This is a genomic window from Dyadobacter sp. HNCC25DJ186, assembly GCF_056895235.1.
The window spans coordinates 115,343-230,685 of sequence record NZ_JBXHAS010000005.1 but is presented as its reverse complement, the minus strand read 5'-3'; the positions used below and the strand labels follow the sequence as shown (position 1 = coordinate 230,685).

Sequence of the window (115,343 nt, the reverse complement as noted above, 5' to 3'; positions counted from 1 at the left end):
GCTTTTGATCTGACGGGGTCGAGTAATTATAAAATTTAGCAGGTTTTTTACCTGCCAGTTGAAAATTTACAGGCAGGTTATATTGAACTGACACAGCTTCTCCACCTTGTATACCTGGTTCCCAACGCGGCATTTTTGATACAACTCTCACGGCTTCTTCATCCAGACCTGCTCCAATGCCCTTCAAAATTCTCGGATCATGGACTTCTCCATTTTCATTTACCGTGAAAGAAATAAGAACTTTTCCTTCAATTCTGCCTTTGGCGGCTTCCGCAGGATACACAATCGTGGAAGATAAGTATTGGCTTAGCGCTTCAATACCCCCCGGAAACTGAGGTTGCCGTTCAACAACAGTAAACTTTTCGGTCTGATTTGATTTCGATAACGGTCTGGCTTGATCACTTATGTTTTCTGATTTGACTGCAACTTCCGAAAGCACGTTATCCTTTTTCCGCAAAACAATTTCATTCAAGGCATTGCTTCCATTTACTTCAAAAGAAAAGGATTCATAATTAATATGTGAAACCACAAGCGTACTTCCAACGGAAACATCTTCAAGTTTAAACCTTCCATTCAAATCCGTTAATGCCCCTTTGTTCCCGCCTTTAACCACAGCGGTAGCGGATTTAATTGCCTTTCCTTTTTCATCTTTTACGGTGCCTTCGACTGCTATGTTTTTGGAAGAAATTATGCTGTAATTCTTCCGATCCACTGCATTAAGCAGCCTTTCCCTAGCCGCAGTCAGCATTAGAATTAAACCGATGAGAGGAAAAACCAGGAAATATTTTCCGAGCACCCATTGTGAGTTGCGGTTTTTGTAAATCATTACAATCCGACTTTTAAGCATGGAAGCATTGAAAAAATGGTTTGTCAGTGAAACAATCGGGGCTGAAAGTGCATAGGAAACGAGGAAATTGGCATAGTGTTCCCGGTTAGGTGCCTCTTCGTCGGCCAGAAATTCATGGACTTCCTGCAAAGACCTTTTGTAAAACCATAATACAGGATTAAACCAGCATGCAACTTTCAAAAGTTCTATAAAAAGAACATCCAGCGTATGCATCTGCCGAATATGCACAGATTCATGCCTGAGAATCGGATCGAAATGTTTGTCATAATCGTCATGATTTACAACCAGCCATTTGAAAAAAGAAAATGAACCGATTTCATTATGCGGCAACAAAACCAACGTGTGTTCTTCCATTGGAATTGATTCGCCCTCCCGGATAAGCCGTAACAGATCGCGAAAACTTTCAAGCAGTTTAATAAACATCAGGGAAGCTCCGATGAGCTGAATTGCCCAGACAAACTGTGACCAGTGCAGTGCAAATTTCTCAGTTTCTTGTGTTGATAGGTAGACTGGAATGGCCGCCACTGCATAAACCGCGGTTGGCATTACACGTGCATTATCTGGGAAATGAATATACGGTAATAGAAAGGATACGAGTAAGGCACCGATAAGGTAGAACCGGTTCCAGACAAAAAAAGTATGTTTACGGAACAGCAACCAGTAACAGGCGTAAAACAAGATCCAGTAAATATTTACTTTTCCCAGATAAATCAGAGCCTCCATTTTCCTACATCTTTTTTGTGATAATAGAGATTACCCCATGACGGCCATCTTCGCCGTAAGCATCCAATGCCTTCTGATCTTTCAAAATATTTACCGACTCGATTTGCGCCGGATCAATTTTCTTTAAAATATCAGCATCTTTTTCAATTTTTCCATCAATGATATAAACAACTTTAGCTTCCGTGATGCGTACTTTTTCGGTACTGTTTTTTGCGGGTTCCTGTACAACACTTCCAGATTTAGTCAGCGTTGTTTTAGAGCCGTCTTTATTATCAAACTGCTTGTCGATCAGAGCAGTTCGTTTTTTAATTGTCGATTCTGACTCTTCCATTTGAAAATTGATCGGCAAATTGTAGCGCACATTCACGGGTACGCCATCCTGCTTCGCTGGTTCCCATTTTGGAAATAAGGAAAGTACTCTGACTGCTTCCTCGTCACAACCATGTCCAATTCCTTTAAGTACTTTGATCTCCCCGATTTCACCTGTTTCGGTGACAACAAAGGAAAGGAAAACACGGCCTGTGGCACCTGCATCAACAGCTGCTTTCGGATATCTAATATTTCGACCCAGAAATTTATACATCTCTTCGATACCACCCGGAAACATCGGCTGCTGCTCCACTACGGTATAGATTTTCTTCCCGTCCAGACTGACCGGCTTTTTATTTTCGGTCAGTTTTTCCATCGTCTCAGAAAGTTCATTATTTTCTTTTTGCTCACAACCAGCTACAAATAGTGCAATCATACCAATGGTGACGAATGCGAATACATAGGAACTAAGCATCCATTTTGAAGTGCGATTTTTATAGATCATTTTAATTCGGGTTTTAATTTGAGATGGTTTGAAAAAATGATTAGTGAGTGTTGCAATAGGTGCATTTAGGGCGTAGGAAACCAGAAATGTTGCATAACTTTCCCGATTAGGAGCCTCAGCATCAGCTAAAAATTCATGTATTTCCTGTAATGAATGTTTGTAGATGATTAAGATCGGATTGAACCAAAAAATAATCTTCATGCATTCGACCAGTAAAATATCCAGGCTGTGGCGTTGTTTCATATGCACCATTTCATGACGGAGGATGGCGTCAAAATGATTTTCATAATCATTACGGTTTACAACAATCCAATTAAGAAAAGAGAATGAGCCGACCTGGTCAGAATTAATTAATATTACGATGCAGTCGTCCAGCTCCACTTTTTCTCCTTGTTTTAGAAAACCGGAAAGCTGCCGAATATTTTGATATAATTTAAAAATCATAAAAGAAGCTCCCGCCAGATAAATAACAACGAGAATATTCTTCCAGTCGAACCGATCAGGTGTTACTTCCTGATTTGCAGCAACCGTGAATGGGGCCGCGCTTACTTCATAAAGCTCAGAAATCTTAGGAGCTGCATCAGGGTAAATTAAGAAGGGTAGTAAAAGTGAGGCAATTAATGAACCGAGAAGATAATACCGGCTCCAGGTAAAAAAAGTATGCTGACGAAGAAATAACCAATAACAAATATAGAAAAGTGTCCAGTAAAGACTGACTTTTCCGATGTAAATCAGGAGTTCCATGGCTAACGGATGTTTGAAGGTTAGGTTGTATTTTGCTTGTTAATTCATTTGCAGTGTTTTACTATTTTATCATCATTTACATTCATCAGGCAAAAAATACAGGAGGGCTTTCGTTAAATTTTAAGAATTTTCATGGCTAAGAAAAGTGGCTATTCATTTTTATGATCGTTGATCAGTTTCATGATTTCATCAAGATCTTTCGTTTTCAGGTCGTTATCTTTTACAAAAAACGAAACAAGATTTGGGAGTGAGTTATCGAAATAATTTGTCATCAATTGCTTCATTTCAAAACGCTTGTATTCTTCTTCTGTGATGAGTGGATAATATTCATGCGTTTTTCCGTAGGCAGTATAACCAACTACCTCTTTCTTTTCGAGAATTCTGATGATCGTTGATACGGTATTGTAGGCAGGTTTTGGCTCAGGCATTTCGGCCAGAATGTCTTTTACAAAAGCTTTTTTTAATTGCCAGAGAATTCGCATAATTTCCTCCTCAGCGCGTGTTAATGTTCGAATTTCCATGGTACTACGAAAGTTGTATTTATAGGAGATTAAATAATGATGTCCAAAGGTAATACTAATAAAATAGTTTAACAACTATTTTATTAGTTATTGTTTAAAAAAATAAAACGACCGAAAAATGTTCATGCCGTTGATGGTTTTCGAAATACTTTTCAGGCAAACTCAGAACCTTTTTCTTTTAAATACGCACCGACATTGCAAGAAATTCCATCCAAAATTTTAACATCGCTGTTCCAGTGGTAAGTTTGCCATTCAGCATCAGCGGTTGCAATAATTACTTTTTTCGATTCTGTCAAAAACCAGATTACTTTCTCTGCACCGAATTCTAAAAGTTTTTTTGTTTTAATGAAAATATAGGCTTTTTCAGATAGTTCGCCTTCGAGGGCTATATCCATGTCAACCTCAATCGAAATTTTTGGGGGCACATCGGCGTATTTTTTATTGATTTTTTGAATTCCGAGGGTTTGGTTGTCGAAAATCATCAGATCTCCGGAAAGATTATTTCTATTGTCAATATGTAAACCCGCTTCATTTGTAAGGATAGTAAACTCGCGATCGTCAATTTGCTTACCTATCCAGATTGTCAGATAAGTAATCAGAAAAGCCTGTAAAGAACTCGAACCCATAATGTCTTCAAGATTTTTCGTTTTGGCCAAAACCTCACGGTAACCTTTTCTGAACAAAGGTTTACCATCAATTATTTCATGGATCAAAACGCTGGGTATATTGGTATCAAAGTTTTCTGTCAAAACCTGACCCGGTCTGGTTGAAGCGATCATAATTCTTGTTTTTTATGCAAACTCAGAGCCTTCATTCGTTAGATATTCTCCTACATTACAAACAATCCCGTCAATAATTTCAACATCCATTTTCCAGTCAAATGTCTGCCATTCGCCAGTAGTCGTTGCAATCATCACTTTTTTCGATTCCGTCAAAAACCAGATTACTTTCTCTGCGCCGAGTTCTAAAAGTTTTTTTGTTTTTATGGTAATGTAACCCGTTTCCGTAAATTCTTCCAACTCAATGTCAAGATCAATTTCAATAGAAATTTTTGGATGAACATTGGAATAATGTTTGTTGATCTTATCAATCGTCAAGACTTCTCTATCGAAAATGACAATATCTCCTGAAAGATTGTTTCTTTTGTCTATATGAAGACCAGCTTCATTTGTAGCAATTATGTATAGGCTGGAATCTACCGTTTTGAAAAGAATTCTTAAGAGGTAGTCAATAATAAAAAACTGCAAAGAACTCGAACCCTTAATGTCTTCAACATTTTTCGTTTTGGCCAAAACCTCACGGTAACCTTTTCTGTACAAAGGTTTACCATCAATTATTTCATGGATCAAAACGCTGGGTATATTGGTATCAAAGTTTTCTGTCAAAACCTGACCCGGTCTGGTTGAAGCGATCATAGTCTTTTGATTTGCTATACTCAAATATAAAAACATGCTTTGACAATTCCTTGGTTTGCCTGGTTATAAGCGAATTACGATTATAGTTTAAGCTTTTAAAACAAAAAAGCAGCGGAATCCAATTCCGCTGCTATCTATAAATGTCTACTTTTAGCTTATTCCACTACGCTCAACTTAACTGCGTTGGTTTTACGTGATTTGGAAACCGGCATACTCAGTGTATTAATGAATACATCTCCTTTTTTCAATTCACCTTTTTCGATAAGGAAAAGTTTGATGTCTTCGATCAGATCATCCGTTGATACATCCTGATCTTTATCGTAGAAATAAACTTTTGTTCCCCAATAAAGCGCAAGTGTGTTCATCAAAACTTTATCCGAAGTGAATATCAGTAAGCTCGCTTTTGGGCGGTGATGTGAAAGACGGAATGATGTATATCCTGAACGGGTAACTCCGATGATCGCAGCAGCATTGGTGTCACGTGCCAAACGACATGCACTCATTACTACGTTGTCATTCAGTTTGTTAGCGCTTGGTTTCTCATTCACAAATGCGTGGTGTTTGAAATAAACGTCATTTGAGTTTTCTTCAACTTTCTCGATCGTCCGGCTCATTGTTTCAACAGCAAGCAACGGATATTTTCCCGAAGCTGTTTCTGCACTAAGCATAACTGCATCAGCACCATCCAATACCGAGTTGGCAACATCACTGATCTCTGCACGTGTTCCACGAGGGCTTTCGATCATGCTTTCAAGCATTTGCGTAGCAACGATAACCGGTTTGCCAGCTTTGTTACATTTATCAACGATCATTTTCTGAATCATCGGAACTTCTTCCGCTGGTAACTCAACACCCAAATCTCCACGTGCAACCATGATGGCATCTGCAGCTTCGATGATTTCGTCAATATTTGCTACTGCCTCAGGTTTTTCAATTTTAGCGATCAAACGCGCAAATTTACCTTTGTTGGCAATGTATTCTTTTACTTTAATGATCTCAGAAGCAGTACGTACAAAAGAAAGTGCAACCCATTCCACATCATGTTCCAATCCGAAATCAAGATCTTCGTAATCTTTTGAAGTTACTGAAGGCATTGAAACGCGCGTGTTCGGAAGGTTTACACCTTTTTTAGATTTCAGCAATCCGCCATAAACTACCTGAGTTATAACATCACTTCCTTCGATTCCTGTTACCAGCACTTCAAGTTTTCCATCGTCCATCAAAATACGGTCACCGATTTTAACGTCGTTATACATTCCGTCGTAAGGTGTGCTCACTTTTTCAGCAGTACCTAAAACTTCTGTATTCGAAAGAATAAGCTTGTTTCCAGCTTCGATCAATACGCCATCTTTTTCAGCTACAAGACCAATACGGATTTTTGGACCCTGCAAATCCTGTAGAACAGCAAGGTTCATTCCGAATTCTTCATTGATTTCACGAATGGTATTGAGCCTGGCCAGGTGGTCTGCATGTGTACCGTGAGAAAAGTTTAAACGAAATACATTCACACCGGCAACAGCCAGCGCGTGAAGCATTTCTTTTGTTTCTGATGTTGGGCCTACGGTAGCAACAATTTTGGTTTTCTTGGAAGACATAGAGTTAATTGCAGTATTATATGAATTTACTAAACACAATCCACATCAATGACGATGTGGACGCCTTTTATGGTTTTATCGGTTAGAATATCAATGACTTTTTCTTGTATAAACGACTTTGCCGCCTTAAAATTAATCTTTTCTCGTTCAAGTTTAATGAGAATGTCGAACAAAAACTGATTTCTTACTCTTTCAACCAAAGGAGGCTCTGGTCCGAGCACTCTGCTTTTGCCTAAATTTACCGTTAATTTCTCAGCCAAAGCTGTTGCAGCACGTTTTGAAGTGGCTTCGTCGATATGTTTTACCGTAAGTTTTATCAGCCTGGTAAATGGAGGGTAGTGGAATTGTTCCCGCTCAACGATCTCAGCTTCATACATTCCGACATAATCGTTCTGAATAATTCGTTCCAGAATTTTCTGAGCCGGATTTGCCGTTTGAATTAAAACTTTTCCCGGTTTGTCTGATCGTCTACCGGCGCGTCCGCTTACCTGTGTGAGCATTTGGAAGGCACGTTCTGATGCACGAAATTCAGGAAAGTGAATAATCCGGTCTGCATCAAAAATACCTACCATGCTGACATTGTCAAAATCCAGCCCTTTGCTTACCATTTGAGTTCCAACCAAAATGTCGGTACCGCCCTGTTCAAATTCCTGAATAATCTGCTGATATGCATTCTTCGCACGGGTTGTATCCAGATCCATTCTTTGCACCCGCGCCTCAGGTAACAGCAAATGAAGTTCGTCCTCGATTTTTTCTGTTCCGTAACCTACTGTTTTTACTCTGGTAGATCCACAGGCCGGGCAGGTTCTCGGAACTTCTTCTTTATGTCCGCAATAATGGCAGCGCAGTTCACGGACTTTCATGTGATAGGTGAGGCTTACATCACAATTATTACATTCCGAAATCCAGCTGCATTCCTCACACTGCATGTATGGCGAATATCCCCGCCGGTTCTGGAATAAAATAGTTTGTTCTTTATTGTTTAAATTCGATTCAAGATGTTCAAGCAAAACCGATGAAAATTCGTTTTTCATGGTGCGCTGCTTTTTTTCTTTTTTTGTATCAACCAAAAGAAAAGTAGGCAAAACTGCATTGCCGAATCGTTCTGTCATTTCAACCAGACCATACCTGCCGCTCCGTGCGTGAAAATAACTTTCCAGCGAGGGTGTTGCAGAACCAAGCAAAGTTTTTGCTTTATGCATATAGGCCATAATGACTGCAACGTCACGTGCATGATAACGCGGTGCCGGATCATGTTGTTTGTATGAAGTTTCATGTTCTTCATCAACAATAATTAATCCGAGATTGTCGAAGGGTAAAAATATTGCCGATCTGACACCCACGACAAACTGAAATTTCCCATCCAGAATACCTTTCCACACTTCAACACGTTCGTTATCAGAAAATTTGGAATGGTATATCCCCATTTGATCACCGAAAACTTTGCGAAGCCGGACGACGATCTGAGTTGTTAATGCGATTTCAGGAAGCAGAAATAAAACCTGGGTTCCACCTTCCAGCGCTTGTTTGATCAGTTCAATGTATACTTCTGTTTTTCCGCTGCCGGTTATTCCATGCAATAACACTACTTCCCTTTCAGCAAAAGACTGGTGAATTTGTTCAAAGGCAGTTTGCTGGCTTTTGCTCAGATTGACTTCGGCAGGCGATCCAAGGGGAATATCCGAAAAGCGGGAAACAATGATCTCGAATTGTTCAAAAATGCCCTTTTTAATCAGTGTTTGTAAAGCTGAATCTGAAACGCCGTCGTCCTTGGAAAAGATTGTTTTATCAAGCCCTTTCTGGTTTAACTCTGCGTGGTTATAAACCGGAACATGACTTAAATAACGCATCAGAATATCCTGCTGTTTTGGCGTTTTGTCCAGCGAGGACGTAAGTTGCATCAGGGAAGTTTCGGAAGTAAAAGCGGCCGTTAGCCGTATTTTTTTTACAACCTTAGGCTGATATCGTTCTTTTACTTCTTCAAAAAGAATAACCGCATGTTTTCCAACCAAGGATTTTATGATGGCCGTAATATTGGTCTGATTGACTAATCTCGCAACTTCTTCATAGGAAAGCGTTGCGTGTTTTTTGATTTCGTCCAGGATATATCGTTCCTGATCGGTCAATAATTCTTCGTAATCAAATTCCGGATTATGTTGTATGCGCGACTGGCTGGTGATTTTCAGACCGGCCGGCATTGCAACATTCAAAACTTCACCAATATTGCACAAATAATATTCTGATACCCATTTGAAAAGTTCGAGCTGATGGGTGGTGATAATCGGCTCGTCGTCCAATAGTTCAAGAATATATTTTGCCTGATATTGGGCTGGCGGATTGGAATGAATATTGGCTACAACGGCTGTAATAACACGATTTTTGCCAAATTGAACAATGACCCGTGCGCCTACCTTAATCATTTTAGATATATTTCTTGGAACTCTGTATGTGAAGAGTCTTGGGACAGGAACCGGAAGGATCAAATCGGCAAAAAGGGTGATTTCGTCCTCAAAAAGGGAGGTCATTGGCTGTGCAGGCAAAAAATTACTAATGATTAAGAGGGTGCAAGTTACGATTTTATTGGCTTAAAGTCTCTCAAAGAAATTGGTTTGAAAGTGACAATTATCGGTTTTGCTTTTTTCGGGGATGTTGACGAGTATCAAAAATTGCAAGTAGTACAATCTGACTTTTGTAAATTTTATACAAAAGTAGATTGTGTTTGGTAATCACTGCCTCTCGCACTGAATTTCTAGTTGAGATTTGTCTAAACGAGAACGGGTGAATGCTTATTTGCTGTATAGTATTTTCAGTTTCATAAATAAAATCTCTGATCACCCGCTCATTCCAGTTTTCTTTAAGATAAGTTATCACATCATGAAAGTTGTCTAACGCTTTCGGCGACCAGATGATGTTTAAAGCCATTTTTTAAATGTTTCTCTGGCTTGAAAATGGCTTATGCCTTCTCCATTTTCGAATTGTTTTATGGATACTTTAACATCTGAAATTACGTCATCTGGTAAATCCGCCCAATCTTCTTCGAATTCAGTTTGATACTCAATATTCAGATTATCCAAAAAAGCAAGTACAGCTTTCTCTTCCTGTTCGCTGCGTGTTTGTACTAAAATGCTTATCGACATAAAATTAGATGTTTAAATTGCAAGCGTTAAATCTGTAAAGGATGGAATTGTCGTTATCCAAATTTACACTTTAGACACGACTTATTGAAACATGTAACAAGTTTAGAAAATATTTTCTACCAATATTTCGGGCGCATTTTCCCAGCTAATCATCGCATTAAACAATCGTATATGACTAAATGCATGGATATCATTTTCCAAAATCTCCGCTTCTTCAATGATCCCGGAATCCAGTAGAAATGCTCTTTGAGTACCTTGTAGCAACGGTGTTTCCGGGGTATACCATTTATTGTTTTTCAGGAAAGCGACATTACAAAAGTTGGTGTCTGAAACCTTACCGTTTTTTATGATCAGAATTTCATCGGCATCTTCGCGTTGTTCGTAAAGTAAATTCAAAGCTGTCCGGTCGTTGTATTTATAGGAATAATCGATCGTATCGTCGTAAACTTTCCTGATTTTCCGAATCGTCCGAGGTATATAGCGCTCCCATTTTATATTGTCAATTTGATCAGCATAGGCCAATCTGCATTTATGTGGTTCATTATTAACAAAGTCAGGTATGATAATTAGTTCTGAAAGCTCCCATTTATCTTTTAATCCAAAAAACTCAGCCCTGGTTTTATTCAAACGGGCTTGGTGGTAAGCAAGATTTTGAATCAGGCGATTTTTGACACAAATCGTTTCAAAGCACAGGGGTAGGGACATGGGCAAAGGGTAAATAAACTTTATCAATTATCTCCTGATATTCACTTTGGGCATCGCTTTTTGCGGTGATTCCTCCTCCGCTTTTAAAGACAAGTTTGCCATTCAAATTTTCTATATAACGGATCATGACTGCACTTTCAAAGTCCTCTCCATCAAAATAACCCATCACGCCGGTGTAATATCCACGTTCGTAACCTTCGGCATCTTTTATTATCTGCAAAGTGCTCGGCTTCGGTGCGCCGCTGATTGACCCTGCCGGAAGTAATTTCATTAATAAATCACCAAATTCTCCATCGAAAACATCGGGCAATATCCCGGCAATTTCAGAGCTTACCTGCAAAAGTGTTTTCTGATGCGTCTGTATCGGTTCAATATAGCGATAACGTTCAACCCACACTTTTTCAGCGACTATACTGATATCATTTCTGATCAGGTCAACAATAGTCGCATGTTCTGCTGCTTCCTTTGGGTCTGAAAGAATTACTTGCTCAGCATCTGGAAAAGACGCGTCAATCGTTCCTTTCATCGGGAATGACGAAATTTGCTTACCTTTTATTTTGATGAAAATTTCAGGGGAAAAACATACAAATTGGTCTTTTAGCCAAAATCGGTATGGTGCATTACTAAACTTGAAAATATCTTTTAACGACAGTTCTGTTTCAATAGGAGTAGGAACAGAAAGATTGACCAAAAAGGAATTTCCAGCTTTTATGTTTTTGAGAACGTAATTAAATTTCCGATGATATTGGTCAAATGAAATCTGATTTTTCCGGAAGTTAAAATCTGTATTAAGTTCTGAATCGGAATCTGTTTTATAATTGCTGAATCCGTTGAAATTATACAGAACCTCTGACGGATCAACTTCATCCAGGCGCCAGACAATCGGCTTTTGCGCTAAAAAGTCAATAAGAAAGACAAACGGAATTTTCCGTTTCCCCCATTCATTGAGGTATTTCGTGAACTTGTGACTGGTGTTTTTCAACGATTTGGAAAATGATTGCAACAAGTGTTTTTAACAGTCGTGCAATTTACAAAGTTCAGAAACCAATGTTTTAAATTAACAGTTATTACATGTAGCTGATGATCAAAAATGAATACGGTTATCAAAGAAATGTATTTTAATTTTGATTGTTGAAAAGTTCCGGACAACAAATGTCCATCAAATCAGATTTCGTAAGATCTATGCATATTCATGACGTTATCATTATCGGTGGAGGTCCTTGCGGCCTTGCCATGGCGATTGAAGCAACTAAAAACGGCCTTGACCATTTGATACTGGAAAAAGGAAATATTACAGAATCAATTCGTCGTTACCCGAGAAGAATGCGCTTTTTTTCGACTGCGGAAAATATTGAAATAGGAGGTATCCCATTCGCAATTTCAGAAGTGAAGGCTAACAGGAACGAAGCTTTACAATATTATAGAAAAGTCGCCGGATATTTTGATCTGAATTTCAAGCTTTTTATAGACGTAACACGTACTGAGAAACAGGATGACGGAACATTTTTTGTTTATGCAAGTGATGGTCAGGTATTTCAATCACGGAGTGTTGTGCTTGCGACAGGATATTTTGATGTTCCCAGAATGTTAAATGTGCCGGGTGAAAATCTGCCGCATGTTTCCCATTATTATGATGAACCTTTCAATTATTCTTTTACGGATGTGGTGCTGGTTGGCGGCTCAAATTCTTCTGTGGAAGCTGCACTGGAACTCTACCGTCACGATGCACGTGTAACCATTGTACATAAAGAAGCTGATTTTCGTACAAAAGTTAAATACTGGCTTGTGCCGGATGTGAAAAACCGGGTAAAAGAAGGTAAAATTCATACGCGTTTCAATAGCATTACGAAAGCAATCGAGCCTGGAAGAATGCAAATTGAAAATATTGAAACTGGCGAAACGGAATGGCTACCGGCTGATTTTGTTTTCCTGCTTGTAGGATATCTACCAGACGAACATCTTCTTTCGCGTTGCGGAATTACACTGGACCCGGCAACCAAAGTTCCAACGTTTGATCCTGAAACTTTCGAAACAAATGTTCCGGGTTTATACTTGTGCGGAACAGTAATGGCTGGTGTTTTTACTGAAAAAATATTTATTGAGAATGGTCGTGAGCATGCAGCTGCAATTGCTGATCATCTGATGGGAAGAGACGTCAGGAAGGTGAAGGAGTTGATTGACAGGATTTGATCTGTTGTTATGCTTCCACAAGTTTTATTTGTGTTGTATATAACTTAAATTTTTCATCGGCTGAAATTAAAATAAGATTTTCATTTAATGCAATAGCAACGATAAGACGGTCAAATGGATCTTTATGAGTATCGTGAAGTGGTATGCGATTGTAGCCGCTGATGTGGTTCTCCAAAATGGGTAGTATTTTAAAATCATCCTGAGCATCGACGGACAAAATGTCCTCGACAGAAACCGGTAAATCCGGAAGTTTGCCGGTTTTTTGTTTTATCGCAATTTCATAAAGGCTGATGAGGCTAACATATATTATATTGTTTGGATCGGTCAGCATTAGCATGATCTCAGTATTCAACCTTTTGTCATTCAGCTGAAACCAAATTAGGATTTGAGTGTCAATAAGATATCTCATCACAGGTATTCTGATAACTCATCCAAAGAGTCATTAAAATTCTCTGGTAATGCCATTTCTTTTTGTTGAAGATTTTTTAATCTTAACAGTCCACCTGGCTCTCGTCTCGCATTTGCAAGTTCATCCAGCTCTTCCAAAAATAAAACCACCACCTTCGATTTCTTTTTTGTAGGCGGAGTCTCAGCAAGCGTTAAAATTCCATTTTCGTAAATTCCGCTGATCGATGTATACATAACTCTTCTATTTATCAATATTAAAGTTACTGAATTTTTGATTTGATAGCATATCGGAAAGTTTAATTTCACTCCTCCCGAACAAACACAAGCTTCTTCCTTTTCTTCTTCATCGAAACTTTTTCGATTTTGGCAATCAAACCTTTTCCTCCCACGGCATAACCTACATTTCCGGCAAAACTTACAGCATGGAAAGGTTCATTTCCGATCGTCTGCCAGGATTTTCCTTGTTTGGTAGAGGAGCTGCTCCCCGATGGCCCGACGGCGACTAAGGCAAAATCATCCGACCGAATCTGGCTGTCGCCATTCCAGGTAGCATATCGCTTGTGATACAAGGCGACGGCTTCTTTCAATCCAAGTGGTTTTGTGCTTGCCCCAAACTTCCAGGTTACTCCGCCATCTTCTGTAAGCAGGACATTCTTTGTTGTATCGCTGGTATTTTTATAATCACCTCCAACCGCTATTCCATTTTTTTTAGACCAAAAATGAAGACCGAAAATTCCACTTGTCGGCCCGGCTGGCATTGGTGTTTCTGATACCTGCCAGTGGCGGCCCATATCTTCCGATCGAAATACTCTTGCCATTTTTCCACCACCAGTTCCTATAAAAGCTTTATCCTTTCCAACAGCCAGAATTGATGTGCCGCTTGCCGCAAAACAGGCTTCTCCGGATTGCGCTTGCGGACGATCTTCCATGGGTAATTCCTGCCAGCTTTTTCCACCATCCTCTGTGGTTAGTATAAACAATCTGCCATTTATCGGGTCGCCAAGGCAGATTCCCTGGTTTTTATTCCAAAAGTCGATACCATCCAGAAATACCCCGGATTGTGTAGTTTGGTACACAAGATTCCATGTATCTCCTCCATTATCAGTACGATAGATCTTCCCTTTGTCCAATTCAGCTGGTCCGGCACTCATGGCAATTGCAGTTTCCTTTCCGAAGGCATGAATATCACGAAAATCAAGAGAATCTGCACCGGGGATTTTGAATGTCGACCAGTCTTTTCCTCCGTTAGTTGTACGTAGCACTGTACCAGATGAGCCTCCAATCCAGCAAATGGTTGGTGTAATTGCATGAACACCACGCATATTCACCTTCGTTTTGACATCTATGATTTCCCATTGACTGTAAACAGATGTAATAGAAAGGTATAAAAACGCAAAAAAACTCGCGACAAATATACGGGAAGGAATAAAAAAGGCGTTAGCTGAATGATTTGGCACGGTATTTGTTAAATTTGGTTAACTATCTATTTTTTACATCACACAAAATAAGAATTCGTATGAACAAAAATCAAAGATTTCTGATCGGTACAGTAGGCGCTTTGCTTACAGGCGTTGCCATAGGTTTGTTAGTTGCTCCTAAAAACGGGAAAGATACACGTAAGTTGATTAAAAATAAAGCAAATGATTTTAGCGGTACTGTTAAAAGCAAAGCTGGTGATTTAGGTGGAACTGCAAAAGACAAGTACGAAAAAAGCCTTGAAGAGCTTGCTACCTTGGCAGACAAATTGAAGGAAGGATTTTTCAAGAATATCAATTCTGCGAAATCAAAAGCAGAGACAGTTGCAGATAATGTGAATGAAAACGTGAGAGGTGCTATAAACAACGCATAATTCTCAAAAAATATAATGAGCCGGTTCTCGACGAGAATCGGCTTTTTTTGCCCTACATCTGAATGGATGCCAGAATATCAGTTACAACTTCATTAATTTCCTCGACAAATTTCTTCTCTTTACCAGGCAAAATCCCCTGAGCTCCACCTTTCCACACCATTTTATTGGATGATGCATCAACAAGATCGATTAACAAAGTTCCTTCCTTGTATCTCCCGGTTTCAACTTCCTTACTCTTCCACGAATATCTTCGCTGCCCCATATAAAGCGGACGGCCGTCATTCAAAAAATTTGTTTGCCTGGTTTGAATTTCCTGTCTCACAGATATAGCAATATTTACTTTAAGATTGGGATCCTGGGCCTGATTTAAACCTTTTGTCTCTAAGTTTTTTGAGATAGCATCTTTGATTAAGGCAATATTTTCGTCAAATATTGCGGGAGTAGTATCACCCTTAGCTTCCACATCGAAGAAACCGTAAGTAGCATAATCAGAGAGACGGAAATTATTTTCTTTTTCAGGTTTGAGAATTTTATGGGCCGGTGCGCAGCTAAAAAATAATGACATGAAAATGATGAACAGAAATGAAGTTTTCATAAGACGAAGTGTTGGTAAAGCGCAATAAGTTAGCACTTTAACCTTCTATTTCAAACAGCCGGGGATATTTATTTCAGTACCATGATCACAAAAAGAGAAATGGCGGAAACAAAAGCCCAGAGAATTATTCCCTGTAAAAAAGGTTTTATTCCCACAACTTTGATATTAGCAAGATTCAAACCTGCCCCTATCAGAAACATTGTCAATACAAGTAGCTTTTTGGAAATGATAAGTAGGTTTGAATAAATGAACTGATATTCTTTAAAATAATTACTGATCATTACGGCCAGGATAAACAGACCTATGAAATAAGGGAAATTAATCTTCGCTCCGTTTTTACGGTTAAAAAGCATTGTAATAATAGACAGTGGTATGATCCAAAGTGCTCGTTCCAACTTTATGGTGGTTGCAGTCTGCAAAGCTTCCGCCCCAAATCTGGCCGAGGCTCCGACGACTGAACTTGTGTCATGAATTGCGATTGCGCTCCATATACCGAAATTATGCTGAGATAAATGAGCCCAGTGCCCAATCATCGGGAAGATGAACAATGCCACTGCGTTTAATACAAATACAACACCTAACGCTATACTGATCTGTTTTTCGTTCGCTTTTATTAGCGGTGACAATGCAGCGATGGCGCTTCCACCGCAAATGGCAGTGCCGGCAGTGATCAAAAATGAACTTTTAGGTTCAATACTAAGCTTTTTTCCTAACCAAAGGCCTCCAATTAATGTCAGACCAATGGAGAAAACCGTGAATACAAATCCTTCTCTTCCTGCTTCAATGGCATGATTCAGGTTCATCCCGAAACCCAGGCCGACAACTGCAATTTTCAGAAGTATCTGTGCTGCTTTATGACTTAAATGAGCAAACGGATTTCCAAAGAACTGTGTAAAAACAAAGCCTAATAGAAGTGCAACGGGAGCATCTACGGCAGGGAGCAGACATGCAACGAACAGCGTTATGAAGAGAATATTTCGATAGGTAACCGGCTGGGAGCGGTGAATAGTTTCCATTGTACTTTCGCTTGTGTTTAGACAAAAGTATCGATAGAAATGGAGTTAAATAAATCAAAAAATGTGTGGTTTAATAACTGTGGGTTATCGTTTAATCGATGAAAAGCGCATGAAAAGTTTTGATAGCGGAGAAGGCTGACCTTGCCGGAAAACAAATGAAAAAGTACGCGTCATCTCAAATCCATCAATATCGATGATACTAAGACGATCATCTGTCAAATCTTGCTGAACGCTGTAAATCGATAAAAAAGCAAACGTATCTGAACAAAAAAGATAATTTTTGATACTTTCTGTACTGCCGAGCTGCATGTGGATATTCAGGTCCTGAATCCTGATTCCTGCTTTTTGCAGATAGCCATTAATAATATCAGATGTTCCGGAACCTGCTTCTCGGGTGAGCAATGGCAGTTTTGATAATTCTTTCAGGGTAATCGTTCTCTTTTTTAACAGATTGTTAGCAGGCCTGGTTGCCAACACAATTTCATCTTTTACAAAAGGAGAATATTTAAGATCAGAATTATGTGTCGTTCCTTCTACCAAGCCTAACTCGATTTTTTTATCAACAAGCATTTGTTCAATGACCAATGAATTGGCCATTGTTAACTCGATTTTTATTTGGGGAAATCTTTTGTGAAAATGGGCGAGATAGGCTGGGATTACATACTGCGCAATGGTGGTACTTGCGCCAATATGTAACACTCCTTCAGTCTTATTTTGCAGCAGGTTCAGATCAAAATCCAGTTTTTGATATTGCTCGAAAATCAAATGTGCATGTTGAAAAAGTACTTCACCTGAGCGTGTGAGCACAATTCGTTTCTTCGCCCTGTCGAAAAGCGTGGTATTGTATAGTTGTTCTAATTCTTTGATATGTTTGGTAACCGCCGGCTGACTTATGTTTAACTGTTCCGCAGCCCTGTTAAAATTCAGGGTTTGAGCAACGGTATAAAACACTTTCAATCGAAAATCCAGCATAATTTTAAAGCAAAATAATTATCCGATCACGCTACCTAATTCTTTTGCAGCGGCCATGCTGATACCTTTATAAAATATGTATTCGTTCATGATTGTATTTTCCTGCTCTTCGGTTGTAGCCTTTTTCAGGTTTTCCATGCAGATTTTCATCTTTTCTTCAATAAATGCCTTTTTTAGACGCAGGATATTGATGAAACTGCTTTTATCAAGAACATCGAGTTCGGAAGGGACATAAATCTCGAATTTTTCGGTCCACAACGAGCTCAATTCGTACTTACTGGTAAGCCAGCTAATCGTCAGATCGCGTATTTCAGATTCGTGATGGTTTTGAAAATAATCAGTCTTTAAAACAATTTCCCGACTGTAATTCTCGCGAAACAATGTGAGCAGATGCTGGAAAATGGGATCTTGAAAATCAATTCCCTGAATTTCGCCCAAAACATAAGCACAAACGGAAATGGTCGGTTCCAGCTCATTTGCACCATATAAAACCAAAAGCCTGATAAATGCCTCTTCCTGATAATATAATTTTGAACGCTGCGCCAGTTCTTCCTCTGTCTCTGACGGTACTGATGGTGAATCTCCGGCAAATAAATCAGCAGGTGGGCCGTCATCAATAAATGAAATATCCTGTGGGCCCTGCGGAGAAAAATTTGATGGTTTGCTACTTCCGCGTTCCTGAGTTTTGGGCTGCGTATGAAGTTTTCTAAGCAATTTATTTCCTTCCGAAATAAGCATTTGCTCATCCACCTTCATCATTTCAGAGGTCCGGTGAAAAAATACCTGACGCTTAATCGCATCCGGAATTTTGATAATGCTGTTCACAACTTCGCCGATCACAGCGGCAAGTCTGAACGGATCATTGCCGGCATCCTGTAATAAGGTTTCTGTTTTGAACGTGATAAAGTCGCGCGAGGCTTTTTTTAGATATTCCTTAAAAGCTTCCGCACCTACCCGACGAACGTAACTATCTGGGTCTTCTCCATCCGGGAAAAGGACGATACTAACATTCAGGCCTTCTTCAAGCACTAGATCAAGCCCACGTAAAGCGGCTTTGATCCCAGCCATATCCCCATCATACAAAATGGTGATATTTGGTGTAAACCTGCCGATCAGCCTGATCTGTTCTGTCGTAAGCGATGTCCCGGAAGACGCAACGACATTTTCAATTCCTGCCTGATGTAAGGAAACTACGTCGGTATAACCTTCAACCAGATAACAGGCTTCCAGTTGTCTGATGGCATTTTTGGCCTGGAAAATTCCGTAAAGAATATCACTTTTGTGATAAACTTCGGTTTCCGGAGAATTCAGATATTTCGGCTGAGACTTATCCGTTTTAAGAATCCGGGCCCCAAAAGCAATTACCTTTCCTGCAACGTTATGAATAGGGAAAATTACCCGACCTCGAAAACGGTCATAACCAACTGTCTGGCTCCCTTCCTTATGAATCAGCAACCCGGCTTTTAGGAGAATATCGGCAGTGTAACCTTTACTTAATGCCTCTTTTGTCAGTGCGTCCCAGGTATCGGTACTGTAACCCAATTCAAATTTTTTCTGGATATCACTCGTGAAACCTCTTTCACGAAAGTAACTGACACCGATGGATTGCCCTTCATCGGTTTGCGTAAGCTGCTGCTGATAAAAGTTTTTTGCAAAATTAAGGATCAGGTATAAACTTTCACGCGCATTCTGACGCATTGCCTCCTCATCCGTAACTTCCTCTTCCTGTACTTCGATCTGGTATTTATTGGCCAGATACCGAAGTGCTTCTCCATAGCCGATTCCATCAATATCCATCACGAATTTGATAGCATCACCGGCAGCTCCGCAACCAAAACATTTAAAAATCTGTCGTACCGGATTTACATTAAAAGAGGGAGATTTTTCATTATGAAAAGGACAACAAGCGGAGTAATTGGCCCCTTTCTTCTTTAAAGACACAAAATCCCCAACCACTTCCACAATGTCAGCAGCTTGTTTGATCCTCTCGACCGTTTCGGGATTAATGCGCATTATTTCTTTTCTACTTAACTTATCAACCGATAATAAAATTTAATCAAGCTTACGTAATCTGGCCAAGTTTCACATTTATTTGACTAAAAATATTGTAAACTTTACTGCAAAGTAAGCGTTTCATTTTGGAATTGCGTAATCAAAGAAGGCCTACACATCAACTAACAAAAAAGTATGTGATATAATTGTATTTTTCGGGTGGTAAGAGACAGTTCGCTCATTTTAACCGGTAAAGAATATTCTGACATTAAAAAAAACAATTGATGAAGTTGCAGATTTTTTTAATGTAACTGGTAAATTGCATGCAACTATATCACAGAAAATAGCGTTATCAATCTCGAATCCTTATTGGAGTGACATGAATGTTTACAGATTGCAAGCAGGGTGAGTTTTTAGGACATCTGGAGCGGTAGTTCGGTTACAATTTGACAAAATATTGAAGTGAAATTTTGTTTAGCAATCAAGTATTTTTGTTTTGCTTTAAGCTTTTATTTAATAATTTCATTGTTTTAAGCGCAATAGCAATAAAATCACAATCGAAAGTTTTTTTCTGATAACTTTAATGTGTTATTTTGCAATCTCGAAATAGATATTCAATCAGATTTATTTGATATAGAAGATATTTAAAATATAGTGTGTGTATAGTGTGAAACAGGGCATGAAAATTTTTTCATGTCTTTGTTTTTTATACGGGGTTCTGAAAATTATCGGGATAGGTTTTTTAACCCACGCGGGAGAATCCATATTACCATGGTGTAAAGAAAAAAGATCTGACCGGGAATCAGATTGTATTCAACCCAGTTGATTACAAGTGTTGGGATAAAAAGAATGATGTAAATTTTAATCCAGTTCGCGTTGACCGATTTAAACAAAAAATAACAACTTCTTCCCAAAACGATAGACATAAGAAGTACACCTGATAATCCTGTTTCAGCCAACAGTCCTATAAAAGTGTTATGCGCTGAAATTCCTTCCGGTTTGTCTTTGAGGTTAATATTAATACGCTGACCAGCAGCCAAACCTTCTCCAAAAACGGGTTTTTGGTTAAAACGATCCAGATAAATTTTCCAAATCTTTTGTCGCTCCGAATAGGAGGTTTCCTTTCGTCCTTTAACCAAACCAGACATTCGCTCGATTCTGTATTTCATGTAAGAATCAGGTAAGGATTTTATGATTTTCTCACCGGTTGATGAACCTAGCAAAATATAGAAAAATAAAAGCAGGGTGGTAAATATCAGAATTTGAGGAATTTTTGGGGGAATGAAAATAAAAATTGTCGCTAAAATGAGTGCAAATAGCGGACTGCGACGTGCTGAGAAATAAACCGTCGCCACGCATACTAAAAATATGCAGAGAAAATAAATTTTCCTCACAAGACTTTCTGTGGTAAATCTCATTTTTATGATTGCCAGAATTCCCATAACCATCGTTGGATATGCCCAGAAAGTATTTGAAGAGAAAACAATCTGGTACATACCACCGTGAGGTTTCATGAATACCATCGTTGCAATGTCCAGAATAAGGATTACGAAATTTCCTGCCCATAAAACATGAAGCGTTGTCAATAACAATTCAGATTTAGTACCGGATATAAAGGACGAGTACGAGATGTAAAGCAAAATTGAAACCAAAGACAAAAAAGTCCAGGTGCCGTAAAAGAGATAACTGGTTATATCAAGACTGAGCGAACAGGAAATCATCCAGCTTATACCAAGCAGAACGATATCGAAATTGTCAGTTAAAATTCTGGAAGTGAATTTTGGATTTATCCAAAGACAATAACCAATAATCCACGCAGGTATAAAAAGCCGGATGTAAGGCGCAAGTTTGAGATAGACCGGCACATTATCAATCCCATAAATTGAATATCTGAAAAATGAATAGTTTCCAATCGTCAGGAAAAAGAAAAGGACAATAGGGAATATTACATTATTCCTGATCCTTCGGGCGATAATTTGTTTTGCTGTAAGCACATGACCAGGTTTTTATATTCTGTTGTTATCAGGTAGTGATGTTCAGGGATTTTTAGGAGGGATTGTCTGGCCGTTAACAAAAATTCGAATGTCAACACTGAATATAATTGCGCAGCAACCTGCTTGATATCGGCCAAGTCTACTTCAATCGCAATGTTTCCCAGGATCTTAGCCCGTTTTGCGTCTGCACTGTTTTTTTGCAGGATTAAAGGCTTATGGAAAAACAAACTTTCATAAAAGCGGTTGGTTCGCGCCCAAAGATGATTTCCAACTTTATTATTTGAAAATGGATAAGCCGCCCAAACAATATCAACATTATTGTAGATTTTTGATAAATCGTCAGGAACATGATATGGTCCAAGGTATTGGATGTTTTCTAAGTGCTGGATCCTTGTTTCAAAATCGCTGGTAGAGGGCATGAAAATTCCCTGTAATACAATATCAAACTGATTCTTACCGGCTAGAAGAATAAGGCAATCCAGAGATGCCCGGCAACGTAAAACACCGAAATATCCAATTTTTATCTTGGGTGAAATTACTTTCGTTTGTCTTTCAAAATCCTCTGACAATTGGTCGAAATGCACTTTATTCTCAATGATTCGAAAATCTTGAAGCTTGATTTTTCGAATTTTGATGAAGTATTCAGTTATAAATTCTGGTGATGTAGCAACCAGCAGGTTTATTCTTGGTATCGTCAATTTCTCGAAAAACCGAATTGATTTTCCCAAAATGCCTGACGAAAAAAGAACTTCGCGGATGTCGGGTATTTCGTAAATGATGAAGATATTTCTTTTAGAAAAAACTTTAAACAACACCACGACAAAAGCCAAATCAAATCCGTATACATAAATTATTTGGGTGGATTTAAGTGTTTTGATCAGTCGGAAAATGAGAAAAAAATACGTTTTCAGCCGTTTTGCATACAACGCATGATCAACTTTGCCGATCCATTTTGGGATTATGTCAGTTTTTACCGGATAATAATTTCTGAATACTGCAAGACAATCAATCTGAAATCCTGACTGTCTTAGGGCTTTCAACCTGGTTTGCTGATGCGCATCTGCCCAGTTATTGGATATAAATATCATTCTCATAATTTGTATTGATTGAGAATGTTCAGAAAGTTGTTTATAACCTGTGTCTGGGAAAAATTGGACTTAACAAATGCAATGCCATTTTTTTGTTTCTGCAACCGCTCTTCGGGGTTTTGAATTACGTATTGCATCACACAAGCAAGATTTTCCGGGTTTCCCGGATTCGCCATCCAGCCATTATTTCCTCCATCTAAAACTTCCGGTATTCCTCCGACATTTGTAGAAATAACGACTAAACCATTTGCAAGTGCTTCTAAATTCGCAACGCCAAAGGCTTCCATGCGCGACGGAACAACAAAAAGATGGCTGACCTTCATATATTTTTGTACTTCGAGCTGGTTTCTTGGTCCAAGAAAGATAATGTTGATATTAGACGAAATATTTACTTTGAGAATTTCTTCTTTTTGGGAATGCGGAGGGCCAATGATTTGTAAATCAAATTTGTAGATTTTCATTATGCCTAGTGCTGTGATCAGGTCAAAAAGCCCGCCACGGATATAGTCTGATTTAACGAATAATATTTTAATGGGTAAGTCAGGATTAATCGTCCCAAATTCAGGTACGCCATTTATCTGGACACCTTTGTGTAAAATGTGGAGTTTGGTATTTCCGGTATCATATTTTTTTATGATTAAATCAAACAAATACGTCGAATTTACAATGATACCACTTTCACACTTGCAGGCTAATTTCTCTAAATAGTGAAAGATTACATGACGAAGCCAGGTTCTGGATTCAGAAAAATTTCTCCTGGAAACGCATAAACTATTGTCGTCGTTGATCATCCCTAAAACAGGAATATCCAGTCTCAAAGCTGACCAGATTCCCGTTATTGCGTTGTTGAAAACTACGATATCAAATGCAAAACTGTGTCGAATCCTGACGCAGGCATTATAATATGGGAACATCCTGTAAACAAATCCCCAGAATTTTGTAAAAATATTAAGTTGAAGGTCAAGCTTTACAACATGATCAGATTCATGGCTTTTTGCTCCGATTGATACGTTTTCTGTCAAAATCTTAATCTCAACATGATCAAACATTTTGTTCATTTCGAGTAAATAGTTGGCAAATTTTGACGGACCGTTGGATACTTCCTCAAATGTATTCGTGACGAAGAGTATCTTCATTTTCTGGGATTTTTACCTTTTGGAACAATGTCAGTAAATCGAAGTAATACACTGAATCTGTTATTTTAAAGTTCTGTTTTCCAATTGAGTCCAGATCAAGCTGCTTAGCGCTGCACATAAGACCTGCGAGCTGTGCTGAATCCTGAAATAGAAGAAAATGCTGGTGAGCAAGCAACGAGCAGATCGCTTCCGTAGCTAACGTGATGACCGGTTTTGCAAAAGATAAAGAAAGAGCGATCGATCCGGAATGATCTATTCTGGTGAAAGGCAGCACGACAATATCAGCGGCGTTGAAAAAATACTGAACGCTGTCTTTCTCGATAAACTCATTATGCCAGATAATATTAGCGTGACCGGCCGACAGATTTTTTAGTTTTAATAGATAATCTTTATCAAGATTTTCACCGGCAATGATCAAATAATCGTTGTGTTGAACAATTTCTAAAAATACCCGGATCAGGTTTTCGATGCCTTTGTAAGGCTCAATCCTGCCGAAAAACAGATATAGAAAATCGTCTTCCTTAAAACCCAGATTAAGCCGGCTGTCTTTTTTTGTTGATGTGTTCGGGTAATAATGATGAAAAGGAACATCCTGAATAACGAAAATTCGCTCTGGTGAAATACCGAATATTCTGATAACTTCTTTCTTAACTGGCTCGGAATAAACACGTATTTTGTCACATCGTAAAAGGAAAAATTGATAAATGACCTTTTCCAGTTTTAATCTTAATCCTTTGTGATTCTGGATATTGTGAACCGTATGTATGATTGGTATCGATTTTATGTAATACAGATAAATAATTTCCAAAAGGAAAACCATCGATTTTATCAGAGTTACCAACATGCTTTTTCCCAAAATTAAACTGTGAATCCAATCGAAGTAAACTACGTCTGGATTCGTTTTATTAACCGCGGAGTATATGTTAAACAGTTTTAATTTTTGGGCAACAAAAACGTTCAATCCATTCTTTCGAAGGAAGTCGATCAGCAGGTATTGAAAAGGGTTTTTCGTACCTGCGTCTGGCAAAATCAAGATTTTCCTGAAATAAGTATGTGTCAATGTGTATGCTTATTATGATTCATGATATAGTCAAGTCCTTCCAGCTCATAGCCATAGCGAATCCTTCCAACGTAATGTTTGCATATACTGGCCTCCGGATATTTTTCAAAACTGACATCGTAGCCGGTTGAGAAATGATCTGTTTCAGTGTTTGAAATTCCTGCAAGCATCGCAAAAATGGTTTGTTCCAGACGGTAATCCGATAGATAGGGAAACAGAAAGTTTTGTTTTAACCACGATTCAATCCTCTCGAAATCGAAATCCTTCTTACTCATTACCCACAAACCTGAATTAATTTTTGACGGAATTTCAATACCTGACTTTGCATAAATGATATCCGGATTTGTTACATAGGCGTTTGCGATATCTTTATTGAAAATATTTGACTCCGTTTTCACATCCATCGCTCGAAAGAATTCTGTCGGATATTGAAAAAATAAAATGTCAGAGTCCATATAACCAATGCGTTCATGTTTTGAAAAAAACGGAACATCTATCAGCTTCATGGCCAAAACCTGCCGCCTGCGAAATTCCAGCATAGTGGGAAAGGTCGATAGGGCCTGTTCAATGATTTTATCCGCTATTTTCCTTCGAATCAGTTTTATACCCGGTAAATAGGTATTAATTTTTGTTTCGATCTGATCATCTATTGACCCGTCATCATGTATAATAAAATTGTGTCCTTTATTGCCTAATTTATTGATAATCATGGCAGAAATTATTGCCATTTCATGATCCTTTTTGCAGATCAAAATATGTATTCCTGGTTGATTTGGATCTTCATTTTTAAAAATTGGCAGATCTCTTAACATTTTCTGACGAAGTTGTTTCCGACCTATCAAACGGACCTCATTCAGCAACCGCAATGATAACCTGTTCACAAGATTAGACTGTGAAACCAACGGAACCAAAGGTTTTGAGATCAGTTTCATCTTCAATTTTAGTGCAGTTGCATAAGTTCTGTCAGGTTTTCAGTCAGGGCTTCAAAGGATTGAAGCTTCATCGTTTTTTGAATTTTTTCGTTGTTGTATAAATCCTTTTTTTCTGAAATATTTTGTAGGACGGCCGACAATTTCTTTTTGTTTTTTATCACGTTGGGTCCAGTTCCGCCGTTGAGATATTTGTCGTTTTGGTATTGATGAACAAATCCGTTTAACAATTTATCCTTTTTAGGATCTGCAAAATCAATCAAAAAGGAAGGTGTGTCAAAATATCCGGCTTCATATCCCATAGTTGTCCCAAAGTGGAAAAATGCCTGCGCATCCCGAATTTTGACGAACTTTTGATGTTGGGAATCGTTGTTTTGGTCTGGGGGGACATCATCCAGTATTACGTTGGGAAATTGACTTAGCGCATTATAAACACCAGCGTTTTTCAAAAATGGATACGGCCGGATCACAAGCTTCCATTGAGGCAAACTCTCCAAAAGTTGTGCTGCAATCTGCTCGCAATATTTTATTTCTTGTTTTGCCAAACGTTCATAACCTGTCGCACAGCCCAGATATATATAAGGAGCATTGATTGCAGGCGGATGTTGAAAAATTTTGTCAGAGGCGAAAAAATTGTCGATGTAGGCAAATTGAGTTGCACCCCATACATGAATTTTCTTATGGTTGATGCCTTGTAGAGCAATTAAATCGTCTTTTATTCCAGGATTCCAGACCAAATAATTTACACGCTTGCTGAACGTTTTCATTTTACAGGGATGATCCCAGCTATACACATACACCCAGATTGGTTTGTTTTGTTTAACGATTTGTGCAAACATCCAGTCCTGATAAATTTCGGTGAAACATAAAAACACATCAATTTCAGCCGATATTTTTAAATGAGATTTTATCAATAATAAACCACTCAGAAATTGATCATATTTGAGAAAATCAGGTGTTACTTTGCTCATTTTCAGCAAAATACTTGTTGTGAGTTTTTGTGCGGTATTCAGATCAGGATTCAATAATTTAATCCGTTCAGTCATATAGTAGTTATACCGGCTCTCAGGAATTTGTCCAAAAAGAAGATACAAGTATTGCCAGATTATGATAAATAATTTATTGAAACTGACAAAGTTGGGCACGTGAATAACTGGAATCCCGGGACCTAGTATCGTTTTGAACTTGCCTTCATCCATTTGACGGGCATAGACAATGATTTCATGTTCAACAGCCAGACGCCGAAGTACCTCGACGATGTCCTGCCTTGAATCCAGATATTGCGCAAGGACACCAATTTTCATAAGTCAGTAGTTAGCGTTAAAAAAACATGTTTACTGAAAATTCCATGATAAAATTTTATACAAACATTGATATCCTGATCTTTTGAATGGGTGCGATTTTATGGCGTTCATCGCGTACGCTATGGCTTCAAGCCAATGTCCATTTCGCCTCGAACGATAGGCAAGATGCCTTTCCCAAAAAACGGGATCGGTTGCTTTTTTTCTTTTAATTAATACGTTGAGAAAATCAAGAAGCTGGCTTTCATACGCCGGCTGTAAAAGATCGGTATTTCTTTTTCGCCTGAATTGCGTTATAAAACAGATATAGTCCCAAAAAAAATAATTGTACAGATGTTCCAGTTTATTGTCGTTTGACATCGATTGATCATGTTGACGATAGCAATAAAGATATGCATCGCCATTCATCAGCAGGTGTTTTTCTGAAACCCTGAACAACCAATCGATATCCTGAGCTCTGGTTATGAACTTTAGATTCCGAAAAGGTATTTCGGTCACATTTCGCCGCATCATTAAAGTTGCAAAAGTGATATCCGGCCTGGAATAATTGATGAAGGATTGATTTAATTTATATGCTGATAGCTCCGAATGTACGTTTTTTCGTTTTATATCTGAATAGAATTTAATCAGATGTGACCCGATTAAATCATACGCGGGGTTCGCTTCGAGAAGTTCAACAAGCTTTTTGATCCTATCCGGCTGGGCCAAATCGTCGGCATCCTGAATCATCACAAATTCTCCTGAAACAACACCGAACAGTGAATTCATGACAACAGGATATCCTTTATTCTCAAAATTTTGGTAGAGGATAATTCTTGAATCTGTAATCGTCTTAATTTGATTGACTGTTGCATCAGTTGAGCCATCGTCCCAAATTATTAATTCAAAATGGGTATAGCTTTGAGCAAGTATTGAGTGAATGGACTCCCATATATATTTGTCGCAGTTATAGGCCGGCATCACAACGGAAACGAGCCTGTTCATACGTGTTGATTTGGTGTAAGATGGATGATAAAACTCGAAATAATTCTGTCGATAATCTTGAATAAAAATAGCTGGATGGTGGATCTTTTTTCAATAAAACTATTCCTTATCAATAGGTTATTTCGCATTCGCTGCTCCATGACTATTTTTTTATCAACAGGAATGGTTGCATTTTTTACTACTAAAAAACATAACGAATTGTAATAAAAGCAGCTTTTGAATGTTCGGAAACCTTTGAAATAATCAGATTCGTCAGCGTTTAGCTTTTTATTTAAAACATATTCAAACCAGTCTTTTTGCGTTTTGAGAGCAGATTGTTGCTGGCTTGCCTGATGTATACGACTGTCATTCGACAAATGATTTCGATAGTAAACGAGCGTTTCTGGCAAGCAATAAATTTCCGATTGTTTAGAGATGTCCAGCCAAAGTTGGTAATCCTCAGCATGTGGGTAATCCGGGTTATATTGGAGAGCAAATTTTTCTATAACAGAGTTTCTAATGAATGCTGTCGATTGCCCGAAAGGTGGCGCTGACATCAGTTTCGTGAAGGTCGAAATGGTGTTACAGGTATTTCCAAAATGACCTCGTTTGTCGCCAACAAATTCCATGACTGCCCCGCAAACGCCAACAAATGGATTTTTTGACATAAATCTATACTGTTTCTCTAACCGATCCGGAAAACTGACGTCGTCAGAATCCATCATGGCGATGTATTCGCAACGTGCGTGCTGCAATCCAAAATTCCGGGTGCAGATGATACCGAGGTTCTCGTAATTCCTGAAATATCTTATCCTGGCGTCTGTAATCGATAGAATGATTTTCTCACTGTCGTCGGTAGAGCCATCATTAATTATTATCAATTCAAAATCTCTAAAAGTTTGACTAATTATGCTGTCTATCGCTTCAAAAACAAATTGTTCGGAATTGTAAACCGGCATAATTACGCTGATTTTTGGAATTAAAGCCGTATCCATGTTTCCGGTAGGATGGTGGAAGACTCACTTTCTGCTTTTTCGTCCGCAAACCAGCGTTTGGGCGATATAACTATTTTTTGGTCATGGGTATTCAGCCACGCACCCCACCAGCTAAAACTGCTGTTGGCGATAATATTATGTTTGCATAGGCCCATCAACTGTAAATCTTCTGCTTCCGAGCCTTCAATAAAATAAGCTGGAAATGACAGTTTGAGATACTTCCTTGCCCAAGAAATATCATCCGAAAAAATAAAAAAATGTGGATCAGACTGCCGGTCTGCTATATAATGGATTGCGTTTTGATAGTATTGCAGTGAACAAAGGCCGTGAAAAAAACCGACGTCCGGATTTATAACATAGTCTCCGCGGCGAACATGTAAACTGACGGAATTACATTCCATAATCTTGTCCGCCATGTGATTTTTGACCTTCGTCTTGAATTGTAAAGTGTTTCTTAATTTGGATTCAATTGTTTTGAAATAAAACTCTGATTGAAAATATCCTGTCAGATATGAATTTTTAGAAGTGCTTTGCTGTATTTCAGTGTCGTATAAAAGCGATGATTCGCTATAAATTGTCCATTTTCCCGACGGTGGGAAAATTTTCTTTATTGTCTGTTGAAATGGAACCGACCTGGTATTTAAAATTATTTGATCCAAAAAGGTTAATTGGCCGACAGAAATATCGAAAATATCAAGAGCATATTGCCGCAAAGTGTGTTTCTGGTTCATATCCTGTTTTTTAAGAAAACTTAGGTCAAAAGCCATTTTTGTATGATGGAAATCTGCCAGCGAAAGTGCTGCGGCATATTGAAATAATTGATTCCCCAAACCACCTTGCAACTGAACACAGATCATATTTTATCTGAAAATCTGATTAATCTGCACGTCCATTTGATTAAGTATCATACCGACATTTTTCGTTTTAAGAAAGGCATTATCGAGTGGATTTTCTTCAAAAGAAATATACATTTCTGCATCGATGTACTGAAATGTATGTTTACTCCTCGACAGTGAAACGACGACTTGATAAGTACCGGCGGCATAAATTATTTCGTTTTCAAAGAAAACAGCTTCAAAAAAGCCAGGATTAAGTTTAAACGGCTTAGACCAGATTGTCCGGACGGGAATGTTGTCTGCCGTAATCAGTCCCACTGAAACAATAAGGTCAGAAACCTGATAGTGAACGGTAATACCTACTTTAATCTGCCATGGGTCTGTCAACAGAAATGAACTTGCCAGGGTGTTTTCAGCATCAGCAAAATTTATATAGTTGATTGCTGCAATTTGAGATCGGTTATTATCAAAATGAAATTCGCTTTTTCCAATCGGAAGATTATTTAAATACCCATTGATAACATCCACAGTGTTTCCTTCAAATTGAACCTGACCCTTTTTTAGAGAAATCGCCCGTGAACAGAGCGACTTGACGGAGGCCATATTATGGCTTACAAAAATCACTGTGCGTCCATCGTTCTGGCTTACCTCTTTCATTTTGCCAAGGCATTTTTTCTGAAAATCGATATCTCCAACGGCCAGGACTTCATCGATGATCAGGATTTCCGGTTCGAGATGGGCGGCAACTGCAAAGGCAAGACGGACATACATTCCTGAGGAATATCGTTTGACGGGTGTGTCAATGAATCTTTCCACCCCGGCGAAAGCAATAATTTCGTCAAGTTTTACCCGAATCTCTTTTTTTCGCATACCCAAAATGGCACCGTTTAAAAAAATATTTTCACGCCCCGTCAGATCCGGGTGAAAACCTGTGCCAACTTCCAGCAACGATGCAATTCTTCCTCTGATCCTGATTCTTCCTTTGGTTGGTTTTGTGATCCGTGATAATATTTTGAGCAATGTCGATTTCCCGGCACCATTCCCACCAATAATTCCTAATACTTCTCCTTGTTTTACTTCCAACGAAATGTTTTCGAGGGCCCTGACTTCTTTTTCCGGCTCTTTTACTTCACTTTTCAAACGCCACCAATTTGATAAATCACGGGAAAGCGAACCGGTCGATATTTCTCCCAGTTGATAAACTTTGCTAAGATCCTGTACATCAATGACAGTTGGCGACATTTCGAATCACGTGATTTTAGATCTTAGACTAGGATTTAGGGTAGCAGGTCACCAAATTATTGTTCGGATAAAAGTCAGACAGTATCCATGAAATTTTTTTCGACCCGATTGAAAATCATGATACTGAACAATAAACTGAATATTGTTATTAAGGTGCTGTATGTCAAATAATTAATGGGGAAAACACCATGTCCAGTAAAAGCATATCTGAACGCTTCGATAATACTTGTAACCGGATTCAACAGCATGATCCATTGGTATTTTTCAGGAACAATGGTTAGCGGATATACAACCGGTGTCGCGTACATGAGCAGCTGTATTCCAAATTGGATTAAAAAACGGAGGTCGCGGTATTTTGTGGTTAGAGAGGAAATTAAAATTCCACAACTAAATCCAAATCCCGACATCAGCAGGATGAAAAAGGGGAGAAAAGCGATTGTCCAGTTTGGATGAATAGCGGATTCGGACCGAAGCAGGAAATAAAGCCAGACCAGTAAAAATAAACCAAACTGGATCATGAATTTTAAAAGTCCTGAAATGACAATGGAGATAGGCAAGGCCAGCCTTGGGAAATATACTTTTCCAAACAAACCCTGATTGGAAATAAACGTTTCGGATGTTTTGATAAGGCACTCCTGAAAGTAATTCCAGATGGTGATTCCGCTCAGGTAAAAGAGTATTTTGGGCATACCATCCGTAGAAATATTGGCAATATTTCCGAAAATGATTACATACATCGCCGTTGTCAGTATCGGCTGGATGAAAAACCAGATCGGCCCCAGAATCGTTTGTTTGTAAGTTGCAGTCAGATCGCGCTTGACAAACAGTAATATCAAGTCGCGATACTGCCAGAGTTCCCGCCAGTCAATTTCAAATAATCCTGTCGCCGGAACAATTTCAATGTCCCATACCTCTTCATTGTCGACCATGGTAGATGTTATTTTGTATTAACCACTTTTCTAAAATCCGTGCATTTACTTGAACCTGATGTGTTTCATCATGCCATTTTTTAGCATTATTGCCCAGACGGATGCGCTCCGACGGATTGTCGTGTAATCGGATAATTGATTTTACCATACCTTCAAAGGAATTTTCTATGAGGCAATTTTGGTTGTGTACCAGCCCCTCACTTCCAGCAACTGACGCTTTATGTGCAATTAAAACCTGGCCGTAATTCATCGCGACGGCATAACGCGTTCTGCTTCCTGTCGCCTTGTCATAAGGTAAAACATGTAGGTCATAAGGGCGTAAAACAGATTTTAAATCATCGGCAAATCCTTCACAAGTGACATCGGGCTGATTTAATAATTTGTATAATTCCATGTCGCAGCTGTTTGTCGCACCAATTAAGTGAAGCTGAAATTCAATGTTGTTACGTAGTTTAGGAATAATTTTATTGAGTAAATTTTTAATGCCAACACGGTTTGCAGTGGCTTTTGGAGACCCAAGATGGATTATTCTTAAAGGCATTTTCAATACACTATTTTCAGGAAAAGGAAGAATCGGGTATAATGTTGGTAAGTATAAAGTTGAACTTTTTGCACTGAGCTTTTGAATTTCTTGTAGCTCGTTTGAAGCACCGCCAACGACGTATTTTCCAAATTGCTGAATAACTTTTTTCTGAACGGTATGGAATAAAAAAGACTGGATGAAATCTTTAAATTTTCGCCTGCGGATTAAAATAAGTTTCCATAAAAAATCATGGTGGCTGTAAACTATTTTGCCTTTGAAATTTTTTAAATGTGTTACGAGTAAGAATGATTCGAGATGTTCAGCCCAAATAATATCTGGCTGTAATTCATCAATAAGATTTTGTAATTCTGATGCATTCTCCAAATTGACGGACGGGAATATGTGCGCGCCGCGAATTTTAGATTTTCTGCTAAAAATGTACGCATAAACTTTTGTATAAAGAGACGATCTAATCGGGTTACAAGGAAAATTGACACTTAACAATGATATATTTTTAGGCTCAAATTCCGGAATTTCTATCGTATTTTGAGAAACAGAATCCGGACTTCCCGGGAAACACAATAGATAAATTTCAAGATTTTCAAGCTCATTCAACAGCGTCAGATGGCTCGTTTTGAATGATGCTGCGCCGGAATGATTGAAACTGAAAGGTGATTCATCAGAAATGAACAAAAGTTTTTGCATAGCCACATTCAATTTTACCAGGCAGTCCAGCCGCCATCAACAGTTAATAACGAACCTGTCATATAACTCGAAGCGTCAGACGCAAGAAAAGTGAAAGGGCCAATCAATTCCTCGCGCTCACACATTCGACCCAACGGAGACAACTTTGCGAAATTTTCAAGAAATATTTCGTCATGGTCGTTGGCTATTCCATGCGGAACTATGGCATTGCAGCGGATATTGTCATGAGCATAAAAGGTTGCTAAATATCTCGTAAAGTTTGGAATAAAAGATTTGGAGACGACATAGTCAACGGGCTTAAATTGCGGTTTTTGATCACCATAATCATACAAACTTTGGTTCGGAGCTACGACGGAATATGTTGAAGCGACGTTGATAATATTTCCAAAACCTTGTTTCATCATAACCCGGCAGACATGCTGCGTGATCAGAATTGTCCCCGTAAGATTTGTTTCTATAGATTTTTGAAGGAGATTAAGGGGATAGTTTTCAAACCGACTTTGATTTACTGACCCTGGATGTATTTTGTCAAATTTGGAATCTATCGCAGCATTGTTAATTAATACATCAAGTCTTCCGAATTTTTTCAGAATGGCATTTATTGCAGTTTGGCAGCTTTCTTCATTGGTAATATCCAATTGTTGCAACAAAAAACGATCTCGGTTAAAACGACCGGCAAGCAGATTTTCAAGATCACCTTGTTTTTTAATATTAATGTCAGCAAGTATTACACGCGCACCTTGTTCCAGAAACGACATGGCAATCGTTTTTCCAATCATACCCAAGGCTCCTGTAATCAGAATTATTTTACCATCAACTGATAGTGAACAGTGTGTGTTATAATTTATCATGATTGACAGATTGATATGATTTGTTCAGATGCTTCAATGGATTTCAAGGCTGTTTCGATGTATTTTTCCTTTTGGATTTGGTGGAAAAAATCGAGTATCTGTGTCTCAAAAAGTTGATTTCTATCAAAGGCGGGAAGCGACTGCGTAGTCGTTTTTCCACCCGAAAAAGTGATCAGTTCAGATTTATGATAATCCAGTTCCATAAACCCTTTCTCAAAATCGAACCGATACCAACGCCTGGGAATTCGGTTATGAAAATCGAGGTGACATTGAGCCGTAATTTTATTTTCGTAGTTTATTAATATATCCGCAGCACATTCCACATCAAGCTCAGGCATCTGCTGATCACTTTTAGTTGTCTGCCAGGTTCCGACTGGCGAATTTGCGAGCCAGTTTAAGAGATCAATATCATGGCTTAATGTCAATGCTGCTCCTCCGCCGAAATGTTTGCGTGCAGCATACGATATCCGATAATCTTCCCATGGATGCCAGTCGGGCAAATACTCGCTCCAACAGGATTCCATGCTCAATAATTTGCCCAACTCACCAGCATCGATTGTTGCTTTCACTTTTTGCAAATAGGGATGGTAACGCAGCATGTAGGCAACCTGAATGTAGGTTTTGTGATGTTTAACAGCTTGTTTAAGTTCATCAAAGCCTGCCAGATTATTTGACAAAGGCTTTTCAATTAGTACAGGAATTTCCAGTTTCGAGCAAAATAACGCTTGCTCCAGGTGCTGGGAGGTGGGTGTGCAAATAATTGCTGCGGCGGGTTTTATCAGTTGTATTTTATCAATTTCTGTAAAAATGGAAACTGTATCTGGCTCAATAACTCGAAAAGGCAGTTGACGCTGCCGATAAACCCAGATGTTACTGAAACCTAGTTTTTGGAGTATTGATATATGTTTTTCCCCAATGGAGCCAGCACCCATAACCAGAATCGGATCTGTTTGTTTGATCATGGCTGAAACTTTATACAGTTGTAATTTCGTATTGCATGTTCCGCCCGCTCAAAACTGGATAAATCGTCGATATCGACAGCAAATTTTTGCTCAATGATATAGGGAAGAATTTTTCGTCCTGACATGGAGTGGTTTTCAGTAATCGTTTTTGTTTTGATGACATCCAGGGTACCCGTTTGCCAGTAAACGACAGGCAGGTTTTGTCTGGGCTGATTGTAAGGCTCAGGGTTTTGTTCGGTCCTCAAAAGAGGTTTGATATACTGATCCTCATTGATCTGCCACATTTTGTATGGCGTGTGAAATGCTTCCGTTACAAATCTCAGACTGTCAGCTGACGAGTTTTGTAATTTTTGAATACTGTCATGAATATCGGACGGGAAGCGGATAGGAGAGGTTGGCCTCAACTGCACAACCAGATCAGGAGAATAATTTTCATTTTTTTTCAACCATTCGAGCGCATGAACAAAAACTTCCAGATCTGTACTAAGATCTAGCGCATACCGGGCAGGTCTTATGAACGGAACTTCGGCGCCAAATCCTAAGGCTATTTCTGCGATTTTTGGAGAATCTGTGGACACGATAATCCTTGATATTAAAGAAGAATCCAGTGCAGCTTTGATGCTGTATGCGATCAAAGGATAACCGGCCAGCAGTTTTGTATTTTTTCCGGGAAGTCCTTTGCTTCCTCCTCTTGCCGGAATAATTGCCAGAATTTCCGTCATGATACACGAAATTTAAGCTTTTCCAGCAGTGGTTTTTCGACTTCCAGTATATCGCTTTCCTTATAATTTAATGCCTGATAAGTGTGATGCAGGTCACGAACCAATTTCTGCAAACCAGGCACTTCCAGCGATGCCGCATGGTCGGTACCTTTCCAGGTGCGGTCTTTTGTAAAATGGCGTTCGATCCATTTCGCTCCGAGCGTATATGCCGCAACATCGACCGCAATGCCCAGGTGATGGCCGGAGAAACCTATTTCTTTTACTCTGTTTTTGAAGTAAAAAATTAGTTTTCGAATTTCCAGCAGGCAGACATCAGAAAATCCCACAGGGTAGCCGGACGTACAGCTGTATAATACCAGGCGATCATTTGCCTGATCTTTTTCTTCAAAAATCTGTACGATAGACTCAATCTCTTTCCAGGTTGTCATCCCAACGGAAATGTGAACTTCACCCTTATATTGATCGCGGAGCAGGGACAACATTTCAATATGATTATTGCAGGCCGCGGGTACTTTGATATATTCAGGATAGAGATTTATAATTTCTCTGGCAGAGGTAACATCCCAAACGGAACATGCGTAGCCGATACCAAGCGATTCTGCGTAAAGTTTTAGTTCAGCATGTCGGTCAATTGAGAATTCCAGTGCGTTTCGGTGTTCGCCATATGTCGGGCCGTAGGCATGATAAGCTACCGGATGCGGAGCATGAAATTGTTTCTCAGACAGTAATTCGGTCACATTCCGTTTCTGGAATTTAACATAATTGGCGTTACAATCCCTGGCCAGACGGATCAATTCCTTTGCAATGGAAAATTCCCCCTTATGGTTGCAGCCAATCTCGGCGACGATTTTTGGTTTTTGATACTCTAAATAATGCATAGCCCGTGTGTGTCATAAAATCGAATTTTACCTGGTTACGTTAAGTATTTCCCTTATTCTTTTCAGTTTACCCATCTTCTGTTCATTTGCCGGATCATTGGCGTAAGCATAGTCGTAACGATCCTGACTATATCCCTGATAATTCGTTGAAGATGAAGTGATAGGGCTATAAAGTTCATCCGGGTAAAAGTCGTTCACGAGCACCTTAATATTATCGGCATCGTAATCTGCGGCGAGTTGTGAAGGGAATTTATATGCTTCCTGTTCGGAATACAACCACCTTAAAATAAATAATACCAGATGACTTTCAGTAAGAAATGGAATATTGTCTGACACCAGTCCAACCGGAGCAGTATCGAGAATGACGTAATCATATTGGCTCCGGCAATAGCTGAGCAAATTCTGAAACCGTTTTCCCTGCAATAGCTCAGCCGGATTAAACGGCGGAGGGCCGGCTTGAATATAATCCAGATTTGAAATCACAGAAGTTTTAATCGGTTTCCCGGTATCTGTTTTTTGTAAATACAAACTAAGTCCATCCTGATTGGTGTCATTAAAAAACTGATGCAGTTTAGACTTTCTGAGATCGCAACCAATAATAATTACCTTTTTACCAATCTTGGTAAGCGACAAAGCGAGATTGATGGAAATAAAAGTTTTGCCTTCGCCAGCCTTTTCGGAGGTAATAAGTATTTGTTTTCCAGGTTCTGGATGAATGTCCTGATTGAGTTTTAAAAAGCTGATTCTGGTTCGTAAGGCACTCACAGATTCAGAAAAAACCGATCGATCCGATATCAAAGTGTTTAGGTTATGTTGTGGTTGCTTGTCTTGCCCGGAAGAAAAATGATGAATCAATCCTAAAAAATTTACAGAATCTGATTTTAAAATCAGATCGATCCGGGTGAATTTTCGGTTAAAAACACGGGTAAAGAAAATGGAAGACAGGCCAATGAGTAATCCGACGAAGATTGATATTGTGATGATTTGTGTAGGTTTGGGCGAAACTTTTGCTACTTCCAACAATGTGATCACCCGGAAAGACGGTAGCATGCCTGCCCGCACAATCGAAGATTCAATTTCTTTATTGAGCAGTAATGAATAAATGTTTTTGTTTACTTCAAAACTGCTTTGCAGATATATAAAATTCTTTTCCAGCGCAGGAATCTGATTAAATCGCTTTTTAAGTGAGACAATATTGGCATCCAGAATTTTGAGTATACCGGCATTTTTTTGTTTTTGAAGTGCAATATTTTGCAGAATCTGTATCCGAAATTTCGCCAGTTCTTCATCCAGATTTTTTACGGCCGGTGCCTTGGAACTATACTTGACAAGCAAGTCTTTTCTTTTGGAAATTAAAGTATTAAACTGTTCTAAAAGGGCAATCAGGACACCGTCTGTGGTTCCGTCCAGGCCGACAGAAAGATAGTCAACAGGTTCGAAGGTATTTCCGAGATTATTTTCCAGCATTGAAATATAAGCTTTCTGGATCTCGGACTCATTCCGCCGTTGATCCAAATCTCTTGTTTTTGCAGCAATGTCACTGGCTGAATTGCTGATGTCAAGCACTGCATTTTTCTGCTTGAATATTTCCAGAGCTCTTGCCGCGTCTTTTAATGCCGAAGCGTACACTTTGACCTGGTCATTTATGAAACGTAATGTCAGGTCTGAGGAGCGCTGTTTTTGCCGGAGGTCATATTCCTGATAGGATTCCAGAAGTTTCTCTAGAAAATCTTTGGCAAATGGTTTGTTATGATTTTCAAATGCAAGTGTCAAAACCGGCATTTCTTCTTCTACTTCAATAAGGTCGATATGTTTAATGAATTCCCTGGCCAGGGCGGTCGGATTGTTAAAGACAAATTTGACTTCGTATTCATGCTTTGGATTAACTTTTTCAATTAAAAATGTTAACCCCGGAACGTTGTATACCGTGCCTGCTTTAATTTTCTTTTGGTAAGAGGCCTCGTAAGAAAGTTCACTTTCCCGATCAAGAAGAAATATTCCATTGGTGAATTTTGATGGATCAAAATAGATGACTTTCAGCTGAAACGGCTTTGCAGGATAAATGTCAATTTCCCTGAAATCTTTTAGCCGATAAAATGTAAAGGGGTTATCAAGTTTATTTAACGCAGTTTCGACAACTTCCTGCGACTTGACATTGTATTTTTCCGTGAGGTAATCGGCACTTCCACTATTAATCAAAAACGTAGGTTCTGAGCTTGTGATTTCGTCTAGCTCAGATTGTTTGTTCAGATATTTAAGATTGATACTCGCGACATATTTCGGAGTGATCAGCTTTAAATATAAAAAACAAAGAATTCCAAAAAACAAAAGTGATCCTGCCACCCAATACCAGCGGCTAAGAATCACTTTGAAAACCTTTTGAATATCGAGGGAGTCAGAGTGATTTAGAAATTCTTCAAAAAAAGCACTGTCATTCCCTTTATTCATACGATTAGTCGGATTGTAAAGTATGATTCAGCAGCTTCATATCCTTCAAGCTTTCGAAGTAAGGATTCTCAACTGCTTGTTTTATATACTTATACTGACCAATCCGGTGAAGGTCACTTCCCAAAGCTCCGATCCAGCCTTGTTGAATCAATTTTTCAGCCATAAACTGTTCTGTGGGGCCATAGGCACCACCAATGGAAAGAATATTTATTTGAAAAATTACATCCAGTTCATGTATTTCGTCATATCGTTCAGGGTTATCATGCCACGCCCGATATCTTTCAGGGTGAGCAACGACAGGTTTATATCCTTTCAAGATCATTTCTTTCAAGATGTCCGGAAAATAAGACAGATCGTGTCGTAAAGATGTTTCAACAAGGACGTGATTTCCGGCAAGAGGAAGTATTTCTCCCTTGTCAAGCAACGTCAGGAAGTAATCGTCAGCAAAATATTCTGCGGCGTATTGAATCGTTAAATCGGGATATTTCTCGTTTGTTACCTCCGTAAGCTGCATCCAGGCTTTATGAATTGATTCCTGTGTATTTACAAAAAAATCCATGCGTATGTGCGGCGTAGCGATAATTTTCCGGATACCGGCACGATAATGTGCGTCAATTAATGCCAGACTATCATTAAGATTTTGAGCTCCGTCATCAATCCCGGGCAAGACGTGCATGTGCAAATCCAGTCCAAGTGTTTGTAAGATTTCAGAATCAGAATCTATAATTGCGGGAATCATTATTTTGTAAGATTTATAACTAAAATAGCCAGATTGAGTGCTATCAGTATGGGTTGAATGAGTATGAGCTTTCGGGATAATTTCACCGATCGCATGCCTTCCCGGGAAGGTGGAATGTAAATGATATCGTTATTATAAACGATAAGATTCATGATTCTCGGGTCGCCGAGCTGTTGAAAATCGTATTCGATAATTTTTTGTTCCTGCCCATCGCCACGGATTATTTGAATTTTTTCATCAGCTTCATTGAATTTAATCCCGCCAGCTTTTGCCAGGACTTCACCCAGAGATTGTGTTTCTTTATCCAAAAGGACAATACCCTGTATATTACAAGCTCCTAAAACTTTGACTCTCAGATTCGTTATCTCAATTTCAAAAATGGGATCTTTTACTATGTCCCGATAAAGGCTCGCCAAAGAATCGGCCAGTTTGCTGCGAGTTAATCCTGCAACTCGAATTGTACCAATTTCAGGTAGTTTTATCGTGCCGTCCTGATGGACGCTCGCAGCATAACCATTTTCTGAACTTTGTGTATTTTGCGTTTTAACAGGATCGGGAAATAGCGACGCAGACCAGTTCAGGTTGTTAATTAATAATTTATCACCAGATTTTATTAAGTACGCTCCCTTATCTTGTTGAACAGGATTGTCAGTAAAAGTCTCTGAGATAATGCTCGGAAAATTCCGGTTGGAACTACATCCGAACGCAATTACCAGCAACAGCATAGCTGCGCTGGTAGCGAAAAAAATCTTCATAAGTAATCGCCCGGGGGCTTTATAGTGTGTGTGTTATTTTTTATGCTTTATTCGCCAAAATGAACGCTTACTTTTTTCAATGCAGAACCAATAACCTGGTGCATATCATAGTAGCGGTATTCAGCCAGGCGGCCTCCGAAAATTACATTTTTTTCGTTTGCTGCCAATGCTTTGTACTGACTAAAAACGGCAGTATTTTTATCATCATTTACCGGATAATATGGTTCACCACCCTTCGTCCATTCTGATGGATACTCATGAGTAATAACCGTTTTTGGCTGTGTGCCAAACTCGAAATGTTTGTGCTCAATAATTCTGGTAAAAGGCGTTTCTGCGTCAGTATAGTTGATTACAGCGTTTCCCTGATAATTTTCCTGATCCAGTAACTGGTTATCAAATCTTAAACTGCGGTATTCAAGTAAACCCTGACTGAAATTGAAGTATTCGTCGATTTGTCCTGTGTAAACAATTGTTTCAGCAAGCGCACTAAGTTCTTCGCGATTGGCAAAAAAATCTGTGTCGAGTCTGACTTCAATACCTTCTAATAATCCCTCTGTCAGTTTGTTGTAACCTCCAATTGGAATGCCCTGATACTTGTCGTTAAAATAATTATTATCGTATGTAAAACGGACCGGAAGCCTTTTGATAATAAAATCAGGAAGTTCGGTTGCTTTTCTTCCCCATTGTTTTTCCGTGTAACCCTTTATCAGTTTTTCGTAGATATCGACACCTACCAATGAAATGGCCTGTTCTTCCAGGTTTTTGGGATCTTTAATTCCTGCCTCTTTCACCTGCTCCTGAATTTTCGCCTTAGCTTCTGCCGGAGTACGCACCTTCCATAACTGGTAAAAGGTGTTCATATTAAAAGGCAGATTGTAAAGTTCGCCATTGTAATTTGCGACCGGAGAATTCGTGTATCGGTTGAATTCCACAAAAGAATTTACATAATCCCAGATATCCTTATCGTTCGTATGGAAAATATGTGCCCCGTATTTGTGTACGTTAATCCCCTCAACATTTTCGCAGTAAGTATTTCCACCTGTATGTGTGCGTCGGTCAATAACCAGACATTTTTTACCTCTTTTAGTAGCTTCATGCGCAAAAACAGAGCCCCAGAGCCCTGCACCCACTATAAGATAATCGTATTGTGCCATGCGTAAATTAATATGAGTAATTTTTATTGAAGTGATTGTGTGATTTCCTGTTTGATATAAAAAACTAATACCAACGCAAATCTAGTGATTAGAAATAAGAAAGGCTCCCATCGGGAGCCTTTCTTATTTCTTGAATTATTTTATTCCTTATGGAAGAAGTTTCAATTCTACACGACGGTTTTTCAATAGACCATCACGTGTTGCACCATCAGCGATTGGTTTGAATGAACCGAAGTAATCAACGATTACTTTACTTGGATCTTTCAGGCCACCTTCATTGATAAGGTAGTTTTTCACTGCATCTACACGACGGCGAGAAAGTGCCATGTTGTAACGATCTGTCGCACGACGGTCAGCATGACCAGCCAATTGCAGACGGCATCCGTTTTTATTCATCAACATTGCAACATTTTTCAACATTTCCTGGAATTCAGGTTTAAGAACGTTTTTATCTGTATCAAACTGAACGTTTGCGAAGATTTCGCTGCAAGCTGCTCCTGTTGCCAATGCATTTTTCACGTAAGTGTCAAAGTCAAGAACACGACCGCTACCATCTACGATACTTCCTGCTGGTGAATTTGGCTCTTTATCGAAGAAGTCAGAAACACCGTCACCATCTGTATCAAGTAACAATCTAGGATCGATATCTTTCGGACGGTTTGCTTTTGCAACTGAGTCCATTTCTTCAAGTGTAAGGATTTTAACAGGCTTCAACAACACTTTTGGGTCTGTGTAGCGAAGGTGGTAGAATCCATCTTCTGGCTTGTAAGCCCATTTTCCGTCTTCTTTCTTAACTTTAAGTGGTTTTTTACCAAGTTTGTAAGTAAGAACAACAGAACCGTATCCATAACTATCCAATTCAGAATTTCCTCTACGAGAAGTTGGTGCATCTTTGATAGCATTCAAATCAGCATTTCTGTCGTAGTCACCACCCCAGGTAGCATCAAGATAATCAGAATTTGTATAGTTCAGACGGAAGTCAAGACCAAGATCCAAACGAGGGGTAAGTTCATAACTTACATTAAGACCTGTTGGAATGATCCAGTCATTTTTCTTACCAGTTTCGCGAACCAATGGGCGGGTTCCTGAAAGATCAAATGCTTCCGAATCATAAAAGATTTGGCCAAAACCAGCATAAGCATCCACTTTCCAACGTTTCATCTTGTTAGGTCCCATCAAAAGACCTTTAAGGTTAACCGTTCCTGAAAGAGATACATCCTGATAAGTTCCTTTAAAATAACGGTTGTAGTTACGGCGTTTCATACCTTTCAACGTACCGATAGATCCGTCAAGACGAGCTCCGAACCAATATGAAAGTTGTTTGTTAATCGTAATGCCTCCTTGAAAAGATCCTGATTCTTTGCGGCTGTCGTCGCTGTCTTTATTAACAGGCCAGAAATCATATTCTCTCAAATCACCGAAAAACATTGATGGCCCACCATGAATCGCGATAGACCACGTGTTCATTTTGTAAGGTCCGTCATACGTAGCTTTTGGATTGTAATCCGGAGAATTCGGTTGCTCTAAGGGCTGCGCAATTGACGGCAAAGCCATCAATGACCCCAAGGCAAGCGAACAAATCAACTGGGATACTTTTTTCATACTATTCAAGTTAGCGTTATTAAGATTAACTAGGATTGATCGTTAATAATCAATTTATAATAAAAACAATATTTTTTCGTGGCCAGATATTCCCTTATCAAAATGCCTAGTGGGCACAAAATTAGGTTAACAATATCATTTTACCAACCTCAATTTTCGAAATACAGCAATAAAACTGTAATTAAACCAAAATCTTTTCGAAAGAAATGTTCTTTTTCTAACTTTCAAAGACGTTGCATCAATTTTTTTTCAATTTCTTTCTTCCAGGTTGTGAAACTTCCTTCTATTATTTTTTCTCTGGCTGTATTAACCAGCCACAAATAAAAAGTCAGGTTATGAACACTTGCAATTTGAGCTCCCAGCATTTCCTCTGATTTCACCAGGTGACGAAGGTACGCTTTAGAATAGAATGTACTCACATAACCACCCAGATTTTTGTCTATCGCAGACATGTCATCTTTCCACTTTTCATTCTTAATATTTATTATGCCTTCGGTAGTAAAAATCATGCCATTACGCGCATTCCGGGTCGGCATTACACAATCGAACATGTCTACACCCAGTGCTATGCATTCAAGGATATTGGCAGGCGTGCCGACGCCCATCAAATATCTTGGTTTATCTTTCGGCAGAATATCGCAAACGACTTCGGTTAGTTCGTACATTATCTCTGCAGGCTCGCCCACCGACAATCCTCCAATTGCATTACCTTCTCTTTCATAAGAAGCAATAACTTCCGCAGATTGTTTTCTAAGATCTTTATACACACTTCCTTGGACAATCGGGAACAATGTTTGACTATGTCCATACAAAGGTATGGTTTCATCAAAACGAGTACAGCACCTGCCAAGCCAGCGGTGGGTCATTTCCATTGAATTTCTGGCATAAGTAAAATCGCAGGGGTAGGGTGTACACTCGTCGAAAGCCATGATAATATCCGCACCGATTGTACGTTGTATGTCCATAACGCCTTCGGGTGTAAAAGTGTGTATCCCACCGTCAATGTGTGACTTAAATACCACACCTTGCTCGTTGATTTTTCTCCCCGTGCCTGCCAGAGAATAAACCTGATATCCACCGCTGTCGGTAAGAATTGGCCTATCCCATCCGTTAAACTTGTGTAATCCGCCGGCCTTTTCCAGAATATCAAGTCCCGGACGGAGATAGAGATGATAAGTATTTCCTAATATTATCTGTGCTTTAATATCTTCTTTCAACTCACGTTGATGTACAGCTTTTACCGTTCCAGCGGTACCAACCGGCATGAAAATCGGCGTCTGGATAGTCCCATGGTCTGTTTCCACAACACCGGCTCGTGCTTTTGATTGTGGATCCTGAGTTTGTAGCGTAAACTTCATTAATGTAATATAAATTTTGAGTCTGCAAAAATAGGTGGAAGGGGACAAACAATCCTGACAATGACTGTATATTTGTAGCATTACATATGGAAAAATTTTACAACCCCTCTTTATCGTGACGGATTCTCTACTTTATGTGCTTTGCGCATTTGTTCTGATTCAGCTGTTTTATTACCTTTTTATTTTCACGCGTCTGGCCTTTTACGGAAAGAGTACGAACTATGGAAGTGATTCACCTGGTGTAACAGTGCTGGTTTGTGCCTTGAATGAAAAGGAAAACCTGATGGAATTGCTGCCGCTTCTTGATGCGCAGGAATATCCGGAGTTTGAGGTGATCCTTTTAGATGATAGGTCGGACGATGGCAGCGAGGATTTTATGCGTGAAAATATTCATAGCTGGAAACATATCCGATATATCAGGATCAATGACGAGTTTAGTCATGTCACACCGAAGAAATATGCCTTGACGGTTGGGATGAAGCAGGCAAAATATCCGATTGCGCTGATGACCGATGCAGATTGCCGTCCAAACTCGGTGCATTGGATCACCGCTATGGCTTCCCAGATCAGTGAAGAAAAGAATATCGTAATAGGATTTTCCCCTTATGAGAAAGAATCAGGATTGTTGAACTGGTTCATACGTTGCGAGACATTTTATACCGCAGTTCAGTATCTCTCTTTTTCCCTGGCAGGGTTGACCTATATGGGAGTTGGGAGAAATATCATGTATAAGAGACAAGTGTTTTTTGAGAATAAAGGATTTTACAGACACCGGCATATCATGGGCGGGGATGATGATATTTTTTTGAATGAGGTATCAACTAGCACCAATACAGCCATAGCCATTGAGCCCGAATCGTTTGTTTATTCCAGGCCAAAAACGACCTGGGCGGGTTGGCTGAGGCAAAAGAGGAGGCATTTGGCCGTTAGTCAGTTTTACAGAAAGCGAAATAAAATGATGTTGGGCCTTCTCTCATCTTCCCATGTTGCGGTTTGGTCCCTTGCTTTTCTGATATTGGGTTTTGGCTTATTTAACAATGATATTTTGCTTCTTCAGGAATTAGGAGTCATTGTAGGAATTCGCTGGATTGTTCAGTGGATACTCTTTTTTATTATCAACAGAAAGCTTGACCGTACCGTCGAGTGGTTTAGTTTTCTGTTAATGGATTTTGCATTTTTTATTTATTATGTCTTCTTCGGATTTTTTGTAATGACAAGAAGAAAACCTCGAAATACATGGAATTAATCTTAAAATATTTTCCTGACCTGACAAAAACGCAGATTGAGAAATTTACGAAGCTGGAAGAATTATATCAGGACTGGAATTCGAAAGTGAACGTGATATCACGACAGGATATTGATACCTTATATGAACGTCACGTTTTGCATTCTTTGGGAATAGCGAAAGTATTGCAGTTTAAATCTGGTACTTCCGTGCTGGATGTAGGAACTGGAGGTGGTTTTCCCGGAATCCCGCTGGCCATTATGTTTCCGGACGCACAGTTTCATCTGGTCGACAGTATTGGGAAAAAGATCAGAGTTGTTCAGGAAATAGCCACCGCCCTGGATTTGAAAAATGTAAAAGCGGAGCAGGTCAGGGCAGAAAAGCTTGAAGACACTTATGAATTTGTGGTAAGTCGCGCTGTAACCCGTATCACACCATTTGTTGGCTGGGTTCGTAAAAATATCAGTCGTAATTCTTTTCATTCGCTGAGGAACGGTATTTTATACTTAAAAGGAGGTGATCTGGCAGAAGAGCTGGCGGAGTTGAATATGAAAACACGCACATACGAGCTTTCTGACTATTTTACCGAAGAATTTTTTGAAACTAAAAAGGTAGTATACGTACCTTTGTGAGCATATTTTAACAGCGTAAACTTTTTCTAAAGACAATACATATGAATGAGCGTTTTAAAGCCAGCGGGCTAATGAATCCAATGTTTCCGGATGAAGTAACATTTGGAGAAAAGGGAGTAACTTTTACGGTGAAAAAACTTTTCAGAAGTACAGATAATTTCGTTTTCTATTCTGATATCTCAGGTGTGGAAATTGAAAATAGTATGATCTTTTCGACGATTCGGGTTATCCCACGGATGCGTCCGGAAATAATTATAAATAATTTTTCAAAGTCAGATGCTAAGAAAGTCAAGGAGTTAATACTGCAACAGGTTCAAAGCTAAAAAATATTTTTGTCTGAGACTTGCGTCATATTTATCGAACCGCTATATTTGCACCACAATTCAGATACACAATCGGATTTGAAATTCCTGAATAGCTCAGCCGGTTAGAGCATCTGACTGTTAATCAGAGGGTCGTTGGTTCGAGCCCAACTTCGGGAGCCCTGAATGACAAGCACTTATCAAATTTTGGTAAGTGCTTTTTTTGTTCATTTTAATTTTAGCCGTTTTTGAATGAGATAATGGATATTTCATATTGGCCGGCGATAAGGAAACTACTACTAAGACTTGACTTCCTGAGCCTTATTTGAACCAGATGAACCACCACCAGAATCAGAGCGGTTTGGTCCGGGTTTAGATAGGAATAATAAAAGGATTTTATAGTTTATCGGAAACAGTGGGCTAGGTCTAAGACCTTAATGTTTGAAAATTAATAAAATATTAACTGATAAAAGTTTATGGCAATTACATACTGGGTGGGATCTTCCAATCATGGTCACATAAGTAACCCGCAAAACATGTTGAAGGATTTTATTCAGCAAAACTATTGGGCTACCGATATAAACTTGAAAAATCGGCTTAACAAAAATATTTTAGCGGCGTTGAAGGCCATTAAAATTAATGATCGGTTTTCTGTTAGCAGTTTGCGAAACAGATACCAGGAGGTTGATGTAAAAGTTACGGGTACTGTAACAGGTATCGATGACGCTGAGAATGGAAGACTGGAAATTGCCTGGGACGAAAATCAGGATTTATATTCAGGCGTTATACCGCTGGGAACTAAAAACGAAAACTGGCACCAGACACTTTTCCAGGTAACTACTGCTGACAATATCACGCTGATCTTCCCGGATTCGATGATTAACAAAAAAGCAGCGCGTATATCATCGAATGAGCTTGAATGGAAACGCCCGTCAGGAATGGTTGGAAAAGGTACTGCGAAGGATTCACAGGAAGCGCAGTTTGGTTATGGACTTGACGAATGGCTTTTTGATACCAGCAAAGTTATAGATGGATTTCATTATGGCTTCCTGGAACCTATCCGTAAAGGGCAGGCTGCTCATGCCAATAAAACATATCCGGTTTGGTTATATTCAATCCATGGGATAACAAAAAAACATTACTGGATCGGTGAGATTAAAAAGGCAATCGTAATTGATGAGGCTGAGTCTGCTTTGATTAAGGAAAAATATCAGGAGCTGGGCTGGCTTAAACAAATGGAAGGTGAGATAACTTCTTCCGGCGCGAACGCAGAAGGTTTTTCAGATTTGGCCGGATACAACTTGTTCAATATCAAATTCAAACCTGAGGATTTGATCGTCAATAAAGAAGTTGTTGAATTGGCAGATACGCATCCTGTAAACAAAATCAAAAAATATGCGCTGACTAACTTTACCGAGGCTTTTATAGTTGGTAAATAAGCGGATTGTTCACAAATACGTAAGATGAAAATATTTCAGTGAAACTGGATTCATTTTTGGATATTGTTAAAAATATAATATTGCTTAAGTAATGATTTTGTTACCTTGTACTATTAATAAGATGTTATACTATAATATGGATCTAAGAATTTATTAGATAATTTATCTAATAAACCAATGTTTCGTAGATAAGAAAATTAAAATAAGCTCAATAATTCATTATTTTAAGATTTAATACCTTAAAATAATTGCTTAGGAATAATAATTAATAAACAATTGTTTATAACATAGAAACGTTACTAACTTACGTATAATTATTACATCAGGGATTAGTAATTAAAATAACTTGGTACAGGTGCTGTACCGTAAAAAACACAAATATCATGTCAACTAAAATATTTAAAGCAAAAAACCCTATCAGGTTTAAAAGCGAAAAGGTAGAGGCATTGGAAATTGCCAGTAAATATTTAATAGAGGTGATTGAAGAATTTTCCGAGGAAAGAGGATTAACTGAGGAGCAAAAAGATGAATTGAAAGAGTTAATTTTCAAAGTATATATGGAAAAAAGAGCCAGTTATTTCTTCGAACAGAAATTTCACTCGATCTCTTCATATTTCACAGACTCTTGTGAAAATTTGTTTAGATTATCTAAGTCGGAGGGTAATAGTAATCATGTTTATGATTATATATATGTAAAATCTTCTAAAGAGCTATTAATGAATGAGCAATATTGAAGCAATTAATTCGAGTGAAGATGATGATTCCGAGAAATCAAGTTCTGGTGTTAAAAGAACTACGAGAATCTTTGACGAGTTTGAAATGTTTGCAAGGCAAAAAACACCTAAGAATGCTTTTGAAATAGGCTCTTTATCTCCAGAGCATCAGTCCCGTTTGCTTGATATAATGGAGAAAAACGAGGACAATGCTCTGACTTTTCACTTGAAGAAAATGGAAAGTTTAGAAAAGATTAAGTTAAAAGAAATAGATTCTAGTACTATCACTCACAGGACGTTTAGAACCATCATTGTTTTATTAATTGCGGCGGTACTATTAATTACGATATTAATTTTATACAAAGTACCTAATCATTTCAGTACATGGCTTGGATTTTTAACCGGATTAATCGGTGGGTTTGGTATAAGTAAAGTTAAGTTAAGAAAGGATGAGCCAATTCAAAATCAAGAAGAATAGCTAAACCTGAAATTGTCACGTTTAAGTAGTATTCAATTGTCGCGATGGATAATTGAATACTACTTTTTTATTGTCATAACGTGTCGCGTTGACTCGATTTTTATAGTTAATGTATTAATATTAAGCGAATTATAGTAAAAAACACATAGTATTTTTCTGCACTTTCCCTTTTTAATAATTGTTATTGTGTTTAGATTGCAAAATAATTTACGAATTTAACTTTCGTTATATAATGAATAGTTTAGCCCGCATCTAATCGTTGCCATTATGATATCAGCAGAGATTGTAGCAAAGGAATTTGTGCGGATGGGTTCTTCATCAGAAAGCCCGGTGACACAAATGAAATTGCAGAAAATGGTCTTTTTTGCACACGGGTTACATTTGGCTCTTTATGACACGCCTTTATGTAGCGAGCCGTTTTTTGCCTGGAAATTTGGTCCCGTTATTCCTTCGATTTATCAGCTTTATAAAAAGTGGGGGAGCAGCCCCATTATTGACCAGCCTGCTACTTTTAAAATTTCAGAAGCTTCCGCGGTTTCTGAAAGTTATACCTTATCTTCAACCGAAACTGAAGCCATTGAGTATACCTGGGAGATAACTAAAAATCTTGATGGCGTAACGCTTTCTAACTGGTCGCATGCCGCCAATTCGCCATGGGCACAAGCTTATGCAAAAGGTGAAAATACAATAATTTCCAACGACGTTATTAAGGAATATTTTGAGCAAAATCTCATCAGACAATCCATCCGCGCCCAGTCCTGAGCAGATCGTTGCGCACGGGATCCAGATGGTTCAGGAAGCGGGAAATGAGAGCGGAACTAAGGAAGCGAATTCGGTAACAACAGAGATGTTGCTTCAGGAACTCCGCAATTTACAGGAAGTCCGGCATCTGGATAAAGAAAAAGACATATCGCTTCAAATGCAAATTGCCCAGTTGCAGGGCATAATTCAGGATATCAGTGAAAGAAAAAAATATGCCGCCCGTATTTTTCAACTGGTGGCTACCTTCCTTTTCATCGTTATTTTTATTGTCTGGCTTCATGGCGTCGGGGAATTTTATTTGGTCAATCCCTTTTACGGCGGACCTTTAAAAGGGCCGGATCATTTCGAGTTTTCTTTTCAACTTTCTGATACTGTGATCGTAACTTTACTGACGACCACAACGGCCAATGTGGTCGCGTTTTTTATCCTTGTAACGAAGTATTTATTCCCGAATGCAGCAGGACTCAGTAAAGGCCCTGATCAGGTTAGTTGATACCAACTTCCCGGAAGAATTTAAATTTATGTCCTACTAAAAATAAAAATTAATGCTTGTTTCAAGCGGTATAAAAGAACGCAGTGTCCCAAACCCGGGAGGGTCTTATGTTGCTGTTAATGTAAGAGGAACTATTGCCTACGTTGCGATCCAGTTTCCAATTGATAAGGGGGATTTACGGTATCCCGGAAAACTTGGTGCGGAGGTTTCAACCATAGAAGGTTATCAGGCTGCCCGAATTGCTGCAATGAATGTTTTAGGTCAAATTGAAAAACATCTGGGTTTTGAAAATGTCGAAGGCCTGAACCATATCGACATCTATTATGCAGCAAGTGGCGACTGGAACGAAGCGCCGAAAGCTGCGGATGGCGCCTCTGATTTATTTCTTGAAATTCTTGGGGAGGCGGGAAAGCACACACGTGCTATTTTTGGCGTCGAAAGGCTGCCAAATTTTGCTTGTATTGCGATCACCGCATCATTTACAATGGGGAGAGAGAATTCTTAGTCCAGCGACGTCAAAAATGTATGTGCAGTATTTAATAACCTTTTCTGTTTCTCGGTTTCCATTTTATCAAAACTGCCGACAAGCATTCCCAGTCGTGGATTTTTTGTGAAAAAGCTGCGGTGCACGTGCATAAAACGCCAGAAAAGTGAATCCCAGATTTCCTGCCAGGGACCTTTTTCATAATTGCTCATTTTCATGATATAATTACTTCCGGCAATGTAAGGTTTTGTTGAAAGCATTCCGCCGTCGGCAAACTGGCTCATCGCATATACATTCGGGACCATGACCCAATCGTAGGCGTCGATAAACAATTCCATGAACCATTGGTAAACATCGTCCGGGTCGAATTCACATAATAACATGAAGTTTCCTAGAACCATCAATCGTTCAATATGATGACAATATCCGCGCTCTAGAACTCGTTTGATCGTCTGGTCAACAGGCTCGATTCCGGTTGTGCCGTCATAGAAAGATTTCGGTATTTTCCGGGTGAAATTCCAGTAGTTTTTAGTTCTTGCCACAGAACCATTTCGTTCATAATATCCGCGCATAAATTCACGCCAGCCGATCAGTTGCCGGATAAATCCTTCGGTAGTATTTAACGGGATATCATGTTTCTCAGAATAATCCAGTGCCGCTTTAATAATCTGATCGGGCGTTATTAATCCGATATTTAACATCGGCGTAAGCACACTATGATGCAGAATACTTTCATTCTTAACAATAGCATCCTCATAAGGCCCGAACTCTTGGAAACGATCATCCAAAAACGCTTTAAGCCATGTTTGGGTCGTTTTAAAGTCCTGCGGGTAAAATGGATCTGTGGTCAGATTGCCGAGATTGTCCTTGAAATGTTCCTGAACATAAGTTTTTGCTTCTTCGTAAAACGGGGTTGTTTCAGGGTAGGCGATATGCGGCGGTTCCTTTTTTCGTGGATATTTTTTGCGGTTATCTACGTCATAACTCCAAGAACCACCAACAGGCTCATTTTTATTATCAACTAAAATCTGACGTTTTTTTCGCTCCTGGATATAAAATTCTGTCTGGAAAAACCTTTTCTTTTTGTCATGAAAAAAAACGCTCAGTTCTTCCTTACTATTCAAAAACAAAGGATTTCTATATTGAATTATTTCGATTTCTGCTTTGGTGGAAGCAGAGATTAATCGCTGTTCAAGCCAGTTGTCTGTCGGATCAATATAATGTATCGTTGTGATTTTTTTGGTTGCCAGTTCCGGTATCAATTTTCGTATATCAGAAAGCGGATCAATGGCTTCAATATAATGTACTTCCACATTTTTTGCTTCGAGGTAAGCGGCATAACATTTCATGGTCGCCCGGTGAAATGCGATTTTTTGTTTATGGAATTTAAACTGATTGAAATACAACTCCTCTTCCACCAGATAAACCGGAAAACCATTTTCAGCGATCGGACTTTTTTCAAACAGCTGATGGGGAAAAATGATATTAACTGTTTCCATGAATTTTGTTTTTATTTCCCCGGCATTTATCGCTGCAATACTTTACCTCATCCCAAACTTTTTCCCACTTTTTACGCCAGGAAAATGGCCTGCCGCAAACGACGCATATTTTTTCCGGCAGGTGTTCTTTTTTCATTTAGTCGTTTTTTGAGAAATCGGGTAATGCGCTCGGTCTTGCATAAGGAAACTTTGCTATTTTTTCCAGTTTGTAATAAGTATTTAATCCTGAAATTCCGACATTATTCGGCTTGCTCAGATCAATTTGTCCCTGATCGTCCATCGCCGTATCCGGGATGATCAGATGTTCAACTTCACCAATAATCAGAACCGTTCCATTGAGCTCAATGGGAATTGTCTGAACAATTTTCATTCCCAGTTTTACCGTACTTTCCTTAACAAAAGGTGCTTTGTGGTCTGCAATAAATTCCTCCGTTAAAGCACACTTGTCAAATTCAGATTCATCACGTCCGAACTTTGCTGAAGTATAATGTGCCTGCTCGATAAAAGACTCATGAACGTGATTGATCGTGTAAACACTATTTTCTTTGATATTTTCAAAAGTATGCTGTCCGGCTTCACGGTCTGGTCTTAAAATAAAACCGATCAGTGCAGGATTGCTGCCCAGATGAATGACAGAACTGAAAATCGCCAGATTGGTTTTCCCATCGTTTGATATTGTTCCTATCAGATTCGCAGGTTTGATACCGGTTATCGAATTGATGATATTTAACCGTTTTATTTTTTCTGTATTTTGAATGTCTTCTTTTGTAAGATGCATTTAATGAGCGTTATATAAAGTAGAAAGTTCTTTTTTGCATTGTTTCCAAAATTTGAAAAACGAAGAATAATAACCGTTAACAGAAAACATCCAGTCGCGGCTTTCTTCTGTTCCTTTGTAATGAGCCGCGGTCGGATGTTCTTTAAAGTAGATATTTTCAAGCTGATATTCATTCCCCAAATCATCAAACTCACCGATATAAATCTGTAAGTTTTCGATGTTTTGACCAAGGGATAAAATAAAATTTATCGTTTTTTCTGATACCGGATATTTGGAAAAATGTGAAGGTTCAAGGAGCAAAATCCGGTTGACGTCCATATCTTTTTTCCAAAGTGGATCAAGATTGTAGAAATTGTAAAGTAGCGTTGGCTTTTGATTATCTATGGTCAAGGATTGTTTTTCAGGCAACGTGGTCGATAAAACTGGTGTCGTGAGTTCCTGCAAACTTTCAGGGATTTCTTTAAGCGGAAATGCGTCATAACCGGCGTCCAGAAATGTACCTTTTTGATCAGAATAAAAGAATTTGTTGATGTTTTCCTGATTTGCGAAATACTTGTTATTGCTGTTTGAGCCAGCCACCCATTGCCAGCTTAATGCATTACTCGCCCAGTCGCCATCGAGCAAATGATAATACAGCCATTTTGCGGAAAGCTTCCAGTGACTTTTTCCAATATTACAAACAATACTTGCAATGTATAATCGGAGATGATTATGAAGATATCCGGTTTCGTAAAAATCTGAAATTGCCTGATCAATGACTTCAATGCCTGTTTTACCTTCAATAATGGCTTTGGGAATCTGATGATTTCCAACATCGATCTGTGGTGTTTTAAAATCTTCATCAATCAGATTTCCCTTTTCAATCCAGATCTGCTGCCAGTAATCTCGCCAGGCCAGTTCCTGTATCAACCGTTCAATTTCCCATGGATTAAAACCGCGGTTGATCAAACTTGTAAAAACATATTTTGTCGAAATAACGCCGCGTGATATGTAGGGAGACAAACGGGTTACCGTGCCATCCTGAAAATTGCGCGTACTGCCATAAGTCGTAGGCTGGATGTTCTCAACCTGGTCAAGTATTTTTTTAAAATCTGTTTCGAACATCCAATTAATCTTTTATTCCGAAATGATGATATTCGGATCGCCTTCCAAAATCTTCACATGGCAGCAATCGTGGCCAATTTTATAAGCCCTTTTTACAATTTCATTGCCGTTTTTTATTCCTGTAAATTCAAAATCGGTACCGCATTTTTCGGTCATGTCCTTTTGCCCGTCAGCAAGTATCGGATATTTACCCACTGTACCTCTCAGGCTATCAAATTCGGCGCTTTTAAGATTTATTTTTTCTCCGGTCGATAATTTTGTTGTATAATAATCATCTAGACCGACGGGATTTCCTTTCTGATTTTTGATTTCTACTACTACTGAGCTATAAATTGCTGTACAATTACCACTTAATGAACAACTGCAAGGATCAGTAATTTCTACTACTTCTACTTTTTTGCAGTTGCTGGTAACCCAAATCAACAGAATAAATACGAAGATTCTTTTCATGGCTTATCCATTTTAACGTTGAGGATAAACCAAAAATAACTCAATTTAAGCAAGATTGTTAGAAAGATTTTACAGAATTATAAAACCACATGCCGGTTATATATTTTGTATTCCGGACAGCCGTCATACTTTACTGAAAGATCAATATCGACCCAGTCCCGGTTTAGTGCATTGATATAGGCACCGTAATAATCAGGGAATAAATTGGTGAGTATAATTACGGAATCAGGCTCCATGTTCAGCTCTTCGTGACCAAGCTCGTTAACAAAATAATAACCGGTACAAAGTCCTTTTGATGTTTCAAATTCAATTTTTACGTGACTGCCCACTACCTCATGCTGCACAACTTCGACCGCAATTTCCTCTCTCAAATCTTCAGCCGTTCCCAGCGTTTCTTCCTGATCACCTAAAATATCAATATTAGTATCCATATCCGTTGTTTAAGGTAAATGTCGAGTTTGATACTTGCCTTAAAAAGTTATACCCGGAGTTGAAAATGGTGTAAGATCAGCGATTAATTGATTTCGGAAACCTTGGGAATTTTGATCGTAATAACTTCTCCATAAGCCACTTTAATATCAAAAGCGTTGACCAGTTCAATGTCTCGAAGATGCGCAAGAATTAATCGTATAACGCCTCCATGTGTTATAACAACCGTTTTCTTATGATCTGTTTGTATCAATTCAGACCAGAACGATAAAACCCGCACAGACATTTGTCGCATACTCTCACCGCAGGGAACGACAACATTCACAAAATCATCCATCCAGATCTGCAAGTCCGATTCATTAACGGTATCCCAGGTTGCACCTTCCCAATCGCCAAAATTGAGCTCAGTAAGGCGGTCATCAATGATGAAAACGGGATTTAATTTTTGTGCTAATACAGTACAACGTGTGGCAGGACTGGAATAAATAATATCCGGATTCTCGGGAAGTTTTGTTTTTATAATTTCAAATTCTGCAGGGAAAGTATCTTCCAAAGCAACATCCAGCCGACCGTAAATAAGTCCGGGCGAAAGGGAAGGCGTCGTATGCCTCACTAAATAAATTTCCATAAAACGGCGGAGAAGAAGTAGAAACCAATTTCACAGACCTGTTGTGTTGCACCGAGACAGTCGCCGGTATACCCACCGATCCATTTTTTGAAATAACGGGCAAGCAATATTTTGATCAGATATAGGAGAGGAATCACCATTAATAATGCCGGTTGATTTAAAAGAAAACACAAAACAAGAAGTGGAAATATAGCAAAAATAGCGGCGATGAAAAGTGTGTTTCTGCTCCCAACTTCTGCTACCGGTTTTGATTTGCTATCATCGGTAAACCGGACGTATGTATGCGTAAAAATCATCGTCACAGCCATAAACCGGCTTAAAGCATGGGCACTTATCAGCGTCAATAAAACCAGAAAGGAATGATTTTGAATATGTGGGATTAACGCTTTTATCAACGAAAATTTTAATCCCAGCAACAGAATAAGCCCGACAACGGCATAGGTCCCGACGCGGCTGTCTTTCATAATTTCAAGAATTTTTTCCTTTGTCCAACCACCCCCAAAACCATCACAGGCGTCAGCAAAGCCATCTTCATGAAAAGAGCCGGTTAATAAAATGGACGAAATCATGGAAAGAATAATGCCGGTGGAAAGGTCGATCAGATAAGATCCAAGCAGCAAAAAAATACCAGAAGCAAACCCGACAATCCAGCCAATTAATGGAAGATACCGAGTCGCTTTATTCATGTCATCCGGATTGTAACCAACCCAGGCGGGAACGTGGAGACGGGTGTAAAATTGAAGTGCCGTAAAAAAAAGCCTTAGTTCCTGCTTCATAAATTTGGATACAGTGCCGGGGGATTATATCGATTTACGGATGATATTGATTTCTTCATTTTTGAAGCCAATATGCAAATGCTGATGATCCTTAAAATTGAAAACCTGACCGGTATCCCGAACCGTTTTTAATCTAGTGAAATCAAGCTCCTGAATCAACCAGCCTTCTTTTTGAGGTGCCAATGTTGAAATAATTCCATCTTCCGGCATATCATTGTCTGGTGTGGAGTAAAAAGCGGCAAAGCCATAATTTATGTCCACCGCCGGCGACCAGAGTGCATTGTCAACCGTTTGCGAAACAACAGCATAGGCCTGATTTTCCATCGCCCGAGCCCGCGCTCCGATATGTACGCGCGTGGCACCGCGAAGGGTTTCGGTACAACTCGGCGCCAAAATCAGTGAGGCACCCATTGAACATAACAATTGCGAACCCAGCGCAAACTCAATATCATAGCAAATCTGAACGCCAAATGTACCCCAGGAAGCTTCGAAAAGTGTCAGAATCTTGATACCGCTTTGAATTCCCCATTCTTCATTTTCAAAACGGGTCATGAAAAATTTATCCTGATAACCGGCTAATCCTTGGGAAGAAAAAACAAAAACACGGTTAACATTTCTTTCATCCTCAATTACAGGGATGCTCGGGGCAACAATAATGACGTTATATTTTTTTGACAATGCAGCGAAGGCATTGCAGAATTTATCTTTCAAAGAGTCAAGCTCAATGACCTGGCGGCGGATATCGTTTCTGATTTCGTCTGAAAAAATACTGACCAGTTCCATCGCGCCATATTCCGGAAAAAGTAACAGTCCGGCATTTTGGTTCACAGCTCCAATAACCCAACGTTCGATATGTTCACGCCAATTGTCAAATGTGGCATGTTCAGTAATAGGGTAATTGGCGGAAGCGATGATCATAATGGGTTCGATGTGTTGGTTATCAATTATTGCGGTGCGCTGCACCTTTGGTTTGTTAACGGGTATTCGTTTTCTACAAATATTCCAGTGCTCCGCACCTTTGGATTATGGGTTGGAACCTCATGTTCTACAAATATTTTGGTGCGCTGCCTCTTTTGTTAACGGTTATTATTTCTACAAATATTACGGTGAGATGCGCCCATTTTAAACAATTTCTTTCGTCCAGAAAATCATTGTTTTAGGAGTCGATATTGTTTCGCCAATATCCGGCCATTCCATGGTTGTTGTCAATTCTGGCACTTTATGGTATCCGCGTTTGATCCAAAATGCATCATTTGGGCGATAATCTGCTGGTTGAACCGGGTGATTTATTCTTTCAACCGAACAAAAACAGGTCGTTTTAAACGTGCCAAAACCGGCTGCATGTTTTTCTCTTTCATCAAAAAAGCGATGTCCCAGACCTAGTCCGCGATATTGAGTGAGCAAAATACTTTCGCCAAAGTAGAAGATCTTTTCAATGTCTGATCCGGCATTTTTAAACGTGGCCTGAACCTCGTTTGTCTCATCGCTTAGAGGAATGCAGGTCGTAGCGCCGACCATTTTTTCGCCATCATAAACAGCGAATAAAAAGGCACGTTCTGATTTTGAATAGATCTTTAAATATTCCTTCTCATAATCCAGTGAGCCTTCATACAGATAAGGGAAATCCCGAAAAACTGTGATACGGAGCTTCGCCAGATCATCAAAAACAGATGCAATGGCGTTGCCTTGTTTGGTTACAAAAGTGAGAGGCATAAGTTCGGGGCTTTCGGCTGTCAGCTATCGGCAGTCAGTTTTTGGCCAGTTTTGAGTTTCTTGATTTACTGGGATATGGTATGGATAAAATATAGTTCTTATCCAAAATCTGACAGCCGAAAGCCGACAGCCTAAGAAACCAGTTTAATCCAATGTTCCAAATTATAATATGTCGTTACCCGACTTATTTTTCCATCCGTAACTTCCAAAAAGGCAGCGGCAGGTATAACGTATTTTTGTCCATAAGCTTCCGGGAAGCCTTCATCAGCCTTTTTATAAATCCCGTTCACGATAAATTCAGCGGAAATTCTCTTGTCGCTTGGTTCTGTGAAAAATACGATATCGGTCAGTGTTTCCTCATACGAATCATCCATCATTTTCATGAATTCCGTAAACTTTTCGATACCAACTCTGGCTTCGCCCTGATTTGGTTCGTGGCGGACTTCCGGATGAAGGAGGGCAAGCATGCCGTCAAAGTTTTTTTCGTTGAATGCGTTGTAATATTGTTTTACGATGTCTAATGCAGCCATTCAGAAAGAAGTTTTAGTAAGAACGTTTTAACAAAGATAGGTTTCGTCTTATGGATTAAAAGGTTTTTTGGTCAAAGAAACCTGTCCGTTTGCGTCTTTTTCATATTTAGCGACACAATTTTGCTGAAACGGCGTATCAAAATTTGGCTCTTCCAATTTGATCGAGGCAGGTGCAGGCTGACCTTCCTGGAAAAAGAAAACTTTGGTATTTCCATATTTGGTATAGGGCATCAGATCACCATATTTCTGCATTTCCTCCCAAGGCTCACCCTGAACCGTAACAGCATAAATCCGCAAAATCGGTCCTGTATTATTTGGATTCCTGTATAACGCAACTTCCTTAAAATTACCTTTCAGATCATTTACGGTAGGCTGAGAGGTGGAATCGTAAATGATATAGCCAATTAAAATGGCAATAACGCCCGCAATAATGTACTTAACTTTCTTCATAATATTTGTAGGTTATACAGAGCGGACGCCGCGCGGAACCACAGAGCTAAAAAGAGGGACACAGAGTTTTTCTTTATCCCAAAATAAAACTCTGTGTAGCTCTTTTTTTTCTCTGTGGTCATCTGTGTAACCTCAGAAATAAGAACAAAATTCATTTATCAGACACCCCCGCGCTTTCGAAGCTGGCCATTTCGTTTAAAAATGCCACTGCACTTTTTAACAAAGGATACGCCACGGCGCAGCCTGTTCCTTCTCCCAGCCGCATATCCAGGTTCAATAACGGTTTTACACTTAATTTTTCAAGCAAAAGTTGATGGCCTTTTTCTTCCGACTGGTGACAGAAAATCGCGAAATCTTTGATAGCAGGATTTAGTTTGAAAGCGCATAAAAAAGCGGCCGAAGCGATAAAGCCATCCACCATCAAAACCATTTTCTCCTCAGCTGCTGCCAGAAATGCGCCGCACATCATCGCAATATCAAAACCGCCGAAAGTTTGTAAAACCTGCATTGGATCCGATAAAACTTCTGCATGATTTGAAATTGCTTTTTGAAGTATGTTGATCTTGTTTTGATATTGATCAGGATTCACGCCGGTCCCTTTTCCAACACAATCTTCAATGGGAATATCAAGTAATTTGCTCATGATCACGGCTGCGGAGGAGGTATTTCCAATACCCATTTCTCCAAAACCAATCACATTACAGCTGGTTTTTAAAATGTTTTTTACAATCTCTTTTCCCTTTTTAATCGCCAGTTGACATTCTTCTTCTGTCATAGCAGATTGATTTAAAAAACTTTTGGTGCCGTGATTAATTTTAGCGTTAATAAGCTTTTCGTTAGGCTCAAAATCATGGTCAACACCGGCATCAACCAGGGCGAGTTCGATATCATTTTGTTTGGTAAAAACATTAATTGCCGCCCCGCCGTTGAGAAAGTTCAAAACCATTTGAAAGGTAACTTCGGAAGGATAAGCACTGACGCCTTCGTTAGCAATTCCATGGCTAGCCGCAAAAACGACGATATGTGGTTTGACTAAACTTGGCGTCAAAGTTTCCTGAATCAGCGCAATTTGTAGAGCCACTGCTTCAAGTCTACCCAGCGCGCCCAGAGGTTTTGTTTTATTATTTATCTTATGCTGTATCTGTTCTCGTAAAGTCATAGTTCTGAATTTTAGGTTACACAGAGAACCACGGAGTTAAAAAGAGATACACAGAGTTGTCTCTTTGTCTCAAAAATAAAAACTCTGTGTTCCTCTTTTGAGCTCTGTGAAACTCTGTGTAACCTAACCTTTTAAATTTAGTGCTAAGCCGGAGACCATGAAGATGGCTTCTTCAGCCTTGCCAGCCACATATTGATTTGCCCATCCCTGCAAATCTGTAAACTTTCTCCCAATCTCCGTTTCTGCATGTACTCCCATTCCAATTTCGTTTGAGATGATGATGAAAGTGCCGGAAAGTTTTGCAATCGCATCGATCTCTTCTTTAAATGCAGTCAGCGATTTATTGATATTGTTGTCAAAAGCGACGAACAAATTCGTTAACCAAAGCGTCACACAATCGATCACAACGACCTGATTTTCAATGGGAAGTTTGTGAATATTTGTTTCCGATTCGTAGGTCGTCCATTCGGGGCCGCGTTCGTTTTTGTGTAATTGAACACGTTCGGCAAAATTGTCGTCCCAGATATGTGCCGTCGCAACATACACCGGAGATTTGCTCAGCTGCAAAGCTTTTTCCTGTGCAAAACGGCTTTTCCCGCTGCGTGCGCCTCCGGTGATGTAGATGATCATTTTTCTTCCGGCGCTTTAAAACGTTTGTATAAAAACAACTGCCATTTCTCCTCCGCAACGCCTGCTTTGTCCATTTCGGCCCTCGCTAATGTGAAGAATAAATCCGATAAGCGGTTGATATAGGCAGGAATCGCCTCGTGAACCGTATCGGTTTTGATCAGCGAAACGAGTCTGCGCTCTCCTCTGCGCATTTGCGTGCGCGCGACATGGCATAAGGCAGAAACTTCATTTCCACCAGGAAGCAAAAAATAGTCAGAAGGAGACGTCATTTCTGATTCCAATGTATCAATCCAGTTTTCGCAAAACTCAGCGCCATCTTCCGGCATTGGATTTTTGTTTTCTTTTTTTGCATCCGAAGGACGGGCAAGATGTGACATCATATCCATCAAATCTTTCTGGATCTTGTGCAGATTTGGCTGCCATGCGTGATCATTTCCCAACTTTACACGAAGTAATCCGATTGTTGAGTTGGCCTCATCCAGCGTTCCTAAACATTCAATCCGGACGTCATCTTTTGAAACGCGGCTTCCACCAAAAAGCCCTGTCGTACCTTTGTCGCCTTTTTTTGTATATATTTTCATTTATAAAAAAATCGATTTTAGATTTTATTTGTTGGTTTAATCTGTTGTAAATCAGTAAGTAATTCGCTGATCGTTAAATATCTTTTAGTTGTTAATCCGTCATTAAACTCCCAGACAGGATTTTCAACATCTTCCGAAATTTTAATTTTATTCGGTAAATCCGGATTATCACTTACCACAATATCCTCCCGTTGCAACGCACGTTTCGTCCAGAAAGCAAGATTATTTTTTCCGGATAAATAAATAGGAGTGGAGGCCGCTTCTTTGTGAATGGTGAACGTGCCGGTATTTCTGTCAAAATGGAAGCCATTTTTGATAAAAGCCGCTTCAAAACTTCCGTTCAAAACCAGATCTTCGGGTACACCGGAAACGAGTTTTCCATCCTGATGCATTAGCCAAAGTTTATCTGCCGCCTGGAGTGCGAGATCCAGCTCATGCGTTGAAAGTAAAATAGCTTTGCTGGTTTGCCGGGCCAGATTATGCAGTAATCGCATCATTTCAACACGGTTAGGCAGGTCCAGATGCGCCGTTGGCTCATCCAGCAAAATCAGTCTGGTATCCTGCGACAATGCCCGGGCCAGCATCACTTTTTGCCGCTCACCGTCGCTCAGTTCATTCATCCGGCGGTTGGCATATTGTTTTGTATCAGTCGCATCCATCGACCAGCTGATTTTTTCTTTATCCAAATCGGATAACGATCCCAGCCAACCTGTATAAGGCGTTCGTCCAAGCGCGACAAGTTCGCTGACCGTGATGTTTCCGGTATCAATACGTTCTGTCAAAACAAGGCTCAGTTTTTGCGCAAGATCAGCAGGTTTTAGATTTGTTAATGATTCATGATCAATCAGAATTTCTCCTGAAAGCATGGGCTGCAAACCAGAAAGCGTTCGCATAAGCGTAGATTTTCCAGCTCCATTTGGGCCTAATAAACATACGAGTTGTCCGGGAAATAAATCCAGATTCAGCGATTCTGAAACGATTCGGGGGAGCCTTTTTCCAGCTTTATAGCCGATGGATAAATTTCTGGCGGTAAGTATCGGCGAATCGTTCATGAGAAAGAAGAACGTAAATTATTTCGACTGACAATCACCCAAATCACAACCGGCGCACCTAATAATGAGGTGACCACATTGATAGGCAAAACGGTCTGCGTTCCCGGCATTTGTGAAATAATATCGCAAACAAGCATCAGCACTGTTCCAACCAGACAGCAACAAGGGATCAAAATCCGGTGATCGGAAGTGCCTAAAAGCGCGCGGGTGATATGCGGAATGGCGATGCCGACAAAACCAATCGGGCCGCAGAAAGCGGTGATACTGCCGGTAAGCAAGCTGGTACTGGCCATGATAATGAAACGGGTTTTTCCAACAGTCAGACCCATGCTTCGCGCATAATTTTCTCCTAGTAACATGGCGTTTAATGCTTTGGAAGAGACAAAGGCGATAAGCAAACCAAGTATGACAACACCGGAAAGTACGTATAAATGATACTGGACAATCCCGCCCAGTGAGCCGAAAGTCCAGAGAATATACTCCTGCAACTGTTCCGGCTGACTAAAATATTGCCAGATACTGATCACGGAAACGGTGATCGTCCCGACCATCACGCCGACGATCAATAATATAACATTGTCTTTAATCCGCCCTGCAATGAGCAAAACCATAGACAAAACCAATGCGGCACCAAGCGAAGCCATGACGACAATCAACCAACTTCCGGAAACGCCCAGTTGACGGATGGCATAAATGCTGGCCGTACTGCCGCTTGTCAACATCACGGCCGCAACGCCCAAACCGGCCCCGGCAGTTATGCCCAATTCTGACGGACCGGCCAGTGGATTTCTAAACAAAGTCTGCATTTGCAAACCGCTGACGGATAATCCGCAGCCTACCAGAATGGCCGTAATCGCTTTTGGTAATCGTATTTTTTCGATAATAAACAACCAGGCAGTCGTATCCGATTCTCCTGAAAAGACAATTCTCACCACTTCTCCGAAAGGTATACTCACCGATCCCAGCATGATATCCAGCATAAAAAATAGCACAGCCAAAACCGACAAACCAATAATGATCAGTCGCCGGAAATTGGAAGAGGATTGAGAAACAAGTTGCATAATCAATGTTTAAATCAGCTGAGATGTTTTAGTAGCAATAGCCGAAAGCTGACCGCCGACAACCTATTTCACCTGCTTATAATAAACCAACTCATGTTCAGGAAGTAATTCCGGATGTAAAATTTTGATCAGATCTGCCAAAACAATCTGCGGATTTACAGCGCCCGATTCCCAATAGTCATTCGAGCCGCGACTGTTTACACGTTTGTTATAACTGTAAATCTGTCCGGTTTTATAGGCTTTGAAATCCGTGTAACGAGAATCCTTCGCCAGGATTTCCTTCTTGTTGTCGTAGTTACTGATTCCCACATTCAGCCAATAGTCAGCAGTCAATGCAATAGGATATACAGCCTCAAAATTAAGCGCTAAACTACCCGTTGCTTTGGTATTATTCCAATGGTAATCAGCGCCTGCGTCCCGGAAAAACTGTGCCATATAACTATTCCCATTCGGAACAAACCATGAATCTTTGGAATTCATACCGGTAATGATGCTCGGTTTTGCTTTCACCTTTTGAGATAAAACCGCAAGACGTTTGTATTCTTCTTCCATTTTGGCAAATTTCTTATTGACAAAATCTTCCCTGTTTAGCAGTGCGGCTAAAAGTTTTACCCATTCAGCACGGCCTAATGGCGTTGTTTCTACCCATTCTGAATTAATCAATACAGGAATTCCTGCTGCGTTCAAAGTGGTATATCTTTCCATTTTTGAAACCGGACTTCCGGTTGTCATCACCAAATCAGGATGCATGGTGATCAGTTTTTCCTCATTCAATCCCTGGTCTTTTCCAACTTCGGCCATTTTGCCAGCCTCAATTTTTTTGATAATTTCAGGATTCGAGACATATTTCAGGTTACCAAGTCCGGTTACGATTTTCTCTTCACCCAAAAGTCCCACCAAACCGACATGCATGGACGACATCGCAACGAGGCTGCGAATGGGGATTTCGATAAATTGACTGTTGGCATAACCCTTCGGCTTTTTGGTGCCGCGCTGCAATAAAACATACCTGGCCGTATCCGTGCTTTTTTCAAAAGGACTTAAAACATTGATTACCTTATAATTGTCGTGATATTCAATCGTGAAGCCCTTAGCATGATGAATCTGGATTTTCTCGGAAAAATAATCTTTCCCGGAAGAAGCCGTTTCTGCGCTTTCGGTCAGGTTTGAAGAGGTGCCGCAGCTTGTAAGAAATAGTAATGTCGCGAAAAACAATGCCACGAAACGGGCAGTTTTACTGAAATGAGAAAGTCGCGCATAGTCATAGCGAACTTCCTGAAAGGAGGTTTTCTGTTTTTGTGTCATTTGTGCTGCAAGCCTTTCTTCCGAAAGCGTTGCGTGTTAAGTGAAAAGGCAGGTCTTCTGACTCGTTCCATTCCCTCTGACGCCTTCCCAGTTTAATTTTGAATGATAGAATGTTGGAGTGAGAGAATGTGTTGCAATTAGCCATTATTCACTCATTCTATCATTCACTCATTCAATCATTGCCCCAGTGGCTTTTGCCATGAATGTTTTTATGAACTTACAGCAGCGGAGACTGTTCCGGACTTTCACCGGTATTCCCTTTTAAAGTAACCTGATTTTTTTAAATCCGGAATACTACCCTGATGGGTGCAAAACTACTAAGATTTGCGTCGTGATTGTGATTTGGCCGGAATAATTCTAGCGGAGTGTCTGAATGGCTTTGTTTTGGGTCAATTTTTCCAAAATGAAATTTACTCTTTTATCGACACTGCAATATGGTAGTTCTATGATTGAATATCCGGCAGACTGATACGTTTCGGTCAGCATCTGATAAATTTCCCTGGCTTCTTCAAAGGTTTGCCAGCGTTCGTCGTCGTTAATGTAAATGGTTTCCCAGGGCGGAGCCATGAAAATATTGGGATGATAAGGATAGTTTTTAATTGCGTTATGGTATTGAGTTTTTACCTCTAAATTTCCAACTTTCAGGTAAGCTACAATATCAGGAATAGCTCTGTCGAAAAACGTAAAACCTGTGACGGATAACGATTTTTTGTATTCGTCAACCATACGCGCCAATGCCAGTTCTGCAAAGGAGGAAAGATTTTTCCATGGTAAATTTTCTGTTTCTAAAATAACCTGTTCCTGAATGAGCTGACGAGAAATTTCGTCAGAACAATTAAAACCCTGAGTTTTTAAGGCATTTAACAGCGTAGTTTTTCCTGATCCCGGACCGCCGGAGATGACAATTGCATTCATAGGGTTAATTCACCAAATATTATTTCCGACGAAAGAAAATGCTATAATGATCATAACAACCATTAAAAAACAACTTTTATGATTGATCGAAATAACGCTTCGGACCTCTTCCGGTTTTATTGTCCGATCATTCTCTCCGATAAAAGGTTTATCAACCCACTTCCCATGATACACATTTGGACCGCCGAAACGACAATCCAGAATTCCTGCCAGGGCAGATTCGGGGTAACCGGAATTTGGACTTTTATGTTTGTTGCCATATTTAAACACAAATTTTAAACCGCGTGAACTGGATGTTACAATAATCATTAATAACGCCGTGATACGTGCCGGAATAAAATTCGCAACATCATCCAGGCGAGCAGCAAACTTTCCAAATTGTTCATACTTATCACTCCGGTAACCAATCATGGAATCCATGGTGTTAATCATTTTATAAACCATCATAGCCGGAACGCCGCCGATCGCGTAGAATAATAAGGGCGCGATGACACCGTCGCTCAGGTTTTCCGACATGGTTTCAAATACGGCTACACGGATTTGCTGTGCGCTTAATTGTGAAGTATCCCGGCCGACGATGCGGGATAATTGTTTTCTGCCTGCTTCCAAACCTTCTTTTTCCAAAACTAAAAATACATTTCGTCCTTCTGTGATCAATGCATTATTCGCTAAACCATACCAGACCCAAATGCTATTGATCGTTATAAAAAGCCAAATGTTGATATGTAAGAGTATTTCGTTTAAAAAATAAAAAAAGATAAATGTGAGCAGACAAAGGCTGATTGCAAGTAACATTCCCTTCAAAAATCGGTATGGATTTTTGTTTAACAATTTGTCGCCAGCAGCAATGGCATTTCCAAAAACACGAATTGGATGAGGCCAGTTATCAGGATCGCCGATAATCAAATCCAGAATATACCCGAAAACCAACGGAGCTATGATCAGTAATTTCTCCATTCGTCGAGGGCTTCGATTAATAAATTATTCTTTTCAGGCGAGAGGGTAGCTACGCGAAAATATTGTTTTGTTAAATCTCTGAAATTACTTGCATCACGAATCAGCAGTCCGTGTTTTTCAATCAAAAACTGTTTCAGTTTTGCTGCATCGTCTTTCAGTGTTTCTACCAGAAAAAAATGTGTTGTACTTTGATAAATTGTCAATGAGGAATTCTGACCAAGTTCTTGGACAAAATTTTCTTTTTCTGATAACAAATCCTGCAAGGGAATTTGAATTTGCTGATAATTTTCAAAAATGAACTTCCCGGCATGCAGCGCCATCGTGTTCACTGTCCATGGTTGTTTTAGATCTTTCAATTTAGAAATTAAAACTTCGGCGGCGACAATATAACCCAGTCGTAATCCCGGAATTGCATAAGCTTTCGTAAGCGAATGCATGATCAGCAGGTTTGGATATTTGCCAATTAAAGGGATGGAGGAATTGATTTGCACTGTGAAATCGATAAAAGCTTCATCAATGACAAAAAGTGTTTCAGGATTTTGCTGAACCCAACTTTCGAGTTGAGTAAATGCAGTTCCACTGGGATTATTAGGATTACAAATGAAAACCAGATCGGTTGACAACACAGGAAATTCCTCGATTTTGGACCATCTCAAAAATGTTAGATCATGCTGATATAATTTACAGGCATCTTCATACTCAGCAAAGGCAGGCGTAATGATCGTTGTTTTTTTACCAGAAAAAGCCTGGGCTATCAGATATATGCTTTCAGTTGTTCCGCTATTGATTAAAATCTGATTTGAGTTTAAGTGATGATGCTCCGCCACCATTTCACATAAACTTTCAGCCATCACTTCCGGGTAACGATTAATCTCTGACCATTGCTCAAAAATATATTCTTTCAAACCCAACGGTTCGCCTCCATACCAGACATTGGTACTGAAATCTGCAATGATTTTTTTGGAGTATCGGTACGAGTCGTCACCGTGGCCTTGTAACATAGATTTTTTATTTATTCCAGACTTTTATAAATCATTTCCATATCCACATGGGCACGGATATGATCTGCCAGCCGGTCGTATTGTAATTCTTTAAATTCCTGATAATTGAAAGTTTCGGCTGATTTATCTGTTGAAAAGTCGGCTAATAAATCTTCAATCACCACCGCATTATCCAGAATTCCATGCAGATAAGTTCCCCAGCAATTTTTGTTTAAGAAATAACCATCAGGTTTCCCGTTCGATAAAATGGTAACCGGCGAATCAAGATCAGCGGTCGTTTCGCCCATATGAATTTCATAGCCGGTACAAACTTCCGGATTTTCACGATATCGAAATTCTTGCTGCAATGTGGTTTTTATTGGTTTTAAAATTGTTTTTACAGGAAGTAAACCAAGTCCGGGCATGGATTCCAGCGAGCCTTCCACCTTATCGGGATCTTCAATCAGTTCGCCCATCATTTGATAACCGCCACAAATTCCAATAACTTTTTTGCCATTTTTATGCGCTTTCACAATTGCTGATGCTGCGCCGTTATTTTTAATCGTTAATAAATCATCAAGCGTATTCTTACTTCCGGGAATGATGATGATATCGGCTTTTGCAATTTCATCTGGTTGCAAAGTATAGAATAAATGTACGCGCGGATCTATTTCCAGCCGGTCGAAATCAGTAAAATTCGATAGTCGTTTTAGTAAAATGACTGCAATATTTATTTTTCCCTCTGTTGTGGTATTGAATTTATTTTGAAGCGAAACGGAGTCTTCTTCTTCGATATGGATGTCTTTGAAATAAGGCAAAACACCGACGACAGGAACGCCGGTTAACTCTTCCAGCATTTTTTTTCCATCTTCAAAAAGTCGAGCGTCGCCGCGAAATTTGTTGACGATAATTCCTTTGAGACATTGCCGCTCTTCCGGTGTCAGTAAAGCAATCGTACCATATACACTTCCAAAAATTCCGCCCCGGTCAATGTCCCCAATGAGATAAGTTGCTGCACCGGCATGAAGTGCCATCCGCAGGTTTGTGATATCTCGTTTTTTTAAGTTTAATTCAGAAATGCTGCCGGCTCCTTCCATAACGATTGGGGCGTAAAGGGCAGAAAGTCTATCGTAAGCTTGTGTCACGGCCTCAAATAATTCTTTCCGGTCGGTGGTTTTGAAATATTCGTATGCCGACTGATTTCCAACAGGTTTTCCATTCAAAATGACCTGGGAAGACTGGTCGTTGGTTGGTTTCAACAAAACCGGATTCATATCGGTATGGCAGGGAATGCCTGCTGCTTCGGCTTGTACAGCCTGGGCTCTTCCCAGCTCCAAACCGTCGGGTGTAACGTAACTGTTCAAAGACATATTCTGTGCTTTGAACGGTGCAGGCTGATAACCATCCTGCTTAAAAATCCTGCAAAATCCTGCACATATGACGCTTTTGCCGACATCGGAAGCAGTGCCGACGAACATGATTGGTTTTGTGAGGATGCGGGAGGTTGACATTGGTTTAGAAAATCTTGTGAATATAATTTTATTGGTAAACTAATAGTTGTCCATTGGGAATCAATCCCAACGGGATGATAGTATTATAGTTATGGGGCGCTTAGAAGCAAAGTGCTAACCCGGAACGGGTGGCAGATTCTTTATCAAATTTCTTGTCGAATCACATGCCACCCGTTCCGGGTTAAATTAGTTCGGTTTGGCTCATAACTATAATACTGTCATCCCTTCGGGATTGCTATTTAATAATACGCCCTGAAATAGTAACTGTGATATTTTCCGAAGAAAGCTCTTCAAGCGATAAACATTCTGCCCCCATCACTTTCGCCATCTCGGCAGCTTTTCCAAAACGAAGGTAATTGTTTTCAGTATCGAGCACCAAAGCAGGTATGTTGTTTTGGAATAACTGCCCGGATATTTGCAAAGTTTGCTGCCAGGCATCACCTCCTCCCGGAAGGGGCACATTTGCTTTTCCATCGCTCAGAATCACCAAAAGCGGTTTCAGATCTTTATCCGGATTTAATTTATTGATTACCTGAATTGCCATTTGCAGCGCATGAGGCAAAGGTGTTCTGCCGCCCGTTGGCAAATTTTGCATGGCTTGTTCCGCCTGTTCAACGCTGTAAGTTGGCTCCAAAAGCAACTGCGCCTCCACACCTCGGAAAGAAATAACACCGACCATATCTCTTCTTTGGTAAGCATCAGTCAACAAACTCAGCACACTTCCTTTAACAGCTTCCATTCGACTACTCGCCGCCATAGATCCCGACGCATCGACAACAAATAGAATTAAATTTCCAGTTTTTCCTTTTCTGATTTTTTGATGCAGATCATTTCGTGTAATCTGAAAATCATCCTGATCACGAATTAGGGCGGCTTGAACTGTTGCCATGACCGAAACATCCGTTGGACATTGATCAGGTATCGCCCTTAATTCAGGCCCACGATTTGTATTAATTGCCTGACTTCTCCGTCCTTCCGGCATTTGGTGGGAAACCGGATTTAAATCAACCTTGAAATTGGGCGCTTCTTTTTGAGGTGCTATGCCAAATACTTGTTCTTGTTTCGAGGAAGTTAAGTCTTGATTATTTGTATCGTCATCATCAGGCAACAGACTCTTAGTCTGTTGGTCTTTCTCTTCTTGCGGTTCTGGTTGATTATCCTGTTGCGGCTGATTTTTTTGCTCCGGTTGTTCCTGCTGCATTAATTCATCCAGCCTGTTATCCCGTTTACTATTTCCTTCAAACGGTTTTTTACGTTGCCTGTGAATGAGTGCCAGCTCAGCAGCCTGACGAACATCATCCGCGGTAACCGTAGTTCGTTTATCCAAAGCTGCTAACGTAATGGCTGTTTTATACATCACAATATCTGCCCGCAGACTTGTCACATTTAATTCTGTACAAAGCTGACTGATCAAAGTCAATAATCCATCCGGTAAAACAACAGATGGTAATAACTGCTGAGCCGTTTTAATTTTATCCTGCAAATTTTTCTGAACGGCAGACCATTGAGCAGAAAAATTTCCCGGGTCATTTTCAAACTGTATTCTCCTGCGTACCACTTCCGTTCTTTCCACTATATCACGCGGGGCTTCCACATCAACCATCAAGCCAAAACGATCCAGAAATTGCGGACGAAGATTTCCTTCTTCCGGATTCATCGTACCGATCAAAGTAAATTTTGCCGGATGACTTTCCGAAAGTCCGTCGCGCTGGATTGTGTTAACACCCATCGCAGCCACGTCTAGCAGAACATCAACTAAATGATCAGCAAGCAGATTTACTTCATCAATATATAAAACCCCGCGGTGTGCAGCTGCCAATAATCCCGGCTGTAATCTTTTCTTTTTTTCTGACAAAATACCTTGCAGATCTAGACTTCCCAGAACGCGGTCTTCGGTTGCGCCAAGGGGAAGATTTACAAAAGGGACTGGAATTTCTTCTATATCAACAGGACATTCACCGCAAACATCCTGCGAATCGTTTTTCTGAAATGTGAATGGAAAGGTTTCATTTTTAGGAATTAACGGCATTATTTCAGCTAATCCTCTCGCAGCAGTGCTCTTTGCCGTACCTTTTTCTCCTCTGATCAATAAACCTCCAATCGACGGGTTTATAGCGCATAACAGCAACGCACGCTTTAATTTTTCCTGTCCAACCAAGGCAGCAAAAGGGTATTTCATAGAGAAGAAAATTAATTTCACATTTCCCATGTCGTTAGGGGAATCGTAAAATTAGGTAAACAAACGCAGAGTTAACGGAGTTTTTGCGCAGTGTTACGCACAGTCAAAGTTAAACTCATTTAACTCTGCGGTCAACTCCTGTACTTCTGCGTTTAAATTTAAATTCAGATGTAGGCAAGCATTTTGGTTACATTATTTAAGCCCATTTGAATCGTGTCAACCGATTTTGTGCCATGATAATATCCATTTATATGCAGCTCATCGTAAACGTTAACCAGCAGTCTTAGAAGCTTCTTATCGTATTTTCGCACCCGGTTGGTGTAATCTTCGATGCTTTTAGGTTTAATGAATTTGACTCCTTCTTTTTTTTGTAAATATTCATCCAGAATTAGCAAGGCAGCTGAATAAGCCGTCCCCGCAGCCATTTTAACATATTTAACATCAGCATATAATCCGTCCGTTTTTCCTGCTTTTTCGCTCAGAATTTCTTTTGCGTTTTGCAGGTCGCGGGCAGCTTCTTCGGCAGGAGAAAGTAAGTTGTCTTGATTCTGAATGGCCATATCAATAGGAATTGAAAAGAATTTATTGATTTGACTCCAAATTTTAAAAAAGTCATTTCAAAAATAACATAATTTCCCTTCTTATCTGGTCAGGTTTTGCGGTTTAATATTGGCATACTTTTATTGAAATTTTGGTTATGGCGACACAATCACTTTTACAATTCACCGGCAAAAGCATTTACTGCTCCCAGGCAGATGCGCACATAGATCCCTGGATACCCGTGGACCGAGCGATCATCACACATGCCCATAGTGACCACGCTCGTTGGGGAAGCAAACATTATCTGGCGCACAAGGATAGTGAGCCTATTTTAAGACTTCGTCTTGGCCCGGATATTTCTTTGCAGACGGTTGAATATGGTGAAAAGTTTGTGATCAATGGTGTCGTTTTTTCATTACATCCTGCCGGGCATATCATCGGTTCTGCCCAGGTTCGGGTTGAATATAAAGGTGAGGTTTGGGTGGCAAGCGGTGATTACAAACTGGAAGATGACAAGTTTTGCGTGCCTTTTGAACCCGTAAAATGTAACGTATTTATCACCGAGTCAACCTTTGGTTTGCCGATCTACAAATGGCAGCCGCAACAGGAAATTTATTCGGAAATAGATAACTGGTTTGCACAAAACCGGCTTGAAGATAAAGCCAGTATTCTGATGGGTTATTCATTAGGAAAAATGCAGCGTATTTTAAAAGGAATTCAATTGCCTGATGGGCCAATATACGCACACGGAGCTATTTATACACTTAACGAAAGGTTGAGACAAGCCGGACATGATTTGCCGGAACTCACTTTGGTCACCAAAGAAACGGACAAAAAACTCTTCCGCGGATCATTGGTTTTAGCACCTCCATCGGTTGACAGCAGTACCTGGATACGAAAATTTAATCCTTATTCGCTCGGTTATTGTTCTGGTTGGATGGCTTTGCGTGGCGCGAAAAACCGCCGGGCCGTCGATCAGGGATTTATTTTAAGTGATCACGTAGATTGGCCTGATCTGAATACTGCGGTAATTGAATCTGGCGCCGAGAAGGTATATGTCACGCATGGTTATACCAGTATTTTTTCAAGATGGTTGAATGAAAATGGTATTGAGGCTGGTGAGGTGACAACCATGTATGGAAATGAAGAGGAAACAGAGGATAGGGCAACGGGTGATGGCCCGGAAGCAGAGGGAATTGAGAACAATAAAAATCTATCCCCAATTCCGGATGATCCGGATCTGAAACTAAGCTAACCGCTAAAAGCCAACAGCTAAATATGAAACAATTCGCTGAACTTTTCATGAATCTGGACCGGACCAACAAAACCAATGCAAAGGTAGAGTTGATGAAGAATTATTTTCTCTCCGCGTCGGATGAAGATAAAATGTGGGCACTGACTTTGTTTACGGGTCGCCGGCCTTCATTTAAAGTAAATCGTACACAAGTTAAAGAATGGGCGGCTGCGGAAGCCAATATTCCAATGTGGCTTTTCCAGGAAAGTTATCAGAGCGTAGGCGATCTGGGTGAAACGATTTCGCTGATTTTGCCCAGAAACGAGTCTGACGATTCTGATAAATCTTTGACCGAATGGTTTTATTATCTGGGCTTATTACCCAAAATGACAGACGAAGAAAAACACGATCATATTCTTCAGGCCTGGTCTGAGCTGTCGCAGCACGAGACCTTTGTTTTTAATAAATTATTGATGGGCAGTTTTCGAATCGGGGTTTCACAGACGCTTGTTGTCCGTGCTTTGGCTGAGGCGACTTCTACGGATTCTAACGTAATTGCCCACCGGGTGATGGGTAAATGGGATCCGCTGGAAACGACTTTTGAAAAACTGATTTTGCACGAAGGCGAAAATGATAATGCGTCAAGACCTTATCCGTTTTTTCTGGCTTATCCGATTGAGGGCGATGTTTCCAGTTTAGGCAATCCCGAAGATTGGTTTGTAGAATGGAAATGGGATGGCATACGCTCCCAGATTATTTATAGAAATAATGAATTGTTTATCTGGACAAGGGGTGAAGAATTATCAACGGATAAATTTCCAGAATTGCATTTTTTGAGTTCCGTTTTGCCGAATGGTACTGTTCTGGATGGAGAAATTGTAAGTTATATCGATAACAAGCCAATGCCATTCAATGTTTTACAAACGCGGATTGGCCGGAAGAATCTATCGAAAAAAGTACTGGAAGAAGCTCCTGTCGCTTTTATTGCCTATGATATCATGGAGGCAAATGGTGTTGATATCAGGAATTTAAGCCAGATGCAACGTAGAGCACAGTTGGAAGAAATTCATAAAAACATGCCGGTACAGTCAGTTTTCAATCTTTCTCCCTTGGTTGAGTTTAAAAAATGGAGCGAATTGCATGATCTGCATCCGACATCCCGCGAAAATATTGCGGAAGGTTTTATGATCAAAAGAATAAACAGTACCTATCAGGTCGGACGGAAAAAGGGGGACTGGTGGAAATGGAAAATTGATCCGTTAAGTGTTGACGCCGTTTTGATATATGCCCAAAAAGGATCAGGCCGCAGAGCTGAACTTTTCACCGATTATACTTTCGCAGTTTGGGGTGATGATGGAAAATTAGTCCCTTTTGCCAAAGCTTACTCAGGATTAACCGACGTCGAAATTGGTCAGGTTGATTATTTTATCAAACGCAATATTGTTGAAAAATTTGGTCCGGTTAGAACTGTTAAGCCTGAGCTGGTTTTTGAAATTGGTTTTGAAGGGATTAATGAATCGACGAGGCATAAGTCGGGTATTGCAGTTCGGTTTCCCCGGATTTTGAGGTGGCGGAAGGACAAGAAAGCTGCGGAGGCCGATACTTTGGAGAGTTTGAAGGGGATATTGGAGTTGTATAAATAATTATTTAAACAATTTAAATAAATATATAAATATTTAGTCTACAAATTTAATACTTAATATTAAATTTGTAGAGATGATAAAGCGAAGATTAGAAGAGACTGTAAAGAGAGCCTTGCAAAACAATGCTTCCGTAGCCCTGATGGGACCCCGTCAAGTTGGGAAAACTACTATCGCATTAGATCTGACGGAATCTCTTCCATCTATTTATTTAGATCTGGAAAATCGTACAGATTTAGACAAAGTCAAGGATATCCATGTATTCCATGATGCCAATAGAGATAAACTGATTGTGTTAGATGAAGTTCAGAAACTGCCTGAGATATTTGCAGAATTACGTGGAATAATTGATCGTGAGCGAAGAAAAAATAATAGGAATAGCTTATTCTTATTTCTTGGATCAGCATCAATAGACCTTTTGAAACAATCCAGTGAATCTTTGGCCGGCAGAATTTCATATATGGAGCTTCATCCAATAGATGTTCTGGAATATACTGAGGGTGAACAAAATAAGATTAATAACTTATGGCTACGTGGGGGCTTTCCAGAAAGTTTGTTAGCCGATTCAGACCATCTTAGCGGGGAATGGAGAAATAATTTTATCAAAACTTATTTGGAAAGAGATATTCCCCAACTTGGGCCCAGAATACCTGCCGCTACTCTGGAAAGATTTTGGACTATGCTTGCTCATCATCAGGGAAGTGTCTTTAATGCCTCTCATCTGGCTAGGAATCTCGATATATCAAGTGTTACAGTGGGTAGATATTTGGATCTTATGACGGATCTGCTTTTGGTGAGAAGGTTGCAGCCTTGGATCTATAATACCAGCAAGCGCTTGATTAAAAGTCCTAAGGTTTATGTAAGAGACAGCGGAATTACACATTCATTGTTAAATATTGAAGACTTTAATTCTTTATTAGGACACCCCGTTATCGGCACAAGTTGGGAAGGGTTTGTTATTGAAAACATAATCAGTGTAATTCCGCCCAATTTAGCTCGTCCTTATTATTATGGAAGTCCGGGTGGTGCCGAAATTGATTTACTAATTGAATTTAATGGCGGAGCAAAATGGGCAATTGAAATAAAAAGAAGTGCCTCCCCGAAATTATCCAAGGGCTTTTACGTTGCCTGCGAGGATTTAAAGCCAAGCCGTAAGTTTGTCGTTTACTCCGGGAAAGATACTTTTCCGATGGGTGATGGAGTGACGGCAATTTCTTTGTTTGATTTGATGAAGGAAGTGTTAAATAGATAGATAATCTTATAAATATCTTTATGAGATTATCTGGAATAACATTTTTATATAGTCAAATGTAGAGTATTAATTCCACCACTAACTTCTCATCCCTTTTGACAAAATCCCGCGGACATATCATTGTTGAGCAATGGTTTAAATCAAAAAACTGGAAATGGGCGGCTTTCCAAAAGGAAGCTTCTGAGGCTTATCTTTCCGGGAAAAGCGGTCTGGTGAATGCGCCGACCGGAAGCGGGAAAACTTATTCTTTATGGATTCCTTTTTTGATCCGATATATCAATTCACTTCCCAAAAATCCCGGCAAGAGAAATAAAGGCTTACAGATTTTGTGGGTAACACCTTTGCGTGCTTTGTCAAAAGATCTTTTCCGGAATATGGAAATTGCGGCACTGGAAATGAACCTGACATTGCGGATTGGCGTTCGTTCGGGCGATACCAGTACTAAGGAAAGGGCCAGCCAGAAAAAGCAAATGCCGGAAGCGTTGCTGATCACACCGGAAAGTCTACATCTTTTATTTGCACAAAAAGGGAACTCTGAAACGTTCAAAAATCTGCATACTATCGTCGTCGACGAATGGCATGAATTGATGGGAAGCAAACGTGGCACGCAAACCGAACTGGCAATTGCCAGATTACGTACCATAAATCCGGACCTTCAAACCTGGGGCATTTCAGCGACTATCGGAAATCTGGAAGAAGCGAAACAGGTTCTGGTCGGGATGGATTCTGCGGAGGAAGATACGATGATCATCAAGGCAAAAACACAGAAGAAAATTCTTGTCGAAAGTATACTGCCTGAAAAAGTGGAAACACTTCCCTGGGCGGGGTATATGGGGACGCGGCTGATTGACTATGTCGTTGATATTGTTCAAAAAAGTAAAACCACTTTACTTTTTACAAACACACGTTCGCAAACAGAAATCTGGTACCGGGTGATCATTGATAAATATCCGGAATTTGCGGGAATAATGGCGCTTCACCACGCATCCCTGGATCGTGAAATCCGGGATTGGGTGGAAGAATCCTTACATGCAGAAAAACTGAAACTGGTAATTTGTACCGCAAGTTTGGATCTGGGTGTCGATTTTCGTCCGGTGGATACAGTTATTCAGGTTGGAAGTCCGAAAAGTATTGCCCGGTTTATTCAGCGGGCCGGAAGGAGCGGGCACCAGCCAGGTGTGGCGAGTAAAATCTTTTTTTGTCCTACAAATGCATTGGAGCTGATCGAAGCGGTTTCCTTGCGTGACGGCGTTGAAAAACAGATCATCGAGGATCGTCCACCCGTAATTCATGCTTTTGATGTTTTAGCGCAATGGATGATCACGCTTGCTGTTGGTGAAGGTTTTGATGAAAAACAGCTGTTTGATGAGGTCAGGAATTGTTATGGATATCAGTTCATCAACCGGGAGGAGTGGGAGTGGCTTTTGGGGTATATTACAACCGGCAGCCCGTCGCTGGAAGTGTATGATGAATATAAAAAAGTTGAAAGAATCGATGGACTTTATAAAGTAACAAGTCGCCGGATCGCGCATCGTCATATGCTGAGTATGGGCACCATCGTTTCGGAAACCTCGCTGAAAGTGAAGTTGCAGCATGGACGGTATCTGGGTTCTGTCGAAGAATCTTTTGTAACCAGGATGAAAGCGGGTGATGTTTTTGTCTTTGCCGGAATGAGCGTAGAGTTTATCCGTATACATGAAATGACGGTAACTGTCAAAAAAGCGGAAGGGAAACGAGGATTTTTAGTCCGTTGGGCGGGAGGAAGGATGCCGTTATCGTCTCAATTGTCAGCCTTTATTCGCGACCGGTTATCCGATGCAATTGAAAATCCGCATAAGGAAAAGGAACTGGCAAAATTAAAACCACTTTTGGAATTGCAGCGCGAACGGTCGATGATCCCCAATGCGGGTGAATTATTGATCGAACAATGCGAGACCAAGGAAGGGCACCACATATTTATTTTTCCTTTTGAAGGCAGGCTGGTCCATGAAGGTATGGCCATTATTCTGGCTTACCGGCTCAGCAAATTGTCTCCGATCACTTTTTCGCTTGCGATGAATGATTACGGGTTTGAATTGCTGAGTGATCAATATGTGGATATGGAAAAAATTACAAAGGAAAATGACTTATTTTCGACGGCTCATTTGGTTGACGACATTTACCAAAGCGTGAATGCAACGGAAATGGCGAAGCGAAAATTCAGAGAGATTGCCGCCATTGCCGGACTGATGTTTCAGGGTTATCCTGGCAAATTTATGAAAACGAAGCAGGTTCAGGCATCAAGTTCGCTGTTGTTTACGGTGATGACGAAATATGAAAAAAATAACTTGCTGGTAAATCAGGCCTATCAGGAAGTTCTGACTTATCAGCTGGAAGAAGTCAGGATGAGGAAAGCGCTTGACAGAATTGCAACACAAAAAATAATTATCAAAAGGACGAGAAAGCCAACGCCTTTTTCGTTCCCTATTATGGTAGACCGGCTAAGGGAGCAATTGACTTCTGAAAAATTGGAAGACCGGATACAGAAAATGCTCAAACAGTATAGTGATGCAGATTGAAATTAGAAATAACCACTTTGATTTATTAACACAAAAGGCGATTTTTTGGCAGGAAAAACAAACATTACTTATCGGAGATTTACACCTTGGTAAAATCACACATTTCAGAAAAGAGGGGATAGCAGTGCCGCAACTTGCAGCAGGAAATAATTTTGAAAGACTCGATGAATTACTTCAAAACACGAATCCATCGCGTATCGTTTTTCTGGGTGATCTTTTTCATAACAAATACAATTCAGAGTGGGAAACTTTCTCGGAATGGAGGAAGAAGTATCATTTTGTTGAAATGATCATTGTGATCGGTAATCATGATGTTTTGCCGGTCAGTTTGTTTTTGGAAAATAATATTGAAGTTTATAAAAATGATTTTGAAGAAGAAAACTTCATTTTTACCCATCATCCAAAAGTCGAGCTGGATCCATTGAAATTTGTATTTGCAGGGCATATTCATCCGGTTTTTACATCTTATGGAAAAGGCCGTCAAAGGTTCCGGTTGCCGTGTTTTGTTGTGGATAAAAATCAGGCGATTTTACCAAGTTTTGGCGTTTTTACAGGGGGATTTGGGGTTGATCTGGTGGCAGGAAGAAAGATTTATATGTTGACGGAGGAACGGGTTTTTGCGGTTGGTTAATGGCGGATATTATTAAGTTATTATGTCACCCGTTCCGGGTTTTGCCCATACACGTTTCGATATTTCTATAATAATGTCATCCCTTCGGGATTTTTGTTTTGGACATTGAATCTGATTCCTATAATAATATCATCCCTTCGGGATTTTTGTTTTGGATATTGGATCTGCTTCTATAATAATGCCATCCTTTTGAGATTTTGTTCTGGCCATTGAATCTGATTCTATAATAATGTGTCCCTTCGGGATTTTTTTTGGATATTGGATCTGATTCCTATAATAATGTATCCCTTCGGGATTTTTTTTGGATATTGGATCTGATTCCTATAATAATGTATCCCTTCGGGATTTTTGTTTTGGCCATTGAATCTGATTCCTATAATAATGTAATCCCTTCGGGATTTTTGTTTTGGCCATTGAATCTGATTCCTATAATAATGTCATCCCTTCGGGATTTTTGTTTTGGACATTGGATCTGATTCCTATAATAATGTCATCCCTTCGGGATTTTGTTTTGGACATTGGATCTGATTCCTATAATAATGTCATCCCTTCGGGATTTTTGTATTGGACATTGAATCTGATTCCTATAATAATGTCATCCCTTCGGGATTTTTGTTTTGGACATTGGATCTGATTCCTATAATAATGTCATCCCTTCTGGATTTTGGTTTTGGATATTGAATCTGATTCTATAATAATGTCATCCCTTCGGGATTTTGTTTTGGACATTGAATCTGATTCCTATAATAATGTCATCCCTTCGGGATTTTGTTTTGGACATTGGATCTGCTTATATAATGACGTTATCTGTCCCGAATCGTGATTTTGGAAACAAACCCGAAGGGTTGACATTATTATAGAAAAGTATTGAACGAAGCGACCAGGCTGAACCCTGAAAGGGTGACATATGCATATCAATCGCGCTAGCTCCAAACCTAAAACTGACTAAATACGGAATCAGATTCCGTATTTAGTCAGTTTTAGGTCAGATGTATTTACATATTAGGTAATCATTTCTTCTCAATTAAATGCTTCCAATACCGTTTAGGCACATGCTGGACATGCAACTTGATATTCCGTCTCGAAGGAATATTCACATTTTTAAAATAATTCTTCCATAACTCCTGATATAAAGTTTCAGAATCATGAAAGACATCTTTTACAGCCGTTTTCTCTCCTGCTTCATTTGAAAAATTCAAAGTGATTTCTTCCACTTTATCCTGATCATAATAAATTCCGTATTTCCGTTTGATATCGTAAATCAGCCAATTCTGGTCAGCATAACGTTCAGCGAAATGCTGGCTTAATAAAGGAATTACATTAAAATCGGGTTCAATTCCGGCATAATATAAATCATCAGCCGTGCGCTGAAATCTTACAAATGCCTCCATTCTGTGTTTTTCCCTATATACCATTTTTGAAGTCTGGCTTATCTTCAGAACATCAGCATTTCCATAGGCCAGGTGTGGCGAATCAAACCCTGAAAAATAAAATTTGATACAAGAAAAAATGGAAAATTCCATTCCCGGAATTTCTGATAAATAACAACGGTACAACTGAATGCAATTTTCCTTCGGAACTTTCTTTTTTAATCCCAGCCAAACTCTTTGTGCTTTGATTTCATCCGTAACGACAACGACTTTTTCAGCAAAAAAATCGGCCTGACTTTCACGGTCAATCGTTGAAAAACCGGAAACTTTCCACTTTTTTGAATAAGCTTCAAAAACAGCAGTCAGTAGTCCATACCAGGTTCCGTCGTAGGAGACGTTGACAGGTTTATCCGAAAAGGTTATACTGCTGGCCTCCATGGGTAAGGAATTTGCTTCGGGATTCGTTGAGGATAAACTGCCGGATCTTGGCTTCCGTATAATCCTTCCGATCGGAAATCGGACTATTACAGGTTATAAAATACTTCGCCCGGTTAATTGCAATCCCGATTTTTTTGAGATGATCCCAACCCAACTTATTAAACTTGCGGGCTCCAATAATTTTTTGGGCAGATTGTACACCAATTCCAGGCACACGAAGTATAAGCTGCAAATCAGCCGTGTTTACATCAACTGGAAAAAAAGCCATGTTTCTCAACGCCCAGCTAAGTTTTGGGTCAATTTCAGGATCAAGATTCGGGAACTGATCGTTCAATAATTCTTGCACATGAAATCCATAAAACCGCATAAGCCAATCGGTTTGATACAAACGATTCTCTCTTAAAACAGGTACTGCACTTCCTAGTTCCGGAAGCCGGTTGTCGTTACTGATCGGCACATAACCGGAATAATAAACACGTTTCAAATTAAATCCTTTATAGAATTTATTTGCCGTGTGCATGATGTCTTTATCTGACTCACCACTGGCGCCGATGATCATTTGTGTGCTTTGTCCGGCAGGTGCGAAAAGCGGTGCAGATTTAAAAATTTTTGATTCTTCCTTAGTCCTGATGATTTCCTTTTTCAGATAAGTCATCGGCTCTATCATGTCCTTGATGTTCTTATCCGGAGCCAATAATTTCAATCCGCTTTCCGTAGGAATTTCGATATTAACACTAAGCCGATCGGCCCATAAACCAGCCTCGTGCATCAATTCGTCACTAGCACCGGGAATTGTTTTAAGGTGGATATAACCGTTAAATTTATTTTCCGTGCGAAGTTTTTTTGCCACAGAAACCAGCCTTTCCATGGTGTAATCAGCATTTTTAAAAATGCCGGAACTGAGAAACAGCCCTTCAATATAATTTCTGCGGTAAAAATTCATGGTCAGATCAACCACTTCCTGAACCGTAAATGCGGCTCTTTTGATATCATTGCTTTTTCGGGTGACACAATAAGCACAATCGAAAATGCAGTGGTTGGTCAGCAGGATCTTTAAAAGAGATACACAACGGCCATCTTCTGTGTAGGTATGGCAAATTCCGCTACCCGTTGCTTCTCCTAATCCCTTATTATGATTCTTGCGCTTACTTCCGCTTGATGAACACGATACGTCGTACTTGGCCGCATCAGCAAGAATTTCCAGCTTCTTATGAAGTCTTTCCGACATATCGATGTTCTAACGTTTGTTGATGATACTATTAGTATCACAAAGATAACAAATATTTGATACTGAAACGAACTTCGACAGAAATTTTTTATAAATAACGGGTAGGGAATTTTTCTAGTTCTTGACAACATTTTCTTTGTTATCAACACTTTTCATAAACTCATGAATTTGATTGTATCGTTTGTTCCATGGATTAAAAAACTGCGTGATCATCGGAATATGTTTTTTGCCTTTCAAGATTTCGTAAGGCGTTTCCGGTGCATATTCTCGTAAAGCTGTAATGAACTTCTCATTACTGGAAGAGATGGATGGATAGGTTTTTTCACCCCTGAGAATCATCATCGGCGGGATCCTTTTATGCAAACGATAAAGCGGCGAAGCCTCTTTCCAGTTTTTCTGGTCGGGTGTAAAAGTTTTAAGATAGGTGTTGTCGTTTGAAAACTTTTCTAATAGATAACCATTCATATCCAGACCTGCTGCATCGATTAAAATCAATCCCTTGATCGGATTAGCCATTCCAAGCTTTTGAAAATACTGGTCATCGATAGAAATAAGTGCGGCTAAATGCCCGCCAGCCGAATGGCCGGAGATAAAAATCCGCTCAGGGTTCCCACCATAGTGCTGAATATTTTCGTGCACCCATTTCACGGATTTCGCTGAATATGCAGCCATTTCTTTATAAGTCGCGGATGGACTTAACGGGTAATCGATAACAACGTAAACAATGTCTTTTTTAGTCCAATTTCGGCCTATCAAACTATACTGAGACTTTTTACCCGAATTCCAGTTTCCGCCATGGATAAATATCAGAACATCTTTTGGTGTTTTTGGTTTATTGGGTTCGAAAATATTAAGCTGCTGATCCGGAATTTTGCCGGTTGCTTTTGCATAGATTATATTCTTATGCGCTTTGTTTCCCAAAAAAGTACAACCTGAAAGTGTTAACAAAAAGGCTCCGAATAATATTAATATGATGATGATGCTAACACGCGCTTGAGAACTCACAGATCCGTTAATTTTGATTTCGATATATGTTTACATACGTTGGGGGGATGGCTGCGGATTTAATTTTGTGAAAACATATAGCAATAAAAAATCCACTGATCGATGAAAATCAGTGGATTTTAAATAGAATTTCTTCTATCCTAAACTTTTTTCGGAGGCAAATTAAATGCAACTGCATTATGCTCAAAATGCCCTTTGTGAGAACCGTCACAGAAAGGTTTGTTGGCTGACATACCGCAGCGGCAGATCGAAACCACGGTCCTTCCTTCCAGTCCATACACATTTCCCTGCGCATCTACGATTTCAAAATCTCCGTCAACTTTCAGAGATCCGTTGTTATTTACAGTAAGCTTTACTTTTGTCATGATGAATAATTTTACCCAAAGGTAACAATCGTAATGGATGGAGAGATACCATGGAGCTAATTTAGCATCAGTACAAATCTAATTATTATGGATTGACGGGAGAAAAGCGGTAACGATCAATACAATAAATTCTAGTTTTAATGGAAAGATCATTACTAAATGAGGTAAATTTCAGAGCCTTAATTGCTTTCGAATTACATTGGTTAGTTCATCAATTTTGAACGGTTTTGCTATAAAATCATCGAAATTACAATCCAGAATATCCTGGGCTGTCCGGGCAAAAGTATCTGCGGTGAAAGCTACAATCGGAACTGAGTCCAGATGCCGGAAGGACTTTCGGATAATTTTTGTAGTGGTCATTCCATCCATTTCGGGCATTTGTAAATCCATAAGCATCAGATCAAAATTGCGATGCTGCAAAGTTCTTAATACCTCCTGTCCGTTATTGCAAATAATGAAATCTGCTTCCCATTTGTTTAGCAAGTGTTTTAACAGGAGTTGATTAGCTAAGATATCCTCGGCAACAATAATACTGAATCCTTTGAGCGAAAAAGGAACGTCATTGTTTTGTGAATTTCTTTTTGGGAGAATCTCTCCTTGTTTGAATGTAATTTTTACACTGAATTTACTTCCTTTTCCCAGTTCGCTCTCTGCTGTTATTTCACCTTGCATGAGCTCGGCGATCTTTCTTGTGATACTTAGCCCAAGTCCGGTTCCACCAAAATATTTTGCTGCATTATTGTTATGGGCCTGGGAAAAGCTGTCGAAAATCATGCTCAGTTTGTCATGGGAAATACCGATGCCAGAGTCTGAAACCTCAATGTTCAGATCCACCAGATTTTCATATTCGCGAACAACTTGAATCCTCAGTTTTACAAATCCGTTTGAAGTAAATTTGAGCGCATTCCCGATGAGGTTAACCATAATCTGATTTAACCTGTATGCATCACCGATTAAAATTGGAGGGATTTTTTCATCAATCTCAAATATCAGTTTCAGCCCTTTGTCCAGCGCTTTATATTCAAATGTCTGATAGAGATACTGGAGTTTTTCACGAAGATCAAACTCGAAATTTTCAATATTGAATTTTCCAGCTTCAATCTTTGAAATATCCAGAATGTCGTTCAGGATAACCATCAGATTATCAGCGGAATATTTGATCGTCTTTAAATACTGCGAATCCTGTTCAGAAAAGTTGCTGGTCAATAATAAATCTGTAAACCCGATAATGGCATTCATTGGCGTACGGATTTCATGGCTCATCGTTGACAAGAAATCAGACTTAATCCGCGCAGCTTTTTCTGCCTCTTTTTTGGCTTTGATAAGTTCTGTTTCGGCTAGTTTTCTGCTGGTGATATCAATCGCAGTTCCAAGAACTTCCTGAACTTCGCCCGCTTTGTTTCTTTTAAAAGGTACTTCGCGGGTGATTATCCAGACATCAGAACAATTTTTATGTCTTAGCCGGAATTCATTTTCGATGACTTCACCATCTTTCAGATTGTGCCGGATATGGCGATAATGTTTTCGAAATGTTCCAATATCTTGTAAGTCAATAAAGTCAGTGAATGAAAGCAAACTGCCAGAACTGTTGTTAGAATTTTCGTAACCCAATATTTCTCCGATCTGGTGGTTTTGAAAAATGTTCGTCCATTTTTCGATATCGATCACGTAAATAATATTTGGAGAAAGCTGGGCGACTTTTTGAATAAATTCTTCTTTTTCTGCAAGCTCTTTTTGCGCTATTTCTCTTTCCGTTTCCACGTCCAGCATCTGGCTCATGGTATGAAAAGTTTTGGTGAGCTTCTCCGGGTTTATTTCAGCTTTTGGAAAATATTCCATCGCACCGGCTTTCATCATTTCTACTGCAATGCGCTCGTCGCCCTGTGAGGTAAGCACGATCACCGGTAGTTTTGGGGCAATCTTTTTTATCTTTTTTAACAACTCCAGACCATTGGTTTTAGGGAGTTGATAGTCGATGAATATGCAAGTCGGAAGCCAGTGTTCCAGCGTGGCTATGGCTTCTTCAGCATATTTACAAACTCTTATTTCCAGAATTTCAACATCACATTTTCCAATCGCCCGGCGAAAGTCCATCGCGTCGATTGTGTCATCCTCTACCAAAAGAATTTTTAATGAGGTCATAATGTTTTCAGAAGAGGGTTTTGGTCTTATTCAGGATACTCGCAAAGTGTCCAGTAACTTTTCAAGGTAGAAACGGCTGCAATGAAACGATCCATGGAAAGTGGCTTCAAAATGTAACCCGCCACGTTAAGGTTAAAGGCTTCAATTTTATCACCATCTTCGTTCGAAGTAGTCATCACGAAAACAGATAAGGCGGCAAGTTCAGGGTCCTGGCGGATTTCTTTTAAAAATTCAATTCCTCCCATCTTCGGCATATTCAGATCGAGCAAAACAATTTTGGGTTTCGGCGTATCTGTTGCAGTAGCTCTTAGTAGCTCCAGTGCTTCGATTCCATTATGGGCAACAACAAGCGGATTAGAAATGTTATTTTTTTTAAAGGCCCGCTTGACATTCATGATATCGACTTCGTCATCTTCAACCAATAGTATTGTCATAGGAATAGGATTTGGAATGGACATTTTTACAAACTTTTATAGTTAGAAACTTATTAATGCAGGTGGTTAGGTAAAGCAGCTTCTCAAAATTCTGTTTTATCAACAGCAGGCCAGGTGAAATAAAAGGTGGTTCCGATCCCCATCGAAGAATCAATCCATATGCTGGCACCCTTTTCATCCAAAATCTTTTTAACAATGGCCAAACCAACTCCGGTACTTTCAAATTCATCACGAGACTGCAATGTCTGGAAAATGACAAAGATTTTTTCATGGAATTCCTGGCTTATCCCAGGGCCGTTATCCCGGACGAAAAATTCCAGTTCGTGATTATTGTTTTTCCAGCCAATCGTGATTTTAATATCCGGTTTGTCGTTGTATTTAATCCCGTTTGAAATGAGGTTCTGGAGAATTTGTATCAGTGTAATTTTCTCAGATATTAGTTCAAGACCGGAATCGCCTTCGAGCTTAAATTCAATCTGGTTTTTAGAACTGAATGTTTCACAAAGATCATCAATTACGGATTTTACCAGAAATTTCTCTTTGTTGGTCTTAATCCGCCCCGCTCTGGAATAGGACAAAATCCCGTTGATCAGACCTTCCATCCGATGGACGCGACCTCTTAACAACCGGAACTGATCTTTTGTGTCACCCTCCAGAAGATCAGTAATGTCTTCTTCAATCCATTCCGATAAGTTGTTGATCGCACGTAACGGGGCTTTCAAATCATGGCTTACAACGTATGCAAACTGATCAAGTTCAGCATTGATCCTTTCCAGATCCCGCATGTAAGTTTTTAGTCTCATTTCAGCTTCCAGGCGTTCAGATATATCCTGAATGAATGCCAGGACGTATCCCTGGCCATCTGACTCATAATATTTGACACTTGCTTCCACAGGAAACGTTGAACCATCTACTCTTTTATGAACGCCGTTGATAATCATCTTGGACATTCCTTTAAGCGTTTCAACGTGTTCCTGCCACTGAGCATGGTCTTCAAATATTTTCTCAATCCCGCTGATATGCGTACCTATAACTTCTTCCTGGGATTTGCCTAAACGCCTGGCAGCTTCCTGATTTATAAATAGTAATTTTCCCTGCTCATCTGAAACCTGAACAGCCTCGCTGGATACATTGAACCAATCCACCATTCTATTGATCTCAGCTTCTTGTTTTTTTCTTGCCGTGATGTCACTTAGCGTGCCAATAAATCCGAGAATATCATTTTTTAAAGATCGTTGTGCGGACATCGTCAGTTCCAGCCACTTGTTTTTGTTATCGCCGGTTTTTAAAATAAAGGTTTCCTGAATGGATCTTATTTGGCCGGTAAATAGAAAGCTGAGTGTGTTTTGCGAGTCAGTACTCGTGTGAAATACTTTCCAGTTTTTATTTAAACTATCGTCAATTTTAAAACCGGTAACCTTTTCCCAGGCATGATTCAGATATATAATATTTCCTTCCTTATCTAGTTGAATAAGCACTTCTGAAATACTGTTGGCTACTTCTTCAAGTCGCTTGTTTATTGAAGCAGCTTCCTCTGTTTTTTCGTCTGCGATCTTGATCAGTTCGCGATTTGCTTTGAATAATTCCGATGAACTTTGTTCAAGAATATGCTCCACGCGCGACATATCATCCTGAAATTCCATATATGCCTGATTTACTGAGGCTAGAAATTCCTGAATTTGCGGGTTTTCTGCCAGTTCTGCAGACAGAGATTTTCGGATCTGTCGTTTTAAAAGACGGTGATATGTTGTTTCCGTTGTTTCCAGTGCTGTCATAAATTAATATTCACGGAAAGTAGTAATGGTCATGGTCTGGTTATGAAGCTCGCAAACTGCATCCTGATTGAAAGGTGCAATTTCTCCATAAGAATAAAAACCGGTCATAATAGGTTTATCAAGTACTGCCGACACGCACTCTACTTCTTCTTCAACGATTTGTTTTAAAACCAGTTTTCTGCCAACGCAGCTCACTAGCAATGCAAATTCAGGAGATTCCGATTTTCCGTTACGCGCAACAACGGCAGCTTCTTCTGCGCCATTTATAAGTCTGTCGTTATTGGCTTTCATCAATCTGACGAAAGAACCTTCGGGAATGTCACCTGCGAAAGTCAAACTTTTTTCTTCTTCATTAATTCCCAGAATCGTACGAACAACGGGGCGGCGTTCCTCACTGTCGCGCATACTTAATGGAAACAAAAGACCGGAAGAGGGGAGGTCTTTGGCTTTATCTCCCAAAAAAGATTTGTACAGATCAAGTGCAGGTTGTTCGTCAATTTCAAAAAGCACATTTTCTCTGGACTTGGTAACCAACCGGTCCAGTCCAAAACTGTCCCATCCGCCGCGTGAGCCAAAACCTATTTCTAATTTTTCCCCGTAGAAAGCGATAGCAGCTATACTTTCAGTAGCGACTGTTCCGTCAGGCTCTATGATAACTGTCCTGGAAAAATGCGTCCCGTCGCCGGCGAGTCCACCTGTGAATGTGACATGGCCTGGCAGCTGCGCGGCTATTCCTTTTACAAGATCAGTTCCGTTTACTTTTAATCCATCGGAAACGACAAAAACATGTTTTAAATTTTCGGCGGGAAATTGAGAAACCAGCTTTCTACCAGCCTCAAAACTATTAAAAGCAATATCCGTTAATGAAACTTTTGCAGATTTGATTGTGGACTTTTCAAATTCAACAGCTGTCAGTGCAACTTTCCCTTCGCTGACGGATTCACCCATGATCTCACCAGATGTTGAACAGCCCGTGAAAGCAGCGTCAGGGAATTTTTTTATGAGCTCCTTTGTGAGGTTATCGTTCTCAATAGTTTCCCGATGTCCAAAAATAAAAATAAGGTGAGGGTTAATTGTAAACGAATCGGGAGCGTGCCTACCTGAGTAGATCATTTGTTCAATTTTCATGTTGAGTAAGGGTGCTTTATAAGCTTATTGGAGATACAAGGTAACGAAAGTTTTCGACCTGTTTTTAATTAAATATGAATGGATATTTATCACCATTGGGTACAAATTTTTAGCCGTTCTAACTGATGGATGGAAAAGAAATTCCCTTGATTTTTCGGAATAATTCTACCGCATATAAGTCGGTCATGCCAGATACAAAATCCAGTACCGTCTGGATTTTTGAGTATTCGTCCGTTGCGTTGGTAATGAATTGTTTTGGGATTAATTCCACCAGTTTTTTTGAATAATGTGATTCGTTATTCAGATATGCCGGGATAAATTCTTCAAGAAGTCCGCCCATTACCTTATAACCCGCCACCTCGATCTGCACAACCGAGGAATAATTGTAGATTTTCTTTATCGAAATTGCCTCAATTTCTTTCATGACCGTGCGAAAGGGCTCGTTGATCTGGTCAATCAGGGAATGATTAAATTCTCCGGCCAGAATCGAATCCTGTTCCCGATAAAAAAGCTCTGAACACTGGCCGATTAAAGTATTGATTGCCTTCGCACGAAGCAGACTTATTTTCGCATCGTCATCGTCTATATCATCCAGCCGGTCTTCTATTTTTGGATCATTTGAAAGCGGCAAGAGCAGGTTTTTGACCTCATCGTAAGAAAGGATTTTCAAACGATGTGCGTCTTCGAGATCGATAATATTGTAACAAATATCATCGGCAGCTTCCACCAAAAATACGATCGGGTGGCGTTTATAAATTAAATATTCACCTTCAACTTTGTTGAGGCCAAGTTCGGTCGCAATTTTCACAAAACCGGCTTGCTCAGATTGAAAAAAGCCATATTTTTTTCGGTAAATTTTGGTCTTATCCTTCCCGGCCAGTGACTCGCAAGGATATTTTGCAATGGAAGCGAGCGTGGAATAGGTCAACGCAAAACTTCCATAACCTTTTCCCGCATAAGGATGCGTCAATATCCTGAAAGCATTTGCATTTCCTTCAAAATTTGTCAGGTCTTTCCACTGTGCTCCGGTGACCTTATCTTTATAAGTCAGTCCTTCCCCATTTGTAAAATAATAAGAAATCGCTGCTTCTCCGGAATGTCCGAAAGCTGGATTTCCAAGATCATGCGCCAGACATGCAGCAGCAACAATATTACCAATTTCACTGATCAACGGTAGCTCATCATCCAGATCAGGCCGGTCTTTTTTCAAACGGTTATAAAATATACGCCCCAAAGAACGTCCGACACTGGCCACTTCCAGGCTATGTGTCAATCGGTTATGTACGAAAATACTTCCTGGCAAAGGGAAAACCTGCGTTTTATTTTGCAGCCTTCGAAATGGAGAAGAAAATATCAACCGGTCGTAGTCACGCTGGAATTCTGATCTGGCCTCGGCCTGGTCCTCTATGTTTTTGTCTTCACTGCCCCAGCGTTTCGCCGAGAGTAATTTTTCCCAATTCATTGCACTGAAAGAATAATTGAAAACTGCATTTAGCCAAGTCGCAAGTATACGAATTAGCTATTGTATTTTATTGTAAACCGGAAGGTTAGCGCTCAGCAATGTTATGGAAGGCAATCCCCTCCGGTACTGATAACGTTAGGCAGGTGTCGGAAAGTTATCTTCTGTTTTCTGGTAAAAATGAACAATCTTTGAAATTAATCTGATGGAGATTATTTTCGTTTTAGACCAATTCATGATACAACCCAAACATCGTTACTTCATTCTTAACAAGCCGGCAAACATGGTATCACAGTTTATCAGCCCCGATAATGTGGGTTTGTTAGGTGATATTTCATTTGATTTTCCGGAGGGAACCCATGCAATTGGCCGTCTGGATAGTCATTCTGAGGGATTGTTGATTTTAACGACAAATAAAAAAGTAACACGCCTGTTGTTTCAGGGTGAAGTTCCGCATTCCAGAACCTACGTCGTTCATGTAAGAAATGTGGTCAGCGAAGAAACGCTTATGTTGCTGAGAACGGGTATTCCGATTCTGATTAAAGGAAATGTTCATTGGGTTACAACACCCTGTGAGGTGGAAATAATTGAGAAACCAGCTGGTTTGATCAAACGTTCTCCGGAGCGCGAAGATATTCCCCATAGCTGGTTGAAAATCACGATGACAGAAGGTAAGTACCATCAGGTAAGGAAAATGGTGAGCGCTGCTGGACATAAATGCAAAAGATTGATCCGGGTTTCAATTGAAGATCTTGTTTTGGGTGATTTAAAGCCGGGTGAAGTTTTGGAGTTGGCAGAGGAGGAATTTTTCAGAAAGTTGAAAATAAATAACTGGAAAGAAGACGTCGCAAGTAATTAATGTATATAATTGACTTTTATAAAGAATAAATAGCAACAAATTTTTGTATTCTTTTTCGTAAAGTCGATTTCATGGAACTGAAAGTTTATCCTTCAAAAGATGCAATGTCCAGGGCTGCGGCGGATCTCGTTGTGGCGCAAATTCAAGAAAAGCCTGATTCGATCTTATGTTTTCCTTCGGGAGAATCTCCACTGATAGTACTGGAATATCTGGTTAAATACGGAAATGAAAAGGTAGTCGATTTTGACCATTGCCATTTCGTAGGCCTGGATGAATGGATCGGAATGAACGAAAACGATGAGGGAAGCTGCAAGCATTTTATATATTCCAATTTTTTTAAACCATTAAATATCCGGGAAGAACAAATTATTTTCTTTGATGGAATGGCTGAGGATCTGGATGAAGAATGCAGGAAAATGGACGCGTATATCAGGGAAAACGGCCCTATCGACCTGATTATGGTTGGACTGGGGATGAATGGGCATATTGGGTTAAATGAACCCGGAACCGATTTTAATTTATACGCTCACCAAACCGAACTGGCTCCCATAACAGTTGAAGTTGCACAGAAATATTTCAAAAAATCTACGGAATTATCGGGAGGTATTACGCTCGGTTTACAGCATTTGATGGAAGCGAAAATAGCTGTCCTTATCGTTTCAGGGGAGAAAAAATCAGCGATTCTAACAGAAGTTTTAACAAGTCGGGTCACGAATGAAATCCCCGGCACAATTATCCAGTCGCATGCAAATGCTTATGTTCTGGTGGATGAAGAAGCAGCGTCAAAACTCAGCAGGTCATCCTCACTTTTTTAATTCTCCATATAATTTCTTCGATATCTGGTATGTCACAAGATAAAAACACTTTCGATGCAATTGTAGTCGGCTCTGGTATAAGCGGAGGCTGGGCGGCGAAAGAGCTCTGTGAAAAAGGAATGAAAACGCTTGTGTTGGAACGCGGAAGAAATGTAGAACATAACAAGGATTATCCAACAGCCCATCTCAATCCCTGGGATTTCGAACATCGTGGAAATCTGACTAAAAAATTTCTGAATGAAAATCCTTTGATTACCAAAGCTGCGGGTTTTGGAGACGATACGAAACATTTTTTCGTGCAGGACAAAGATCATCCTTATGTGCAGGAAAAGCCGTTTGACTGGATCCGGGGTTATCAGGTTGGTGGAAAATCGCTGACCTGGGGAAGGGCCTGCCAGCGTTGGAGCGAGTTTGAATTCACAGCTCCCGAACGTTTTGGATATGGCATTGGCTGGCCGATCGGTTATAAAGATGTGGCACCCTGGTATTCGCATGTTGAGGAATTTATTGGCGTCTGCGGCAACAAGGATGGACTTGAATCAATGCCTGACGGAGAATATCTTCCGCCGTTTGAATTGAATTGTGTACAGCAGGTAGTTCAGCAAAAAATCAAGGAAAATTATAAAAATCGACATCTTGTTCACGCGCGATGGGCACATTTGACCAAACCTAAAGAAATCCATCTGAAACAGGGCAGGGGTGGGTGCCAGGCGAGAAACTTGTGTATGCGTGGTTGCCCTTATGGAGGTTATTTTAGTTCTGTAAGTTCGACCTTACCCTGGGCGGAAAAAACCGGGAACCTCACAGTCAGGCCGCATTCTGTTGTACATTCGATACTATATGATGAGAAATCAGGGAAGGCGAGTGGGGTGAAAATTATTGATGCCAATACGAAGGAAGTTATTGAATTTTCTGCCCGGATTATCTTTCTGAATGCCTCTGCGTTGAACAGCAATTTGATATTACTCAACTCAAAATCAAACCGCTTTCCTAATGGCCTGGGAAATGACAGCGGTGTTTTAGGGAAATACGTGGCTTTTCACAATTATCGGGCATCGGTGGCAGCGGATATCGATGGTTTTGAAGATAAATATTACTTTGGAAGAAATCCGACCGAGCCTATTCTCGCCAATTATCGGAATTTGCATAAACAAGATACTGATTATGTTGGCGGGTTCACAACTTTCATGGGCGCGTATCGAACGCGGGGAAACAATTTTGCGCAAACGGAAATCGGGCCGACACTGAAAGAAAATATGAGCAAGCCGGGCGGATGGAAGGTGTATATGTATATGCAGGGCGAGACAATACCAAAAGTTACAAATCAGGTCAGTTTAAGTAAGGATAAAAAAGATCAGTGGGGAATTCCGTTGCTCGTCACCTCGGTTGGGTATGATGACAATGATGAAAAAATGATCCGTGATTTTCTGAAAGAAAGTACCGATATGCTTGATAAATCAGGATGTAAAAACATTTCGCAGCACGATAACAAACAAGCTCCCGGTCTTGATATCCATGAAATGGGCGGATGCCGCATGGGCAAAGATCCTCAAACTTCCATGCTGAATGAGTGGAATCAGCTGCATCACTGCAAAAATGTTTTTGTTACAGATGGCGCCTGCATGACGAGTACCGGCAATCAAAGTCCGTCACTTTTGTATATGGCTTTGACTGCGCGGGCTGTCGATTTTGCAGTTCAGGAAATCAAAAAGGGCGATTTGTAAATTTTAAGTACTTGCAGGAACGGTTACTGAAATGATACGTCATAAAGATGTGCTGTGATGTCCTCCTGAAATCCTGCATGGTTCTGCAAAAACTGCAATTTTGTAATGGATTGATTTTGTCCGCGTGTCCTGAAAAAATGTTCTGCTTCGGTGTTCGTTTGTAGCTTTTTTAAGAACATTCCAGCTTCAATTTCTGAAATAATGGCTTTGAAAACTTCCGTCGTCCCGTCTTCATAAGTAGCCTTCACACGCAAAACCGGAGGCTGCACGAGCACTCTCATGATTTTTCCCCAGAGAGAATATTTCACTTTGACTTCAATCCAGGTCAATTTATCTTGTTGTGAAACTTTCACTTCCTCGCCAAGTTTGAATGCCAGATCTTGCCGTCCAGATTTTACGATTTGAAGGTTGGTTGCCCGTTTTTTAACAATTTGAAGGGTATCCTTACTGATCGTTGTCGTATCATAGTCATAATTTTGAAGCATAGCGAGCGTCGTTTTCGAATCGCTCCAAAAATTATAACGCTGTACATCCGTTGGGCCAGCCGTTGTGTATAAAACGTAATCCGGCGCTGTCGGTGAAAGATATTTGTCGTAGTTAAGGCTTGTCAAATAGTTATTATAGGCCTGATAAGACTGAATTGCCGGACGTGGATTATAATGGAGGTCGTTAAAAAATGTGTAAGCGATTTCGTAGGGCACAATATCAACCGTTTTCCCCTTAAAAGATTGCGCAATTTTGGAGTCAATATGATATTCCATACGATTGTTCTGATCGCTGACTTTTTGTTGAAAAGAAAGGTTGGTGAACAGAACATCCTGATAGGGTATCGTAATTTTATTAAACGAAAAGCCCAGACCAGTGCTTATGAATGGAGAAACAAAAAGGAAAACCATAAAAACATCTCCAAGTCGCTTTTTTAAAATGGTATTTTCAATGAACAGATAAGCAATCCCGACGAAAAGTGCTCCATAGAAAAATGGATACGACATACCTGCAAATCCAATACGTGTGAAACCTTGTTTGAACCCCAGATACCAGGCAAAAAGCATCACAATAAGAATGAATATGTCGGAGTGGCTCTTCAATATCGTTGGCAGAGAATAGATAAAAAAGATTGCCAGTGATATAATTATAACCGAAGCAATCGCCATATTAAAATAAGCGTATCTTGCCGTTAAATTGATAAAGTCGACGCTGAACATCGCATCGTTATAGTTGTTAATAATACTCAGCGCGCCTTTGACATAATTGAAGACATCAACATGGAGGATTTGCGACAGGGAAAAAATCGCCACTAAATGAAAACCTAAAAAAGGAATCATTTTTATCCAGGATTTTTTGTCAGAAAATATGGCCAGAAGCAAATAGCAATACAGTATTACTGAGGTGACAATTCCAAGATTCAGTTTGATGAAAAAAATCAGAACTGAAATCCCCGTTGCAAGCACCAATGATATCAGATTTTTTGTCCTGTAATGATGAAAAACCAGGAAAATAAAAAAGGTGAATAACTGAAAAGTCGTTTCCGAATTATGTGTGCTCATCATTATAAAATAAGGCACCACAAACCATTTTACAGTATTATTTAATTCTTTGAAAGCAATCCTGAGAACATAAATGAGCACACATGCAGTGAAGATGTCGTAGAGAATCAACGGGGTGGTGCCGATATAGGTGGGCACACGCGTACTCAAAAAACCTAACGGTCCGTAAGTGAAAACCCAGTCTTTTCCGAAAGTCAGGCCTTGATGAATGGCCATGTTAATACTTATCTTCCAGGATGGATCAACTCCGCCAGAAGGAAATTCAATAAGTGCTTTGGGTAAAAAAAATAGAACTGAAAGTAGTATCAGTAATCTATAGGGTGTGAACTTGTTTATTATTGAATTGTAAAATTTATTCACGACTAATGATGGAGGATGAGATTCAATTTGCAATAATACGCTGTTTAAATAATAAAAAAGAGAAACTTTTATCTAACTTATCTTGTGGCATCCTATGAATCTGATCGGAAATATCATTTGGCTTATCTTTGGCGGTCTTTTAGTTGCCGTAGAATATTTTCTAGCAGGATTAATTCTTTGTGCAACAATCATCGGGATTCCATTTGGAATCCAATGTTTCAAAATCGGCATATTTACGCTCATGCCGTTTGGTCGTGAGGTTCGCGAAGTACCAGGCGAAAGCGGCTGTTTGTCAACAGTTTTTAACATTATCTGGATATTTCTAGGAGGTATCTGGATCGCACTGACACATCTCATTTTTGGAATTTTACTAGCCATTACCATCATCGGTCTGCCCTTCGCGAAGCAACATTTTAAACTGATGAGCTTGTCTTTCGCACCATTCGGAAAAGACATTTTCTGATTACCACCTCAGACATATAAGGTTTCATCTAAGAAAAGGTATGGAATAAAAATATAACCAAATTTCAACGTGTTTTGTGTAGCATCAGTTTGTCCAGACTTATCAATTTCCTTCGTGGAACGAAAATTTCTAAGATGAAACCTTATATGTCTTAGATGGTTAAAAAATGAAAGCAGTGGTTATTACAGCTCCGGGGAAACCGGAGGTTTTGGTTGTTGAAGAGCGGCCTTTGCCGGTTTTGAAGGAAAATGAAGTGCTGATTAAGGTTTATGCGGCAGGCGTGAACCGTCCTGATGTTTTTCAACGGAAAGGGAATTATCCTCCTCCGCCGGAAGCTCCTCAGGATATTCCGGGTTTAGAAGTGTCCGGTGTTATTGATCAATGTGGATCGGCGGTTTTAAATTGGAAGGAGGGCGATGCTGTCTGTGCACTTTTGGCGGGCGGAGGATATGCGGACTATGCCGTTGTTGATGCGACCCATTGTTTGCCTGTTCCAAAAGGTTTCAGTTTTGTTGAAGCGGCTTCATTACCGGAGACCGTTTTTACGGTTTGGCACAATGTCTTTCAAAGAGGTAAGTTGAAAAAAGATGAACATTTCCTTGTTCATGGCGGAAGCAGCGGCATTGGCATCACAGCGATTCAGCTCGCAAAAGGATTTGGTGCCAGGGTTTTCACAACGGCTGGCTCAGACGATAAATGTCGGGCTTGTGTCGACTTGGGTGCGGATTTATGTATTAATTATAAAAAGCAAAATTTCGAAGAAGTCCTGAAAGCTGAGAGAGTCGATGTGATTCTGGATATGATCGGTGGTGATTATATTCCGAAAAATATCCGGTTGCTCAAAGCGGACGGCCGTCTGGTTTTTATCAACACAATGAAAGGAAGTAAGGTAAAACAGGTCGAAGACCAACCTATTGATGAGGTGGATTTTGGGCTGATAATGAAAAACCGGCTTACTGTCACGGGGAGCACGCTGCGCAACCGGGATGCGAATTTTAAAGCCGGGTTAACCAATGAGATCTTAGAAAACGTCTGGCCACTTATGGAATCGGGCAAGTTTAGGCCTGTAATTTTTAAAACTTTTCCGTTATCAGAAGCAGCAAAAGCGCATGAATTGATGGAAAGCAGTGATCATATCGGGAAGATCATCCTCACAAATGTTTGGTAAGTTATTGATAACTTTTTCTAAATGTAGCTCCGGCATACCAGACAAGGGTAACAAAAATAAATGTGTAAAAATAGAAGGCTTCGAAGCCGGGTGTATTGATCAGTAACAGGTGATTATTGCCAAAAGCATGAATAAATGCAGTGAAAAAAATATTCCCTGTGAGTATATAAATAAAAAAATAGACCATTCCATAAAAGAATGCGCTCAGCAAATTGGCAGTCAGGTTTGACCATTCGGTATGATCCCGGAGTAAGTAAACAGATACATGGGAAAGACTGAAAATGATTGAAACGGCGATGCCAAGTCCGATGAGTTGCTGTCTTGACAATCCTTTATTTTCAGCATACCTGGCAGGCAAAAACCTGAAAATAAATTCTTCGATAAGGGCATTTGGAAATGAATTGAAAATAAAGACCAATCCATACTTTAAAACTTTTGATCTGTCAGGGAAATCAATCTCCGAGCCAAATGTACGATGCGTCCAGAGTTGCAATAAAATCCAGACGGTAAATGCCATCAGCGTTGCTGATAATAATTTACGGAAAGTGAATAACTTATCATAAGAAAACGCTGCTGAAAATGGTTTTAAAAGTCTGGCGAAGAGGAAACATTCTATTACAATTATGACCAGTCCCAGCAGAATTGCCTGCTGCCAATTTATGAAAACTTTTTGGACCCATTCTGTAATGAAAATTAAGCCAATGGTGTTAGCATATAGGCAGCATGTCAAAATTATTCTTGCCAAATCTTTAAAACGCATACGGATGGTTTGAAGGCTGTTGAAGTAAAATATTTAAGTAATAATTGTATTTTAAATGGATAATCTTCGCAGAATTTAATGCAGGATTGTCGCCCTCTTAAAGATCAAAGAATAAGAATAATTTGCTTTCTTTCGTTTAAATTTAATGGAAATCATCGTGTAGATGTATTAATTCAAAAAAATATGGCAACAAAGATTAAAGAGGTTACAGCCGCCAGCATTACAGAAATGTATATTCATTACTGTCTGGAACATAACGAAAATCCTAAGTCTGTTTATTTGTTCTGTAAAAGGAACGGCATTGTTGAAAAGGAGTTTTATGCTTTTTTCTCATCAATTGAGGCAATTGAAAAATCTGTTTTTGTAAGTTTTCACAGGTTGACTGTGGAGCTTATCAATAAAAGTGCTGATATTGAAGTACTTGGATTTAAGGATAAATTGTTGACTTATTATTACACATTTTTTGAGATTCTTACTGCAAACAGAAGTTATGTTGTATTTGCATTAAAAGGGGATCGCAGTAAACTTGACGGCTTGATTAAGCTGAAAGAATTCAGGTCGCATTTTAAGCAGTTTATTGCGGAGATCAGTCAGGGTTATTTGAAAATAAAAAGTGAACGAATTCAGAAAGTTCAGCAAAGCAGCCTTGAAGAGGGTGCCTGGATTCAGCTTTTGGTCACACTGAAATTTTGGCTGGATGATGAGTCTGTTGCTTTTGAGAAAACAGATCTTTTCATCGAAAAATCAATCCGCGCTACTTTTGACCTGATTGATACGACGCCACTTGAAAGTGTGCTCGATTTTGGTAAATTTTTAATTAAAGAAAAATTGAGGTAGTTAATGGAAACAATAGACAGCATACCTACTTCGAAGATTCAGCGTGCATCCAAACTGATTTCGACCGGCGTGAAAATCGGGGGTAATTATTTAAAATATTATGGTGAAAAAATAACCAATCCTGAATCTGCACGGGATAATCTGAATACGAATAACGCAGAGGATATTTATGACGGATTAAAGAACCTGAAAGGCAGCGCATTGAAACTTGCGCAAATGCTAAGTATGGAGAAGAGTTTTATGCCGCAGGCTTATGTGGAAAAATTCTCTTTGTCCCAGTTCTCCGTGCCTCCATTATCAGCTCCCTTGGTTATCAAAACGTTCAGGAAATATTTTGGTAAATCGCCGCTTGACTTATTCGATACCTTCAATCCGAATGCGATCAACGCAGCAAGTATTGGTCAGGTACACAAGGCAACTGCCAATGGAAAAGAACTGGCGGTTAAAATTCAATATCCGGGCGTAGCTGAAAGTATAACTTCTGATCTGGCTTTGGTAAAACCAATTGCGATGAAGATGTTCAATATTCAGAGCAAGGATTCGGATAAATATTTTAAAGAAGTTGAAACAAAGCTTACTGAGGAGACTAATTATATTCTGGAAATTGCACAAAGCAAAGAAATCGCAGAAGCCTGTGCGCATATTCCAAACCTTCGTTTTCCGGCATACTATCCTGAATTTTCTTCTGAAAGAGTGATCACGATGGATTGGATGACAGGAATTCATCTTTCTGAATTTGTGAAAACAAATCCTTCGCAGGAAGCTTCGGATAAAATCGGACAGGCGCTTTGGGATTTTTATATGTTCCAGGTTCATCAGCTCCGGAAGGTACACGCGGATCCGCATCCCGGTAATTTCCTGGTCGACAAGGATACAAATCTGATTGCAATCGATTTCGGTTGTATGAAAGAAATTCCGGAGGAATTTTATACGCCTTATTTTGAGTTGGCGGAAAAGGAGAATATGAATGATCCGGTGATTTTCAGAAACAAATTATTTGAGCTGGAAATTCTTACAGATAAAGACACGCCCGAAGAAACGGTTTATTTCAGTAATCTTTTTCACGAAATCCTGACTTTGTTTACAGAGCCTTTCCAGGTTGAAGAGTTTGATTTTGCAGACGAAGTTTTCTTTGCAAGACTTGTTGAGTTGGGCGAGAAATATGCAAATGATAAGAATCTGAGGAAAATGAATGTGAACCGCGGTTCTAAACATTTTATCTATATCAACCGTACGTTCTTTGGCTTATTCAGCTTACTTCATGAGCTGAAAGCGAAGGTGAGTATCAACCAATTTGTCGGCTTGACTTAGGGGAAATAACTTTTCTTAGATGCGTGATGTCTGACGATGTCGCGCATTTTTTGTTTAAAGCTCTTTTTTCAAACAAACACTGATTTCCAGATTATCAAATTGGTTATAGTTATCGGTGATCTGGTAACCATATTTCTGGTAAAATTTGATGGCCTGAGGCTGGCCTTTTCCTGTTTCCAGAACGGCTCCTGAATATCCGAGTTCTATTGCCCAGGTTTCCAATTCTGCCAAAATCCGCGATGCAATCCCCGTTTTTCTGTAATTTTCCTGAATAAACATGCGCTTAATCTCAATTGTTTTTTTGTCAACAATTTTAAAACAGCCGCAGCCTACTACCCGATTATTTTCATAAGCCAGTACTACTGTCGGAAGATTGGTTATCCGATTGTATTCTTCATAATCTTCCGGCTTTGTATTATAAATTCGGCACAGTTCAATATCCAGTTCCCCGGTCAATTTTGCGAAGTCCGGATTCTCACTATTTGTTCTAAGCAGCATGCTAAAATATGATTCAAACGCAAAACGATGCGCTTAACTTTTAACTAATTCTCTTGTAACTTCTTTTTTTACCAGTGTTTTCTTACTCTTTTTTGTTCTTCCCCACCAGATCATAAATCCTGTTACAGGCAAACTGGCTATAATAAAGGAGATGATAAAAGCCAGTATTTTCCCAGGCAAACCAATAATAGCACCTACGTGAATGTCATAATTCATCCGCATGATCTTATTTGCCAGCGTAAGCTTATCGTGATAACGTCCGAAATTATGGGTTACCGGAAGTTGTTTCATCGTGTACTGGTCATAATATATATAGTCACATTGCCAATATGTTCCCGCAACAGGGTTGGTCACGGCCGCAATTGTTGATTTTGGCGATTCCGGGTAATGCATTTCTATCGTTTCCGCCTGGGGGTTTTCAGCAACGGTTTTTCTCCAAAGAATGTCCAAAACAGGAGTATTTTTTGCTGCTCCTGGCTTTCCTACCGATTCAACTTCATAAAACGGAGTCATTGTTTCCCCTCCTGAAGCTGCCCAATAAACACTTTTTGAAAACCATTGAAAACCCATGATCAGCCCGGTGGTGGCCAGGATCAGCGCAACCGGAATGGTATAAAATCCAAGCACATTATGAAGGTCATAATTTTTTCGTCTCCACCTCGCATCCCATTTGACAGAAAACCGCTGCTTCAAAGCAGCTTTATTTTTCGGCCACCAGAGTACCAGGCCGGAGAGCAGCATAAATGCAAAAATCAGCGTTGCGGAAGCCGCAATTGGCTGACCGATGGTAGGAGGGAGCCATAAATAATAATGTCCCATCAGGATAAAACGGAAAAAATCGCTATCCATATTTTTGACTTTCAGGACTTCCCCGGTATAAGGATTGGCGTAGGCCAGGTAATAATATTCATCGGGTGCAAAACTGAAATACGTGATGACGGCCGCCGACTTGGCATCAGCATACTCTACACTATGAATTTTTTTGTTGGGTAACGCTTTCTCAGCGATCGCTTTGAATTGGGAAGGAGGCAGAAACGGTTTTTGCTGCGGCTCAACATACCGATAAGATTGTGTCGCATTTTGTATTTCTTCCTGAAAGGCATAAATACAGCCCGTTACAGCAAGAATAAAAACGATCAGCCCCGAACCTAGCCCTAGCCATAGGTGGAGAAAGTGTATGACTTTTTTCATTGTAATTTTTTTGATAGATCGTCAACTTCAATCCATATCAGGAATTAGTTCTAAGTCCTGAGTAACTTTAGTGTTGAGTCACTTACATCGTTTTATTAATTCCGGTTCAGCTAATATACCGTAAAGTATAATTAGTCTTAATAAGCAACAAAGCTATTGATATGAAGGGTTGTATCCAAATTAAAATAATGGATTGAAGCAATTCATTTGAGATAACCTGCTATTTCAGCTTTTTAGCCAACTGTTCATTCAGAATCTTCGAAATTTTCTCATGTTGCGCATAGACCATTAAATGTCCACCGCTATCAATGACAGTATCAGGTTTTACGATTTTTAGCGGTATCAGCCGGTCGGCAGATCCGTGGATATGATACAGATTTTCAACTTTATCCGGATGATTCCAATCGGTCATACGCGTCAGAGCCCATTTTAAAAACTTGCTGTCCGTATCGTGAAGAATTTGTTTAAGTAGTGTTTTAAGTTCTGGTGTATCTGCGCCAAAATACTTATACGTAAAAGAATTGGTCGATTTTAGCAGAGGTGCTGCGAACGGACTTGCTAGAAGGAATTTGATAAGTCCACGGTTAAATTTTGAAATTGGGATGTTGGTCGGGGTACTTGATATGATTATAGTTTGTTCGGTATGAACAATTTCTGAAAGCTCTGATGCAACGATTCCTCCAAAGGAAAGCCCGACAAGTTGAAAAGGTTTTGTCGTATCCATTTGCGCTGTTAACCGCAAAGCATAGTCATGAAGCGGTTCTTTTTTCTTAGGCGGAATCCAGTCAATATAGTGGACATTGAAACGATCGTCCAGTTTTAGTTTGCTGAAAACCCTTTTATCTGCACCGAGGCCGCTTAAAAAATAGACATTCATTTTCTCAGGTTTTATATTTTTCGGAGCAGAAATTGCCCGGGATATAAGTACAGAAAAAAATGATAAAATAAGAACCAGACGTAACATGATGGGATATGTTTTAGCAATTATACCTGTTGCTAATTTACGAACGAGCCGGAATTAAAGATTGATGTGGTGTTATTATCCAAAAGAAACCGCGATACCATTCTTGAAGGAACAATATCGCGGTTGAAAAATATATGGATTGTCTTATCGCGTAAAGTTGTATTTCAAACCTCCCATTAGCCATCTGCCAGGCATTTTTGAACCCAGCAAGTCACTATATTTTGTGTCGCCAAGATTATCGGCCTGCGCAAATACGGATAATGTTTTTGGAATAATGGAGTATTCTGCTTTCGCATTAATCACAAAATATTCTCTGGTAATAGTCGCCTCAATTGCCGTTGCCTCACGTTTTGCCCTGTTTTTATAAATACCGTTGACACTGAAAGAAAAGTTTTTAATCATGTATAACACAGATAAATTTCCTAAAAACCTGGCATGAGATGATATGTAAAACGAAGGCGTGGCCTCGCTGCTCTCACTGTTCAGCCAGGTAAGTCCTGTGGTTAGCCAGATTTTCTGATGATCGTTTAGTGTTTTTGCATATTGAAAATCCAGTTCTGCACCGGTCGTATTGACACTGGCAACATTTTTCGCTAAACCGTAAATACCCGTTGGTAATAAATTATCTTTTCTAGGCATCTGGGCATAAGGGGTCGACGTGTAGTCAATCAGGTTATCCTGGCGGCGCTGAAAAAATGTTCCTGAAAGTTTAAAGTCTGACAAAAACCAATCGGCCCCGGCTTCGTAACTAAATGAACTTTCTGCTTTCAGCGACGGATCGCCCACGCTGCTTCCGTTACTTACGACTGGTTTGTTATAATTGTTATATCGTTCAGTAAAATCAGCATCCCGTATTGTTTTTCCTGCGCTTCCACGCAATTGCCAGTGCTCCTTTTTGTAAGAAATATTAACCTGCGGAACTGCTTCGGTACCAATATTTTCCCGCCAGTCAAAGCGGATCGAAGGACTTATGTTGAAGGATTCGCCGATTCTTTGCGATAGCGTAACAAAAGGAGCCAATTGATTGATCGAGTGATTCCCCCGGTCGTTTGATGCGATATTTTTATTTTGAAAATTAAGTCCGGCAACCAGTGTTGTACTGTTTGTCAAAATCTGCTGCCAGGTCAGTAAGCCCTGCCATAATTTCGATTTGCTGTTATTACGAATGGAGGTTGAATTGAACAAATATTGATCCTGAACAAACTTATATCCTGCATCAAATGAAAAGGCTGATCTGCCTTTTTTGTAACCCACTTTTATCTGGTTCCAGGAAGTTTTCACCTGCTCATCCGCCGTATCAGCTCGGGAAGTTGTGTAAAAATTCTGAGCAGAAAAATCGCGGTAGTCAAAAGACGAGCGTAGTGCCACATTCCATTCGGGCGACAAAGCATAGTTGGCAGAAAGCGAAATGGTGTGATTGTGAAAATATCCCGTGGTACCTCTCTGATCAACGCCATGGGCATTGTTGGAAACGCCGCCAATGGAGGCCGCCAACTTATCCCGTTGGATAAAAGCGCCGGCATTTGCACCGAGAAATCCATATTCACCACCGCTTAAAGATCCGGTAACAGTGGTTTTATGATTATTTTCCTCGTTATCCGCAGCCAGTTTTGCCGCAAAAGTTTTTGATATCACATGAATAACTCCGCCCACGGCCTCAGAGCCATAAATCGCAGAAGAAGCGCCTTTTAATACTTCAATACGTTCTATTTCGGAAGGAGCGATGGGAATGTAACTGCTAAAATGACCCGTGTTTGGATCGTTTAGTCTCAGCCCATCAAGGATCACAAGCACCTGCTGATAGGTTCCACCGCGCAGAACAATATCACTTTGAGAACCCATCGGCCCACGCGCCTGCATTTCAACCCCGGGAATATAACGCAGCAGGTCGTCGATGCTGTGGACGGGCAGATTTTGAAAATAATCTCCTTTGATCACAGCAATATTCCGACCCGATTCGGACGCTCTTTTTTCAATAAGCGATGAAGTAACGGTGACAGGATCGAGAGAAATTTCCTGGGCTTTTACAGCGTGACAGGTTAAAATTAAAAAAGAAAAAATGTAGAGATGTGACAATTTCATGAACAATCGTTTTTGATAATGACTGCAAAAGTATTGTCCAGCCGGCCCCTCTGACTGCTCCGGTTTTAAGATTGGTAGTAGTCCGGATAAATTCCCTATTCTGCCGGATCGTCTGTAAGTTCTCTTTTTTTCTTTTTTACAAACCTGAACAGACTTCCTTTTTCGTCTTCTGGTGTTTGGTCACCCAGCAGAATTCCCCAGGGTTCAAGTCCCTCTACGCGGTCGAAAACTACTTTAAGCATGGCAATCGCCGGGATGGATAAAAACATACCAGAAACACCAGCCAGCGCTCCGCCGACCAGCACGCCTATGATGGAAACCAATGCATTGATCCGGACTTTTGAGCCGATAACCAAAGGGACGAGAAAGTTATTATCCACAAATTGAACGGCCAGAAAGATACCGACAACGCCTAAGATCGTGTCAATTTCAGGATGACTTATGAAAGTCACAAGCACTGCAAGTACGGTGGCTACCAGGCCGCCGATGTATGGAACGAGGTTTAAAATAGCGGCCATAATACCCAGAAGGATCGCGTATTGCACGTTCAGAATTAGCAGTCCAATACAATTTAAAACGGCGACACAGGTTGTTTCCAGCAGTAATCCGACCATGTAACTTTGGATGATCGCTTTAATTTCATGTAAAACTTCCTTTACTTTTGTCGTGTGTTTTTCGGTGAATAGTACAACCATGAAATGGATGAGCATCGCTCTGTAATACAGCAGAAGGAAGATGTAAATTGGGAGCAAGATCAACGTCCCGAGCGGACCTGTCACCACGCCGAGTGTTTCGCCGCCCTGAAAATTTTCCAATGTTTCAGTTTGCGCTTTTTGAATATATTGATCCTGCTGGCGGTAACTTAGGCTATACTCACGCCTTATCCACCGGCGGATATCCCGGTAAGTTTCGTTGATATTCCTTTTTAGTTTGGGCAGTTCATCCGAGAAATCAGCGAGCTGCATGGAAAGTAAAACGGTCACTCCGGCTACGATCAGAATTGCCAGTGTGACGGCCATACTAATTGCGAGAACTTTCGGGACACCTTTACGGATTAACCAGCCTTCGACGGGATGAAGCAAAACGGCAATAAGCCCCGCCATAGCCAGCGGAACAATAATATCCTGTCCGAGATAAATGGTTAGTGTGATCAACGCCAGCGCGATCAGTGTATGCGAAAGCTGGTGGTAAAATGGCCGGGGCCCAAGAGATGTCATAAAAGGTATCGTAAAATCAGATCGATCGGTTTGGATTGTATTTAAGGTAATAAAATTAATTCAACAATTATTAGCCGCAATGAATTGACAAGATTGACGGTCAGATATATCGCAGCCATTTCTTCTCCCGGTGCGCCGACTTATATCCATTATACCATTTGCATGCCGGATATAAACTCAGGACTACAAATCCCCAGATTAAATAAATGTAAGGAAGTTCAACACCGGAGCCGGAAGGGGGGCGCCCAAATTGGAAAGCGCCAAAAGGCAGGTCTGCCCAGGTGAATCCCTGATAAAACATCAGCAGAAACATCAGCGAATGGATGAGATACCAATGCAGGATATAGTAGAACAAGGGTACTTTTCCATAGACCGAAACAAGGAACACGAATTTATTTCGTATACCATCAGCAGCGGCGAGAATCAAAAACATGATTCCCAAAGTTAAAGATGTATATAAAAGAGACGGCGGATATTTGAAAATGTTTATGAAAGACAAAAATGTGAAAAGTGGCGTTTTCTGAGATTTCCAGGGAATCGGATCACCGTAAAAATTGGCAAACCGAAGCACAATGAAAAATGTGAGGACGGCGAGACCTGTAAAAAATAAGGTTCTCCGTCTTTTACCATCTTCTTCCAAAAATATCTGTCCGCAGCCATAACCCGTCAGCATAATGCCAAACCAGGGAATAAACGGATAGAGAACTGCAAATGTAAAATTCGGTGTCACGGGGAATACGTCGAGTTTGAATAAAAATGCCCAAAGTACACGCAACGGAATGTTGTCATTGAAACTGACTCCCTGCAATAAGTTATGGCTTAAAATGATAACCAAGCCAATAATTCCAATCGTTTTTGATGATAGTTTTAGCAAGTATGAAAGGCAGATCAGCCCAAATCCGATTGCTCCGATCACCTGAAATACCATCATCCTGAATTTTATATCTGCCCAGAGTCCAAGTGTGATGACTGTGAATTCCAGCAGGATCAGCCACAATCCCCTGCTGATCAGAAATTTTCTTCCAGCCCGTATATCGGCGTTGTTCCTGAGTGAAATAAAGGCAGAAGTTCCGGAGAGGAATACGAAGGTAGGGGCACAAAGATGGGTTATCCACCGGGTCAGGAATAATCCTTCCGTGGTAGTTTCCAGATTCGTCGGATCCTGTGTTAATGCAGTTGTGTGCATAAGGTCCCTGACGTGATCCAGGGCCATGATAATCATCACAAGTCCTCGTGTAAAATCAATGGAATCAATACGTTTCATCGTAAGCCTGGATTAGGTTTATTCTAAAAGCGTAAAATCAAAAAGTTTACTTAACGTCGGAATACCCACGGGCAGAGTTCTTTATATTCTCTCAAAAACATAATCGATTCTCTAACAATCGGATTTATTTGATTGTATTGTTATAAAATTTAATTAATTTGTGATAATCCTATCTGACGGAATCAAGCTGCTATCCGATTATTTTCCCAACTTAATTAAAAATGAAGAAAAGAACATTTATCAAACTATCTTCCGCTTTAATGGCAGCACCGATATTTACTCCGTTAACAAGCTGGGCAACCGGCGAAAAGTTAAAGAACTGGGCAGGAAATCTTGAATATAGCACCACCAAATTATACCAGGCAAAAACGACATCCGATGTTCAGAATTTTGTTAAGCAAAACGCAAAATTCAAAGTGCTGGGAACACGTCATTGTTTTAATAAAATTGCAGATAGTAAAGACGAATTCATTACTGTCACGCAGGCGGATGAAATCATTGAGATCGCTCCGGATGGAAAAACAGTTACGGTGAACGCAGGAATAAAATATGGACAATTGAGCCCTTATCTGGATAAAAAAGGTTTCGCATTGCACAATCTGGCCTCATTGCCGCATATTTCTGTTGCAGGTGCCTGTGCTACTGCAACACACGGTTCAGGAGAAAAAAGTGGTAATCTGGCGACGGCAGTTTCGGGATTTGAAATGGTGGCCGGGAGTGGCGAAGTTATCAATCTTTCAAAAGAAAAAGACGGAGAGAAGTTTTTTGCGGCGGTAGTGAACCTGGGCGCATTGGGTGTGATCACAAAAATGACGCTCGATATCCAGCCGACATTTGAAATGAACCAGTTTGTTTATGAAAATCTTCCGATGGCCCAATTGAAGGATAATTTTGATGCCATTGAAGGGAAAGGGTATAGTGTCAGTCTTTTTACGAATTGGCAAAGCCGGGACATTGCGGAGATCTGGGTCAAGAGAAAAATTGTTAAAGGAGAAACATATAAGCCAGATGCAGAACTTTTCGGAGCAAAAATGGCAACAAAAAATTTGCACCCGATTCCTGAGCTTTCAGCTGAAAACTGTACAGAACAAATGGGCGTTCCGGGACCATGGTATGAGCGGATGCCACATTTTAAAATGGGTTTTACGCCAAGCAGTGGAAAAGAATTACAGTCCGAGTTCTTTGTTCCCAGAAAAAATGCGGTGGAAGCGATAATGGCCATTTCGCGACTTGCGGATCAGGTTGGACCTCATTTGCTGACTTCCGAAATACGTACGATCGCAGCCGATAATTTCTGGATGAGCCCATGTTATAAGCAGGACAGCGTTGCCATACATTTTACCTGGAAGCAGGATTGGCCGGCAGTAAGTAAATTATTGCCGATTATTGAAAAAGAACTAGCACCCTTCCATGCGCGTCCGCATTGGGGGAAACTGTTTACGATGGCGCCTGCGAAGTTAAAATCACTATATGAAAAGTTGCCCGATTTTCAGAAAACAGCAAAAGAATACGATCCAAAAGGGAAATTTCGCAATGAATTTTTAAATACCTATTTATATCAGAGTTAAGCAAAACTACCCACTAATAACGAACGAATTATTGGATTAAGCGTAATGGTTCCGGATTTTCCGGGACTACGATTTTTTTGTTGCACTTAAATTGTTCGTTATGACTAATTCCTATAGCCTCAGGGCGGGGTATGCCTTAATATTGCTTATTCCGGTATTGACGTTTGGTATTTACGTTTGGCAAAATGCAGTCAATATGCCTTATGCTGATGATGAGGCCTTGATTTACACGCTTAATAACATTCATGACCGTCCGAGCGAACTGGTTCGTAGTCTTTTTTATCAACATAACGACCATAGGATTTTCTTTTCCCGACTGGCAAGTGTGATCATTCATTTCTTTTCCGGGACGATGAATTTCAGAACCATGATCATTTTTGGCTACCTGAATCTGGTTCTGCTTGGACATTCCTTTTTTCTGATTTATAGATCTTTCAGAAAAGACTATTTATTTTTTTTACCTGTCTCCTTACTTCTTTTTTCGCCTATCGTTTATTGCACTCAACTTTGGAGTATCACTTCTTTTGAACAAAGTTTATCCATCGCATTTTCGTTATACAGTCTCTATTTCTTACAGCGGGAAAAACAAAAAATCTGGTATATTTCCCTTCCCTTCGCGATGGCCGCAGCGCTCGCGAATCTGGATGGTATCAGTGTCATTCCAATTGCACTTTTCTGGCTTATGGTGCAGAAGCGGAAGATTGAAAGTCTGATTTTTGGTCTGTTCTCGATTTTATATTGTTACGTTTTTTTCCTGGGATTCAGATTTTCTTCGGCATCTCATTTTCCTGACCTATCACAATTTTTAAGTGTGGTACTTAAAGGATTTGTTGCACTTTGCGGCTCGATCGTGAAGGTGCTGTCGGATTCTCACGGATACCAGATGGCACTTGTTCTGGGTGCTTTTATTTTGCTAACCTATGTTATTTTCACAACATTTAAAATTTTGAAGGTCACTGGTCATGAGAAGGTTAAATATCGGCTCAATCTGACTGAAATATGTTTTTTAAAAGTCCTGGCTTGTGTTGCAATGATTGCGCTGGGGCGATCGGGAGATGATGCCGATGTAATTTTATCTATCCGTTTCCAGATATATTCAGCCAGCATTTTCGTGATGTTCTATCTGTTTGTACTTAACAATCTCCACCAGATTAAACTTGAAAAAATATTTTTTGTGGCATTCCTGACCACGTCTATGACGTTAAATTTGTTGGCCTATGTCAAGTACAAAAATGCTGTGAAGATGCATAACGACGAATTGATTGTAGATAGTTTTAACTATCCGCAGCATGGATTTTTTGTACATCAGTACTTCCAGGCTCCTGATCCTGAAACAACTTTTTATAATCAGTATAACTTTCCGGTGTTTTTTAAAACAGAGGTTGTTTCAAACTGGATTATCCAGCTTCGGAAGCAAAAGGTGGAAGCATCACTGAAAATGGAAATATCAAATAGCTCTTCTGATTTTCCTGCAAGCTTGTATCCCATCGTTCGCTTTGAACTTAGCAAGTTGCCGCCAATTGTTCCACGGCAGCACATTTACTTAGCTTTGTTGGATAGAAATAACAATATACTTTTTATTGCTGTGAGGCCGCCAATTTCCGGATGGATTAACCAGCTATTTGACAGGAATATGCCTGCGCGTTTATTAACAGTAGCATTTCCCAGAAAAATGACAGGCGATTTTTATGACGTGGCGTTGTGCTGGACAAACAAAAATATTCCTCACAGCCTTTTGGTTGCAAGGAATATCAACATAAATCCGAAGTGATACTTATTTGATTCTTTCGAGAAGTGCCATGTAAAATCCATCATAACCTTCGTCCGCAGTGGAGGTGCGGCGTTCATCGATTAATCTCCAACGGTCACCAAATTCCATTACAAAACGGGTCACCTGATTTTCAGATTCAGAAGGCAATAGGCTGCACGTGGCATATACCATTTTCCCTCCTCGTTTTACCATTTTTGAGTAAGTGCTGAGGATATGCCATTGCGTATTTCTGATGGTAGCCAGAAAAGTTGGCTGCAACTTCCACTTGGTATCAGGGTTTCTCCGCAACACGCCCAAGCCCGAACAAGGCACGTCCAATAACAAACGGTCGGCAGTATCAACTAACTCCTTGATCGTTTTATCGGATTTAATTATTCCCGTAGAAAGTATTTTGACGCCGTTGCGTATGGCGCGTTTCTGAAGTTCGTCAAGTTTGTAATTTTCAATATCCAAAGAAATAATACGGCCTTTGTTTTCCAGCAAAGCAGCAATTTGGAGCGTTTTTCCGCCCGCTCCCGCACATGCGTCAATAACAGTCTGGCCGGGGTGAAGATCCATAAAAGGTGGAATGAGCTGTGACCCCGCGTCCTGTACTTCAAAAAAACCTTTCTTGAAACCTTCCAGCCCTGCCACATTCTGCCGTTTTTTCAGTACAAGTGCGTCTGGAATTTCAGGAACAGTTTCAATTTTATCTTCTCCGAAAATCGATACAACTGATTTCAGATCTGATTTTAAAGTATTGACCCGAAGCACAAAAGGAGCCTGGTTATTTAGTGCTGTGATCTCCTTTTCCCATTTATCACCCAATTCTTTTTCACCAACCTCATCCATCCAGTCAGGAATTGACTGGGCTATTTTTCTGGTTTTAAGCCCTTCCTGATACCGGGTTAGAACATCTTCCAGGTTAATTTCATCAAACTCAATCCATTCCGGCAGGATATTATCTGTATCGGTATGGAAATGTTGTGGTTTAATGATCTGCCATACACCCACCATTTTCCAGAAATCTGCGGGTTGGGTAACTTTTGCCAAATGAGCCGAATACTTAATCAGCCGCCACCAGCGAACGATCTCATAAATGTTTTCAGCCAGAAAAGCCCTGTCTCGAGCTCCCCATTTCGGATTCGATTTTAACAATCTTTCAACTACGCGATCTGCTTGTTGTTTATCCGAAAAAATGTGTTGCAAGGATTGAACCGTCGCTTCTATAAGTCCTCTGTATAATTTCAAATTGAAAACAGACAAGTTTGTCTGTATTTAAGTTTTTGACACGAACAATAGCGTTCGTGTTGTAAGGAGCAAAGTTCGGGAAAGTTTCTTTAATATTAGAGAGAAGAACGGAAACAGTGGATATCTGTGAGAATAATTTAAATTTTTCTAAATCGCTGATGGTTTCAGAAACTGGAAAATTTATTATGAAATTCTTGTGGTAGATAAATGCTTTGTTATTTACCCTTGCGTAAAATTTACTTGATCGCTGCCCGCATCTGTTTTTCAAAGTATTTCAACAAAGCTCTGGCACCCTTTTTGATCACAAAAAACATAACCATTTCTCAAAACAACCATGGACAATATAAGTATGCCGGCGGATCACGAACATGTTTTTTTTACGGATCAAAGCGGAACAAGGCGCGAAGGCGTTTACAGAAAAGTTTTAAAGGCTTTTGTTGATACGGAAGACGGGAAAGACCCGGAAGATATCAATAACATATATCTGGAAGACAAAATTGTGGATTGGAAGTATGTCAATAAGGGCAAGGGTCCGGATTCGGACATAATGGTTATTCTATAAAATTTTCACGGAGAAGTTACTATAAATAGCTTCTCCGTGTTTTATTATATGAGGGATATACAGTCGCATATCGCTGTTGATTTTGCTGTCGTGAATTCATGATATATGATTCTACCATCATACTCGAAGTTGGCATAGAGAACCTTTCCGTCGCTGGATACATTCCCATTTAATTGAACTTCAGTTTCTTTGGAGTTTCCTTTTCCATCTCTTGCAATGATTGCTCCTTTTGCCACGAAAGATTTACCTTTTTGTAATGACAACAGGGGAATCGTTACGGTGTAGCCACACCCAGCAAGAATATAACCGTCGCCCTTTTTAGTAAAAGAGGAACAGGAAGAAAACCAGTTTTTATCATTTACATCAGCATCGACTTTTCCTGAATTGCAGCTTTCTAAGGAGACAAGAATCAGAAGGACAAAGGGAAATATCGTTTTCATAATTAAGCAGGTTTTTCTTGATAGACAGATAAGTCTGGCAGATGGTTGTAATCGATATACCAAAATCAGAGACAAGCTTTTCTTTAGCGAAATGCAGTAATAGCGCTGTCCGTATACCATGATGCTTATGCTTAATAAATTTGCATCAAATTTAAAAAAGTCTGCGTAAGGCTATTTAGAAGAATTACTATTCAAAGACACCAATTATAAATTAAAAAATGATTTCCAATCTCAATCCCAAAAATACGCCCGGCGTATTTCAATTCCCCTTATCCCTTTCGATTCAGGGTATAAGTTTGGGTATTGCCAAAATCTTGTTTGTTGTCTTACTCGTTTCCTGTTCAACGGAAAAAGAAGATGAAATTATCGGAGAAACAGGCAACGGTGACACAAGCGCTTCCGTAATTATCGACAGCACGACGGTTTCCAAAGGTACGATAGAAGGCAACACAGGAACAGCGGCTAATGATGACGATATTCTGGCAAACTCAACATTTTCCACGACTGTGACTATTGACTTTGGAAATACGGTTACCATCAACAATCCCCTGGCAGAAAGCGGAGTGACGGTTACGGAAACAAATGGCGATGTCGTTATTACATCTGCTGCATCGGAGGTTGCCTATGAGCTTTCTGGCACTACCAGCAATGGCTCTGTCAAAATCTACAGTGAGAAGAAATATAAGCTGATTCTAAATGGGGTAAACATAACCAACACGGATGGCCCTGCAATTAACTTGCAGTCCGGGAAAAGAGCGTTTTTAGTTTTGGCAGATAATAGCACCAACTCACTGGCCGATGGAATTACGTATACTGCCAGTGGTGAGGAGGATATGAAAGCGACTTTGTTTAGCGAAGGACAGTTAATTTTTAGCGGAAACGGAATTTTGAACGTGAAGGGCAATTACAAACATGCAATTTGCAGCGATGAATATCTCCGGATTGTTAGCGGGAACATCACTGTGACAAGTGCAAAATCTGATGGGATTCATACCAATGATGCTTTTATTTCTGACGGCGGAGCAGTCACGATAACGAGTTCCGGAGATGGGATCCAGGTTGAAGAAGGTTACATAGTGATCAATAACGGAACATTCGATATCAATGTGGCAGACAAAGGAATTGCTGCTTCCTGGGATACAGACGCTACAATTGATCCGTATCTCACCATTAACGGAGGCACCATTACGGTTAATTCCTCTGCGGGAGAAGGAATAGAGAGTAAAAGCATTCTAACGATTAATAATGGAACCGTCGTTGTGAAAACGGCAGATGATGGCCTGAATGCCGGTACTTTTATTTACATCAACGGTGGAAATATTTATGCTTTTAGCAGCTCAAATGACGGTATTGATTCAAATGGACAAATCACAGTAACTGGCGGGAAAGTTGTTTCGGTTGGTGCCGGTTCTCCCGAGGAAGGTTTCGATTGTGACCGGAATACATTTAAGATAACAGGCGGAATTTTGGTCGGAATTGGTGGTGCGACGAGCTCACCAACTGCAAGTGTAAGTACACAGGCATCTGTCATTTTGGGTGGTGGAACAGCGAGCCAAATGGTCAGTATCCAGTCAAGTGAAGGCGCGGAAACACTTACTTTCCTGG

At 39.9% G+C, this 115,343-nt stretch carries 110 protein-coding genes, 1 tRNA gene and 1 riboswitch (2 of these 112 running past the window's edge); of the genes, 28 read left to right on the top strand and 83 right to left on the bottom strand.

Annotated features, from left to right (window positions below):
* The 11 genes from AC1XUO_RS17020 to AC1XUO_RS16970 form a co-directional block, all read right to left on the bottom strand.
* Positions 1-1,570 carry the 5' portion of a TonB family protein gene (locus tag AC1XUO_RS17020; protein ID WP_483330972.1) on the bottom strand. Its footprint begins 392 nt before the window's first position, so the window shows 1,570 of its 1,962 coding nt (coding positions 1-1,570); its start codon is at positions 1,568-1,570; the stop codon falls past the left edge of the window.
* A gap of 4 nt (positions 1,571-1,574) precedes the next feature.
* Positions 1,575-3,128, bottom strand: coding sequence for a TonB family protein (locus tag AC1XUO_RS17015; protein WP_483330971.1), 1,554 nt, complete (start codon positions 3,126-3,128; stop codon positions 1,575-1,577).
* Between the two features lie 149 nt (positions 3,129-3,277).
* The gene (locus tag AC1XUO_RS17010) at positions 3,278-3,649 is read right to left on the bottom strand and encodes a BlaI/MecI/CopY family transcriptional regulator (protein WP_483330970.1); all 372 of its coding nucleotides are present in this window, start codon (positions 3,647-3,649) and stop codon (positions 3,278-3,280) included.
* Between the two features lie 152 nt (positions 3,650-3,801).
* Positions 3,802-4,428 carry a Uma2 family endonuclease gene (locus AC1XUO_RS17005; protein WP_483330969.1) on the bottom strand — a complete coding sequence of 209 codons (627 nt, stop codon included), beginning with the start codon at positions 4,426-4,428 and terminating at the stop codon, positions 3,802-3,804.
* 12 nt (positions 4,429-4,440) lie between these two features.
* A complete protein-coding gene (locus tag AC1XUO_RS17000) occupies positions 4,441-5,064 on the bottom strand; it encodes a Uma2 family endonuclease (protein WP_483330968.1) in 624 nt (207 codons plus the stop codon).
* A 155-nt stretch (positions 5,065-5,219) separates the two neighbouring features.
* Entirely contained in the window at positions 5,220-6,659 is a 1,440-nt protein-coding gene (gene pyk, locus AC1XUO_RS16995) for a pyruvate kinase (RefSeq protein ID WP_483330967.1), read from the bottom strand.
* A gap of 29 nt (positions 6,660-6,688) precedes the next feature.
* On the bottom strand, positions 6,689-9,184 hold the full coding sequence (gene priA / locus AC1XUO_RS16990) for a replication restart helicase PriA (RefSeq protein ID WP_483330966.1): 2,496 nt from the start codon (positions 9,182-9,184) through the stop codon (positions 6,689-6,691).
* A 97-nt stretch (positions 9,185-9,281) separates the two neighbouring features.
* Positions 9,282-9,581, bottom strand: coding sequence for a type II toxin-antitoxin system RelE/ParE family toxin (locus tag AC1XUO_RS16985; RefSeq protein WP_483330965.1), 300 nt, complete (start codon positions 9,579-9,581; stop codon positions 9,282-9,284).
* A complete protein-coding gene (locus tag AC1XUO_RS16980; protein ID WP_483330964.1) occupies positions 9,572-9,796 on the bottom strand; it encodes a hypothetical protein in 225 nt (74 codons plus the stop codon). The genes AC1XUO_RS16985 and AC1XUO_RS16980 overlap by 10 nt, the downstream gene beginning before the upstream one ends.
* A gap of 102 nt (positions 9,797-9,898) precedes the next feature.
* Positions 9,899-10,501 carry an aminotransferase class IV family protein gene (locus tag AC1XUO_RS16975; protein WP_483330963.1) on the bottom strand — a complete coding sequence of 201 codons (603 nt, stop codon included), beginning with the start codon at positions 10,499-10,501 and terminating at the stop codon, positions 9,899-9,901.
* A complete protein-coding gene (locus AC1XUO_RS16970) occupies positions 10,479-11,507 on the bottom strand; it encodes an aminodeoxychorismate synthase component I (RefSeq protein ID WP_483330962.1) in 1,029 nt (342 codons plus the stop codon). Before AC1XUO_RS16970 ends, AC1XUO_RS16975 begins: the two co-directional genes overlap by 23 nt.
* A 176-nt stretch (positions 11,508-11,683) precedes the next feature.
* On the opposite strand from AC1XUO_RS16970, the gene AC1XUO_RS16965 reads away from it, so the two are divergent.
* A complete protein-coding gene (locus AC1XUO_RS16965) occupies positions 11,684-12,691 on the top strand; it encodes a YpdA family putative bacillithiol disulfide reductase (protein ID WP_483331155.1) in 1,008 nt (335 codons plus the stop codon).
* A gap of 7 nt (positions 12,692-12,698) precedes the next feature.
* On the opposite strand, the gene AC1XUO_RS16960 is transcribed toward AC1XUO_RS16965, so the two are convergent.
* The 3 genes from AC1XUO_RS16960 to AC1XUO_RS16950 form a co-directional block, all read right to left on the bottom strand.
* Positions 12,699-13,100 carry a type II toxin-antitoxin system VapC family toxin gene (locus tag AC1XUO_RS16960; protein WP_483330961.1) on the bottom strand — a complete coding sequence of 134 codons (402 nt, stop codon included), beginning with the start codon at positions 13,098-13,100 and terminating at the stop codon, positions 12,699-12,701.
* Entirely contained in the window at positions 13,100-13,333 is a 234-nt protein-coding gene (locus tag AC1XUO_RS16955; protein WP_483330960.1) for a hypothetical protein, read from the bottom strand. Before AC1XUO_RS16955 ends, AC1XUO_RS16960 begins: the two co-directional genes overlap by 1 nt.
* 68 nt (positions 13,334-13,401) lie before the next feature.
* The gene (locus AC1XUO_RS16950; protein ID WP_483330959.1) at positions 13,402-14,556 is read right to left on the bottom strand and encodes a WD40/YVTN/BNR-like repeat-containing protein; all 1,155 of its coding nucleotides are present in this window, start codon (positions 14,554-14,556) and stop codon (positions 13,402-13,404) included.
* A gap of 59 nt (positions 14,557-14,615) precedes the next feature.
* Here AC1XUO_RS16950 and AC1XUO_RS16945 point away from each other — a divergent pair, with 59 nt between their 5' ends.
* On the top strand, positions 14,616-14,948 hold the full coding sequence (locus AC1XUO_RS16945; RefSeq protein ID WP_483330958.1) for a YtxH domain-containing protein: 333 nt from the start codon (positions 14,616-14,618) through the stop codon (positions 14,946-14,948).
* A 52-nt stretch (positions 14,949-15,000) separates the two neighbouring features.
* Here the strand turns inward: AC1XUO_RS16945 and AC1XUO_RS16940 are convergent, their stop codons facing one another.
* From AC1XUO_RS16940 to tgt, 26 genes are all read right to left on the bottom strand, one after another.
* Positions 15,001-15,543, bottom strand: a complete 543-nt coding sequence (locus AC1XUO_RS16940) for a DUF4136 domain-containing protein (protein WP_483330957.1) — start codon at positions 15,541-15,543, stop codon at positions 15,001-15,003.
* Positions 15,544-15,611: 68 nt separating this feature from the next.
* Positions 15,612-16,559 carry a YeiH family protein gene (locus tag AC1XUO_RS16935; protein WP_483330956.1) on the bottom strand — a complete coding sequence of 316 codons (948 nt, stop codon included), beginning with the start codon at positions 16,557-16,559 and terminating at the stop codon, positions 15,612-15,614.
* An 84-nt stretch (positions 16,560-16,643) separates the two neighbouring features.
* On the bottom strand, positions 16,644-17,531 hold the full coding sequence (locus tag AC1XUO_RS16930) for a LysR substrate-binding domain-containing protein (protein ID WP_483330955.1): 888 nt from the start codon (positions 17,529-17,531) through the stop codon (positions 16,644-16,646).
* Between the two features lie 18 nt (positions 17,532-17,549).
* On the bottom strand, positions 17,550-19,544 hold the full coding sequence (gene dnaG / locus AC1XUO_RS16925) for a DNA primase (RefSeq protein ID WP_483330954.1): 1,995 nt from the start codon (positions 19,542-19,544) through the stop codon (positions 17,550-17,552).
* Between the two features lie 704 nt (positions 19,545-20,248).
* The gene (locus AC1XUO_RS16920; RefSeq protein WP_483330953.1) at positions 20,249-21,517 is read right to left on the bottom strand and encodes an O-antigen ligase family protein; all 1,269 of its coding nucleotides are present in this window, start codon (positions 21,515-21,517) and stop codon (positions 20,249-20,251) included.
* Positions 21,469-22,611, bottom strand: coding sequence for a glycosyltransferase family protein (locus AC1XUO_RS16915; RefSeq protein ID WP_483330952.1), 1,143 nt, complete (start codon positions 22,609-22,611; stop codon positions 21,469-21,471). The genes AC1XUO_RS16920 and AC1XUO_RS16915 overlap by 49 nt, the downstream gene beginning before the upstream one ends.
* Positions 22,608-23,741, bottom strand: coding sequence for a glycosyltransferase family 4 protein (locus AC1XUO_RS16910; RefSeq protein ID WP_483330951.1), 1,134 nt, complete (start codon positions 23,739-23,741; stop codon positions 22,608-22,610). The genes AC1XUO_RS16915 and AC1XUO_RS16910 overlap by 4 nt, the downstream gene beginning before the upstream one ends.
* Positions 23,710-24,801 (bottom strand): glycosyltransferase, encoded by a 1,092-nt coding sequence (locus tag AC1XUO_RS16905; RefSeq protein ID WP_483330950.1) that lies wholly within the window; start codon positions 24,799-24,801, stop codon positions 23,710-23,712. The genes AC1XUO_RS16910 and AC1XUO_RS16905 overlap by 32 nt, the downstream gene beginning before the upstream one ends.
* Entirely contained in the window at positions 24,798-25,733 is a 936-nt protein-coding gene (locus AC1XUO_RS16900) for a hypothetical protein (RefSeq protein WP_483330949.1), read from the bottom strand. Before AC1XUO_RS16900 ends, AC1XUO_RS16905 begins: the two co-directional genes overlap by 4 nt.
* Before the next feature lie 8 nt (positions 25,734-25,741).
* Positions 25,742-27,034, bottom strand: coding sequence for a glycosyltransferase family protein (locus AC1XUO_RS16895; protein WP_483330948.1), 1,293 nt, complete (start codon positions 27,032-27,034; stop codon positions 25,742-25,744).
* A gap of 30 nt (positions 27,035-27,064) precedes the next feature.
* Positions 27,065-28,015: a glycosyltransferase family 2 protein gene (locus AC1XUO_RS16890; RefSeq protein WP_483330947.1), complete on the bottom strand. Its 951-nt coding sequence runs from the start codon at positions 28,013-28,015 to the stop codon at positions 27,065-27,067.
* Positions 28,012-28,989, bottom strand: coding sequence for a glycosyltransferase family 2 protein (locus AC1XUO_RS16885; RefSeq protein WP_483330946.1), 978 nt, complete (start codon positions 28,987-28,989; stop codon positions 28,012-28,014). The genes AC1XUO_RS16890 and AC1XUO_RS16885 overlap by 4 nt, the downstream gene beginning before the upstream one ends.
* Positions 28,974-29,846: an alpha-1,2-fucosyltransferase gene (locus AC1XUO_RS16880; RefSeq protein WP_483330945.1), complete on the bottom strand. Its 873-nt coding sequence runs from the start codon at positions 29,844-29,846 to the stop codon at positions 28,974-28,976. Before AC1XUO_RS16880 ends, AC1XUO_RS16885 begins: the two co-directional genes overlap by 16 nt.
* A gap of 3 nt (positions 29,847-29,849) precedes the next feature.
* On the bottom strand, positions 29,850-31,067 hold the full coding sequence (locus tag AC1XUO_RS16875; RefSeq protein ID WP_483330944.1) for an ABC transporter ATP-binding protein: 1,218 nt from the start codon (positions 31,065-31,067) through the stop codon (positions 29,850-29,852).
* A gap of 74 nt (positions 31,068-31,141) precedes the next feature.
* Positions 31,142-31,996, bottom strand: coding sequence for an ABC transporter permease (locus tag AC1XUO_RS16870; protein ID WP_483330943.1), 855 nt, complete (start codon positions 31,994-31,996; stop codon positions 31,142-31,144).
* Positions 31,983-32,903: a glycosyltransferase gene (locus tag AC1XUO_RS16865; protein ID WP_483330942.1), complete on the bottom strand. Its 921-nt coding sequence runs from the start codon at positions 32,901-32,903 to the stop codon at positions 31,983-31,985. The genes AC1XUO_RS16870 and AC1XUO_RS16865 overlap by 14 nt, the downstream gene beginning before the upstream one ends.
* Positions 32,904-33,238: 335 nt before the next feature.
* Positions 33,239-34,075 (bottom strand): SDR family oxidoreductase, encoded by an 837-nt coding sequence (locus tag AC1XUO_RS16860; protein WP_483330941.1) that lies wholly within the window; start codon positions 34,073-34,075, stop codon positions 33,239-33,241.
* Positions 34,072-35,037 (bottom strand): Gfo/Idh/MocA family protein, encoded by a 966-nt coding sequence (locus AC1XUO_RS16855; protein ID WP_483330940.1) that lies wholly within the window; start codon positions 35,035-35,037, stop codon positions 34,072-34,074. The genes AC1XUO_RS16860 and AC1XUO_RS16855 overlap by 4 nt, the downstream gene beginning before the upstream one ends.
* Positions 35,034-35,759 (bottom strand): acylneuraminate cytidylyltransferase family protein, encoded by a 726-nt coding sequence (locus AC1XUO_RS16850; RefSeq protein WP_483330939.1) that lies wholly within the window; start codon positions 35,757-35,759, stop codon positions 35,034-35,036. Before AC1XUO_RS16850 ends, AC1XUO_RS16855 begins: the two co-directional genes overlap by 4 nt.
* Entirely contained in the window at positions 35,756-36,637 is an 882-nt protein-coding gene (locus AC1XUO_RS16845) for an N-acetylneuraminate synthase family protein (RefSeq protein WP_483330937.1), read from the bottom strand. Before AC1XUO_RS16845 ends, AC1XUO_RS16850 begins: the two co-directional genes overlap by 4 nt.
* Positions 36,638-36,664: 27 nt before the next feature.
* Entirely contained in the window at positions 36,665-39,085 is a 2,421-nt protein-coding gene (locus tag AC1XUO_RS16840; RefSeq protein WP_483330936.1) for a GumC family protein, read from the bottom strand.
* A gap of 4 nt (positions 39,086-39,089) precedes the next feature.
* Complete coding sequence (locus tag AC1XUO_RS16835; protein WP_483330935.1) at positions 39,090-39,824, bottom strand: tyrosine-protein phosphatase; 735 nt, start codon at positions 39,822-39,824, stop codon at positions 39,090-39,092.
* Positions 39,824-40,579 carry a polysaccharide biosynthesis/export family protein gene (locus tag AC1XUO_RS16830; protein ID WP_483330934.1) on the bottom strand — a complete coding sequence of 252 codons (756 nt, stop codon included), beginning with the start codon at positions 40,577-40,579 and terminating at the stop codon, positions 39,824-39,826. Before AC1XUO_RS16830 ends, AC1XUO_RS16835 begins: the two co-directional genes overlap by 1 nt.
* Positions 40,580-40,626: 47 nt before the next feature.
* Complete coding sequence (gene glf / locus AC1XUO_RS16825; RefSeq protein WP_483330933.1) at positions 40,627-41,733, bottom strand: UDP-galactopyranose mutase; 1,107 nt, start codon at positions 41,731-41,733, stop codon at positions 40,627-40,629.
* Positions 41,734-41,880: 147 nt separating this feature from the next.
* Positions 41,881-43,335, bottom strand: a complete 1,455-nt coding sequence (locus AC1XUO_RS16820; protein ID WP_483330932.1) for an OmpA family protein — start codon at positions 43,333-43,335, stop codon at positions 41,881-41,883.
* Positions 43,336-43,559: 224 nt separating this feature from the next.
* Entirely contained in the window at positions 43,560-44,693 is a 1,134-nt protein-coding gene (gene tgt, locus AC1XUO_RS16815) for a tRNA guanosine(34) transglycosylase Tgt (protein WP_483330931.1), read from the bottom strand.
* Between the two features lie 115 nt (positions 44,694-44,808).
* Between tgt and AC1XUO_RS16810 the strand changes: the two genes are divergently transcribed.
* The 10 genes from AC1XUO_RS16810 (at position 44,809) to AC1XUO_RS16765 (ending at position 51,242) form a co-directional block, all read left to right on the top strand.
* Positions 44,809-45,939 (top strand): glycosyltransferase, encoded by a 1,131-nt coding sequence (locus AC1XUO_RS16810; protein ID WP_483330930.1) that lies wholly within the window; start codon positions 44,809-44,811, stop codon positions 45,937-45,939.
* Positions 45,930-46,550, top strand: a complete 621-nt coding sequence (gene rsmG / locus AC1XUO_RS16805) for a 16S rRNA (guanine(527)-N(7))-methyltransferase RsmG (protein ID WP_483330929.1) — start codon at positions 45,930-45,932, stop codon at positions 46,548-46,550. Before AC1XUO_RS16810 ends, rsmG begins: the two co-directional genes overlap by 10 nt.
* A gap of 41 nt (positions 46,551-46,591) precedes the next feature.
* The gene (locus AC1XUO_RS16800; protein WP_483330928.1) at positions 46,592-46,873 is read left to right on the top strand and encodes a hypothetical protein; all 282 of its coding nucleotides are present in this window, start codon (positions 46,592-46,594) and stop codon (positions 46,871-46,873) included.
* An 85-nt stretch (positions 46,874-46,958) separates the two neighbouring features.
* Positions 46,959-47,032: transfer RNA gene (locus AC1XUO_RS16795), tRNA-Asn, on the top strand.
* A gap of 296 nt (positions 47,033-47,328) precedes the next feature.
* Positions 47,329-48,291 (top strand): hypothetical protein, encoded by a 963-nt coding sequence (locus tag AC1XUO_RS16790; protein WP_483330927.1) that lies wholly within the window; start codon positions 47,329-47,331, stop codon positions 48,289-48,291.
* A gap of 383 nt (positions 48,292-48,674) precedes the next feature.
* The gene (locus AC1XUO_RS16785; RefSeq protein WP_483330926.1) at positions 48,675-49,025 is read left to right on the top strand and encodes a hypothetical protein; all 351 of its coding nucleotides are present in this window, start codon (positions 48,675-48,677) and stop codon (positions 49,023-49,025) included.
* Complete coding sequence (locus tag AC1XUO_RS16780) at positions 49,012-49,482, top strand: hypothetical protein (protein WP_483330925.1); 471 nt, start codon at positions 49,012-49,014, stop codon at positions 49,480-49,482. The genes AC1XUO_RS16785 and AC1XUO_RS16780 overlap by 14 nt, the downstream gene beginning before the upstream one ends.
* Before the next feature lie 267 nt (positions 49,483-49,749).
* A complete protein-coding gene (locus tag AC1XUO_RS16775) occupies positions 49,750-50,244 on the top strand; it encodes a Panacea domain-containing protein (protein WP_483330924.1) in 495 nt (164 codons plus the stop codon).
* Positions 50,201-50,737, top strand: a complete 537-nt coding sequence (locus AC1XUO_RS16770) for a hypothetical protein (RefSeq protein ID WP_483330923.1) — start codon at positions 50,201-50,203, stop codon at positions 50,735-50,737. The genes AC1XUO_RS16775 and AC1XUO_RS16770 overlap by 44 nt, the downstream gene beginning before the upstream one ends.
* A 52-nt stretch (positions 50,738-50,789) precedes the next feature.
* Complete coding sequence (locus tag AC1XUO_RS16765) at positions 50,790-51,242, top strand: RidA family protein (protein ID WP_483330922.1); 453 nt, start codon at positions 50,790-50,792, stop codon at positions 51,240-51,242.
* Here AC1XUO_RS16765 and AC1XUO_RS16760 read toward each other — a convergent pair.
* The 24 genes from AC1XUO_RS16760 to AC1XUO_RS16645 all read right to left on the bottom strand — a co-directional run bounded on the left by AC1XUO_RS16760 (position 51,239) and on the right by AC1XUO_RS16645 (position 72,468).
* Complete coding sequence (locus AC1XUO_RS16760; RefSeq protein ID WP_483330921.1) at positions 51,239-52,720, bottom strand: cryptochrome/photolyase family protein; 1,482 nt, start codon at positions 52,718-52,720, stop codon at positions 51,239-51,241. The two genes, AC1XUO_RS16765 and AC1XUO_RS16760, sit on opposite strands and share 4 nt — an antisense overlap.
* Positions 52,707-52,856, bottom strand: a complete 150-nt coding sequence (locus AC1XUO_RS16755) for a DUF2256 domain-containing protein (RefSeq protein ID WP_483330920.1) — start codon at positions 52,854-52,856, stop codon at positions 52,707-52,709. Before AC1XUO_RS16755 ends, AC1XUO_RS16760 begins: the two co-directional genes overlap by 14 nt.
* Positions 52,857-53,498: a flavin reductase family protein gene (locus AC1XUO_RS16750; protein ID WP_483330919.1), complete on the bottom strand. Its 642-nt coding sequence runs from the start codon at positions 53,496-53,498 to the stop codon at positions 52,857-52,859.
* The gene (locus tag AC1XUO_RS16745) at positions 53,499-54,602 is read right to left on the bottom strand and encodes an FAD-binding domain-containing protein (RefSeq protein WP_483330918.1); all 1,104 of its coding nucleotides are present in this window, start codon (positions 54,600-54,602) and stop codon (positions 53,499-53,501) included.
* Between the two features lie 12 nt (positions 54,603-54,614).
* On the bottom strand, positions 54,615-55,052 hold the full coding sequence (locus AC1XUO_RS16740; protein ID WP_483330917.1) for a hypothetical protein: 438 nt from the start codon (positions 55,050-55,052) through the stop codon (positions 54,615-54,617).
* A gap of 77 nt (positions 55,053-55,129) precedes the next feature.
* Positions 55,130-55,483: a hypothetical protein gene (locus AC1XUO_RS16735; RefSeq protein WP_234647295.1), complete on the bottom strand. Its 354-nt coding sequence runs from the start codon at positions 55,481-55,483 to the stop codon at positions 55,130-55,132.
* Positions 55,484-55,566: 83 nt separating this feature from the next.
* Positions 55,567-56,109, bottom strand: a complete 543-nt coding sequence (gene cobC, locus AC1XUO_RS16730; protein ID WP_483330916.1) for an alpha-ribazole phosphatase — start codon at positions 56,107-56,109, stop codon at positions 55,567-55,569.
* On the bottom strand, positions 56,094-56,885 hold the full coding sequence (locus tag AC1XUO_RS16725; RefSeq protein WP_483330915.1) for an adenosylcobinamide-GDP ribazoletransferase: 792 nt from the start codon (positions 56,883-56,885) through the stop codon (positions 56,094-56,096). Before AC1XUO_RS16725 ends, cobC begins: the two co-directional genes overlap by 16 nt.
* Positions 56,886-56,909: 24 nt before the next feature.
* Positions 56,910-57,803: a carbon-nitrogen hydrolase family protein gene (locus AC1XUO_RS16720; protein WP_483330914.1), complete on the bottom strand. Its 894-nt coding sequence runs from the start codon at positions 57,801-57,803 to the stop codon at positions 56,910-56,912.
* Positions 57,804-58,007: 204 nt separating this feature from the next.
* A complete protein-coding gene (locus AC1XUO_RS16715; RefSeq protein ID WP_483330913.1) occupies positions 58,008-58,598 on the bottom strand; it encodes a GNAT family N-acetyltransferase in 591 nt (196 codons plus the stop codon).
* Between the two features lie 131 nt (positions 58,599-58,729).
* Positions 58,730-59,128 (bottom strand): nuclear transport factor 2 family protein, encoded by a 399-nt coding sequence (locus tag AC1XUO_RS16710; RefSeq protein ID WP_483330912.1) that lies wholly within the window; start codon positions 59,126-59,128, stop codon positions 58,730-58,732.
* Between the two features lie 48 nt (positions 59,129-59,176).
* Entirely contained in the window at positions 59,177-59,578 is a 402-nt protein-coding gene (locus AC1XUO_RS16705; protein ID WP_483330911.1) for a hypothetical protein, read from the bottom strand.
* A gap of 151 nt (positions 59,579-59,729) precedes the next feature.
* The gene (cobT, locus tag AC1XUO_RS16700; RefSeq protein WP_483330910.1) at positions 59,730-60,737 is read right to left on the bottom strand and encodes a nicotinate-nucleotide--dimethylbenzimidazole phosphoribosyltransferase; all 1,008 of its coding nucleotides are present in this window, start codon (positions 60,735-60,737) and stop codon (positions 59,730-59,732) included.
* A 123-nt stretch (positions 60,738-60,860) separates the two neighbouring features.
* Positions 60,861-61,367: a bifunctional adenosylcobinamide kinase/adenosylcobinamide-phosphate guanylyltransferase gene (locus tag AC1XUO_RS16695; protein WP_483330909.1), complete on the bottom strand. Its 507-nt coding sequence runs from the start codon at positions 61,365-61,367 to the stop codon at positions 60,861-60,863.
* Positions 61,364-61,948, bottom strand: a complete 585-nt coding sequence (locus tag AC1XUO_RS16690) for a cob(I)yrinic acid a,c-diamide adenosyltransferase (RefSeq protein WP_483330908.1) — start codon at positions 61,946-61,948, stop codon at positions 61,364-61,366. The genes AC1XUO_RS16695 and AC1XUO_RS16690 overlap by 4 nt, the downstream gene beginning before the upstream one ends.
* A 17-nt stretch (positions 61,949-61,965) precedes the next feature.
* Positions 61,966-63,000, bottom strand: a complete 1,035-nt coding sequence (locus AC1XUO_RS16685; RefSeq protein ID WP_483330907.1) for an ABC transporter ATP-binding protein — start codon at positions 62,998-63,000, stop codon at positions 61,966-61,968.
* The gene (locus tag AC1XUO_RS16680) at positions 62,997-64,061 is read right to left on the bottom strand and encodes a FecCD family ABC transporter permease (protein WP_483330906.1); all 1,065 of its coding nucleotides are present in this window, start codon (positions 64,059-64,061) and stop codon (positions 62,997-62,999) included. Before AC1XUO_RS16680 ends, AC1XUO_RS16685 begins: the two co-directional genes overlap by 4 nt.
* Before the next feature lie 63 nt (positions 64,062-64,124).
* Positions 64,125-65,366 (bottom strand): ABC transporter substrate-binding protein, encoded by a 1,242-nt coding sequence (locus AC1XUO_RS16675; protein WP_483330905.1) that lies wholly within the window; start codon positions 65,364-65,366, stop codon positions 64,125-64,127.
* Positions 65,367-65,396: 30 nt separating this feature from the next.
* Positions 65,397-65,683, bottom strand: a riboswitch (cobalamin riboswitch).
* A gap of 40 nt (positions 65,684-65,723) precedes the next feature.
* Entirely contained in the window at positions 65,724-66,281 is a 558-nt protein-coding gene (locus AC1XUO_RS16670; RefSeq protein WP_483330904.1) for an AAA family ATPase, read from the bottom strand.
* 9 nt (positions 66,282-66,290) lie between these two features.
* Entirely contained in the window at positions 66,291-67,238 is a 948-nt protein-coding gene (gene cbiB / locus AC1XUO_RS16665; RefSeq protein ID WP_483330903.1) for an adenosylcobinamide-phosphate synthase CbiB, read from the bottom strand.
* Positions 67,223-68,239, bottom strand: coding sequence for a pyridoxal phosphate-dependent aminotransferase (locus AC1XUO_RS16660; protein WP_483330902.1), 1,017 nt, complete (start codon positions 68,237-68,239; stop codon positions 67,223-67,225). The genes cbiB and AC1XUO_RS16660 overlap by 16 nt, the downstream gene beginning before the upstream one ends.
* A gap of 11 nt (positions 68,240-68,250) precedes the next feature.
* Positions 68,251-69,729, bottom strand: a complete 1,479-nt coding sequence (locus AC1XUO_RS16655; RefSeq protein WP_483330901.1) for a cobyric acid synthase — start codon at positions 69,727-69,729, stop codon at positions 68,251-68,253.
* Positions 69,730-69,964: 235 nt separating this feature from the next.
* Positions 69,965-71,908, bottom strand: a complete 1,944-nt coding sequence (locus AC1XUO_RS16650; protein ID WP_483330900.1) for a magnesium chelatase subunit D family protein — start codon at positions 71,906-71,908, stop codon at positions 69,965-69,967.
* 164 nt (positions 71,909-72,072) lie between these two features.
* Positions 72,073-72,468 (bottom strand): DUF5618 family protein, encoded by a 396-nt coding sequence (locus tag AC1XUO_RS16645; RefSeq protein WP_483330899.1) that lies wholly within the window; start codon positions 72,466-72,468, stop codon positions 72,073-72,075.
* Between the two features lie 137 nt (positions 72,469-72,605).
* Between AC1XUO_RS16645 and AC1XUO_RS16640 the strand changes: the two genes are divergently transcribed.
* The 5 genes from AC1XUO_RS16640 (at position 72,606) to pdeM (ending at position 79,763) form a co-directional block, all read left to right on the top strand.
* On the top strand, positions 72,606-73,703 hold the full coding sequence (locus tag AC1XUO_RS16640) for a ligase-associated DNA damage response exonuclease (protein ID WP_483330898.1): 1,098 nt from the start codon (positions 72,606-72,608) through the stop codon (positions 73,701-73,703).
* Between the two features lie 23 nt (positions 73,704-73,726).
* Complete coding sequence (locus AC1XUO_RS16635) at positions 73,727-75,325, top strand: ATP-dependent DNA ligase (protein WP_483330897.1); 1,599 nt, start codon at positions 73,727-73,729, stop codon at positions 75,323-75,325.
* 73 nt (positions 75,326-75,398) lie between these two features.
* Positions 75,399-76,574, top strand: coding sequence for an ATP-binding protein (locus AC1XUO_RS16630; protein ID WP_483330896.1), 1,176 nt, complete (start codon positions 75,399-75,401; stop codon positions 76,572-76,574).
* Between the two features lie 95 nt (positions 76,575-76,669).
* The gene (locus AC1XUO_RS16625) at positions 76,670-79,132 is read left to right on the top strand and encodes a ligase-associated DNA damage response DEXH box helicase (protein WP_483330895.1); all 2,463 of its coding nucleotides are present in this window, start codon (positions 76,670-76,672) and stop codon (positions 79,130-79,132) included.
* Positions 79,122-79,763 (top strand): ligase-associated DNA damage response endonuclease PdeM, encoded by a 642-nt coding sequence (gene pdeM / locus AC1XUO_RS16620; RefSeq protein ID WP_483330894.1) that lies wholly within the window; start codon positions 79,122-79,124, stop codon positions 79,761-79,763. The genes AC1XUO_RS16625 and pdeM overlap by 11 nt, the downstream gene beginning before the upstream one ends.
* A 1,010-nt stretch (positions 79,764-80,773) precedes the next feature.
* Here the strand turns inward: pdeM and AC1XUO_RS16615 are convergent.
* From AC1XUO_RS16615 to AC1XUO_RS16575, 9 genes are all read right to left on the bottom strand, one after another.
* Positions 80,774-81,571 (bottom strand): TIGR03915 family putative DNA repair protein, encoded by a 798-nt coding sequence (locus AC1XUO_RS16615; RefSeq protein ID WP_483330893.1) that lies wholly within the window; start codon positions 81,569-81,571, stop codon positions 80,774-80,776.
* Complete coding sequence (locus AC1XUO_RS16610) at positions 81,540-82,799, bottom strand: putative DNA modification/repair radical SAM protein (RefSeq protein ID WP_483330892.1); 1,260 nt, start codon at positions 82,797-82,799, stop codon at positions 81,540-81,542. The genes AC1XUO_RS16615 and AC1XUO_RS16610 overlap by 32 nt, the downstream gene beginning before the upstream one ends.
* Positions 82,800-82,913: 114 nt before the next feature.
* Positions 82,914-83,804 carry an alpha/beta hydrolase gene (locus AC1XUO_RS16605; RefSeq protein WP_483330891.1) on the bottom strand — a complete coding sequence of 297 codons (891 nt, stop codon included), beginning with the start codon at positions 83,802-83,804 and terminating at the stop codon, positions 82,914-82,916.
* Positions 83,805-83,944: 140 nt separating this feature from the next.
* A complete protein-coding gene (locus AC1XUO_RS16600) occupies positions 83,945-84,169 on the bottom strand; it encodes a CDGSH iron-sulfur domain-containing protein (protein WP_234647321.1) in 225 nt (74 codons plus the stop codon).
* A gap of 171 nt (positions 84,170-84,340) precedes the next feature.
* Complete coding sequence (locus tag AC1XUO_RS16595; RefSeq protein WP_483330890.1) at positions 84,341-86,311, bottom strand: response regulator; 1,971 nt, start codon at positions 86,309-86,311, stop codon at positions 84,341-84,343.
* A gap of 26 nt (positions 86,312-86,337) precedes the next feature.
* Positions 86,338-86,745, bottom strand: coding sequence for a response regulator (locus AC1XUO_RS16590; RefSeq protein WP_483330889.1), 408 nt, complete (start codon positions 86,743-86,745; stop codon positions 86,338-86,340).
* Positions 86,746-86,828: 83 nt separating this feature from the next.
* Entirely contained in the window at positions 86,829-88,520 is a 1,692-nt protein-coding gene (locus AC1XUO_RS16585; protein WP_483330888.1) for a PAS domain-containing sensor histidine kinase, read from the bottom strand.
* A 3-nt stretch (positions 88,521-88,523) separates the two neighbouring features.
* Entirely contained in the window at positions 88,524-89,648 is a 1,125-nt protein-coding gene (locus tag AC1XUO_RS16580; protein ID WP_483330887.1) for an FIST signal transduction protein, read from the bottom strand.
* Positions 89,649-89,766: 118 nt separating this feature from the next.
* Positions 89,767-91,110 (bottom strand): deoxyguanosinetriphosphate triphosphohydrolase, encoded by a 1,344-nt coding sequence (locus AC1XUO_RS16575; RefSeq protein WP_483330886.1) that lies wholly within the window; start codon positions 91,108-91,110, stop codon positions 89,767-89,769.
* A gap of 202 nt (positions 91,111-91,312) precedes the next feature.
* Between AC1XUO_RS16575 and AC1XUO_RS16570 the strand changes: the two genes are divergently transcribed.
* The 3 genes from AC1XUO_RS16570 (at position 91,313) to AC1XUO_RS16560 (ending at position 94,505) form a co-directional block, all read left to right on the top strand.
* Positions 91,313-91,966, top strand: coding sequence for a pseudouridine synthase (locus AC1XUO_RS16570; protein WP_483330885.1), 654 nt, complete (start codon positions 91,313-91,315; stop codon positions 91,964-91,966).
* 71 nt (positions 91,967-92,037) lie between these two features.
* On the top strand, positions 92,038-92,781 hold the full coding sequence (locus AC1XUO_RS16565; RefSeq protein WP_483330884.1) for a 6-phosphogluconolactonase: 744 nt from the start codon (positions 92,038-92,040) through the stop codon (positions 92,779-92,781).
* Positions 92,782-92,810: 29 nt separating this feature from the next.
* Positions 92,811-94,505, top strand: coding sequence for a GMC oxidoreductase (locus AC1XUO_RS16560; RefSeq protein WP_483330883.1), 1,695 nt, complete (start codon positions 92,811-92,813; stop codon positions 94,503-94,505).
* A gap of 23 nt (positions 94,506-94,528) precedes the next feature.
* On the opposite strand, the gene AC1XUO_RS16555 is transcribed toward AC1XUO_RS16560, so the two are convergent.
* On the bottom strand, positions 94,529-96,268 hold the full coding sequence (locus AC1XUO_RS16555) for a hypothetical protein (RefSeq protein ID WP_483330882.1): 1,740 nt from the start codon (positions 96,266-96,268) through the stop codon (positions 94,529-94,531).
* A 238-nt stretch (positions 96,269-96,506) separates the two neighbouring features.
* On the opposite strand from AC1XUO_RS16555, the gene AC1XUO_RS16550 reads away from it, so the two are divergent.
* Positions 96,507-96,875, top strand: a complete 369-nt coding sequence (locus tag AC1XUO_RS16550) for a YccF domain-containing protein (protein ID WP_483330881.1) — start codon at positions 96,507-96,509, stop codon at positions 96,873-96,875.
* A gap of 166 nt (positions 96,876-97,041) precedes the next feature.
* Positions 97,042-98,043: an NAD(P)H-quinone oxidoreductase gene (locus tag AC1XUO_RS16545; protein WP_483330880.1), complete on the top strand. Its 1,002-nt coding sequence runs from the start codon at positions 97,042-97,044 to the stop codon at positions 98,041-98,043.
* A gap of 1 nt (position 98,044) precedes the next feature.
* Here AC1XUO_RS16545 and AC1XUO_RS16540 read toward each other — a convergent pair whose 3' ends face one another.
* Positions 98,045-98,803 carry a CPBP family intramembrane glutamic endopeptidase gene (locus AC1XUO_RS16540; protein WP_483330879.1) on the bottom strand — a complete coding sequence of 253 codons (759 nt, stop codon included), beginning with the start codon at positions 98,801-98,803 and terminating at the stop codon, positions 98,045-98,047.
* A 183-nt stretch (positions 98,804-98,986) separates the two neighbouring features.
* Between AC1XUO_RS16540 and AC1XUO_RS16535 the strand changes: the two genes are divergently transcribed.
* Both AC1XUO_RS16535 and AC1XUO_RS16530 read left to right on the top strand, forming a co-directional pair.
* On the top strand, positions 98,987-99,640 hold the full coding sequence (locus tag AC1XUO_RS16535; RefSeq protein WP_483330878.1) for a TetR family transcriptional regulator C-terminal domain-containing protein: 654 nt from the start codon (positions 98,987-98,989) through the stop codon (positions 99,638-99,640).
* Between the two features lie 3 nt (positions 99,641-99,643).
* Positions 99,644-100,951, top strand: a complete 1,308-nt coding sequence (locus AC1XUO_RS16530; RefSeq protein WP_483330877.1) for an ABC1 kinase family protein — start codon at positions 99,644-99,646, stop codon at positions 100,949-100,951.
* A 54-nt stretch (positions 100,952-101,005) separates the two neighbouring features.
* On the opposite strand, the gene AC1XUO_RS16525 is transcribed toward AC1XUO_RS16530, so the two are convergent.
* From AC1XUO_RS16525 to AC1XUO_RS16500, 6 genes are all read right to left on the bottom strand, one after another.
* Complete coding sequence (locus tag AC1XUO_RS16525; RefSeq protein ID WP_483330876.1) at positions 101,006-101,449, bottom strand: GNAT family N-acetyltransferase; 444 nt, start codon at positions 101,447-101,449, stop codon at positions 101,006-101,008.
* 33 nt (positions 101,450-101,482) lie between these two features.
* Positions 101,483-102,640 (bottom strand): PepSY-associated TM helix domain-containing protein, encoded by a 1,158-nt coding sequence (locus AC1XUO_RS16520; RefSeq protein ID WP_483330875.1) that lies wholly within the window; start codon positions 102,638-102,640, stop codon positions 101,483-101,485.
* Positions 102,641-102,860: 220 nt separating this feature from the next.
* Positions 102,861-103,604, bottom strand: coding sequence for an alpha/beta fold hydrolase (locus AC1XUO_RS16515; RefSeq protein WP_483330874.1), 744 nt, complete (start codon positions 103,602-103,604; stop codon positions 102,861-102,863).
* Between the two features lie 144 nt (positions 103,605-103,748).
* On the bottom strand, positions 103,749-105,686 hold the full coding sequence (locus AC1XUO_RS16510) for a TonB-dependent receptor plug domain-containing protein (RefSeq protein ID WP_483330873.1): 1,938 nt from the start codon (positions 105,684-105,686) through the stop codon (positions 103,749-103,751).
* Between the two features lie 95 nt (positions 105,687-105,781).
* Positions 105,782-106,903 (bottom strand): AI-2E family transporter, encoded by a 1,122-nt coding sequence (locus AC1XUO_RS16505; RefSeq protein ID WP_483330872.1) that lies wholly within the window; start codon positions 106,901-106,903, stop codon positions 105,782-105,784.
* 100 nt (positions 106,904-107,003) lie between these two features.
* Positions 107,004-108,167, bottom strand: coding sequence for an acetyltransferase domain-containing protein (locus AC1XUO_RS16500; protein ID WP_483330871.1), 1,164 nt, complete (start codon positions 108,165-108,167; stop codon positions 107,004-107,006).
* Positions 108,168-108,388: 221 nt separating this feature from the next.
* Between AC1XUO_RS16500 and AC1XUO_RS16495 the strand changes: the two genes are divergently transcribed.
* Together AC1XUO_RS16495 and AC1XUO_RS16490 are read left to right on the top strand one after the other, a co-directional pair.
* Positions 108,389-109,735 (top strand): D-arabinono-1,4-lactone oxidase, encoded by a 1,347-nt coding sequence (locus AC1XUO_RS16495; protein ID WP_483330870.1) that lies wholly within the window; start codon positions 108,389-108,391, stop codon positions 109,733-109,735.
* A 100-nt stretch (positions 109,736-109,835) separates the two neighbouring features.
* Entirely contained in the window at positions 109,836-111,506 is a 1,671-nt protein-coding gene (locus tag AC1XUO_RS16490; protein ID WP_483330869.1) for a hypothetical protein, read from the top strand.
* Positions 111,507-111,509: 3 nt separating this feature from the next.
* Here AC1XUO_RS16490 and AC1XUO_RS16485 read toward each other — a convergent pair whose 3' ends face one another.
* Positions 111,510-112,736 carry an RsmB/NOP family class I SAM-dependent RNA methyltransferase gene (locus AC1XUO_RS16485; protein ID WP_483330868.1) on the bottom strand — a complete coding sequence of 409 codons (1,227 nt, stop codon included), beginning with the start codon at positions 112,734-112,736 and terminating at the stop codon, positions 111,510-111,512.
* Positions 112,737-113,070: 334 nt separating this feature from the next.
* Here AC1XUO_RS16485 and AC1XUO_RS16480 point away from each other — a divergent pair, with 334 nt between their 5' ends.
* The gene (locus tag AC1XUO_RS16480) at positions 113,071-113,298 is read left to right on the top strand and encodes a hypothetical protein (protein WP_483330867.1); all 228 of its coding nucleotides are present in this window, start codon (positions 113,071-113,073) and stop codon (positions 113,296-113,298) included.
* 44 nt (positions 113,299-113,342) lie between these two features.
* Here the strand turns inward: AC1XUO_RS16480 and AC1XUO_RS16475 are convergent, their stop codons facing one another.
* A complete protein-coding gene (locus AC1XUO_RS16475) occupies positions 113,343-113,738 on the bottom strand; it encodes a hypothetical protein (protein ID WP_483330866.1) in 396 nt (131 codons plus the stop codon).
* A gap of 218 nt (positions 113,739-113,956) precedes the next feature.
* Here AC1XUO_RS16475 and AC1XUO_RS16470 point away from each other — a divergent pair, with 218 nt between their 5' ends.
* On the top strand, positions 113,957-115,343 hold the 5' portion of the coding sequence (locus AC1XUO_RS16470; RefSeq protein WP_483330865.1) for a carbohydrate-binding domain-containing protein. 209 nt of this gene lie beyond the right edge of the window; 1,387 of the gene's 1,596 nt are visible here — the first part of the coding sequence; its start codon is at positions 113,957-113,959; the stop codon falls past the right edge of the window.

Coding starts and splice junctions, on each gene's coding strand:
- AC1XUO_RS16745 (WP_483330918.1), bottom strand. CDS start 54,602: ATGTTCGAAACAGATTTTAAAAAAATACTTGACCAGGTTGAGAACATC.
- AC1XUO_RS16890 (WP_483330947.1), bottom strand. CDS start 28,015: ATGAACAGGCTCGTTTCCGTTGTGATGCCGGCCTATAACTGCGACAAA.
- AC1XUO_RS16550 (WP_483330881.1), top strand. CDS start 96,507: ATGAATCTGATCGGAAATATCATTTGGCTTATCTTTGGCGGTCTTTTA.
- AC1XUO_RS16580 (WP_483330887.1), bottom strand. CDS start 89,648: ATGAAAATTGAACAAATGATCTACTCAGGTAGGCACGCTCCCGATTCG.
- AC1XUO_RS16875 (WP_483330944.1), bottom strand. CDS start 31,067: ATGTCGCCAACTGTCATTGATGTACAGGATCTTAGCAAAGTTTATCAA.
- AC1XUO_RS16885 (WP_483330946.1), bottom strand. CDS start 28,989: ATGGATACGGCTTTAATTCCAAAAATCAGCGTAATTATGCCGGTTTAC.
- AC1XUO_RS16560 (WP_483330883.1), top strand. CDS start 92,811: ATGTCACAAGATAAAAACACTTTCGATGCAATTGTAGTCGGCTCTGGT.
- AC1XUO_RS16725 (WP_483330915.1), bottom strand. CDS start 56,885: ATGAAGCAGGAACTAAGGCTTTTTTTTACGGCACTTCAATTTTACACC.
- AC1XUO_RS16975 (WP_483330963.1), bottom strand. CDS start 10,501: ATGTCCCTACCCCTGTGCTTTGAAACGATTTGTGTCAAAAATCGCCTG.
- AC1XUO_RS16645 (WP_483330899.1), bottom strand. CDS start 72,468: ATGGCCATTCAGAATCAAGACAACTTACTTTCTCCTGCCGAAGAAGCT.
- AC1XUO_RS16755 (WP_483330920.1), bottom strand. CDS start 52,856: ATGAAAAAAGAACACCTGCCGGAAAAAATATGCGTCGTTTGCGGCAGG.
- AC1XUO_RS16680 (WP_483330906.1), bottom strand. CDS start 64,061: ATGCAACTTGTTTCTCAATCCTCTTCCAATTTCCGGCGACTGATCATT.
- AC1XUO_RS16720 (WP_483330914.1), bottom strand. CDS start 57,803: ATGATCATCGCTTCCGCCAATTACCCTATTACTGAACATGCCACATTT.
- AC1XUO_RS17010 (WP_483330970.1), bottom strand. CDS start 3,649: ATGGAAATTCGAACATTAACACGCGCTGAGGAGGAAATTATGCGAATT.
- AC1XUO_RS16775 (WP_483330924.1), top strand. CDS start 49,750: ATGATATCAGCAGAGATTGTAGCAAAGGAATTTGTGCGGATGGGTTCT.
- AC1XUO_RS16915 (WP_483330952.1), bottom strand. CDS start 22,611: ATGAGAATGATATTTATATCCAATAACTGGGCAGATGCGCATCAGCAA.
- AC1XUO_RS16635 (WP_483330897.1), top strand. CDS start 73,727: ATGAAACAATTCGCTGAACTTTTCATGAATCTGGACCGGACCAACAAA.
- AC1XUO_RS16650 (WP_483330900.1), bottom strand. CDS start 71,908: ATGAAATACCCTTTTGCTGCCTTGGTTGGACAGGAAAAATTAAAGCGT.
- AC1XUO_RS16600 (WP_234647321.1), bottom strand. CDS start 84,169: ATGACAAAAGTAAAGCTTACTGTAAATAACAACGGATCTCTGAAAGTT.
- AC1XUO_RS16590 (WP_483330889.1), bottom strand. CDS start 86,745: ATGACAATACTATTGGTTGAAGATGACGAAGTCGATATCATGAATGTC.
- AC1XUO_RS16660 (WP_483330902.1), bottom strand. CDS start 68,239: ATGTTACAAGGCCACGGTGACGACTCGTACCGATACTCCAAAAAAATC.
- AC1XUO_RS16935 (WP_483330956.1), bottom strand. CDS start 16,559: ATGGAAACTATTCACCGCTCCCAGCCGGTTACCTATCGAAATATTCTC.
- AC1XUO_RS16575 (WP_483330886.1), bottom strand. CDS start 91,110: ATGAATTGGGAAAAATTACTCTCGGCGAAACGCTGGGGCAGTGAAGAC.
- AC1XUO_RS16595 (WP_483330890.1), bottom strand. CDS start 86,311: ATGACCTCATTAAAAATTCTTTTGGTAGAGGATGACACAATCGACGCG.
- AC1XUO_RS16760 (WP_483330921.1), bottom strand. CDS start 52,720: ATGGAAACAGTTAATATCATTTTTCCCCATCAGCTGTTTGAAAAAAGT.
- AC1XUO_RS16710 (WP_483330912.1), bottom strand. CDS start 59,128: ATGGCTGCATTAGACATCGTAAAACAATATTACAACGCATTCAACGAA.
- AC1XUO_RS16585 (WP_483330888.1), bottom strand. CDS start 88,520: ATGACAGCACTGGAAACAACGGAAACAACATATCACCGTCTTTTAAAA.
- AC1XUO_RS16735 (WP_234647295.1), bottom strand. CDS start 55,483: ATGGATACTAATATTGATATTTTAGGTGATCAGGAAGAAACGCTGGGA.
- AC1XUO_RS16750 (WP_483330919.1), bottom strand. CDS start 53,498: ATGCATCTTACAAAAGAAGACATTCAAAATACAGAAAAAATAAAACGG.
- AC1XUO_RS16675 (WP_483330905.1), bottom strand. CDS start 65,366: ATGACACAAAAACAGAAAACCTCCTTTCAGGAAGTTCGCTATGACTAT.
- AC1XUO_RS16830 (WP_483330934.1), bottom strand. CDS start 40,579: ATGAAGATTTTTTTCGCTACCAGCGCAGCTATGCTGTTGCTGGTAATT.
- AC1XUO_RS16870 (WP_483330943.1), bottom strand. CDS start 31,996: ATGGTCGACAATGAAGAGGTATGGGACATTGAAATTGTTCCGGCGACA.
- AC1XUO_RS16500 (WP_483330871.1), bottom strand. CDS start 108,167: ATGAAACGTATTGATTCCATTGATTTTACACGAGGACTTGTGATGATT.
- AC1XUO_RS16490 (WP_483330869.1), top strand. CDS start 109,836: ATGACTAATTCCTATAGCCTCAGGGCGGGGTATGCCTTAATATTGCTT.
- AC1XUO_RS17000 (WP_483330968.1), bottom strand. CDS start 5,064: ATGATCGCTTCAACCAGACCGGGTCAGGTTTTGACAGAAAACTTTGAT.
- AC1XUO_RS16715 (WP_483330913.1), bottom strand. CDS start 58,598: ATGCCTCTCACTTTTGTAACCAAACAAGGCAACGCCATTGCATCTGTT.
- AC1XUO_RS16800 (WP_483330928.1), top strand. CDS start 46,592: ATGAATGAGCGTTTTAAAGCCAGCGGGCTAATGAATCCAATGTTTCCG.
- AC1XUO_RS16640 (WP_483330898.1), top strand. CDS start 72,606: ATGGCGACACAATCACTTTTACAATTCACCGGCAAAAGCATTTACTGC.
- AC1XUO_RS16540 (WP_483330879.1), bottom strand. CDS start 98,803: ATGCGTTTTAAAGATTTGGCAAGAATAATTTTGACATGCTGCCTATAT.
- AC1XUO_RS16880 (WP_483330945.1), bottom strand. CDS start 29,846: ATGATCTGTGTTCAGTTGCAAGGTGGTTTGGGGAATCAATTATTTCAA.
- AC1XUO_RS16930 (WP_483330955.1), bottom strand. CDS start 17,531: ATGCTGGATTTTCGATTGAAAGTGTTTTATACCGTTGCTCAAACCCTG.
- AC1XUO_RS16790 (WP_483330927.1), top strand. CDS start 47,329: ATGGCAATTACATACTGGGTGGGATCTTCCAATCATGGTCACATAAGT.
- dnaG (WP_483330954.1), bottom strand. CDS start 19,544: ATGCGCATTAATCCCGAAACGGTCGAGAGGATCAAACAAGCTGCTGAC.
- AC1XUO_RS16495 (WP_483330870.1), top strand. CDS start 108,389: ATGAAGAAAAGAACATTTATCAAACTATCTTCCGCTTTAATGGCAGCA.
- AC1XUO_RS16835 (WP_483330935.1), bottom strand. CDS start 39,824: ATGATTCCCGCAATTATAGATTCTGATTCTGAAATCTTACAAACACTT.
- pyk (WP_483330967.1), bottom strand. CDS start 6,659: ATGTCTTCCAAGAAAACCAAAATTGTTGCTACCGTAGGCCCAACATCA.
- pdeM (WP_483330894.1), top strand. CDS start 79,122: ATGCAGATTGAAATTAGAAATAACCACTTTGATTTATTAACACAAAAG.
- AC1XUO_RS16615 (WP_483330893.1), bottom strand. CDS start 81,571: ATGGAGGCCAGCAGTATAACCTTTTCGGATAAACCTGTCAACGTCTCC.
- AC1XUO_RS17015 (WP_483330971.1), bottom strand. CDS start 3,128: ATGGAACTCCTGATTTACATCGGAAAAGTCAGTCTTTACTGGACACTT.
- glf (WP_483330933.1), bottom strand. CDS start 41,733: ATGGCACAATACGATTATCTTATAGTGGGTGCAGGGCTCTGGGGCTCT.
- AC1XUO_RS16860 (WP_483330941.1), bottom strand. CDS start 34,075: ATGATAAATTATAACACACACTGTTCACTATCAGTTGATGGTAAAATA.
- AC1XUO_RS16685 (WP_483330907.1), bottom strand. CDS start 63,000: ATGAACGATTCGCCGATACTTACCGCCAGAAATTTATCCATCGGCTAT.
- AC1XUO_RS16785 (WP_483330926.1), top strand. CDS start 48,675: ATGTCAACTAAAATATTTAAAGCAAAAAACCCTATCAGGTTTAAAAGC.
- AC1XUO_RS16690 (WP_483330908.1), bottom strand. CDS start 61,948: ATGAAAATATATACAAAAAAAGGCGACAAAGGTACGACAGGGCTTTTT.
- AC1XUO_RS16555 (WP_483330882.1), bottom strand. CDS start 96,268: ATGGCCATTCATCAAGGCCTGACTTTCGGAAAAGACTGGGTTTTCACT.
- AC1XUO_RS16475 (WP_483330866.1), bottom strand. CDS start 113,738: ATGAAAACGATATTTCCCTTTGTCCTTCTGATTCTTGTCTCCTTAGAA.
- AC1XUO_RS16535 (WP_483330878.1), top strand. CDS start 98,987: ATGGCAACAAAGATTAAAGAGGTTACAGCCGCCAGCATTACAGAAATG.
- AC1XUO_RS16530 (WP_483330877.1), top strand. CDS start 99,644: ATGGAAACAATAGACAGCATACCTACTTCGAAGATTCAGCGTGCATCC.
- AC1XUO_RS16630 (WP_483330896.1), top strand. CDS start 75,399: ATGATAAAGCGAAGATTAGAAGAGACTGTAAAGAGAGCCTTGCAAAAC.
- AC1XUO_RS16765 (WP_483330922.1), top strand. CDS start 50,790: ATGCTTGTTTCAAGCGGTATAAAAGAACGCAGTGTCCCAAACCCGGGA.
- rsmG (WP_483330929.1), top strand. CDS start 45,930: ATGGAATTAATCTTAAAATATTTTCCTGACCTGACAAAAACGCAGATT.
- AC1XUO_RS16960 (WP_483330961.1), bottom strand. CDS start 13,100: ATGAGATATCTTATTGACACTCAAATCCTAATTTGGTTTCAGCTGAAT.
- AC1XUO_RS16670 (WP_483330904.1), bottom strand. CDS start 66,281: ATGAATGCAATTGTCATCTCCGGCGGTCCGGGATCAGGAAAAACTACG.
- AC1XUO_RS16845 (WP_483330937.1), bottom strand. CDS start 36,637: ATGCATTATTTAGAGTATCAAAAACCAAAAATCGTCGCCGAGATTGGC.
- AC1XUO_RS17005 (WP_483330969.1), bottom strand. CDS start 4,428: ATGATCGCTTCAACCAGACCGGGTCAGGTTTTGACAGAAAACTTTGAT.
- AC1XUO_RS16945 (WP_483330958.1), top strand. CDS start 14,616: ATGAACAAAAATCAAAGATTTCTGATCGGTACAGTAGGCGCTTTGCTT.
- AC1XUO_RS16955 (WP_483330960.1), bottom strand. CDS start 13,333: ATGTATACATCGATCAGCGGAATTTACGAAAATGGAATTTTAACGCTT.
- AC1XUO_RS16545 (WP_483330880.1), top strand. CDS start 97,042: ATGAAAGCAGTGGTTATTACAGCTCCGGGGAAACCGGAGGTTTTGGTT.
- priA (WP_483330966.1), bottom strand. CDS start 9,184: ATGACCTCCCTTTTTGAGGACGAAATCACCCTTTTTGCCGATTTGATC.
- AC1XUO_RS16985 (WP_483330965.1), bottom strand. CDS start 9,581: ATGGCTTTAAACATCATCTGGTCGCCGAAAGCGTTAGACAACTTTCAT.
- AC1XUO_RS16980 (WP_483330964.1), bottom strand. CDS start 9,796: ATGTCGATAAGCATTTTAGTACAAACACGCAGCGAACAGGAAGAGAAA.
- AC1XUO_RS16910 (WP_483330951.1), bottom strand. CDS start 23,741: ATGAAGATACTCTTCGTCACGAATACATTTGAGGAAGTATCCAACGGT.
- AC1XUO_RS16520 (WP_483330875.1), bottom strand. CDS start 102,640: ATGAAAAAAGTCATACACTTTCTCCACCTATGGCTAGGGCTAGGTTCG.
- AC1XUO_RS16840 (WP_483330936.1), bottom strand. CDS start 39,085: ATGAATAAAGGGAATGACAGTGCTTTTTTTGAAGAATTTCTAAATCAC.
- AC1XUO_RS16570 (WP_483330885.1), top strand. CDS start 91,313: ATGGAGATTATTTTCGTTTTAGACCAATTCATGATACAACCCAAACAT.
- AC1XUO_RS16480 (WP_483330867.1), top strand. CDS start 113,071: ATGGACAATATAAGTATGCCGGCGGATCACGAACATGTTTTTTTTACG.
- AC1XUO_RS16565 (WP_483330884.1), top strand. CDS start 92,038: ATGGAACTGAAAGTTTATCCTTCAAAAGATGCAATGTCCAGGGCTGCG.
- AC1XUO_RS16780 (WP_483330925.1), top strand. CDS start 49,012: ATGAGCAATATTGAAGCAATTAATTCGAGTGAAGATGATGATTCCGAG.
- tgt (WP_483330931.1), bottom strand. CDS start 44,693: ATGAAGTTTACGCTACAAACTCAGGATCCACAATCAAAAGCACGAGCC.
- AC1XUO_RS16515 (WP_483330874.1), bottom strand. CDS start 103,604: ATGTTACGTCTGGTTCTTATTTTATCATTTTTTTCTGTACTTATATCC.
- AC1XUO_RS16525 (WP_483330876.1), bottom strand. CDS start 101,449: ATGCTGCTTAGAACAAATAGTGAGAATCCGGACTTCGCAAAATTGACC.
- AC1XUO_RS16705 (WP_483330911.1), bottom strand. CDS start 59,578: ATGAAGAAAGTTAAGTACATTATTGCGGGCGTTATTGCCATTTTAATT.
- AC1XUO_RS16610 (WP_483330892.1), bottom strand. CDS start 82,799: ATGTCGGAAAGACTTCATAAGAAGCTGGAAATTCTTGCTGATGCGGCC.
- cbiB (WP_483330903.1), bottom strand. CDS start 67,238: ATGGAGAAATTACTGATCATAGCTCCGTTGGTTTTCGGGTATATTCTG.
- AC1XUO_RS16900 (WP_483330949.1), bottom strand. CDS start 25,733: ATGAAACTGATCTCAAAACCTTTGGTTCCGTTGGTTTCACAGTCTAAT.
- AC1XUO_RS16695 (WP_483330909.1), bottom strand. CDS start 61,367: ATGATCATCTACATCACCGGAGGCGCACGCAGCGGGAAAAGCCGTTTT.
- AC1XUO_RS16740 (WP_483330917.1), bottom strand. CDS start 55,052: ATGAAAAGAATCTTCGTATTTATTCTGTTGATTTGGGTTACCAGCAAC.
- AC1XUO_RS16655 (WP_483330901.1), bottom strand. CDS start 69,729: ATGTCAACCTCCCGCATCCTCACAAAACCAATCATGTTCGTCGGCACT.
- AC1XUO_RS16850 (WP_483330939.1), bottom strand. CDS start 35,759: ATGACGGAAATTCTGGCAATTATTCCGGCAAGAGGAGGAAGCAAAGGA.
- cobC (WP_483330916.1), bottom strand. CDS start 56,109: ATGGAAATTTATTTAGTGAGGCATACGACGCCTTCCCTTTCGCCCGGA.
- AC1XUO_RS16510 (WP_483330873.1), bottom strand. CDS start 105,686: ATGAAATTGTCACATCTCTACATTTTTTCTTTTTTAATTTTAACCTGT.
- AC1XUO_RS16895 (WP_483330948.1), bottom strand. CDS start 27,034: ATGAAAATTGGTGTCCTTGCGCAATATCTGGATTCAAGGCAGGACATC.
- AC1XUO_RS16940 (WP_483330957.1), bottom strand. CDS start 15,543: ATGAAAACTTCATTTCTGTTCATCATTTTCATGTCATTATTTTTTAGC.
- cobT (WP_483330910.1), bottom strand. CDS start 60,737: ATGACTTTACGAGAACAGATACAGCATAAGATAAATAATAAAACAAAA.
- AC1XUO_RS16965 (WP_483331155.1), top strand. CDS start 11,684: ATGCATATTCATGACGTTATCATTATCGGTGGAGGTCCTTGCGGCCTT.
- AC1XUO_RS16820 (WP_483330932.1), bottom strand. CDS start 43,335: ATGAAAAAAGTATCCCAGTTGATTTGTTCGCTTGCCTTGGGGTCATTG.
- AC1XUO_RS16505 (WP_483330872.1), bottom strand. CDS start 106,903: ATGACATCTCTTGGGCCCCGGCCATTTTACCACCAGCTTTCGCATACA.
- AC1XUO_RS16855 (WP_483330940.1), bottom strand. CDS start 35,037: ATGATCAAACAAACAGATCCGATTCTGGTTATGGGTGCTGGCTCCATT.